107 protein-coding genes (1 of these 107 cut by a window edge) are annotated in these 112,518 nt (G+C 66.0%); 48 read left to right on the top strand and 59 right to left on the bottom strand.

The genetic code is table 11. The features are described 5' to 3' along the window. Positions 1-91 precede the first annotated feature (91 nt). Positions 92-316, top strand: coding sequence for a hypothetical protein (locus BHK69_RS00785; protein ID WP_069688449.1), 225 nt, complete (start codon positions 92-94; stop codon positions 314-316). 94 nt (positions 317-410) lie between these two features. On the opposite strand, the gene rpmF is transcribed toward BHK69_RS00785, so the two are convergent. Together rpmF and mtgA are read right to left on the bottom strand one after the other, a co-directional pair. Further along, complete coding sequence (gene rpmF / locus BHK69_RS00780) at positions 411-596, bottom strand: 50S ribosomal protein L32 (protein WP_069688448.1); 186 nt, start codon at positions 594-596, stop codon at positions 411-413. A gap of 173 nt (positions 597-769) precedes the next feature. Beyond that, positions 770-1,489, bottom strand: coding sequence for a monofunctional biosynthetic peptidoglycan transglycosylase (gene mtgA / locus BHK69_RS00775; RefSeq protein WP_083269037.1), 720 nt, complete (start codon positions 1,487-1,489; stop codon positions 770-772). A gap of 156 nt (positions 1,490-1,645) precedes the next feature. On the opposite strand from mtgA, the gene BHK69_RS00770 reads away from it, so the two are divergent. Next, complete coding sequence (locus tag BHK69_RS00770) at positions 1,646-2,596, top strand: polyprenyl synthetase family protein (RefSeq protein ID WP_244548367.1); 951 nt, start codon at positions 1,646-1,648, stop codon at positions 2,594-2,596. A gap of 71 nt (positions 2,597-2,667) precedes the next feature. Here BHK69_RS00770 and BHK69_RS00765 read toward each other — a convergent pair whose 3' ends face one another. The 5 genes from BHK69_RS00765 to BHK69_RS00745 all read right to left on the bottom strand — a co-directional run bounded on the left by BHK69_RS00765 (position 2,668) and on the right by BHK69_RS00745 (position 7,922). Then, the gene (locus tag BHK69_RS00765) at positions 2,668-3,177 is read right to left on the bottom strand and encodes a GNAT family N-acetyltransferase (protein WP_425285541.1); all 510 of its coding nucleotides are present in this window, start codon (positions 3,175-3,177) and stop codon (positions 2,668-2,670) included. 242 nt (positions 3,178-3,419) lie between these two features. Beyond that, complete coding sequence (locus tag BHK69_RS00760; protein ID WP_244548366.1) at positions 3,420-4,049, bottom strand: GyrI-like domain-containing protein; 630 nt, start codon at positions 4,047-4,049, stop codon at positions 3,420-3,422. Between the two features lie 30 nt (positions 4,050-4,079). Continuing rightward, a complete protein-coding gene (locus BHK69_RS00755; protein WP_069688445.1) occupies positions 4,080-5,303 on the bottom strand; it encodes a hypothetical protein in 1,224 nt (407 codons plus the stop codon). A gap of 31 nt (positions 5,304-5,334) precedes the next feature. Then, positions 5,335-6,627, bottom strand: coding sequence for an adenylosuccinate synthase (locus BHK69_RS00750; RefSeq protein WP_069688444.1), 1,293 nt, complete (start codon positions 6,625-6,627; stop codon positions 5,335-5,337). A gap of 473 nt (positions 6,628-7,100) precedes the next feature. Next, on the bottom strand, positions 7,101-7,922 hold the full coding sequence (locus BHK69_RS00745) for an AraC family transcriptional regulator (RefSeq protein ID WP_069688443.1): 822 nt from the start codon (positions 7,920-7,922) through the stop codon (positions 7,101-7,103). A 132-nt stretch (positions 7,923-8,054) separates the two neighbouring features. Between BHK69_RS00745 and BHK69_RS00740 the strand changes: the two genes are divergently transcribed. Together BHK69_RS00740 and BHK69_RS00735 are read left to right on the top strand one after the other, a co-directional pair. Then, positions 8,055-9,254, top strand: a complete 1,200-nt coding sequence (locus BHK69_RS00740; RefSeq protein ID WP_069693255.1) for an MFS transporter — start codon at positions 8,055-8,057, stop codon at positions 9,252-9,254. Between the two features lie 206 nt (positions 9,255-9,460). Next, positions 9,461-10,039: a tyrosine phosphatase family protein gene (locus tag BHK69_RS00735; RefSeq protein WP_069688442.1), complete on the top strand. Its 579-nt coding sequence runs from the start codon at positions 9,461-9,463 to the stop codon at positions 10,037-10,039. A gap of 243 nt (positions 10,040-10,282) precedes the next feature. Here the strand turns inward: BHK69_RS00735 and BHK69_RS00730 are convergent, their stop codons facing one another. After that, positions 10,283-11,995 carry a mucoidy inhibitor MuiA family protein gene (locus BHK69_RS00730; protein ID WP_158516132.1) on the bottom strand — a complete coding sequence of 571 codons (1,713 nt, stop codon included), beginning with the start codon at positions 11,993-11,995 and terminating at the stop codon, positions 10,283-10,285. 631 nt (positions 11,996-12,626) lie between these two features. On the opposite strand from BHK69_RS00730, the gene BHK69_RS00720 reads away from it, so the two are divergent. After that, on the top strand, positions 12,627-12,863 hold the full coding sequence (locus BHK69_RS00720) for a hypothetical protein (protein ID WP_069688439.1): 237 nt from the start codon (positions 12,627-12,629) through the stop codon (positions 12,861-12,863). A gap of 83 nt (positions 12,864-12,946) precedes the next feature. Here the strand turns inward: BHK69_RS00720 and BHK69_RS00715 are convergent, their stop codons facing one another. Continuing rightward, positions 12,947-13,798: an OmpA family protein gene (locus tag BHK69_RS00715; RefSeq protein ID WP_069688438.1), complete on the bottom strand. Its 852-nt coding sequence runs from the start codon at positions 13,796-13,798 to the stop codon at positions 12,947-12,949. A 197-nt stretch (positions 13,799-13,995) separates the two neighbouring features. Next, complete coding sequence (locus tag BHK69_RS00710; protein ID WP_069688437.1) at positions 13,996-14,880, bottom strand: type 1 glutamine amidotransferase; 885 nt, start codon at positions 14,878-14,880, stop codon at positions 13,996-13,998. A gap of 165 nt (positions 14,881-15,045) precedes the next feature. Here BHK69_RS00710 and BHK69_RS00705 point away from each other — a divergent pair, with 165 nt between their 5' ends. Together BHK69_RS00705 and BHK69_RS00700 are read left to right on the top strand one after the other, a co-directional pair. Then, positions 15,046-15,972 (top strand): DMT family transporter, encoded by a 927-nt coding sequence (locus BHK69_RS00705; protein ID WP_069688436.1) that lies wholly within the window; start codon positions 15,046-15,048, stop codon positions 15,970-15,972. Between the two features lie 53 nt (positions 15,973-16,025). Then, positions 16,026-16,388 (top strand): hypothetical protein, encoded by a 363-nt coding sequence (locus BHK69_RS00700; RefSeq protein WP_069688435.1) that lies wholly within the window; start codon positions 16,026-16,028, stop codon positions 16,386-16,388. Between the two features lie 197 nt (positions 16,389-16,585). Here BHK69_RS00700 and BHK69_RS00695 read toward each other — a convergent pair whose 3' ends face one another. Then, a complete protein-coding gene (locus tag BHK69_RS00695; protein WP_083269033.1) occupies positions 16,586-17,506 on the bottom strand; it encodes a LysR family transcriptional regulator in 921 nt (306 codons plus the stop codon). 118 nt (positions 17,507-17,624) lie between these two features. Between BHK69_RS00695 and BHK69_RS00690 the strand changes: the two genes are divergently transcribed. Genes BHK69_RS00690 through BHK69_RS00680 form a run of 3 tightly spaced genes read left to right on the top strand, consistent with a single transcriptional unit; the run spans position 17,625 to position 19,633 of the window. Then, on the top strand, positions 17,625-18,305 hold the full coding sequence (locus BHK69_RS00690) for a DsbA family protein (RefSeq protein ID WP_069688434.1): 681 nt from the start codon (positions 17,625-17,627) through the stop codon (positions 18,303-18,305). 36 nt (positions 18,306-18,341) lie between these two features. Continuing rightward, positions 18,342-19,238: an MBL fold metallo-hydrolase gene (locus BHK69_RS00685; protein ID WP_199579015.1), complete on the top strand. Its 897-nt coding sequence runs from the start codon at positions 18,342-18,344 to the stop codon at positions 19,236-19,238. Between the two features lie 5 nt (positions 19,239-19,243). After that, positions 19,244-19,633, top strand: coding sequence for a nuclear transport factor 2 family protein (locus tag BHK69_RS00680; RefSeq protein ID WP_069688432.1), 390 nt, complete (start codon positions 19,244-19,246; stop codon positions 19,631-19,633). A 147-nt stretch (positions 19,634-19,780) separates the two neighbouring features. Here the strand turns inward: BHK69_RS00680 and bla are convergent, their stop codons facing one another. The 5 genes from bla to BHK69_RS00655 all read right to left on the bottom strand — a co-directional run bounded on the left by bla (position 19,781) and on the right by BHK69_RS00655 (position 24,650). Continuing rightward, positions 19,781-20,791: a class A beta-lactamase gene (gene bla / locus BHK69_RS00675; RefSeq protein ID WP_069688431.1), complete on the bottom strand. Its 1,011-nt coding sequence runs from the start codon at positions 20,789-20,791 to the stop codon at positions 19,781-19,783. Between the two features lie 65 nt (positions 20,792-20,856). Then, positions 20,857-21,120, bottom strand: coding sequence for a DUF1902 domain-containing protein (locus BHK69_RS00670; protein WP_069688430.1), 264 nt, complete (start codon positions 21,118-21,120; stop codon positions 20,857-20,859). A 4-nt stretch (positions 21,121-21,124) separates the two neighbouring features. Continuing rightward, complete coding sequence (gene serA, locus BHK69_RS00665; RefSeq protein WP_069688429.1) at positions 21,125-22,714, bottom strand: phosphoglycerate dehydrogenase; 1,590 nt, start codon at positions 22,712-22,714, stop codon at positions 21,125-21,127. A 129-nt stretch (positions 22,715-22,843) separates the two neighbouring features. Next, on the bottom strand, positions 22,844-24,022 hold the full coding sequence (locus BHK69_RS00660) for a phosphoserine transaminase (protein WP_069688428.1): 1,179 nt from the start codon (positions 24,020-24,022) through the stop codon (positions 22,844-22,846). Positions 24,023-24,410: 388 nt separating this feature from the next. Continuing rightward, positions 24,411-24,650 (bottom strand): hypothetical protein, encoded by a 240-nt coding sequence (locus tag BHK69_RS00655; protein WP_069688427.1) that lies wholly within the window; start codon positions 24,648-24,650, stop codon positions 24,411-24,413. 262 nt (positions 24,651-24,912) lie between these two features. Here BHK69_RS00655 and BHK69_RS00650 point away from each other — a divergent pair, with 262 nt between their 5' ends. From BHK69_RS00650 to BHK69_RS00635, 4 genes are all read left to right on the top strand, one after another. Further along, the gene (locus tag BHK69_RS00650) at positions 24,913-26,043 is read left to right on the top strand and encodes an IS481 family transposase (protein ID WP_199578988.1); all 1,131 of its coding nucleotides are present in this window, start codon (positions 24,913-24,915) and stop codon (positions 26,041-26,043) included. Positions 26,044-26,266: 223 nt separating this feature from the next. Continuing rightward, positions 26,267-26,449 carry a hypothetical protein gene (locus tag BHK69_RS00645; RefSeq protein WP_069688425.1) on the top strand — a complete coding sequence of 61 codons (183 nt, stop codon included), beginning with the start codon at positions 26,267-26,269 and terminating at the stop codon, positions 26,447-26,449. Between the two features lie 107 nt (positions 26,450-26,556). After that, on the top strand, positions 26,557-27,099 hold the full coding sequence (locus BHK69_RS00640; protein ID WP_148663280.1) for a PAS domain-containing protein: 543 nt from the start codon (positions 26,557-26,559) through the stop codon (positions 27,097-27,099). A gap of 162 nt (positions 27,100-27,261) precedes the next feature. Continuing rightward, a complete protein-coding gene (locus tag BHK69_RS00635; RefSeq protein WP_069688423.1) occupies positions 27,262-27,522 on the top strand; it encodes a hypothetical protein in 261 nt (86 codons plus the stop codon). Positions 27,523-27,677: 155 nt separating this feature from the next. Here BHK69_RS00635 and BHK69_RS00630 read toward each other — a convergent pair whose 3' ends face one another. From BHK69_RS00630 to BHK69_RS00615, 4 genes are all read right to left on the bottom strand, one after another. Further along, a complete protein-coding gene (locus BHK69_RS00630; RefSeq protein WP_069693253.1) occupies positions 27,678-28,142 on the bottom strand; it encodes a hypothetical protein in 465 nt (154 codons plus the stop codon). 130 nt (positions 28,143-28,272) lie between these two features. Beyond that, on the bottom strand, positions 28,273-28,728 hold the full coding sequence (locus BHK69_RS00625) for an RbsD/FucU family protein (RefSeq protein WP_069688422.1): 456 nt from the start codon (positions 28,726-28,728) through the stop codon (positions 28,273-28,275). Positions 28,729-28,755: 27 nt separating this feature from the next. Further along, positions 28,756-29,601, bottom strand: a complete 846-nt coding sequence (locus BHK69_RS00620; RefSeq protein WP_069688421.1) for an amidohydrolase family protein — start codon at positions 29,599-29,601, stop codon at positions 28,756-28,758. A gap of 4 nt (positions 29,602-29,605) precedes the next feature. Continuing rightward, positions 29,606-30,634 carry an aldo/keto reductase gene (locus BHK69_RS00615; RefSeq protein WP_069693252.1) on the bottom strand — a complete coding sequence of 343 codons (1,029 nt, stop codon included), beginning with the start codon at positions 30,632-30,634 and terminating at the stop codon, positions 29,606-29,608. 182 nt (positions 30,635-30,816) lie between these two features. On the opposite strand from BHK69_RS00615, the gene BHK69_RS00610 reads away from it, so the two are divergent. From BHK69_RS00610 to BHK69_RS00560, 11 genes are all read left to right on the top strand, one after another. Continuing rightward, complete coding sequence (locus BHK69_RS00610; RefSeq protein ID WP_069688420.1) at positions 30,817-32,169, top strand: ABC transporter substrate-binding protein; 1,353 nt, start codon at positions 30,817-30,819, stop codon at positions 32,167-32,169. Positions 32,170-32,292: 123 nt separating this feature from the next. Then, the gene (locus tag BHK69_RS00605) at positions 32,293-33,222 is read left to right on the top strand and encodes a carbohydrate ABC transporter permease (RefSeq protein WP_069688419.1); all 930 of its coding nucleotides are present in this window, start codon (positions 32,293-32,295) and stop codon (positions 33,220-33,222) included. After that, positions 33,222-34,040 carry a carbohydrate ABC transporter permease gene (locus BHK69_RS00600; RefSeq protein ID WP_148663279.1) on the top strand — a complete coding sequence of 273 codons (819 nt, stop codon included), beginning with the start codon at positions 33,222-33,224 and terminating at the stop codon, positions 34,038-34,040. Before BHK69_RS00605 ends, BHK69_RS00600 begins: the two co-directional genes overlap by 1 nt. A gap of 77 nt (positions 34,041-34,117) precedes the next feature. Then, entirely contained in the window at positions 34,118-35,014 is an 897-nt protein-coding gene (locus tag BHK69_RS00595) for a dihydrodipicolinate synthase family protein (protein ID WP_069688417.1), read from the top strand. A 26-nt stretch (positions 35,015-35,040) separates the two neighbouring features. After that, entirely contained in the window at positions 35,041-35,715 is a 675-nt protein-coding gene (locus BHK69_RS00590) for a GntR family transcriptional regulator (RefSeq protein WP_069688416.1), read from the top strand. 84 nt (positions 35,716-35,799) lie between these two features. Then, positions 35,800-36,795 carry a sialic acid TRAP transporter substrate-binding protein SiaP gene (locus tag BHK69_RS00585; RefSeq protein WP_069688415.1) on the top strand — a complete coding sequence of 332 codons (996 nt, stop codon included), beginning with the start codon at positions 35,800-35,802 and terminating at the stop codon, positions 36,793-36,795. 174 nt (positions 36,796-36,969) lie between these two features. Next, the gene (locus BHK69_RS00580) at positions 36,970-37,485 is read left to right on the top strand and encodes a TRAP transporter small permease (RefSeq protein ID WP_069688414.1); all 516 of its coding nucleotides are present in this window, start codon (positions 36,970-36,972) and stop codon (positions 37,483-37,485) included. Continuing rightward, positions 37,482-38,768, top strand: coding sequence for a TRAP transporter large permease (locus tag BHK69_RS00575; protein WP_069688413.1), 1,287 nt, complete (start codon positions 37,482-37,484; stop codon positions 38,766-38,768). Before BHK69_RS00580 ends, BHK69_RS00575 begins: the two co-directional genes overlap by 4 nt. Positions 38,769-39,211: 443 nt before the next feature. Then, positions 39,212-40,729: an ABC transporter substrate-binding protein gene (locus BHK69_RS00570; RefSeq protein ID WP_069688412.1), complete on the top strand. Its 1,518-nt coding sequence runs from the start codon at positions 39,212-39,214 to the stop codon at positions 40,727-40,729. A gap of 291 nt (positions 40,730-41,020) precedes the next feature. Then, positions 41,021-41,965 (top strand): ABC transporter permease, encoded by a 945-nt coding sequence (locus BHK69_RS00565; RefSeq protein ID WP_069688411.1) that lies wholly within the window; start codon positions 41,021-41,023, stop codon positions 41,963-41,965. Between the two features lie 38 nt (positions 41,966-42,003). Next, positions 42,004-42,831: an ABC transporter permease gene (locus tag BHK69_RS00560; RefSeq protein WP_069693248.1), complete on the top strand. Its 828-nt coding sequence runs from the start codon at positions 42,004-42,006 to the stop codon at positions 42,829-42,831. A gap of 53 nt (positions 42,832-42,884) precedes the next feature. Here BHK69_RS00560 and BHK69_RS00555 read toward each other — a convergent pair whose 3' ends face one another. The 3 genes from BHK69_RS00555 to BHK69_RS00550 all read right to left on the bottom strand — a co-directional run bounded on the left by BHK69_RS00555 (position 42,885) and on the right by BHK69_RS00550 (position 45,361). Continuing rightward, the gene (locus tag BHK69_RS00555) at positions 42,885-43,910 is read right to left on the bottom strand and encodes an SIS domain-containing protein (RefSeq protein ID WP_069688410.1); all 1,026 of its coding nucleotides are present in this window, start codon (positions 43,908-43,910) and stop codon (positions 42,885-42,887) included. Beyond that, positions 43,907-44,035, bottom strand: a complete 129-nt coding sequence (locus tag BHK69_RS33370) for a hypothetical protein (RefSeq protein ID WP_280142023.1) — start codon at positions 44,033-44,035, stop codon at positions 43,907-43,909. The genes BHK69_RS00555 and BHK69_RS33370 overlap by 4 nt, the downstream gene beginning before the upstream one ends. A gap of 135 nt (positions 44,036-44,170) precedes the next feature. Further along, on the bottom strand, positions 44,171-45,361 hold the full coding sequence (locus BHK69_RS00550; RefSeq protein ID WP_069688409.1) for a CaiB/BaiF CoA transferase family protein: 1,191 nt from the start codon (positions 45,359-45,361) through the stop codon (positions 44,171-44,173). Positions 45,362-45,486: 125 nt separating this feature from the next. Between BHK69_RS00550 and moaD the strand changes: the two genes are divergently transcribed. Continuing rightward, positions 45,487-45,738 (top strand): molybdopterin converting factor subunit 1, encoded by a 252-nt coding sequence (gene moaD, locus BHK69_RS00545; protein WP_069693251.1) that lies wholly within the window; start codon positions 45,487-45,489, stop codon positions 45,736-45,738. On the opposite strand, the gene BHK69_RS00540 is transcribed toward moaD, so the two are convergent. The 6 genes from BHK69_RS00540 to BHK69_RS00515 all read right to left on the bottom strand — a co-directional run bounded on the left by BHK69_RS00540 (position 45,666) and on the right by BHK69_RS00515 (position 52,041). Then, on the bottom strand, positions 45,666-46,511 hold the full coding sequence (locus BHK69_RS00540; RefSeq protein ID WP_069688408.1) for a HesA/MoeB/ThiF family protein: 846 nt from the start codon (positions 46,509-46,511) through the stop codon (positions 45,666-45,668). The two genes, moaD and BHK69_RS00540, sit on opposite strands and share 73 nt — an antisense overlap. A 41-nt stretch (positions 46,512-46,552) precedes the next feature. After that, complete coding sequence (locus tag BHK69_RS00535) at positions 46,553-47,023, bottom strand: SufE family protein (RefSeq protein ID WP_083269031.1); 471 nt, start codon at positions 47,021-47,023, stop codon at positions 46,553-46,555. A 53-nt stretch (positions 47,024-47,076) separates the two neighbouring features. After that, positions 47,077-48,216 (bottom strand): anhydro-N-acetylmuramic acid kinase, encoded by a 1,140-nt coding sequence (locus tag BHK69_RS00530; RefSeq protein ID WP_069688407.1) that lies wholly within the window; start codon positions 48,214-48,216, stop codon positions 47,077-47,079. Positions 48,217-48,294: 78 nt separating this feature from the next. Beyond that, positions 48,295-49,440, bottom strand: coding sequence for a radical SAM protein (locus BHK69_RS00525; protein ID WP_069688406.1), 1,146 nt, complete (start codon positions 49,438-49,440; stop codon positions 48,295-48,297). A gap of 149 nt (positions 49,441-49,589) precedes the next feature. Next, a complete protein-coding gene (locus BHK69_RS00520) occupies positions 49,590-50,639 on the bottom strand; it encodes a DegT/DnrJ/EryC1/StrS family aminotransferase (protein ID WP_069688405.1) in 1,050 nt (349 codons plus the stop codon). Positions 50,640-50,796: 157 nt separating this feature from the next. Next, positions 50,797-52,041 carry an acyl-CoA dehydrogenase family protein gene (locus tag BHK69_RS00515; RefSeq protein ID WP_069688404.1) on the bottom strand — a complete coding sequence of 415 codons (1,245 nt, stop codon included), beginning with the start codon at positions 52,039-52,041 and terminating at the stop codon, positions 50,797-50,799. A gap of 388 nt (positions 52,042-52,429) precedes the next feature. Between BHK69_RS00515 and BHK69_RS00510 the strand changes: the two genes are divergently transcribed. Then, entirely contained in the window at positions 52,430-53,464 is a 1,035-nt protein-coding gene (locus BHK69_RS00510) for an IolE/MocC family protein (RefSeq protein WP_069688403.1), read from the top strand. A gap of 291 nt (positions 53,465-53,755) precedes the next feature. Beyond that, a complete protein-coding gene (locus BHK69_RS00505; protein WP_083269761.1) occupies positions 53,756-54,604 on the top strand; it encodes a GntR family transcriptional regulator in 849 nt (282 codons plus the stop codon). Positions 54,605-54,632: 28 nt separating this feature from the next. On the opposite strand, the gene BHK69_RS00500 is transcribed toward BHK69_RS00505, so the two are convergent. Both BHK69_RS00500 and BHK69_RS32505 read right to left on the bottom strand, forming a co-directional pair. Beyond that, positions 54,633-56,135 carry a ThiF family adenylyltransferase gene (locus BHK69_RS00500; protein ID WP_069688402.1) on the bottom strand — a complete coding sequence of 501 codons (1,503 nt, stop codon included), beginning with the start codon at positions 56,133-56,135 and terminating at the stop codon, positions 54,633-54,635. Further along, positions 56,132-56,413, bottom strand: coding sequence for a multiubiquitin domain-containing protein (locus BHK69_RS32505; protein WP_069688401.1), 282 nt, complete (start codon positions 56,411-56,413; stop codon positions 56,132-56,134). Before BHK69_RS32505 ends, BHK69_RS00500 begins: the two co-directional genes overlap by 4 nt. 606 nt (positions 56,414-57,019) lie before the next feature. Here BHK69_RS32505 and BHK69_RS00490 point away from each other — a divergent pair. Genes BHK69_RS00490 through BHK69_RS00480 form a run of 3 tightly spaced genes read left to right on the top strand, consistent with a single transcriptional unit; the run spans position 57,020 to position 59,282 of the window. Further along, positions 57,020-57,985: an ABC transporter permease gene (locus BHK69_RS00490; protein WP_069688400.1), complete on the top strand. Its 966-nt coding sequence runs from the start codon at positions 57,020-57,022 to the stop codon at positions 57,983-57,985. Between the two features lie 38 nt (positions 57,986-58,023). Continuing rightward, positions 58,024-58,851, top strand: a complete 828-nt coding sequence (locus BHK69_RS00485) for an ABC transporter permease (protein WP_069693248.1) — start codon at positions 58,024-58,026, stop codon at positions 58,849-58,851. Then, positions 58,848-59,282, top strand: coding sequence for a GNAT family N-acetyltransferase (locus BHK69_RS00480; protein ID WP_069688399.1), 435 nt, complete (start codon positions 58,848-58,850; stop codon positions 59,280-59,282). Before BHK69_RS00485 ends, BHK69_RS00480 begins: the two co-directional genes overlap by 4 nt. A 6-nt stretch (positions 59,283-59,288) precedes the next feature. Here the strand turns inward: BHK69_RS00480 and BHK69_RS00475 are convergent, their stop codons facing one another. From BHK69_RS00475 to murA, 4 genes are all read right to left on the bottom strand, one after another. Then, a complete protein-coding gene (locus tag BHK69_RS00475; RefSeq protein ID WP_069688398.1) occupies positions 59,289-60,056 on the bottom strand; it encodes a GntR family transcriptional regulator in 768 nt (255 codons plus the stop codon). Next, positions 60,056-60,949 carry an N-acetylmuramic acid 6-phosphate etherase gene (locus tag BHK69_RS00470; protein WP_069688397.1) on the bottom strand — a complete coding sequence of 298 codons (894 nt, stop codon included), beginning with the start codon at positions 60,947-60,949 and terminating at the stop codon, positions 60,056-60,058. Before BHK69_RS00470 ends, BHK69_RS00475 begins: the two co-directional genes overlap by 1 nt. Before the next feature lie 222 nt (positions 60,950-61,171). Then, positions 61,172-62,047: a glucosamine kinase nucleotide-binding domain-containing protein gene (locus BHK69_RS00465; protein WP_069693247.1), complete on the bottom strand. Its 876-nt coding sequence runs from the start codon at positions 62,045-62,047 to the stop codon at positions 61,172-61,174. A gap of 5 nt (positions 62,048-62,052) precedes the next feature. Further along, positions 62,053-63,312 (bottom strand): UDP-N-acetylglucosamine 1-carboxyvinyltransferase, encoded by a 1,260-nt coding sequence (murA, locus tag BHK69_RS00460; RefSeq protein ID WP_069688396.1) that lies wholly within the window; start codon positions 63,310-63,312, stop codon positions 62,053-62,055. 191 nt (positions 63,313-63,503) lie between these two features. Here murA and nagA point away from each other — a divergent pair, with 191 nt between their 5' ends. The 7 genes from nagA to BHK69_RS00425 all read left to right on the top strand — a co-directional run bounded on the left by nagA (position 63,504) and on the right by BHK69_RS00425 (position 73,704). Continuing rightward, a complete protein-coding gene (gene nagA, locus BHK69_RS00455) occupies positions 63,504-64,589 on the top strand; it encodes an N-acetylglucosamine-6-phosphate deacetylase (protein ID WP_244548365.1) in 1,086 nt (361 codons plus the stop codon). A 74-nt stretch (positions 64,590-64,663) separates the two neighbouring features. Beyond that, on the top strand, positions 64,664-65,614 hold the full coding sequence (locus BHK69_RS00450; protein WP_069688395.1) for a 2-dehydro-3-deoxygalactonokinase: 951 nt from the start codon (positions 64,664-64,666) through the stop codon (positions 65,612-65,614). A gap of 8 nt (positions 65,615-65,622) precedes the next feature. Further along, positions 65,623-66,234: a 2-dehydro-3-deoxy-6-phosphogalactonate aldolase gene (locus BHK69_RS00445; protein ID WP_069688394.1), complete on the top strand. Its 612-nt coding sequence runs from the start codon at positions 65,623-65,625 to the stop codon at positions 66,232-66,234. 293 nt (positions 66,235-66,527) lie between these two features. Continuing rightward, positions 66,528-67,244: an IclR family transcriptional regulator gene (locus BHK69_RS00440; protein WP_244548364.1), complete on the top strand. Its 717-nt coding sequence runs from the start codon at positions 66,528-66,530 to the stop codon at positions 67,242-67,244. 5 nt (positions 67,245-67,249) lie between these two features. Further along, a complete protein-coding gene (locus tag BHK69_RS00435) occupies positions 67,250-71,101 on the top strand; it encodes a hydantoinase B/oxoprolinase family protein (RefSeq protein WP_069688392.1) in 3,852 nt (1,283 codons plus the stop codon). 53 nt (positions 71,102-71,154) lie between these two features. Then, positions 71,155-72,825 carry an OPT/YSL family transporter gene (locus BHK69_RS00430; protein ID WP_069688391.1) on the top strand — a complete coding sequence of 557 codons (1,671 nt, stop codon included), beginning with the start codon at positions 71,155-71,157 and terminating at the stop codon, positions 72,823-72,825. A gap of 192 nt (positions 72,826-73,017) precedes the next feature. Further along, entirely contained in the window at positions 73,018-73,704 is a 687-nt protein-coding gene (locus BHK69_RS00425; RefSeq protein ID WP_083269028.1) for an AroM family protein, read from the top strand. 65 nt (positions 73,705-73,769) lie between these two features. On the opposite strand, the gene BHK69_RS00420 is transcribed toward BHK69_RS00425, so the two are convergent. The 7 genes from BHK69_RS00420 to BHK69_RS00390 all read right to left on the bottom strand — a co-directional run bounded on the left by BHK69_RS00420 (position 73,770) and on the right by BHK69_RS00390 (position 82,855). Next, positions 73,770-74,741, bottom strand: coding sequence for a succinylglutamate desuccinylase/aspartoacylase family protein (locus BHK69_RS00420; RefSeq protein ID WP_069688390.1), 972 nt, complete (start codon positions 74,739-74,741; stop codon positions 73,770-73,772). Positions 74,742-74,773: 32 nt separating this feature from the next. Continuing rightward, a complete protein-coding gene (locus tag BHK69_RS00415; protein WP_069688389.1) occupies positions 74,774-75,595 on the bottom strand; it encodes an ABC transporter permease in 822 nt (273 codons plus the stop codon). A 14-nt stretch (positions 75,596-75,609) separates the two neighbouring features. Beyond that, the gene (locus BHK69_RS00410; protein ID WP_069688388.1) at positions 75,610-76,545 is read right to left on the bottom strand and encodes an ABC transporter permease; all 936 of its coding nucleotides are present in this window, start codon (positions 76,543-76,545) and stop codon (positions 75,610-75,612) included. A 68-nt stretch (positions 76,546-76,613) separates the two neighbouring features. After that, a complete protein-coding gene (locus BHK69_RS00405; protein ID WP_069693244.1) occupies positions 76,614-78,185 on the bottom strand; it encodes an ABC transporter substrate-binding protein in 1,572 nt (523 codons plus the stop codon). A 143-nt stretch (positions 78,186-78,328) separates the two neighbouring features. Further along, on the bottom strand, positions 78,329-79,957 hold the full coding sequence (locus tag BHK69_RS00400) for an amidohydrolase (protein ID WP_069688387.1): 1,629 nt from the start codon (positions 79,955-79,957) through the stop codon (positions 78,329-78,331). An 89-nt stretch (positions 79,958-80,046) separates the two neighbouring features. Next, entirely contained in the window at positions 80,047-81,519 is a 1,473-nt protein-coding gene (locus BHK69_RS00395; RefSeq protein WP_069688386.1) for a M81 family metallopeptidase, read from the bottom strand. Between the two features lie 211 nt (positions 81,520-81,730). Beyond that, on the bottom strand, positions 81,731-82,855 hold the full coding sequence (locus tag BHK69_RS00390; RefSeq protein WP_069688385.1) for a saccharopine dehydrogenase family protein: 1,125 nt from the start codon (positions 82,853-82,855) through the stop codon (positions 81,731-81,733). A gap of 122 nt (positions 82,856-82,977) precedes the next feature. On the opposite strand from BHK69_RS00390, the gene BHK69_RS00385 reads away from it, so the two are divergent. Continuing rightward, positions 82,978-83,409, top strand: coding sequence for an Lrp/AsnC family transcriptional regulator (locus tag BHK69_RS00385; RefSeq protein WP_069693243.1), 432 nt, complete (start codon positions 82,978-82,980; stop codon positions 83,407-83,409). A 168-nt stretch (positions 83,410-83,577) separates the two neighbouring features. Next, the gene (locus tag BHK69_RS00380) at positions 83,578-84,405 is read left to right on the top strand and encodes a phosphogluconate dehydrogenase C-terminal domain-containing protein (protein ID WP_069688384.1); all 828 of its coding nucleotides are present in this window, start codon (positions 83,578-83,580) and stop codon (positions 84,403-84,405) included. Between the two features lie 286 nt (positions 84,406-84,691). On the opposite strand, the gene BHK69_RS00375 is transcribed toward BHK69_RS00380, so the two are convergent. The 3 genes from BHK69_RS00375 to BHK69_RS00365 form a co-directional block, all read right to left on the bottom strand. Further along, positions 84,692-85,885: an ABC transporter substrate-binding protein gene (locus BHK69_RS00375; RefSeq protein WP_069688383.1), complete on the bottom strand. Its 1,194-nt coding sequence runs from the start codon at positions 85,883-85,885 to the stop codon at positions 84,692-84,694. Between the two features lie 84 nt (positions 85,886-85,969). Then, positions 85,970-87,010, bottom strand: a complete 1,041-nt coding sequence (locus BHK69_RS00370) for an N-acetylglucosamine-6-phosphate deacetylase (RefSeq protein WP_069688382.1) — start codon at positions 87,008-87,010, stop codon at positions 85,970-85,972. A gap of 9 nt (positions 87,011-87,019) precedes the next feature. Then, positions 87,020-87,763, bottom strand: a complete 744-nt coding sequence (locus BHK69_RS00365; protein WP_069693242.1) for a glucosamine-6-phosphate deaminase — start codon at positions 87,761-87,763, stop codon at positions 87,020-87,022. A gap of 117 nt (positions 87,764-87,880) precedes the next feature. Here BHK69_RS00365 and BHK69_RS00360 point away from each other — a divergent pair, with 117 nt between their 5' ends. Continuing rightward, positions 87,881-89,065 carry an ROK family protein gene (locus BHK69_RS00360; protein WP_069688381.1) on the top strand — a complete coding sequence of 395 codons (1,185 nt, stop codon included), beginning with the start codon at positions 87,881-87,883 and terminating at the stop codon, positions 89,063-89,065. A gap of 1 nt (position 89,066) precedes the next feature. Here the strand turns inward: BHK69_RS00360 and uxuA are convergent, their stop codons facing one another. Beyond that, the gene (uxuA, locus tag BHK69_RS00355; protein WP_069688380.1) at positions 89,067-90,266 is read right to left on the bottom strand and encodes a mannonate dehydratase; all 1,200 of its coding nucleotides are present in this window, start codon (positions 90,264-90,266) and stop codon (positions 89,067-89,069) included. A gap of 45 nt (positions 90,267-90,311) precedes the next feature. Then, a complete protein-coding gene (locus tag BHK69_RS00350) occupies positions 90,312-91,007 on the bottom strand; it encodes a GntR family transcriptional regulator (RefSeq protein ID WP_069688379.1) in 696 nt (231 codons plus the stop codon). 341 nt (positions 91,008-91,348) lie between these two features. Here BHK69_RS00350 and BHK69_RS00345 point away from each other — a divergent pair, with 341 nt between their 5' ends. From BHK69_RS00345 to BHK69_RS00320, 6 genes are all read left to right on the top strand, one after another. Next, positions 91,349-92,419, top strand: coding sequence for an ABC transporter ATP-binding protein (locus BHK69_RS00345; RefSeq protein ID WP_069688378.1), 1,071 nt, complete (start codon positions 91,349-91,351; stop codon positions 92,417-92,419). Next, positions 92,416-93,306: an ABC transporter permease gene (locus BHK69_RS00340; RefSeq protein ID WP_069688377.1), complete on the top strand. Its 891-nt coding sequence runs from the start codon at positions 92,416-92,418 to the stop codon at positions 93,304-93,306. Before BHK69_RS00345 ends, BHK69_RS00340 begins: the two co-directional genes overlap by 4 nt. 5 nt (positions 93,307-93,311) lie before the next feature. Beyond that, positions 93,312-94,145, top strand: a complete 834-nt coding sequence (locus tag BHK69_RS00335; RefSeq protein ID WP_069688376.1) for an ABC transporter permease — start codon at positions 93,312-93,314, stop codon at positions 94,143-94,145. Between the two features lie 111 nt (positions 94,146-94,256). Beyond that, a complete protein-coding gene (locus BHK69_RS00330; protein WP_069688375.1) occupies positions 94,257-95,441 on the top strand; it encodes an extracellular solute-binding protein in 1,185 nt (394 codons plus the stop codon). Position 95,442: 1 nt separating this feature from the next. Then, positions 95,443-96,471: a Gfo/Idh/MocA family protein gene (locus BHK69_RS00325; protein WP_069688374.1), complete on the top strand. Its 1,029-nt coding sequence runs from the start codon at positions 95,443-95,445 to the stop codon at positions 96,469-96,471. Then, positions 96,468-97,496 carry a Gfo/Idh/MocA family protein gene (locus BHK69_RS00320; RefSeq protein ID WP_069688373.1) on the top strand — a complete coding sequence of 343 codons (1,029 nt, stop codon included), beginning with the start codon at positions 96,468-96,470 and terminating at the stop codon, positions 97,494-97,496. Before BHK69_RS00325 ends, BHK69_RS00320 begins: the two co-directional genes overlap by 4 nt. 128 nt (positions 97,497-97,624) lie before the next feature. On the opposite strand, the gene BHK69_RS00315 is transcribed toward BHK69_RS00320, so the two are convergent. After that, positions 97,625-98,767, bottom strand: coding sequence for an AGE family epimerase/isomerase (locus BHK69_RS00315; protein ID WP_069688372.1), 1,143 nt, complete (start codon positions 98,765-98,767; stop codon positions 97,625-97,627). Between the two features lie 196 nt (positions 98,768-98,963). Here BHK69_RS00315 and BHK69_RS00310 point away from each other — a divergent pair, with 196 nt between their 5' ends. Continuing rightward, on the top strand, positions 98,964-100,178 hold the full coding sequence (locus tag BHK69_RS00310; RefSeq protein WP_069688371.1) for an extracellular solute-binding protein: 1,215 nt from the start codon (positions 98,964-98,966) through the stop codon (positions 100,176-100,178). 86 nt (positions 100,179-100,264) lie between these two features. Here the strand turns inward: BHK69_RS00310 and BHK69_RS00305 are convergent, their stop codons facing one another. The 11 genes from BHK69_RS00305 to BHK69_RS00255 form a co-directional block, all read right to left on the bottom strand. Then, positions 100,265-101,245: a peptide ABC transporter ATP-binding protein gene (locus BHK69_RS00305; protein WP_069688370.1), complete on the bottom strand. Its 981-nt coding sequence runs from the start codon at positions 101,243-101,245 to the stop codon at positions 100,265-100,267. Beyond that, complete coding sequence (locus BHK69_RS00300; protein ID WP_069688369.1) at positions 101,242-102,267, bottom strand: ABC transporter ATP-binding protein; 1,026 nt, start codon at positions 102,265-102,267, stop codon at positions 101,242-101,244. Before BHK69_RS00300 ends, BHK69_RS00305 begins: the two co-directional genes overlap by 4 nt. Positions 102,268-102,271: 4 nt before the next feature. Next, entirely contained in the window at positions 102,272-103,183 is a 912-nt protein-coding gene (locus BHK69_RS00295) for an ABC transporter permease subunit (RefSeq protein ID WP_069688368.1), read from the bottom strand. 13 nt (positions 103,184-103,196) lie between these two features. Next, positions 103,197-104,207 carry an ABC transporter permease subunit gene (locus BHK69_RS00290; protein ID WP_069688367.1) on the bottom strand — a complete coding sequence of 337 codons (1,011 nt, stop codon included), beginning with the start codon at positions 104,205-104,207 and terminating at the stop codon, positions 103,197-103,199. Positions 104,208-104,366: 159 nt separating this feature from the next. Next, complete coding sequence (locus BHK69_RS00285; RefSeq protein WP_083269026.1) at positions 104,367-105,983, bottom strand: ABC transporter substrate-binding protein; 1,617 nt, start codon at positions 105,981-105,983, stop codon at positions 104,367-104,369. Positions 105,984-106,185: 202 nt separating this feature from the next. Then, positions 106,186-107,778 carry an ABC transporter substrate-binding protein gene (locus BHK69_RS00280; RefSeq protein WP_069693241.1) on the bottom strand — a complete coding sequence of 531 codons (1,593 nt, stop codon included), beginning with the start codon at positions 107,776-107,778 and terminating at the stop codon, positions 106,186-106,188. A 233-nt stretch (positions 107,779-108,011) separates the two neighbouring features. Beyond that, positions 108,012-108,533: a hypothetical protein gene (locus BHK69_RS00275; RefSeq protein ID WP_069688365.1), complete on the bottom strand. Its 522-nt coding sequence runs from the start codon at positions 108,531-108,533 to the stop codon at positions 108,012-108,014. 267 nt (positions 108,534-108,800) lie between these two features. Next, positions 108,801-109,727 carry a nucleoside hydrolase gene (locus tag BHK69_RS00270; RefSeq protein ID WP_069688364.1) on the bottom strand — a complete coding sequence of 309 codons (927 nt, stop codon included), beginning with the start codon at positions 109,725-109,727 and terminating at the stop codon, positions 108,801-108,803. A gap of 4 nt (positions 109,728-109,731) precedes the next feature. Beyond that, entirely contained in the window at positions 109,732-110,514 is a 783-nt protein-coding gene (locus tag BHK69_RS00265) for an ATP-binding cassette domain-containing protein (RefSeq protein ID WP_069688363.1), read from the bottom strand. 214 nt (positions 110,515-110,728) lie between these two features. Continuing rightward, on the bottom strand, positions 110,729-111,670 hold the full coding sequence (locus BHK69_RS00260; protein ID WP_069688362.1) for a sugar ABC transporter substrate-binding protein: 942 nt from the start codon (positions 111,668-111,670) through the stop codon (positions 110,729-110,731). Between the two features lie 40 nt (positions 111,671-111,710). Next, a protein-coding gene (locus BHK69_RS00255) for an ABC transporter permease (protein ID WP_069688361.1) crosses the window boundary here: on the bottom strand, positions 111,711-112,518 show its 3' portion. Its footprint extends 149 nt past the window's final position; only the last 808 of its 957 coding nucleotides appear in the window; its start codon lies off the right edge, out of view — the gene reads right to left on this strand; the stop codon is at positions 111,711-111,713.

Genomic DNA, 112,518 nt, shown 5'->3' with positions numbered 1-112,518 from the left:
CGATGCGGCTTTCAGCCTTAACGCGCCGTTAAGTTTGGCTATAACTTTGCAAATTCAGCTCCTAGACTGGCCCAATGTTTCGGAGCGGGACATGACGGATTCCAACGATCAGAGCCGCAGTCGCGCCCCGTTCGCAGCCGATTCGGCATCCGATCTCGCCATGGTGCTGCTGCAGCTGGCAGCTTGCCGGGCCGAGATCGGCCCCTTCGCCCGGTCCGGGCGGGAGACGCCGCGCGAGGCGGCGCGCGTCTATGAGGCGGCCCAAGCCTTCAAGGCGACCGCGATTTTCAGGGATCGCAGGCCTGTGCGTCTCTGACGACTGCGTTCGGCTTCCAAAGAAAAAGCCGGCCTCGCGGCCGGCTTGTTTCGTTAGCGTCGGGCACAAGGCCTGACGCTGGGCATTGAGGCGATCAGGCCTCGGCCTTGACCTTCAGGACCTGGCGGCCGCGATACATGCCGCTCTTCAGATCGACATGGTGCGGGCGGCGCAGTTCGCCGGAGTTCTTGTCTTCGATATAGGTGGGCTGCTTCAGCGCGTCGGCCGAGCGGCGCATGCCACGCTTTGACGGCGACGTCTTTCTCTTCGGAACGGCCATAGTAATCTCCATCGTGCCGCCGTCCGGAAGCGCTTGGCTCAAGGCCGCGCTGCCGTCACGACGACGGATCAATCTCGTGAGGCGTTGCCCATACACGCTGCGGCGCGCGCTGGCTAGAGCGGGATGCGAAAAAGTCGCAAGCCAGCCTGTGAATCGAGTCCATAGCCTCCGGATCAGTCCATGTCCTCCTCGCCCTCGGGCACCGCGCAGTTGCCGAGCGCGCCCAATTGTCCGAGACGTCGCTGCACGCGCACCGCGCCTGCCTGCAGGCTGCGGCTTGGCCGGCCCGGGTCGCGCGCACTTGGATTCGGCAAGGCGGCGGCGAGCCTGGAGGCCTCCGGCCCGGTCAGCCCTGCTGCCGATTTCTTGAAATAGCGCTGGGCCGCAGCCTCTGCGCCGAACAGCCCATCGCCCCATTCGGCGATGTTGAGATAGACCTCGATGATGCGCTGCTTCGGCCAGGCGAGGTCTATCGCCAGCGCCAGCGGGATTTCCAGCGCCTTGCGGATGTAGGAGCGACCGTGCCAGAGGAAGAGGTTCTTGGCGGTCTGCATGGTCAGGGTCGAGGCGCCTCGGCTGGGCCCGTCCTCATCGTCGAGCACCGTGTTGAGCTCGATCCAGTCGACGCCGGAATGGGCGCAGAAGCGCTGGTCCTCGGCGGCGATCACGGAGCGGATCAGGGCCGACGAAATCTGGTCGAGAGGCACCCATTGCCGTTCGACCGGCTGCAAGCTCAGCCAGCGCGCAATCATCAGGGTCGATGGCGCCGGGATGAAGCGATAGAGCAGGAGGCCGAGCGCCAGCACGATCAGCAAGCCGAGGACGAGCCGGCCGATCCAGCGAATCAGGCGCGCGAAAAGCCCGCGCCGCGCCGTCCGCTGTCCTGCCGCCATGCCCTCACGTCCCCTTCGTTTGCTGTCCCTTGGCTTGACGGTGCCGGCCGGCTCCGGCAATCGGGGCTGTCATCATCTGGTGAGGGCAGGCTTCATGCGAGACACCGGTTGCCGCCGTCCCGCATCCCGCACTCACGGCGAATGCGAGATCCGCGCATGAGTTCCGCCCTGCCCACCGCCGAGACCGGCGACCTTGCCTCCAGCCTCGCACGGACGGCGCAGGCGATCGAGTCCCTGTTGGACGCTCTGCTGTCGGCTGCGCCGCGCGAGAGCGAGATCGCCCGGCCGGAGCCCTTGCTCTCGGCCATGCGCCATGGTGCGCTCGGCGGGGGTAAGCGGCTGCGGCCCTTCCTGACGGTCGAGACCGCGCGGCTCTTGCGTGGCGATGCGGGCCAGGCGCTGCGGGCGGGTGCGGCGGTCGAACTCGTGCATTGCTACTCGCTGGTCCATGACGACCTGCCGGCGATGGATGACGACGATACGCGCCGTGGCCGGCCGACCGTGCACAAGGCCTATGACGAGGCGACTGCGATCCTGGCCGGCGACAGCCTGCTGACGCTGGCCTTCGATGTGATGGCGGATGAGGCGACGCATCCTTCGGGCGAGGTCCGCGCGGCGCTCGTTCTGGCCTTGGCGCGCGCCTCGGGGTTAGGGGGCATGGCGGGCGGGCAGATGCTCGACCTTGCGGCGGAGGGGCGCTTCGATGGCGGCCAGCCACGTAGCCTCTCCGAGGCCGAAATCCGCCGCCTGCAGGCGATGAAGACCGGCGCCCTGCTGGCGGCGAGCGTCGAGATCGGCGCGCTGATCGCAGGCGCCGCGCCCGAGGCACGCACCGCGCTGATCCGTTACGGCCGGGCGCTGGGTGCTGCCTTCCAGGTGGCCGACGACATCCTCGACATCGAGGCCACGCCCGAGGCGCTCGGCAAGGCGACGGCGAAGGACCAGGACAAGGGCAAGGCGACGCTGGTTTCTGTGTTGGGGCTGGACGCGGCGAAGCGCGAGCGCGACCGCCTGAGCGCCGACGCCATCGCGGTGCTGGCCGGCTTCGGGCCGGAGGCGGACACCTTGCGCGCGGCGGCGCGCTTCGCGGCGGAGCGCACGAACTGACGGGCCCCGGCCCGTGTCCCGATGCTCTATGCGAAAGACACTGCCAGCCTGCCAGCAACGTCGTTGAGGCATCAGGCAACGTCGTAGCGTTTAAGAATCCGATCTATGGGCGTGCCATCGTTCAGAGGGATCGCTCTCAGCGTTTTGTAGGTCGTGAAGCCCATTTTCTCATAATACGCCAATCCGCCTGTGTTATCCGCGCGGATCGCAGCGTTTATCGCTGCGAGTCCAAGTTCTCGCGCCCGTTTCCTGGTTTCCGAGAACAGGGCTGTTCCCACTCCTTTTATCTTGGGCCTCATTCGCGCGAAGGTGCCGATGTCTGCCCAGTTCTCCGGCAGGTCGGGATGGCGTTCCAGCGCTTGGAAACCTGTTGGTTCACGCCGGCTTGGCTCGACAGCGACATAGCAGGCGAGAAAACGATCTCCGTGGAGGTAGTGTGCACCGAATTCCGATCGGCTCAAGGGGCGCTCGATCGCGGTAGTTCCGCCCGCGCTGATAATCTCGTTCAGAATCTCGACCAAAGCAGCAGCGTCCTCTGAGGCCGCCGGACGAATGATCAGATGGTCATTTTCTGATGCCATTTGGGTATTTTGCTCACCACACGAATTGCCGATGCGTATGAGGCTGCAAGCTGGGAAGCTCGCTTTCCACCCCACCCGACCGCATGCCGGACCTGCGCTTCGCAGCCGGCCCAGAATGAGGTCGGGTTTCAGGCCGGATCCTAGAGCATTTCCGCGTTTCTCCGAATCGCGGAAATGCTCTAACTCCTTATTCTATCGCATTGTCTTCACGCGAACCGGTGTCCACTTCGCTCGAAAAAGCTCTAGGTCCTGACCTTCACCGGCTGGCGAAGGATCGTTTTAAGCTTGGCCGCGTCAGTCTTGCGCGGATCGCTCAGATAGATCTCGTGGTGTGGCCCGTTGAAGGCCAGCCCCTTGTTCGGCATCACCTCACCATGGAGCCGGGCCAGGACCGGACCTTCGTCATCATAGCTGCCCACATGCAGGGTCTGAAGCGATAGCCCTTCACCATGGGGTTCGAGGCGCAGGCTTTGCGGGGGCTGGCCGCGCTTTCCGCCCGTCTTGGCCACGGCGTTTTCGAATATGTCGCGAGTGACGAAATCAGGGACCATGATCATCATCGTCCAGCGCCACTGGTCCTTTTCGCGTGTGACGAAGCTCCGGGGGTCGTCCGCCCACCACAATCCTTCCAGCGGCGGCACGACATAATCCTTGCCGAGTGCCGCCTTCGCCGCGAATTTCATGGCATAGCTGACCCCGTAGAGCCATTCGACCGCCGAACGGTAAGCTGGAGCGGTGTTGGGATCGCTTGCGCCATCCACCTTGACGAACTGCATCTGCGGCACTTCGACCGAAACGAACTCTCCGGTGGGTGGGTTAAGGAGCGGCTTGAGAAGCTTTCTGAAATCGAGCTTCTCCATCATCGCCGCCATCCGCGTAGACCCCTGCTAAAAAGCGCCGCTCTAACGCCAGCGGCCGAAGGCGTCGGCCAGGGTCTGGCTGCCCGGGAAACCCTTCTCGAAGGTCAGGATGCCGCGCTTGCCCGAGGCGAAGCGGATCGGCACGTCGATCCAATTGCGGTTCAGGATCAGATCGAGATTGCGCTCGACCTCCACGGGCACGTTCGACAGGGCTGCGACGAAGAGGTTCTCGCCAAGCGCCGAGTTAATCGCCGACAAGGGCGCGCCGCGCTCGTTCTCGTCGGTCTTGAACTGCGGCACGCCGACCTCGCGGATGGTCTCCGGCGCCGCCGTGCCCGTATTGGTGAAGCGCAGGCCGATGATGTGCGAGGCCGGAAAGGCGGTATCGGTATTGCGGCGGATGGTGAAGTCGAGCCCGATGCCGGCCTCCGGCACCTCGATCGTGGCGCGTATGATCGTCTCGACCGGCCGGCCGGGCCCGGCGCTCTCGCTGTCCAGCCGCCAGAAGACGCGGCCGTTCACGGCGCGCGGCTGCTGCGGGCTCTCGGCGACCTCGGTGTAGAGGATAGCGCGCTGCGCGACGGTGATCTCGCTGCCCTGTGCAGGTGCGCCGGCGTTGCTGTTCGGCCGGGTCTGCGGCGGCGCTCCGGCATCGCCGACGCGGTCGTTCAGCTTGCCGGCGGCGTCGGGTTGCGGTGGCTGGGCCGGCGTCTCGACATGGCTGCGCGCCGTGTTCTCGGGCGGCCTGATCTTGTTGACGTAATAGGCGGCGGCGGCGATCGCCGCGACCGCGATGGCGACGCCGCCGCCGACGATGGCGGTGCGGACATGGCCGGGATTGACGCGGCGTTCGCGCCGGGGCGCGACGCGGGGGCGGATCGTCTGCTGTTCGGGGGCTTCCGGCAGCGGATCCTCGAAGCGCCCGTCATCCTGGGGTGGCTCGGGCTCCGGTTGCGCGATGGCGGCCGGAGGCGTCGTGACCTCCCTGCGGGCCGGTTCGGGCGTGACGGCGGGGCGGAAGACCGGCCCGGCCTGGGCTGGCGGCTGCGCCGGTCCCTCGCCGTAATCGGCCTCGACCTTCGCCACGGCCTCGTCGAGCGAGAGCCGCTCGCGCATGATCTCGGCCTCGCCGAGCGGCGGGTCAAGGCTGCGCAGCTGCGCGACGAGCGCGGTCCTGGCGCGGTCATAGACGGCCCGCCGCGCCGCAGACGACTTGTCGGGCAACCCAGCGATCGCACGTGCCAGGATGGGATAGAAATCGGCCATTGGCCTCACTTGTCGATGTTGGCTGGTCCCGTCAACCCTCGAAAGGGTTGTGGACGAGGATGGTGTCGTCGCGTTCCGGGCTGGTCGAGAGCACCGCCACGGGCGCGCCGATCAGTTCCTCGATACGGCGGACATATTTGATCGCCTGGGCCGGCAGATCGGCCCATGAACGGGCGTTCGCGGTCGAGCCTTCCCAGCCTTCGATCGTCTCGTAGACGGGCTCGACGCGGGCCTGGTCGCTTTGTCCGGCGGGCAGATGCTCAAGCAGCTCGCCATTGAGCTTGTAGCCGGTGCAGACCTTGATCTCCTTGAAGCCGTCGAGGATGTCGAGCTTGGTCAAGGCGATGCCGTCGATGCCCGAGGTCTTCACGGTCTGGCGGACCAGGCAGGCGTCGAACCAGCCGCAGCGGCGCTTGCGCCCGGTGACGACGCCGAACTCCTTGCCCTTCTGGCCGATCAGTTCGCCGATCTCGTCGAAGAGCTCGGTCGGGAAGGGGCCTTCGCCGACACGGGTCGTATAGGCCTTGGCGATGCCCAGCACATAGCCGACCGCGGAGGGGCCGAGCCCCGAGCCGGTCGCGGCCTGGCCGGCGACGATGTTGGAGGAGGTCACGAAGGGGTAGGTGCCGTGGTCGACATCGAGCAGGGCGCCCTGGGCACCCTCGAACAGGATGCGCTTGCCGGCGCGGCGCTCCGAATCGAGCAAGGCCCAGACGGTGTCGGCATAGGGCAGGATCTGCGGCGCTATGGTCGTGAGCTGCGCCAGCAGCTCCGCTCCGTCGACCTCGGCGATGCCCAGGCCCCGCCGCAGCGCATTGTGATGCGCGAGCAGGCGCTCGATCTTGGCCTCGAGGATAGCGGGATCCTTCAGGTCGATGACGCGGATGGCGCGGCGGCCGACCTTGTCCTCATAGGCCGGGCCGATGCCGCGCTTGGTCGTGCCGATCTTGAGACCGGCATTCGAGGTCTCGCGGAAATGGTCGAGCTCGCGATGCAGCGGCAGGATCAGGGTTGCGTTGTCGGCGACACGCAGGTTCTCAGGGCTGATCGCGACGCCTTGCTTGCGCAGCCGCTCGATTTCCTCGACCAGATGCCAGGGATCGACGACAACGCCGTTGCCGATGACCGAGAGCTTGCCGGGTCGCACGATGCCCGAGGGCAGCAGCGAGAGCTTGTAGACATTGCCGTCGATGACAAGGGTATGCCCGGCATTATGGCCGCCTTGAAAGCGCACCACGACATCGGCCTGGCTCGACAGCCAGTCGACGATCTTGCCCTTGCCCTCGTCGCCCCACTGGGCGCCGACCACCACCACATTTGCCATGGTCCAGGTGTCCTGCTGTCTTGCCTGTTTGATCCCACGCAAGCGCCGCGCACATGAAAAACCCCGGCGCAAGACCGGGGTTTGTAAGGCAGGTTCTTGCAGGCCCTCATGAGGCAACACTGCGGCGAGGTCAAGGCTGTGCATATCCGACGTCGCTGGCCGCGGGGTTCGCGGCGGCGTCGGGGTCCATTCTTCGACATTGGAAAAGGCCGCGTAGGATTGGAAAATATCACCCTGCCGCCGGGAACACGTAGTCCTGGCTCGGAACCACGCCGTCATCCTGGGCGAGCGAAGCTCGACTCGTGATCCATCGGAGAGCTCGGTGCTCTAGGATGGATCCCGGATTTGCGCGGCGGAGCCTGTCCTTGGGCCGGCCAAAGGCCCGACCCGAGGGCCGCTTATCCAGGATGACGGCGTGGTTCCGAGCCCAGGCTGCGTACTCTCGGAATCCGAGCCTCGTGGGCGCATGCTGTTCACCCGGCCAAGGAGCGGCGCATATAGGCTCGCGGCGGGGTTCCCAGGCGGCGCGTGAACATCGTGGTGAAGGCGGCGACATTGTCATAGCCGGCCAGCATGGCGATCTGCGTCACCGGGGCGCCGGCGGCGAGCTTCGGCAGGCAGGCGAACAGGCAGGCCTGCTGGCGCCATGCCGCGAAGCCGAGGCCGGTCTCACGCAGGAAGAAACGCGTGAAGGTTCGCCGGCTCATCGCCAGCCTGTCCGCCCATGCGTCGAGACGCAGATGGGCCGAGGGCGCCTCCATGAAGGCCCGGCACAGCACCGAGAGCCGGGCGTCGGTGGGGAAGGGCAGGCCGAGCGGCCTGGGCGCCAGGGTCGTGACCTCCTCGGCGAGCAGGTCGAGCACCAATTGCGGCTTGCGGCCTTCCACCGCGGCGTCGTGCAGGCGAATCGCCTCGATGATCAGGCCGCGGACGAGGTCCGTGACCGCGAGCACCTGCAGGAAGCGTTCGGCGAGCGCGTCGTCACCGGGCAGCAGATAGACCGAGCGCATGCTGACATCGCTCATCATCTCGACGGAATGTTCGAGATGGGGCGGGATCAGCAAGGCGTGGCCGGGCGGGATCATCCAGCAGCCGACCCCGGTCGCGAGCAGCACGACGCCGGAGAAGACGCAAAGCAGCTGGATATGCCTGTGGCTGTGCGGCGGCACGGTGTAGCCGGCCGGATCGTCCGAGCGATGCACGATCACGGTGCTGCCAGCATGGTAGATTTTGCCGACACTGTGCCGGTGGCTCTCGTCGAGCGCTGCGGCCGTCGGCGCCGGTGGTTTTGTCATATCTTTAGTTTCGCCGTAATCTTGGCCCAATCGCGAAAGTTTTTGACCAAAACACGAATGAAGGTCAGCGGCAAGGCCTATAGAAGGAACCCGGCATGGCGCGCCGAATGGCGGCGCAAAAGGGGTTTCGAGATGGTTGCGGCATTTCCGGGGGCACAGCCCCGCATCGAGAAGACGACGACGTCGATCCTGCTGGCGGTGAGCTTCTGTCATCTGCTCAACGACCTGATGCAGTCGCTGCTCGCCTCGCTTTACCCGCTGTTCAAGGCGAATTACGCGCTCGATTTCGTCCAGATCGGGCTTCTGACCATGGCCTTCCAGGTCACCGCGTCGCTGCTGCAGCCTCTCGTCGGCATGGCGACCGACCGCTGGCCGATGCCCTATTCCCTGCCTGTCGGCATGGGCTCGACCTTCCTCGGGCTGATCCTGCTCGGCAATGCCGGCAATTTCGCGCTGCTGGTGCTGGCGGCCTGCCTGATCGGGCTCGGCTCGGCGATCTTCCATCCGGAGGCGTCGCGGGTCGCCCGGCTGGGCTCCGGCGGCCGGCACGGGTTGGCGCAATCGCTCTTCCAGGTCGGGGGCAATATGGGCTCGGCGATGGGGCCGCTGCTGGCGGCCTTCATCGTCCTGCCCTTCGGCCAGGGCAGCGTCTCCTGGCTGTCAGGCGTCGCGATGCTGGGCGTCGTCGTGCTCTGGCGCGTCGGGGCGTGGTATGCGGCTCATCGCAAGCAGAATGCGGGCAAGCCCGCCGCCAGCCGCGCCTTGCCGCTGCCGCAGGGGCGGGTCGCCATCGCCTTCGGCATCCTCGTGCTGCTGACCGCGACGAAGAACGTCTACATGGCCAGCATCTCCAGCTATTTCACCTTCTACGTCATCGACCAGTTCGGGCTCGGCGTGCGCGAGGCGCAACTCATGCTGTTCCTGTTCCTGGCGGCGGCTGCGGCGGGAACCTTTCTCGGCGGGCCGATCGGCGACAGGATGGGCGCGCGCTTCGTGATCTGGTTCTCGATCCTGGGTGTCATCCCCTTCGCCCTGCTGCTGCCTTACGCCAACCTGTTCTGGACGGGTGTGCTCAGCGTGGTCATCGGGCTGATCTTCGCTTCGGCCTTCTCGGCCATCGTGGTGTTCGCGCAGGAGCTGGTGCCGGGGCGCGTCGGGTTGATCGCGGGGGTGTTCTTCGGCTTCGCTTTTGGGGCCGGTGGGCTGGGAGCGGCGCTGCTCGGCAACTTCGCCGACACGCATGGCATCGCCTTCGTCTACCGCATTTGCTCCTACCTGCCGCTGCTGGGGCTGCTCACCATCCTGCTGCCGCGCCTTCCGCGCGCGGGGTAGAAGCTGACCGCTCGGGCTGCAGGGCAGGCCGTCATCCGCGGCGGTTGCGGCTGGGCAGGTGGCTCGCTAGAGCAATTTCCGATCCGATTGGATCGTTCAATTGCTCTAGATCTTTGTTTTAGCGCATTTTCTTCACGCGAACCGGCACCCACTTCGCTCGAAAATGCTCTAAGCCGACACCTCTCTCCAGCCGCCGGAGCTCCCGCATGAAGACGCTCGCCATCTCGACCCTGACGATCTGCGGCATCGAGGAATTGCCGGCGCAGAGCGAGCGCCGCGTCACCCATGTCCTCTCCCTGCTCGACCCGGGCCTGGCGGAGCTCGATGCCTTCGGCGCCTATGGCGAGCATCACCGCGTCACCTTGCGCTTCCACGACATCCTCGCTCCCTCGCAGGGCTATACCCACCCAGAGCCGAAGCATGTCGAGGCGATCCTGGGCTTCGGCGAGAGCCTGCGGGAGGGCGTGGCCGGCCGCGTCGAGGGCCATCTCCTGGTGCATTGCCATATGGGCATTTCGCGCTCGACCGCCGCGATGCTGGTGCTGATGGCGCAAAACGACAGCGAGGCGAGCGAGGACGAATTGTTCGACCGCCTGCGCAGCGTGCGCCCGCAGGCCTGGCCGAATTCGGTGATGATCGGCTTCGCCGACGAGCAGCTCGACCGTGGCGGGCGCCTGGTCGAAGCGCTGCGGCGCCATTACGGCCACCAGCTCAAGATCCAGCCGCAATATCAGGACTGGATGACCCGGCTCGGCCGGCAGAGCGAGCTCGACATGGCGCTGTGAGCGCCAGTTTGCATTGGAACCTCACTGTCATTCCGGGGCATGCCGCAGGCATGAACCCGGAACCCAGAACCGATGCGCCTTGTCGTCAAAGTTCGGCTGTCGGGCGGCTTTCGTTAGCCCGCATCGGTTCTGGGTTCCGGGCTCTTCGCGGAGTTTATCCTTGGGCCGACCAAAGGTCGGACCCGAGGGGGAAGCCCCGGAATGACGCGGGTGGTTCCGAGTTAAAGGTAGTAACCTTCCACCTCAGCGCGCCAGACGCGGCTCGGCTATGGCCTGCGGCTGGAACGTGACCTCGCGGTCACCGGGCCATTTGATCCGGTAGGCGAGCTTGATCTCCTTCTCGGTCGCGGGGGCGAGGTCGAAGGTCCAGGCCTGGATGCCGCGCTTGTCGCCGACCTGTTTTTCGGTCGGCGGCGTGGTCTGCGGCAAGGTCTCGATGGTGATGGCGCTGCTCTCGGAGAAGGGTACGCGCTCGGTCACCGTGACCTTCACGGGCTGGGCGTGCAGGCTCTTCACCACGGTGCGGAACTCGCGCAGGTCGGTGCGGCTCTGGCCGAGCCAGGTCGGGTCGTTCTCGCGCCGCCTGACCGGCGCGCGCGTCACCTTGAGCTTGTCGTCGGCGCCGAAGCCGAGCTCGACCTTGTCGCCCGACGCGACGAGGCCGATCCGGCCCTTGCCGATATAGCCGCCGTCGCGATGCAGGAAGACCTCGCCCGGCAGCAACGGGGCCTCGTCCTCATGGGTGAAGGCGGCTTCGAGATAGGCCTTCTCCTCCAGCTCCGGCGTCGTCCGCGCGCTCAGATTCGGGCTGACCTTGCTCTGGCTCAGCAGGACGGCCTTGGACGAGCCGTCCTGCGGAACCGTGATCCGGCCGGGTACCTGGAAGCTCGCCTGATAGGCGCCGGCCTCGATCGTCGAGGCCGCAATGGTCGCCGGCTGCGCGACGCGGTCCTCCAGCGCTTGCGTTGCACCGAAGCCACGTGGCGCCGGCGCGCTGGCAATGGCGGGAGGAGCGGCGCGCTCCGTCGCCTGTTTGCGGGCCTGCTCCATGGCGCGCTCGCGAGCCTGATAGATTTCCTGCGGTTCGAAGAACATCACCTGCATCGGGGCGAGATCGGGCGCCCGCGTGCCGCCGGCCGAGCGGGTCGTCGAGAGGGTCACCGCAACATCGGCCCAGTCCTCGCCGCTGCGCTGGCGCAATTCGGCGCGGCGCATGAAATTGATCTCGGGCTTGGCCCCAGTGCTGCCGGTGGCGAGCCTGGCCTCGTAGAGCGGTGTCCAATTCGCCCCGGCGACGCGATAGCTCACCGTGAACTCGGCCGCGACGGGAGCAGGCGCCTCGACGGCGATGGCGACGTCGCGCTTGGGCGCGCCGGGGCGGCCCGCTTGCGGGCGGGCGCGTTCGAGGGCTGCGATCTCGCTTTCGATATCGGAGGCGCGGCCGCGCACAGTCCTGAGTTCGGCATTGACCTTGACCAGTGCGGTGCCGATCGCATCAAAAATCGCCGGCCAGTCGGCGACCGGCAGCGCCTTGCCGTCGGGGCCGAGTTTGTCGGGGCCGGTCTGCGCAAAACGTTCGATCGTGCCGCGCTTGGCCTCAATGGCCCCAGCCTGGCCGTCGAGCACGCCCTTCTCGTCGCGCAGAGCCTTGAGCTTGGCCTCGATCACGCTGTCGAGCGGCTTGGCGTCGCCCGGGGCGAGGCGGACATCGACGGCGCCGATCGAGAAGGAGCCGCCTCCTTTGCCCTCGACGCGGATCGAGGCAGGGTCGATCGTCGCCGGCAGGCCGCGCAGCACGATCTGCGAGGCGCCCTGCAGCAGTTCGGCCCGGCCGAGACGGGTGATCACCGCCCCGTCGGGATAGACGGTGACGCGGTCGATCCGCGAGGGGAGGTCCATTTCGGCGGCGGCGGCAAAGCTCGGCGCGACGATCAAGGCTGCGGCCAGTCGACTCATCATAGCGGTGTCCCCTCCCAAATCAGATGCCCGCGATAAAGCACGCCCGATTTCGACGTGGCAAAGGCGGAATTGGGCCGGACTGCGGAAGGGGGTGACGGAGTGCGCCACAGGTGTTGACGCGGGGGATGGGGATTAGGTGGTGCGAATGTTCAGAGTGGGACCGCTCCCAACCCATTTCGGAGATTGCATCGGATACATCGCTACGTCCGAAATGAACGCCCCGTAAGCGTGGTTCTTTCTCTGGCCTCAAATGAACCGAGCGATATCAAGAGCTTCCGATCGATCCCCATCACCCGCATCGTCATCCTGGACAAGCCGCGCAGCGGCGCAGCTCCGGGATCCATCGGAGGGCTCCGCAGCTCTACGATGGATCCCGGGACGAAGCTTCGCTTCGCCCAGGATGACGGCGCTTAGATGATCAAGACAGAGCCATTGAAATCATCGGCTTCATTTGAGGTCAGGCTCTCAGGGCAGGGCTTGCTTTTCCTGGGCACGGCTTGTGCTTGTCCAGCCGATGTCGAGTTTGACGGGGAGTAGGCCGATGGAGCGGTTCCGAGCGCTATTCTTCTGCCTATGTGCCGTTGGGATGCCGGCTGTCGCCGCAAACGCAGCCGATCCAGTGCAACCCATGACGCGTCAGGCACGGGCCTGTCTTGCCTGGGACAAGGACCTGCATCGCATGCTCGATTGGAGCGAGGAGTTCGGTATCCATGCGCCGGAGCTGCGTGTGGGCATTCGCGCAGAAGCCCGCAAGCTACGGGAGCGATGCATACGCGACATCAGCATGGCCTCGCTCAATCGCTATGTCATGCTCATGAAGCTGCTTTATGATGACGAAGCGGACGAGTTTGAAAGCTTCGACTGAAGCACCGCTATAATGGCGCATTTCAGCCGAGCTGGGTCAGGCGCTCGCGCCGGATTGCGGCGATGGCCGGCCGCCGCCGAGGGTCAGAACGGCGGAAGGTCGATCGTGGTGCTGAGCATCGGCCCCTGGATCGATCCCAGAAAGTCGAAGTTCAGATAGCTCGGCTCGTCCCACTTCAAGGGTTTGACCAGATAATTGAAATCGGCGGCCCCGCGTGTCTTGCCGAAGGCAAATGAGTCGCTCGGCGCAAAAAAGCCCTTGGCGATCTTGGCGTCGCCGCCGAAATCGCCGGTCGCCATGATCCGCGCCTGGCCCGGAGGGGTCCAGAACGGGTGATAGCCGCTGGGCTTCAGGGTCTGGCCGGCCTGGATTTCCAAGCCGATGCCGGCGTTGAGCTCGTCGCCTTCGAACAGATAGCGGTGAGGCCTCTGCTTGAAGCGATCCGTGATCTCGACCACGATCTTGAGCTTGCCCAGAAAATAGGTGCCGACCTTGGTGATCTTGAGGAAGCGGAGGTGGAACAATTGCGCCTCGCCGATCTGGGGCGGCAGGGGCTTGTCCTCGAAGGGCGGCGGCTCGTCATCGGGCTCCACGCCCTTGTCGCTCGGCACCGCCTTGATGTGCACGGAGCGATCGAGGCGGTTCTCCCACTCCTTGGCGTATTTTTCGCCGGCACCCGTCGGCTTGATGCGCAGTGAGCGTAGCGGCGTATGGAGGCGAAGATGCAACGCGACGGCCTGCGCCCGCCGCAAGGACAGCTCCTTGTTGTGGGCCGTACTGCCCGATGCGCTGCAATGGCCGATGATGGCGATGTTCCAGGGCATGAGCATGCCCTTGCGCATGATGATGGGGGCGAGGACCTTCTCGATATAACCGCGATGCAGCGACTTCAGCCGGGCGCTGTCGATGTCGAAGTCATAGAGCAGGGTGCTCACAGTCGGTTCGCGTCTATATTCCTCGAACCCGCCAGCGCTCCCGGTTTTTCTTATCATCGCGCATCCCCCGTTGAGTAGAGGTTTCCGGCGACGTTACGGCATGAGAGGCTCTACTGCACGCTGATTCCTTGGCTCAATGCGGCAGATTGCGTGTTTACCCGATCGCGGACTGGCATAGGCGACGGCCTCACCGCGCCTCAAGCCCGCCCGCGCGCGCTCGCCTGCGGCTGGACGCGGTGCTCCAGGAAATTGCGCAATTCGGTGACGCGCCGCCAGGGATCGAGCACCTCTTCGTCGAGAGCATGCGCCCAGGCGAGGTCGAAGCGCGCCGGGTCGGCGTCGAGCGCGGTGATCTCTTCCAGCCAGGTCTGTGCTGCCGGCTCGTCCTTGCGAAACCCTTCCGCGATCAGCAGCGGCGTCATCCGCCCCAGGATCGAGGCGACCTGCGCCAGCGGGAATTCGGGGTGGTACTGCACGCCCCAGAACAGCCCGCCTTCATGGGCGATCTCGCAGGCATGCACCGTGCTGTAGGGGTTGGAGGCCAGCACGGTCGCGCCGGCGGGCGGCTGCGCGATGGTGTCGAGATGGATCGCTGGCGCGTCGAAGGCGGCCGGCCGGCCCGCGAGTAGCGGATGGCTCTGCCCGGCCTGCGTCAGCGTGATTCTGCGGGCGAAGCCGATCTCGCGGCCCCTGGGATTGGTGATGACCGTGCCGCCGGCCGCGACCACACCCATCTGGATGCCCCAGCAGGAGCCGAAGCAGGGCGTGCCGCTGGCATAGATCGCCCGCATCAATTCGATCTGGCGCGTGACCGCCGGCTCGAGATTGTAGATGTGGAGCGAGGAGCCGGTCAGGAAGACGCCGTCATAGGATTGCAGGCCGCTGCCATCGGGCAGGTTGGCGCCCTCATCGGCCGGCAGGCAGATATCGGTGATGCTGCCCGGCGCGATGCGGCTGATCTCCTCGGCATAGGCGTCGGCGGGCGAGAGGTCGCGATAGCCCGCCGCATGGTTCTGGCGCTGCTCGCGCGTGTTGCCATCGACGAAGAGCAGGCGGAGCGGGCGAGGCGAAATCTGCAGCATGAGCGGAGTCCAGGCCAGAAAAGCGTGCCAAAGGGCGCATTGAGGGATGCGCGGGGCGACGGGCGGCCCTGCGCCTCATCTCATAGGAGGCAGGCCGCCTGCAAGGCTATTGCAATTGCCCATTCCTGCGGCCGACAAGCGCGACAAGTGACACAGGCTGAGACCATGCCCGCCAAGACGCAGCTACCCGGCAAGACGCTGCCGCAGCGTCTCTGGGGCAATGCCTATCTGCTACTCAGCCTGACCACGCTGATGTGGGCCGGCAATGCGGTGGCCAGCCGGCTCGCGGTCGGCCAGATCTCGCCGATGGCCCTGACCTCGCTGCGCTGGGTTTTCGTCTGCGCCATCCTGCCCTGGCTGATGCGGCGCGAGCTTGCCGCCTATGGGCCGGTGCTCAAGGCGCGCTGGCGCTATGTCGTCATGACGGGGGCCGTGGGCTTCACCGCTTTCAACGCGCTGATGTATCTCGCGGGCTATTCGACCACGGCGATCAATATCGGCATTCTCCAGGGCGCGATCCCGATCTTCGTCCTGGTCGGAGCCTTCCTGGCCCATCGCACCGCGATCGGCCCGTTGCAGGCGTTCGGCGTCTTCGTCACCCTGCTCGGCGTCATGGTCGTCGCCAGCCGCGGCGACTATCACGTGCTGACGCAGTTCGCCTTCTTCCCCGGCGACCTCCTGATGATCCTGGCGAGCTTTTTCTATGCCGGCTACACGGTTGCGATCCATTCGCGGCCGGTGATGCCTGGCCTCGTCTTCTTCACCGCGCTGGCGATCGTCGCCTGCCTTGCCTCGCTGCCGCTTTTCGGGGCCGAGATCGCGATGGGCCACAGCTACTGGCCGACGCCGAAGGGCTGGCTCATCCTCACCTTCGTGGTGATCTTCCCCTCGCTGATCTCGCAGATTTTCTTCCTGCGCGCGGTCGAACTGATCGGCCCCGGCCGCGCCGGTGTCTTCGTCAATCTGGTGCCGGTCTTCGCGCCGATCCTGGCGGTCTTCATCCTCGGCGAGCAATTGGCGCTCTATCACGGCCTGGCGCTGGCGCTCGTGCTCGGCGGCATCTTCATCGCCGAGCGGCTGGGGAAGCGGTGAGCCGGCAGCCCGGAAGCGGTCGCCATCAGCACTCCAAATCGAGAACCTGCCTCATGACAATGATCTCACAGGTCAGTTTGGTCGCCGGTTTGATGATGGTGTCGATTTCCGGCGCCTTGGCGGCGCCGAGATATCTATCCTGCGAATTTGCGCAGCCCTCGGGCAAACCCCAGATTTTCAATTTTGCGCTCGACGCGTCCTCGGGAACGCTTGGAATTCATGTTCCGAGCACCGGCAGCGAAAGACAGGTGAAGGCGGCCTTCGCCGCCAACACAGTCACCGCGAATGAGGGCGCGGTCGCATGGGAGATCGACCCATCCAAGCTGACTGTCGTCCGCGACAAGCGGATGGTGGGGGAGAAGGATCGCGGCGTCTGCAAGGCCATATCCGCCGGGGAAAGCGGTTTTGACCAATAGGGGGCCGGCGCGCTCAGAGCGCACGCCATGATGTCGGCCCGGCCGGCCCTCGACCGGCTGTCGCAGAACTCCTGACATTCGCGACAAGATGGCGACGACTGTCGGCATGCCGCGAGAACTCGCGGCCGAATGAGACGCATTTTACGAAGGAAGCCCCTTCTACGAGGCAAGGCTCCTTTTACGAGGCAAGGCTCCTTTTACGAGGCAAGTCCCGGCGCAAGCGCGATCGCCCGCTTTTGCTGTTCCGCCGCGATCAGCATTTCCACGAAGGCGGTCACCTTGCGCGGCCGGAACCGCGCTGCGGGATAGACTGTATGGATGCCGCCGGACGGCAGCGACCATTCCGGCAGGATTTGGATCAGCCGACCTGAGGCCAGTTCATCGGCGACCAGGAAATCCGGCAGGACCGAAAGACCTCCCCCGGCTCGAACGACCCCAAGCACGCCAGGCGTCGTGTCGATGGCAATTCTCGCCTGCAGGCGCACCGCGCGTCGATCGAGATCCCCGCGCGAGAATTGCCACAGCAGCGGTTCGCGCAACGCCATGTTGGCGACGAACGGAAGGGACGCAAGATCGTTCGGGTCGAGGACCCCGGCAATCCGGTCCGCGAACGCCGGTGCTGCGACCAATACTTGCTGGAAGGAACCGATCTTGCGGGCCTGAAGGCTGGAATCCGCAAGCCAACCGACGCGGACCGCCATGTCGACCCGGCCGGATGTCAGATCCATGGTCTGGTCGCTCAGCGCCTGCTCCACGCGGCAAGCCGAATAACGCGCCGTGAAAGCCGCGATGACCGGAGCGAGCACCGCGGCGCCGTAGTCGTTGGGCGCGGTGATCCGCAAGGTTCCGGTCGGCTCGATGGCGGCCTGGGCAAGTTCGTCGAAGGCATCTTCGGCTTCACGCAGGATCATCACGCAACGGGCATGAAACATCACCCCGGCCTCGGTCGGGTGGACGCGCCGTGTCGTACGGACAAGAAGGCTCGCCCCGAGATCCTGCTCGAGCTGTGCCACCTGGTGGCTGACCACGGCCTTGGTGATGCCGAGCCGCTCCGCCGCGCGCGTGAACGATCCGGCATCAACGACCGCCGCGAAATAGGCCAATCGATTGAGATTCATCGTTTCGACCAGGTCTCGCCGACATTGATTGTCAAATAATAACATACATTCTGTCTTGTCTGTCGGTCTTTCTCAATCGGTTCTCGGGCGTCATATCTGATGGCGAAGGAGCCCGGATATGATCGCCACCACCCACATCACCTATCTCTTCGATCCGCTGTGCGGCTGGTGCTACGGCGCCTCGGCGGCGCTCGAAAAGCTTGTGGCCAGGCCGGACTTCGCCATCGATCTCGCGCCTACAGGACTGTTTGCCGGCGCTGGGGCTCGTCCGATGGATGACGGTTTCGCGGCCTACGCCTGGAGCAATGATCAGCGCATTTCCCGCCTGAGCGGCCAGCCCTTCAGCGAAGCCTATCGCCGCGATGTGCTTGGCGACCATACGCGCCTTTTCGACTCCGGCCCGGCGACGCTGGCGCTCACCGCTGTCGCCATCACCGCCCCGGGTCAGGAATTCGCAGCGCTCAAAGCCATTCAAAGCGCCCGCTATGTGGACGGCCGCGACATCACCGCTGTCTCCGTCCTCTCCGATATGCTGCGCGCCCTGGATCTCCAGAACGCCGCTGAACGCCTCACAACGCCCGATGACGATCTGCTCGCCGCCTATCGCAAGCGCACCGAGGCTGCGCGCGAAGAGATGCACCGCTTTGGCGCCAACGGCGTTCCAGCCCTGATTGCGGGCGTGGGAGAGAGCCGCCGTCTCGTGCCCGGGAATGCGCTCTTCGGCAGCCTTGAGGTCTTGGTCGCCAGGCTGAAGGGCGTGAGCCCGGATCTGACCGGAACCGACAGGCGGCGCGCCTGAATTTCACCTTCGCAAACCCATCGACAGGAGAGCATCATGTTCACAAGGAGATCCATCATGACATCCAGCATCGCCGCCGGCACTGCTGCCGTCTTCGCTCCGGCGGGCCTCGGCCATGCTGCAGGGGCGCTCAGCTGGACGCATTTTCCTGCCGGGCAGAACGGATTCTACCGTGCCCCGGTCCTGGTCTCCGGCGCCACGGAAGCCGTGCTGATCGACGGCGGCTTCACATTGTCTGACGGCCGCGCCCTCGCGGACGCGATCAAGGCGACCGGCAAGAGGCTCACCACGATCTATATCAGCCAGTCCGACCCCGATTATTACTTCAGCCTCGGACCGATCAAGGCCGCCTTTCCCGAGGCGCGCGTGATCGCCGCCTCGGCGACGGTCGAGGCGATCAAGGGCAGCGTCGAGAAGAAACTGGCCGTCTGGGGGCCGCAGCTCAAGGAGAACGGCCCGCAGACCCTTGCCGAGGTGGTCATTCCCGAAGCATTCGACGGCAAGACGCTGACCGTCGATGGCGAGAGCATCGAGATCGTCGATGCCGAGGGCCTCTCCAACCGCCGCTATCTCTGGGTGCCGTCGCTCAAGGCGGTGTTCGGTGGCGTGCTGATCTTCTCCGGCGTTCATGTCTGGACCGCGGACAGCAATAGCGCCGAACTGCGGGCCGCCTGGGTCAGGAACCTCGACCTGATCGCCGCGCGCCGGCCCGCCATCGTCGTCGCCGGCCATATCACGGCCGACGCCAGGACCGATCTGTCCGGCGTCGATCACACGAAGGCCTATCTGCTGGCCTTTGAGGAAGAGCTGGCGAAGAAGCCCGATTCCGCTGCGCTCAATGCCGCCATGAAGGCGCGCTTCCCCAATTTGGGAATGAGCGTCGCGATCGATATCGGCGCCAAGGTCGCGACCGGCGAAATGAAGTGGGGCTGAGCGCCATGGGCGCCAATCTCGATCTGATCCGAGGAACCTATGAAGGTTCCTCGGAGGAGAACGGCCGCAACCTGCTCGCCGCCCTTGCTCCCGATGCCGAATGGACCGAAGCGGAAGGCTTTCCCTATGCCGGCACCTATGTCGGGCCGGATGCGATCATCGCCGGCGTCTTCCAGCGCCTCGGCACCGAGTGGATCGGCTACCGTGCCGATGTCCATAGCTTCCTGGAGGACGGCGATCATGTCGCCGCCTTCGGGGTTTACTCCGGCACCTACAAGGCGACCGGAAAATCCATGCGCGCGACCTTCGCTCATCTCTATGCGCTGAGGGACGGCAAGATCCTGCGCATGACGCAATATGTCGACACCGCGATGGTGCGGCAGGCGCTCGCGTAGGAGGTTCAAGGGCGATAGCGTAACAGCCGATCGCTTCCGGCCCTTACGCATCCCCTCGGCATATATCCGCTTTCGGGCGGCGGCTCGACTTCCGCTATTGTGAAGGGTTTCAGATTCGGGGCCCCTCCGCACGAAGCCTTGCGCGCTTCAGCGCTGCGCCGCGACCGCCGCTTTCGCCACTGCCGCATGGGCGGCCTCGCGGGTCTTCTCATCGGCCTTCGATCCGGCGAGATAGATCGCGATCGCGAAGACACGGCCATTGGGCAGCGTCACGATGCCGATGTCGTTGGTGGCGTGGTTGACACCGTCCATGGTCAGGCCGGCCCCGGTCTTGTGGGCGAAGCGCGCCCCTAGCGGCAGTCCGGCGCGGATGCGCAGCGGGCCGCTAGTCGTCTCCGTGATGACCATATCGAGGAAGGCGGCATGGGCTGGGTCGCGCAGCCAGTTGCCCTTGGCCAGCGCCTCCAAGAACAGCGTGCTCGCCTCGGGCGTGGCGGCGTCGCGCGGGTCCTTGAGGGCAAGAGCGAGCGCGGCTGAGCGCTTCTTCGGAGCGAGCGCCTTCAGCTCGGCCCGGAAAGCCTGCTCATCGACGGTCCTGTCCCAGCCGAAGCCTTGCAGGCCGAACACTTGCGGCTGGAACTCGCGCTCATAGCGATCGACCGAAATCCCCCCGATGCCGCCGTCCCGGAGCATCTTCGTCACAACCTGGGGGCCGCCAATGAGGCGCATGAGATTGTCGGCCGCGGTATTGTCGCTCTGGCCGGCGGCGAGCGCGATCAGCTCGCGCAGCGGGTAGTCATTGCTCTCGCCCTTGAAGGCCTTGGCCAGCGGGCTGTGGAACAGCGAGAAATCCTTGCGGGTGATGGTGATCGGCTGGTCGAGCTTTAGCTTGCCGGCCTCGACCGCCTGCAGCACCGCGACCGCCAACGGCAGCTTGAAGACGCTCTGCATCGGGAAGGTCTCGGAGCCGCGATGCGACCAGCTCTTGCGGTCCTTCAAGTCGAGCAGGGCGACGCCGAGCCGGCCCTGCGACTGGCGCTCGATCGCCGCGACCTCCTGGTCGAGCCTGGCTTTGTCCCAATCGGCGAGGGCCGGTGTCGCGAGCAGAGCCGGCGTGGCGGCGAGGATGGCGAAGGCAAGGGCAGCGTAGCGAAGCATGAGGCATCTCCTGGGGCGGCGCCACAGGGGAGTGCGATTGGGGCGGCGATGGGGCGCGTTTTGGGCTAAGCCGCCCCGCCCGGCTCTTCCGTGCAGATCTCCAGCTCGATCGGGCAGTCGCAGTCGAGATCGAGATGATCCGGCACGAGCTGCTTCAGGCGTTCGCGCAGGCCCTCCAGCGTCGGCGCTTCCGTGACGATGCCGAGATCGCAGCAGGAGACCGCGTACCAGAGGTCGGCCTCCTCGTCGCGGCGGACCTCGAATTTCACGGGAGCCATGGGCGCAGCCTTGCGGGGTGCGACCATGGCGCGCAGATCTGCAAAACGCATCAGCTCAGAACCTCAGCCGCCGGGCCCGCTTGACCATCGGGATCTCGTGGATCTTGTCGAGCAGCGCGTCCGAGATCGGCTCGTCCACGGCGACATAGCAGATCGCGTCGCCGCCTGGCTTGTCACGGCCGAGCGAGAAGGTCGCGACATTGACGCCGGCCTCGCCCAGCAGCGAGCCGAACTGGCCGATGAAGCCCGGCTTGTCGGCGTTGCGGACATAGAGCATGTGCGGGGCGAACTCGGCATCGACCTGGATGTCGCGGATCTCGACGATGCGCGGCTTGCCGTCCTGGAAGACAGTGCCCGAGGCATGGCGCGGCATGTCCTCGGCCTCGACCACGATGCGGATGACGCTTTCGAGGTTTCCCGCGACTTCGCGGGTCAATTCCTCGACCACGATGCCCTTCTCCTTGGCGATCATCGCGGCGTTGACCATGTTGATCTCGGGCAGGAAGGGCCGCAGCACGCCGGTGATGGCGGCAGCCGAAATCGCCTTCAGGTTGAGATGGGCGACCGCGCCCTCATACTCGATGCGGATGCCCTTGACCGGTGCCTCGGTGAGCTGGCCCAGGAACGAGCCGAGCTTCTCGGCCAGCGCCACGAAGGGCTTGATCCGCGGTGCTTCCTCGGCCGAGATCGAGGGGAAGTTGACCGCATTGGTGATGGCGCCCTTGAGCAGGTAGTCCGACATCTGCTCGGCGACCTGCAGCGCGACATTCTCCTGCGCCTCGTTGGTCGAGGCGCCCAGATGCGGCGTGCAAACGACGTTCTCCAGGCCGAAGAGCGGGTTGGCCTCGGCAGGCTCGACCGAGAACACGTCGAAGGCCGCGCCGGCGACATGGCCGGACTTGATCAGTTCGGCCAGTGCCGCCTCATCGACCAGCCCGCCACGGGCGCAGTTGATGATGCGCACGCCCTTCTTGGTCTTGGCGAGATTTTCCGCCGAGAGGATGTTCTTGGTCATCGCCGTCATCGGCACATGCAGCGTGATGAAGTCGGCGCGCTTGAGCAGCTCCTCCAGCTCGACCTTCTCGGCGCCGAGCTGCACCGCCCGCTCCGGGGAGAGATAGGGGTCGAAGGCGATGACGCGCATCTTCAGCCCGATGCCGCGCTCGGCGACGATCGAGCCGATATTGCCGCAGCCGATCAGCCCCAGCGTCTTGGCCGTGATCTCCACGCCCATGAAGCGGTTCTTCTCCCATTTTCCGGCCTGGGTGGAGGTGTCGGCGGAGGGGATCTGGCGGGCCAGCGCGAACATCATCGCAATGGCGTGCTCGGCGGTGGTGATCGAATTGCCGAAGGGTGTGTTCATCACGATGATGCCGCGCGCCGTCGCCGCAGGAATCTCGACATTGTCGACGCCGATGCCGGCGCGGCCGATCACCTTCAGGTTCTTGGCAGCTTCCAGCAATTTGGCGGTGGCCTTGGTCGCCGAGCGGATGGCGAGGCCGTCATACTCGCCGATGATGGCAGCGAGCTTGTCCTTGTCCTTGCCGAGGTTGGGATCGAACGTCACCTCGATGCCGCGATCCCGAAAGATCTGCACGGCGGCGGGGGAGAGGGCGTCGGAGATCAATACGCGAGGGGCTGTCATGGGATTGGTCCCGTGAAAAACGAGAAATCGATGTGGGGAAAGGCAGTCGGCAATCGGCAGTAGGCAGTCGCGGCAGCCGAGGTTCGACTGCCCATTGCCTCTTGCCGACTGCCTGCGCGCGAAGCGCGCCTACGCCGCCTTCTTGCTCAACCCCGCCTTGGCCTCGGCGAAGGCGTATGTGATCCAGGGCAGCAGCGCCTTGAGATCGCGCGATTGCACGGTCGCGCCGCACCAGATGCGCAAGCCCGGAGGGGCGTCGCGGTAATGGCCGAGATCGAAGCCCGCGCCCGCCTTCTCGATGATCGAAACGACCTGCTTGGCAAACGCCGTCTGCGCGTCGGCCGAGAGCGCCGTCACCGCAGGATCGGTGAACTTCAGGCACACGCTCGTGTTCGAGCGCGTCTTCGGCTTCACCGCCAGGAAGTCGATCCAGTCGTTTTCGCGCACGAACTTTTGCAGCACGCGGAAATTGCCGTCGGCGCGCTTCACCAGCCCGTCCAACCCGCCGACCTTCTTCGCCCAGTGCAGCGCATCGAGATAATCCTCGACCGCGAGCATCGAGGGCGTGTTGATCGTCTCGCCCTGGAAGATGCCCTCGGAGAGCTTGCCGCCCGAGACCATGCGGAAGATCTTCGGCAGCGGCCAGCTCGGCTTGTAGGTCAAGAGCCGCTCGACCGCGCGGGGCGAGAGGATGATCATGCCATGGGCCGCCTCGCCGCCGAGCACCTTCTGCCAGGAGAAGGTGGTGACATCGAGCTTGGGCCAGTCGAGGCGCTGGGCGAAGGCGGCCGAGGTCGCGTCGCAGATCGTCAGCCCCTCGCGGTCATCGGCGATCCAGCTCGCATCCTGAACGCGCACGCCCGACGTCGTGCCGTTCCAGGTGAAGACGACGTCGCGGGTTTTCGTGTCGACCTTCTTCAGGTTCGGCAGTTCGCCATAGGGCGCGGTGATGGTGCGCACATCAGTGAGCCTGAGCTGCTTGGCGACATCGGTCACCCAGCCCTCGCCGAAGCTCTCCCAGGCGACCATGTCGACGCCGCGGGCGCCGAGCAGCGACCACATCGCCATCTCGACCGCGCCGGTGTCGGAAGCGGGCACGATGCCGATGCGGTAATCGGCCGGCACCTGCAGCACCTCGCGGGTCAGGTCGATGGCAAGCTTGAGCTTGTCCTTGCCGACCTTGGCGCGGTGCGAGCGGCCGAGCGCTGCGTCAGAGAGATGTTTGAGAGCCCAGCCGGGGCGCTTGGCGCAGGGGCCGGACGAGAAATGCGGCACGCGCGGACGCGTGGCCGGAACGGTATTCGCCATCGATGTCTCCATCCTTACAGATGGGCGCGCCACGGTGGGGTGGCGTGTCCCGCCGATGGGGGTAGGGGATGAGGGCGGGGGGAGTCAAGGTGGGGCCACCCGATGAGGGGGCTGACGCCAAGAGCTCGCACTGCCGGACGGCCTCAACCCAATAAGTGCAGCCCGCGGATGACGGAAAGGGCGCGGGAACCCTTCTCCCCTGGCGGGAGAAGGTGGATCGGCGAAGCCGAGACGGATGAGGGGGCGCTGTGAGCTCTCCATCTAGCTGCCTATGATGCTAACCGGATAGGGCACGGCGCCCCCTCATCCGCCCCTGCCGGAGCACCTTCTCCCGCCAGGGGCGAAGGGGAGAGGCGTCGTGGCTGCGGTGAAAGGGCGCGGGGGACCCTCAATCCCCCGTCACCGTCATCTCCGCGTCAACGGCTTTCATCTTCGGGTTGGCGGCGCAGAAGGCCCTGATCCTGGCCTCGACATTGGCCTGGTGGGTCTTCGGCTGGCGATGGCCTGCCGCGCTGCTCTTGAGATAGGCGGCGCAAGTCATCTCCGGGTCGGTGATCGCGGCAAAGGCCGGGGCGGTGGTGAGGAGGCAGGCGAAGGCCGCGACGAGCGCGCGGGAGGCGAGGGGCATGATGATGGTCCTGAACGAGCGGGCCGCGCGCTGCGGCCGCGCCGCTCCTGCACCGCGTCGTCGTTGCGCGCAACGGCGTTTCCTGGTGCCCTGGCTTGCAGGGAGGGCATTGCTCGGGCGGCTTCCCTTCTCCCCTCGGGGGAGAAGGTGGCAGCTGTCCTGCCTGGATAGATTGGTGACAGACGAGCCCGGATAGAAGGGTGACAGTTTTTCCCTGGATAGTTGGGAGGGCTGGACCATGCCGTGGCGAGAGAGCTGTGCCATGGACGAACGGGTGCGTTTCATAGCCGACTGGCTGGCGGGCGACGTGTCGATGACCGAGCTTTGCGAGGTTTACGGGATCAGTCGCAAAGCTGGGTACAAGTGGCGGGCGCGCTATGAGGCTGAGGGCGCGTCGGGGCTTGCGAACCGGTCATCGGCGCCGCTTGCGCACGGGCTGGCGACGCCTGCGCCGTTGGTGGAGAAGATCCTGGACCTGCGACGGGCGCGGCCGAGCTGGGGTCCGCGCAAGATCGTGGCTAAGCTTGAGCAGCTGCATCCGGACTTGTCCTGGCCATCGCATTCGACGGCGCACGAGATCCTCAAGCGCCAGGGCCTGATATCGGGCCGCCGCCTCCGACGCCGTCCCCCGCCCCGGCTGGGCGCGCTGACCACACCCGAGCGGCCGAACCACGTCTGGGCTGTGGACCACAAGGGTTGGGTCACCCTGGGCGACGGCGAGCGCTGCGAGCCGCTGACCCTGGCCGACAGCTACAGCCGCTTCGTCCTGGCGGTCTCGGCGGGCGACGGCGTCCACACCGCCCAGGCCAAGCCGGTCATGCAACGCGCCTTCCAGGTCTATGGCCTGCCCGAGGTCATCCGTTCCGACAACGGCCCGCCCTTCGCCTCCACCAGCGCCTCCGGGCTCAGCGCCCTGTCGGCCTGGTGGATCAAGCTGGGCATCCAGCCCGAGCGCACCCGGCCCGGTTCTCCTCAGGAAAATGGCCGCCTCGAACGCTTCCATCTCACCCTGCTGGAAGCCATGCGGCCCGCTTCACTCAACCGCGCCGCCCAGGCTCAGCGCCTGGAAGCCTTCCGACGCGACTACAACCACGAACGGCCCCATCAGGCCCTTGGCCAGAAGCCCCCCGCCAGCTTCTACAATCCTTCGCCCCGGTCCATGCCCGACAAACTTCCCCAACCCGACTACCCGTCCGATCGAACCATCCGCAGGGTGCGTAGCAACGGCGAGATCAAGATCGAGGGCCGCCTCGTACAGATCTGCTCCGCCCTCAAAGGTGAGCCCGTAGCCCTCGAAGCGACAGAGCACGGCTGGTGCGTCTGGTTCTACAAACAACCCATCGGCCTCATCGACCACCAAGGCCAGAAACTGTCACCAATCTACCCAGGCTAAATTGTAACCAACCTATCCGCTGGACAAGCGCGTAGCGCTGACGGATGAGGGAAGTCTTGTTCCGGCTCGCTTCCTTCCCTCATCCGACCCGGCTTCGCCGGCCCACCTTCTCCCCCGAGGGGAGAAGGAAGAGAGAGGGCGCACCACCACCCCAAGCCCAAAATTGACATGATCGCGGCAAAAATTGCTATTGGGACGGGGCGCTGGGAACACGGCGATCGAGATGACCAGAGATGACGATCAGGGCGGCTTTGACGATGCGCAGCCTCAACCGCAGGACCCGGGCGACGACCCCATGGTCGCGGAGGCGATGGAATTGGTGAAGCTGTTCCGGGCGCTGCCGCCGATCAAGCGCAAGCTCGTCACCGACTTCGCCCGGGTGCTGGCCGAAGAGGCCGGGCGATAGCGGGATGTGGAGAACCAGCTTAGAATTGTTGCAAGTTTGGCCCGGAGCAGCGCACTCTTTTGCGGCGCAGCAAAGTGCCGGTCCGGCTTCGCGGCGATGAGGTCAATATGGCGGCACCCGCAAAGCGCGATCCAGCTCTGATCGGTCCCAGGCGTGTGCTCGGCTCGTGGCTGTGGAAGATCGAGGACGGCACACTGCGGGCAAGCCCCGCCATCGCCAGGGCTTTCCGGGTCGATCCCGAGCGCGCAAAGCTCGGGCTGCCGCTTGACGATTATATTCACGCCGTCCATCCCGATGATCGCGAGGCTTTCGACATCGAGGTCTCGAAGGCGGTCGCCGTCTCCGGCGAGTTCTGGGCCGAGTATCGCGTCGTGGCGCATGACGGCTCGGTGCGCTGGCTCTGGGATCGCGGCCAATGCGTCGTCTCGAAAGCCGGGCGGCCGATCGAATATATGGGGGTGGTGATCGACATCACCTTCGGCTCGCACCACGATCTGGACGATGCCGCCGACCATCTGATGGCGGCGCGCGAGATCGCGGCCGCGGCGCGGCAAAACGATCTGCGCTTCATGATCGATATGGCCCTGCTCGAGGTCGGCCGCGTAGCTCCGCACGAGCAGGAGCGGCTATCTTCCGGCAGCGAGCATTGACCGAAGCTAAGGCTGCTCTCACTTTTGGATGAGAGACGGATTCAGACTTCGGATGGGATCACCCCGTGATTCCATCCGAAGTCATCCTGCTCCAGCAAGACGGCCCTTGCGCGCACCCGGCGGGCATGGTGGGACAGGCCGACACACAAACCGGAGCCCGTCATGGCCAAGAAGACTCCCGAACAGCTAGCCAAGGAGTTCGAGGGCCGCAAGGCGAAGGGGCTCGCCAAGGGCGGGGCGGCGTTCTGGCCCAACATTATCGCCAATGCGGTGCTGAAGCTCACCGTCGCAGGCAGCGAGATCAATGCGGCAGTGCTGATCGAGATGATCGAGCGCGAGGCCCAGACGCAGGAGCTGGCGATCAAGGCCGGCGCGGCGGAGGCGGTGGCGCGGTTGAAGCAGGCGGTGGCGAAGGGGGCGTAGAGGATTCCCTTCTCCCCTCGGGGGAGAAGGTGTCTGCGAAGCAGACGGATGAGGGAAGTCTTGCCTCATCCGTCCTTCCCTCATCCGTCAGCGCTACGCGCTGCCACCTTCTCCCCCGAGGGGAGAAGGGAAAAGAGGTCTTGCTCTCCAGGTGCTCAGGCGCCCTTCAGCCTGGTGTTGCACTGGCTGTAATAGCCGCCGCCCTTCTGGATCCATTTCAGATCGCCATTGCCGCCATTGGCCTTGTTGATGTTGTACTGGTCGTTGCAGGTCTTGAAGCGCTGCTTGCCGGCCGAGAGCGTCGAATATTTCGAATCGACCTTGGTGGGGAAGACGGCGTTGCCGGCGGCGGCCGGGGCGGCTGCTGCGGGCTTGGCGGGCGCTGCCGTCGGGGCTGCGCCCGGCGTGGCGGCTGCTGCGGGAGCGGCCGTGTCGGAGCACTGGGCCTTGCGGAAATCATTCCAGGACTGACCGCCCAGCGTGTTGCCGGTCTTGGCCGCGTTATATTTGGTGCTGCATTCCTTCATCGTCAGCGCCTGGGCCGGAGCCGAGGCTTGCAGGATGAACCCGCCGACGAGTGCGAAGACGCCGGCGGCGAGCGCGGTGCTGGTCTTTGTCATGGTCATCGTTCCCTGACGGGCATGGCCCGTTGGTGGAGCTTCGGCCGGACGGCTCATTCCGGGCGGTCGTGCTGCAAGGAAGCAGGCTAACGCCTTTAAAATGAACGGTCCATGACAGAAAACCGGGCGCTCAGCCGGGTTCGCCGGCGATCACGCCCTTGCGGAACAGGAAGCAGCCATAGGGGCGGGGATCGCCGACCTGGACGACGGCGAAGGCCGCCTTCGCCGCCTCATAGAAGGCGAAGCGCTCGATGCCGACGAGCGGGAGGGGAGCGCCCGTCGCGCGGTCGAGCTCATGCTGCACCTGCGCCTGCACGACGGGCACCGCCTGTGCATCGCCGACCACCAGCATGCGCCGCACTGGGCCGGGCTCGAAATCGTCGATCGGCAGCACGGAGAGGATGGCGCGGGCGGCGCGGGCCATGGTCAGCCCGGGCAGGCGAATGAGCCGGCCGCTGGTGGTGGCGCGCGCGATGGTCTCGGCCGGGTGATTGGCGTCGACCAGAGCGAGATCGTCGCCATGGCCCATGGCGGCAAGCAGCCAGAGCAGATCGGCGGAGAGGACGGGATCGAGGCCCTTCAGCATGGGAGACCTTTCAGCATGGCAGCACGGTCACAGCGGGCTGCGTCCGCGGCGCGCGAGATAGAGCTTGCGGGCGTTGCCGCCCATGATGGCGGCGCGCTCGGTCTCCGAAAGCGGCGCGAGCAGCGTCTCCACGGTCTCGATCCAGCGGCCATAGCTGGCGCGCAGGGTCAGGACGGGCCAGTCGCTGCCCCAGATCAGGCGCTGCGGGCCAAAACTCGCAAGCAGATGCTCGAAGACCGGGCGCAAGGTCGCAGCCGTCCAGTCCTCGGCCGCCTCGGTGACCAAGCCCGACAGCTTGCAGAACAGGTTTGGATGCCGCGCCAGGGCCGTGATGCCCTCGCGCCAATCGCCGAGGTCGCCGCTGACGAAGTCGGGCTTGGCGGCATGGTCGATCACGGCGGCGAGTCCGGGATGGCGTTCGAGCCGGCTCAGCATCGGCGCGATGTGCCGGGGCTTGAGCAGCGCGTCGAAGGCGAGGTTTTCCGCGATCAGCGCATCAAAAGCGGGGTCGAGCTCCGGTTTGGCGAGCCAGTCCACGTCTGGGATGTCATGCACCATCGGGCGCAGGCCGACGAGCAGCGGGGTCGAGGCGAGATGCGCGATGCGCAAGCCTACGTCCCTTGCCTCGAAATCGGTCCAGCCGACGACACCGGCGATAAAGGGCGTGCGGGCCGCGACATCGAGCAGGAACAGGGTCTCGGCTTCCGTCGGCGCGGCCTGGACCAGGATGGTGCGGTCGATATCGTGGCCGGCGAGAAGCGGCGCGAGATCGTCGGGACCGAAATCGCGATGGATCGGTCCCAGCGCCGGCGTCAGCCAGCCATAATCGCCGCGTGCGAGCGTCCAGACATGCTGATGAGCGTCGATCCGCATCGGTTCAAACCGGCACGGGAACGTCGGCGCCGAGCAGCCCTTCGGCCTTCAGCTCGGCCCAGAGCGCGGCGGGAACGGGGGTGGAGAGTTCGGCGATCTGGTCCTCGACCTCGCGGGCGCTGACCGCGCCCATGACAAGGCTCGCGACAGCGGGGTGCCCCAGCGGGAAATGCAGCGCGGCGCGTCGCAGCGGCACGTCATGGCGGAGGCAGACGGCTTCGATTGCCGCGACGCGGGCGAGGATCTCGGGCGGTGCCGGCTTGTAATTGTATTTCGCCCCAGTGACCGGGCCGGTCGCGAGGATGCCGGAGTTGAAGACGCCGCCCAGCATCAGGCCGATGCCCTTCTCCAGCGCCAATGGCATGAAGGAGGCGAGCCCCGGCTGCTCCAGCAGGGAATAGCGGCCCGCCAGCAGCATCGTGTCGAAGTCGCCGGCGCGGGCGAAGCGCTCGCACATCTCGGCTTCGTTGACGCCGACGCCGATCGCTTTCACCGCGCCGGACGCGCGCAAGCCTTCGAGCGCGCGATAGGCCCCGTCCATGGCCTGCGAGAAGCGCGCCTCGATCGCGTCCGCGCCATGCGTCCAGACATCGACGTCATGGATCAGGACGATGTCGATCCGGTCGACGCCGAGCCGCAGCGCCGACTGCTCCAGCGAGCGCATCGTGCCGTCATAGGAATAGTCGAAGCGCAGCGCATGCGGCAGGCCGCCGAGATAGCCGGAGCCGTCGCCGCGCGGACCAAAGGGCTCGGCGACGCGGCCGACCTTGGTCGAGACGGCGATGTTGGCGCGGTCGACACGACGGAGAGCCGCGCCGATGCGGTGCTCGGACAGGCCGTGGCCATAGAGCGGGGAGGTGTCGAGAAGCGTCACGCCGCTCTGGATGGCGGCCTCGACCGTCGCCACGGCCTGGGCCTCGTCGAGCCGGGCATAGAGATCGCCGAGCGGCGCGCCGCCGAAGCCAAGCGTCGAGACGGACAGCCCGCTTCTGCCGAGTGTCCGGCTGGGGATCGGGGTGGTCGAGGCAGGCATGCAGAGCATCTTTCGGCTGGTCGCGGCGACAGTATGTGCACGCCAACATGTTAGCTTGCAACCGTGTTGAAACACGATTAGCGTCAGCGCCGGATCGGTTGGCCTCCGCGACATGCAGGGTGCCGCCCGCATAACCAACAGGCCCGAAACGGGCCGTGACCATGTCCTGAGGGAGGGCGCCTATGACATCCATGATCCTGAAGCCGACTCGCCGCGCCTTGCTGCGCAATGCTGCCGCGCTGGGCGCTCTTGGCGCGATCGGCGCGCCGGCGATCATCCGCGAGGCCAACGCGCAATCGAGCTTCAACTGGAAGCGCTTCGCCGGGACCAAGCTCGACGTGATGCTGGTGAAGAACCCGCGTTCCGACCTGATGCAGTCCGAGGAGAAGGCCTTCACCGCGCTGACCGGCATCGAGGTCTCTTCCGAGCAGGTGCCCGAGCAGCAGCAGCGCCAGAAGGCGATGATCGAGTTCTCGTCGGGCAAGCCCGCCTTCGACGTGACCATGCTGGCGCTGCACGTCCAGAAGCGGCTCTCGGCCAAGGGCAAGTGGATGGAGGATCTGCGTCCCTATCTCGCGGACGCCTCGCTGACCTCGCCTGATTTCGACTATGCCGATTTCGCAGCCGGCGCGGTGGACTTCGGCAAGCAGGCGGACGGGGCGATCGACACGCTGCCGCACTTCATCGATTTCTGGATGGTCTATTACAACAAGGAGATGTTCGCGCAGAAGGGGCTCGAATATCCCAAGACCATGGACGAGCTGGTGGCTGCCGCAGCCAAGCTGAACGACCCGGCGAAGGGCGTTGCCGGCTTCGTCTCGCGCGGCTTGAAGAACGCCAATATCCCGGTCTGGACCTCCTGGCTGCTGGGGCAGGGGCTGGAGACGGTTTCGGCCACCGGCAAGCTGCAGACCGACGGGCCGGAGGCGGTCTGGGCTGCGGACATGTACCGCAAGCTCAACAAGGATTACGGCCCTCCGGGCACGATCGGCTTCAACTGGAACGAGTGCCAGACGACGTTCATGCAGGGCCGCGCCGCGATGTGGCTCGACGGCATCGGCTTTGCCACGCCGCTGGAAGATCCGACCAAATCGCGCATCGTCGGCAAGGTCGGCTATGGCGTGACGCCGGCCGGCCCCAAGGCGCATCACTCGGCGCTGTTCGGCGACGGGCTGGGTATCGCGCGCGGGTCGAAGAACAAGCAGGCCGCCTGGCTCTACCTCCAGTACATGTGCAACAAGGGCAATCAGCTGGCGATGATCAAGGCGGGCGCCGGTGCGCCGGGCCGGCTGTCGGCGTTAGGCAGCTCGGAGGCCTCTGCCGGTTCGCGCTTCCCGAAGCAGTATTTCGAGTGCCTGGCGGAGTCGGGCAAGATCGCGCGCGCCGGCTTGCCGCAGATCATTCCGGTGACCGAGTTCCGCGACGTCTTCGGCGTGGCGATCACCAATACGCTGACTGGTGCGGACTCGGCCACCGAACTGAAGAAGGCGACCGAGACCTTCAAGCCGATCCTCGAGAAGAGCGAACAGGCTTAAAGCATCCGCGCTCGCGTCATGGTCGGGCTTGTCCCGGCCATCTCGCGATCGGAGCGCGCAACTGCAAGAGATGCTCGGGCCAGGCCCGAGCATGACGACGCGGTTTTACATGAAGCGGGCAGCATGACGGCAACGACAACCCTTCCAGCCAATCTCGCGCCGCCGCATCCCGCGCCGTTCACGCATTCGGCTGATTTCACGCCGCGCTACTGGCTGTTCTCGCTGCCGGCCGTGCTCATCGTCGCCGGCGTGATCGTCTTCCCCTGGCTATTCACGCTCTATATGTCGACGCAGGACTGGAAGATCGGCGGCGGGCCGGAATTCGTCGGCCTGCAGAATTTCGCCGAGCTTTTCCGCGATGCCCGCTTCATCGAATCGATGGGGCACACAGCCTATTTCACGATCCTGGCCGTGGTGCTGCCGATCCTGTTCGGCACGGCCGCGGCGCTGGTCTTCCATCGCGAGTTTCCGTTCAGGGGCCTGCTGCGCACCGTCTTCGTGATGCCGATGATGGCGACGCCGGTCGCGGTCGCGCTGGTCTGGACGATGATGTTCCACCCTCAGCTCGGCGTGCTGAACTACCTGCTCTCGCTGGTCGGCATCGGCCCGCAGAACTGGGTCTATGACCCGGGAACCGTGATCCCGACGCTGATCCTGGTCGAGGTTTGGCACTGGACGCCGCTGGTCATGCTGATCGTGCTCGGCGGCCTCGCCGGCCTGCCGCGCGAGCCCTATGAATCGGCGCTGATCGACGGCGCCAACAACTGGCACATGTTCCGCCACATCACGCTGCCGCTGGTCTGGCCCTTCATCATGGTCGCGATCGTGATCCGCACCATCGATGCGCTCAAGGCCTTCGACACGATCTTCGTGATCACCCAGGGCGGGCCGGGCACGGCGTCGGAGACGCTGAACATCTTCCTCTATCTGCAGGCCTTCCAGTTCTACAAGATCGGCTACGCCTCGGCCGTGGTGGTGATCTTCTTCGTGATGATCATCATGCTCTCGCTGCTGCTGCTCTATGCGCGCCAGAAGTCGAAATGGAACGCGTGATGAAGCGCCTCGCAACCAAACTCGGCTTCTACGCCTCCGTCTTCGTGCTGGTCTCGCCGGCGGTGCTGGTCTTCCTCTGGATGATCTCGCTGTCGCTGAAGAACGAGCTCGACAACACCGCCTTCCCGCCGGTCTTCATCCCCGACCCGCCGACGCTGAAGAACTATGTCGACGTTTTCGCGCAGAACAATTTCGGGCTCTATCTCTGGAATTCGATCCTGGTGACGGGCGGAGCCGTGCTGATCGGTCTGCTGGTCGGCGTGCCGGCGGGCTACGGCATCGCGCGCGGCAAGGCGGCAAAGTTCGCCGTCCTGATCCTGATTGCGCGGATGACGCCGGCCTTGTCCTATCTGATCCCGCTCTTCCTGCTGTTCCAGATCACCGGGCTGGTGGGCACGATCACGGCGCTGGTGATCACCCATCTCGTCATCACCATCCCGATCATCGTCTGGATCATGATCGGTTACTTCGAAAACGTCCCCATGGAGCTCGAAGACGCAGCGCGCATCGACGGCGCCACGACCTGGCAGGCCTTCCGCCATGTCGCGCTGCCGCTGGCGCTGCCCGGCGTCACGATCGGCGGCATCCTCGCCTTCATCTTCTCCTGGAACAACTTCATCTTCTCCGTCGTGCTCGGAGGCAAGAACAGCCGCACGCTGCCCTCGGCGGTCTACAACTCCCTGACCTTCGAGCAGATTTCGTGGGGGCCGCTGGCCGCGGCCGCGCTCCTCGTCACTCTGCCGGTTCTTCTCGTCACTGTCCTGGCGCAGCGCCAGATCGTCGCCGGTCTGTCCGCCGGAGGCCTCAAGGACGGGTAATCGCCCGTCCGGCCTTGCGGCCTTCCCGCGCGCAAACTAACATGTCAGTCCGTCATCTTCCTCGAAAGACAAGCTCCATGGCTCTCAACCCCAACCGCTTCGGCCTCTCCTGCGCCATCACCACGCCGATGCGGGAGGGCGGCGCCGTCGATCTGCCGCGCCTTGTCACGCATGCGCGCCATGTCCTCGCCGAGGGCTGCGACAGCGTCACCCTGTTCGGCACCACCGGCGAGGGCGCTGCGCTCGGCCTGCCGGCGCGCACGGCGATGATGGGCGCGCTGATCGGGGCTGGCGTCGATCCCGCCAAGCAGATCTATGCAGGCATCGCGGCGGCTTCGCTGCATGAGGCTATCGAGCAGGCGCGGCTGGCGCTCGATGCCGGAGCCAAGGGCTTGCTGGTCGCGCCGCCGTTCTACTTCAAGGGCGTCAGCGACGAGGGGCTCTATGCCTGGTTCTCGCAGTTCTTCGACAAGCTCGGCGCCTCGGCGCGCAACGCCATTCTCTATCACATCCCCTCGGTGACGGCGGTCAGCATCAGCGTCGATCTCGTCCAGAGGCTCAAGACCGCGTTCCCGGGCGTCGTCACCGGCATCAAGGATTCGTCCGGCGATTATGCCAGCACGGAAGCCTTCCTGAAGGCTCATGGCGAGCTCGCCATCCTGGTCGGCGACGAGCGGCAGCTCGCCCGGGCGGTACGCGCGGGCGCGCAGGGCTCGATCTGCGGCGTCGCCAATCTCGTGCCGCATCTGCTGCGGCCGCTGGTCTATGAGGGGGCCGACAGCCCGGTGGTGAACGCGCTGGTCGACGAGATCTGCAGCTACCCTGTGATGGCGGCGGTGAAAGCCCTGGTCGGGCATGTGCATGGCGATGCCGGCTATGGCGCGATGCGTGCGCCTCTGGAGGCGCTTGACGAGGGCCAGCGCAAGCGGCTCTTCGCCGCCTTCGACACAATCACGCGCGCCAAGGCGGCCTGAGACGAGGCCGCCCGAGGGAGGACAGGTTGAACCAGCCGGAGCCCGAACGCGAGGCCGAGCCGCTGAAACTGCGGGAGCGGGCCTACGCCAGCTTCACCGAGCGGTTATTGGCGCGCGAGATCAAGCCCGGGCAATTCGTGACCCAGCGCGAGCTCGTGGCGCTGACCGGCCTGCCTCTGGGGGCGATCCGCGAACTGATCCCTCGGCTCGAAGCCGAGGGATTGATCAAGACGGTGCCGCAGCGCGGCATGCAGGTCGCCCATGTCGACCTCAACCTGATCCGCAACGCCTTCCAGTTCCGGCTCTTCCTGGAAAGGGAGGCGACCGCGCTCTATGCGGCGAACGCGACCGATGCGGAAATCGCCGAGCAACGCCAGCGGCACGAGGCGATCATCGCGCGCGCGCAGGCCGGCGGCGACGAGGCGCTGATTGAGGACGCCGAGGATGTCGACCGATTGATGCATGAGGCGATCATCGATCACCTCGACAACGACATCGTCTCGAAGGCCTTCCGCGTCACCTGGCTGAAGATCAGGCTGATCCGGCAATATGAGACGCGGATCCAGAACCACATCCTAGTGCCGGTGATGCAGGACCATCTCAAGATCATTACGGCGATCGAGGCGCGCGACCCGCTGCGCGCCGCCGAGGAGATGAGCCTGCATATCGGCAATGCCCGGACGCGGGCGATGAATTACTGACGCGATGCGAAGCCGGCTCATGAGAGGCGGCTTCAACCCAATAGCGATCCGGACAACCGGACATTCTCGGGAGGAGCAAAGATCATGGCCAGGCTGACCAAACGCGAACTGCTCGTCGGCTCCGCGGCGCTTGCCGGAGCGAGCATCGCCATGCCGGCCGTCCTGCGGGCGCAAGCGATCGTGCTGCGCTGGGCCGACGGCCAGGCGATGACGCATCCCTCGCCGCAAAGCGCGGCGAAGGCCGCAGCCGACGTCAAGGCGAAAACCGGCGGGCGCATCGACATCCAGACCTTCCCTGCCGGTCAGCTCGGCTCGTCGCGCGACATGGTCGAGTCCGTCGCCAGCGGCGCGCTCACCATGGTGACGGAGGGCGCGGCGCTGCTGGGCCAGTTCGTGCCGCAGCTATCGATCATCGAGGCGCCCTATATCTGGCGCGACCCGGCGCATATGACGCGGGCGCTGAAATCGCCGCTGATGGACGAACTTAACAAGGTGCTGGTCGAGAAGCGCGGTATGCGTGTCATCGGCGTGACCTATTACGGCGTCCGCCACCTCACCAGCGGCTCCAAGCCGATCAATTCAGTGGAGGACATGAAGGGCTTCAAGCTGCGGGTGCCGGAGGTCGACACCTTCCGCGCCATGGCCGAAGCCTGGGGCGCGCGGCCGACGCCATTGAACTTCAGCGAGCTCTATCTCGCCCTGTCGCAGGGCGCGGTCGACGGCCAGGAGAACCCGCTGCCGACGATCCAGTCGGCCAAGCTTGCCGAGGTCCAGAAATACCTCATCCTGACCGCGCATATCATCACGCCGCGCCTCGTCATCGTGAACGACGCGGCCTGGTCGAAGCTCTCCGAGGCCGACCGTACTGTCGTCCGGGCCGCGATCGACACGGCCTCGGCGTGGCAGGACAACGAGATCGTCACGCAGGAGAACGGGCTCGCCGAGAGCCTCGGCAAGAGCGGCATGACCGTGATCAAGCCCGATCTCGAGAGCTTCCGCAAGCCGGTGCTGGCGTCGCTGCCGGCCAAGTTCGAAAGCAAATGGGGCAAGGGCCTCTGGCAGCGCATCGAGGCGCTCTGAACGACTTCGCCGAGACTATCTCAGCCCTCATCCTGAGGAGCCATTCCTCACGAGAGTGGCGAATGGCGAGTGGCGAATGGAAGCTTTACCTCGCCATTCGCTACTCGCCACTCGCCGTGAGGAATGGCTCCTCAGGATGAGGGCTGAGACAGAAATCCGCTTTGGAGACACAGCATGATCGCCCTCGCGCGCACGGTGTTCGACCGGGCGATGGACATTCTCGCCGGCATCCTGATCGTGATGCTGCTCGTCTGCGTGACGCTGGGCATCGTCACGCGGGCGCTGGGCGATCCGCTGATCTGGACCGACGAGGTCTCGCGCTTCCTGATGCTCTGGGTTGCCGTCTGCGGCTGGGTCATCGCCAGCCGGCGGCAGGCCCATATCCGCATCCGCTTCTTCCATGACCTGCTGCCGCGGCAGGGCTGGCGGGCGGCCGAGACGCTGATGCAGATCGCCATGGTGGTCTTCGGCCTGCTGGCGGGCTGGTACAGCATCCATCTCGTCGCCGTGAACCATGATCTCGAGGCGACGACGGTGCCGATCTCGATGGGATTGCTCTATGCGCCGATGGTCTTCGCCGGCCTCGTCACGGCTGCGCAGGGCGTGTTCGAACTAGTCGCCAATCTCAGGAACTGGGCGGTCTCGCCCTATGAGCCGACTGAGCCGCCGATTACGGGAGAGGTTCTGTGAGCACGCTGATCTTCCAGATCTCGGGCGTCTGGCTGCTGTCGATCCTCGCCGGCTTTCCGCTCTTCGCCTCGATGGGGCTCGCCGCCTTCGCCTTCGTGGCGCTGGCCGATCTCTCGGCCTCGATCGTGCCGCAGAAGATGGCGCAAGCCATGAACGCCTTTCCGATCGTCGCCGCCCCGCTCTTCATCCTGATGGGCAACATCCTGGGCGCGGCGCGGATCACCGACCGGATCGTGGAGTTCGCGACCTCGGTGATCGGCTGGCTGCGTGGCGGCTATGCCCATGCCTCGATCCTGACCAGCATGATTTTCGCCGGTATGGTCGGCTCGGCGGTCGCTGATGCGGCAGGCTCGGGCGCAATCGAGATCAGGGCGATGAAGAAGGCCGGCTACCGGCCCGAGACGGCCGCCGCGATCACGGCGGCGGCGGCGACGATCGGCCCGATCATCCCACCCAGCCTGCCGATGGTGATCTACGGCGTCACGGCCGATGTCTCGATCGGCCGGCTTTTCATCGGCGGCGTCATTCCCGGCATCCTGATGGGGCTGTCGCTGATGGCGATGGTCATGCTGATCTCGAAGCGCCAGGGTTTCCGCAAGGAGCCGTTCAGGGGTTTTCGCGAGATCGGGCGGACCTTCTTCAGCGGCTTCTTCGCGCTGATGACGCCGCCCTTGATCCTGGGCGGCATGTTCACCGGCATCTTCACGCCGACGGAAGCCGCCGCGGTCGCCTGCCTTTACGCATTGTTCCTCGGCTTCTTCGTCTACCGCACCCTGGAGGTGAAGCAGCTCGGGCCGATCCTGGTCGAGACCGTCGAGACCACCGGCCTCGTCATGGTCCTGGTCATGGCGGCGGGCGCGCTCGGCTGGTGCATGTCGATCTCGCGGGTGCCGCAGACGCTGACGCCGCTGATCGTCGAGACGATCAAGGATCCGCTGGTCTTCCTGCTGGTCTGCAACCTGATCCTGCTCCTGGTCGGCTGCTTCATGGAAGCGCTGGCGGCGATGCTGATCCTGATCCCGATCCTGGTGCCGGCCGCGCATAGCTTTGGCATCGACCCGGTCCAGTTCGGCATCATCATGATCCTGAACCTGATCCTGGGCACGATCCATCCGCCGATCGGGGTGGTGCTCTTCGTGGTGACGCGGATCGCCAATGTCTCCTTCGAGACCATGTCGAAGGCGATCCTGCCCTGGATCGTGCCGCTGCTGGTCGTGCTCGCGGCGATCACGCTCTGGCCGCCATTGACGACCTGGCTGCCCAATCTGGTGATGGGCAAATAAGGCGCTTCGCCGCCGGAGCCCGTTGTTTATGCCGCGAACCACGCCGTCATCCTGGGCGACCAAAGGTCGTCCCGGGATAGATCGTAGGGAACTGCACTCTACGATGGATCCGGATCTGCGCCGCTTCGCGGCTTGTCCAGGATGACGCTGTGGTTCCGAGCCAAAACAGCAAGCGCTCGGAGGAAAGCCTTTCCTGCTCTCGCTGTGGCGACAATGCGAGGGATGCCGCAGGCTTCAACTGTCTATGAAGCGCGGCGCCGGGTGTGTCTTGCATGCTCGAAACCTCGCGCGCAGGCGGGTCGCGATTGCGATTTCATGCCTGCTGCCGCAGAGTCGCGGCAAGGGCTCGTCTTGCAATTGGTATTCTAGAGGGCTAGCCTTCGATGAGACCACTCCGGGCAAGGCCATAGGCCGCCCGATGCATTCGGTAGGGGAGTTGAGGCATGGCGCGTTCTCTGACCACCACGGCGCTGGCGCTGACCATGGGGCTCGCTGCGGCGGCTCTTCTGCCGGCGCCTTCCCAAGCTCAGGTGCTGCAAGCGGCGGTCGATGCCTCTCCCGCCGGGCTCGACCCGCATATCATCACTGCTTTCAGCTCATTCCAGGTGGTGAACGGCTCGATCTATGAAGGCCTGACCGGGATCGACAAGGATCTCCGCGTGGTGCCGGCCCTGGCCCAGTCCTGGACGCTCTCCGGCGACGGCAAGAGCTATGTCTTCAAGCTGGTCTCGGGCGCGACCTTCCATGACGGCAAGCCGCTGGAAGCGGCCGACGTCGTCGCGAGCCTGAACCGCGTGCTCTCCAAGGACATCGCCTCGCCATTGGCGAGCCGTCTCGCGGCGATGGAGAAGGCGAGCGCCGTCGATGCCGGGACCGTCGAGGTCACGCTGAAGGAGCCGTCGGCGCCCTTCCTGACCGCGCTGGCCTCGATCGCGATCGTGCCGCGCGCTTTCGAGACCAACAAGGATGGCTTGCAGCGCCAGCCTGTCGGCACAGGCCCGTTCAAGTTCAAGGAATGGCAGCCCAACGGCTTCATCGAGCTGGAGAAGCATGCCGGCTACTGGAACAAGGGCCAGCCCAAGCTCGATGGGGTGAAGTTCAACATCATCCCGGAATCGGCGACGCGCCAGGTCGGGCTGTCGAGCGGCCAATATGCGCTGCTGCCGAATATCGACGCCGCCACGGCCCTGCAGCTCAAGGGCCGGCCGAACGTCAAGATCGCCGACACGCTGGAGCTCGCCTATACGCTCGTCGGCATGAACACCTCCAAGCCTCCCTTCGACAATCCGAAGGTGCGCGAGGCGCTGAACTACGCGCTGAACCGGCAGGAGATCGTCCAGGCCGCGCTCTTCGGCGCCGGCGTTCCCGGCGGGCCGCTCTCGCCGGCGCTGAAGGAATGGGCGCTCGATGTGAAGGAGTTCCCCTGTTTCACGCCCTCTGCCGCCAAGGCGCAGGAGTTGCTCAAGGCCGCAGGGATCACGGCGCCGGTTGCGGTGACGCTGCTCGTGCTGCCGCGCCAGGATATTCGCGACATCGCCCAGGTCGTGCAGGCGCAGCTCAACAAGGCCGGCTTCAAGGCGGAGCTGAAGATCCCCGAGCTCGGCCAGTTCGTGCAGGATTGGCGCAACTCGAATTTCGACGCCTTCGTCTCGACCAATGCGGGCTCGATTGATCCGGACGACTATTTCTACCGGACCTTCCGCACGGCCGGCTCGACCAATGTGTTCAAATACTCGAACCCCGAGATCGACGGCCTGCTCGATGCGGCCCGCATCGAGACCGATCGGGCGAAGCGCAAGGCGTCGTATAACCGGGTACAGTCGCTCCTGACCTGTGACGGCCCGGCTGCCTTCATGACCTATGGCCAGCTCTTCACCGCCATGCGCACGAATGTCAGCGGGTTCGACATCGTCGCGAACCGCTCGCTGTTCTCGCTCGCCACGACGACGCAGGCGCGGTGAGGCAGTCGGGTTGGGCCGCGATGCACTTGGCGGCTTGTCGCGTTTCCATAGCAGCATGTTCTTTCTAGAAAGCGCGCCGTCATCCCGGGCGACCCACCGGGTCCGGCTTTCAGCCGGCCCGATGGCAGTCTCCGGGAGACCCGGGATCCATGCCGGAGCATCGCCAGTATGCGTTCAGGCATGGATCCCGGGTCTGCGTGGAGTTTATCCTTGGGCCGATCGAAGATCGGACCCGAGGGCTACGCCCGGGATGACCCGGTGTTTCCGTGGTAGCCCACCTCGGTCCTGCCAATGAGCTTCGTCCGCTCCCGTGCGCTTGATCTCGCCGTCGTCTTGTTTGGCGTGTCGGTGCTGACCTTCCTGATGATCCGGCTGATCCCGGGCGACGCGGTCGCGATCATGCTGGGCGCCAATACCGAGGTGACGCCCGATCGGGTCGCGGCGCTGCGCAGCCGGATCGGGCTCGATCAGCCGGTGGTGCTGCAGTATTTCAGCTGGCTCGGCGGCGTGCTGACGGGCGATCTCGGCGTGTCGCTGTGGACGAGGCGGCCGGTCTCCGAGGAGATCACGGGCCATATGTGGCCGACGATCCAGCTCACCATGCTGGCGCTGATCGTGGGAGCCGGCCTGTCGCTGCCGCTGGGCGTGCTGATGGCGCGCTTGCGCGGCAAGGCCTGGGATACCGCCTTGCGGGTAGGCTCGGTGGCGGGGCTCACCATCCCCTCCTTCTGGCTCGGCATCATGATGATCCTGGCGCTGACGACGCTGGCGCCGGACTGGCAGCTTCTCGGCTATGTCCCGTTCAGCGAAGACCCGCTCGGCAATATCGCAAAGCTGCTGCTGCCGGCGGTGGCGCTGGCCCTGCCGATCCTGGCCAATCTCTCCCGCCTGGTGCGCTCGGCCATGCTCGACGCGCTGCAGCAGGACTATGTCCGCACCGCCCGCGCCAAGGGCCTGCCGGAGCGGCGCATCCTGTACCGGCATGCGCTGCGCAATGCGCTGATCCCGTTCGTGACCAGCGCGGGCATCATGACCGGCTATCTGCTCGGCGGCGCCATCGTGGTGGAGCAGGTCTTTGCCATTCCGGGCCTCGGGCGATTGATCCTGGGGGCCATCGCCGAACGCAATTATCCGCTGGTGCAGGCGACCATCCTCGTCGTCACCTTCGCCTTCGTGCTCGTCAATTTCGTGGTCGATCTGCTGTATGTGCTGATCGACCCGCGCGTGCGGCTGTGAGCGCCGCCATGGCCGGCAAGACGCCAAAGACAGGCAAGATGCCAAAGACAGGCAAGACGCCAAAGCTGCTGATCGTAGCGGCGAGCGCCGTGATTGGGCTCGTCCTCGTCGCGGTGCTGGCACCCTGGATCTCACCTTACGATCCGCTGGCGCAGGACATCCTGGCCCGGTTGAAGGGCCCGAGCGCGGCGCATTGGCTTGGCGCCGACCAGTTCGGCCGCGATCTGCTGTCGCGATTGATCCACGGCCTGCGCGCTTCGCTGGGCATCTCGGCTGCGGCGGTGATCGTTGCGCTCCTGATCGGCGGCACGCTTGGCCTCGTCGCGGCCTATTATCGCGGCTGGACCGAGCGCATCGTCATGCGCTGCATGGATGTGCTCTTCGCCTTCCCGGTGATCCTGCTCGCTATCGGCGTCATCGCGATGCTGGGTCCGGGTTCCGGCCCGACCGCGATCGCGATCGCGGTGGTCTACACGCCGATCTTCGCGCGCTTGCTGCGCGGGCCGGCGCTGGTCGTGGCCGAGAGCGATTTCGTGATGAATGCGCGTGCGATCGGGGCCTCCGACGCGCGCATCATCTTCGTCCACATGCTGCCCAACCTGGCGAGCGTGCTGCTGGTGCAGACGAGCCTGTTGCTCTCGGCTGCGATCCTGGTCGAGGCATCCCTGTCCTTTCTCGGGCTCGGCACGCAGCCTCCGGCGCCGTCGCTGGGCACCATGCTGTCGGAGGGGCGCAATGTGCTGCTGCTCTCGCCCTGGAGCGCGGTGTTCTCAGGGGTCGCGATCCTGATCCTGGCCTTCGCGCTCAACCTGCTCGGCGATGTCCTGCGCGACACGCTCGATCCGCGCCTGCGAGGCGAACAGTGATCTGCCGCGACGCTACCCCAGCGATTTAGCCGGAATCCGTAGCGCTTTGATCGTCACAGCGTTTCCGTGACCTTCTTCAGATGCGGTGGATTGTCGGGGTCGTAACCCATCGCGAGCGCCGTGCGCTCGATCATGCGATAGGCTGGGGCGAGCATGGCGATGGCGTCCGTGACCGGATGGTCGTCGCCGATCCAGGGCAGGCGCGAGTCCGGCCCGCCGGCCAGATGCGCCGCGAGATGCGAGGCGTCGAGATTGGCGACCAGCGCGTCGACCGCCTCGGCGGTCTCGTCTCCGACCCGCAGCGCCAGCACCGGGGTCTGGTCGGTGACGGCCGCGCGCGGCCCGTGCAGCAATTCGGCAGCGGAATAGGCGAGCGCCGGCAGGCGCAAGGTCTCGGCCATCTTGAGCGCGATTTCGCGCGCCGGGCCCAAGCCGTAGCCTCGTCCTGCGATGAAGGCGGCGCGCGCCATCGGCAGGCTCCGGCCGACCACGTCCCAATCGAGCTGCAACGCCTGCGACAGCCGCCCCGGCAGGCGCTCCAGCGCGGCCACGAGCTCGTGATCATCGGCGAGAAGAGCGACTAGCAGCGCACCCAGTGCCATCGACCCGATCACACTCTTGGTAGCGGCGACCGAGCGCTCCAGCCCTGCCTCCAGCGGCAGCACCCATTCGGCGGCGCGCGCCACGGGCGAGGCGATGTCGTTGAGGATGGCGACGGTGGCGGCGCCCTCGCGCCGGGCGGCCATCGTGGCCGCCACGAGGTCCGGGCTGCGACCCGATTGCGAGATCACGATGAACAGCGCGCGGCGCAAGGCCACCGGCCGTTTCAAGCTGGTGATCACCGACGGCGCGGTCGCGGAAACGGGCACGCCGATGCGCGTCTCCAGGAGATAGCGCAGATGGACGCCGGCATGGCCCGAGCTGCCGCGCCCGCAGATCACGGCGACATCGAAATCCATCCGCTGCAAGCGTACGGCCAGCGCCGCGAGGTCTGCGCGCGAGGCCATGATGCGGGCGACCACATCCGGCGCTTCCGCGGTTTCCTGCGCCATCGCGGAACCGAGCCCGAGATCCGTCATAGGTTGCTGGCCATTGCTTGACGGGCGCGCAGAGCGGCGACGGCCGATTTCTCTCCCTCCAGCGCCTCGCCGGTCATCCAGGAGACGGGATCGACGAAACGTTGACTGATGCGTTCCGTCAGCATGACTGGATTCCCTGGCGGCTATAGAACCACTTTAATGCCTTTCGCCATTCTAGCAATACCAATTGGCGCGCATCGGGCAAAGCCGCTGCTTCGGTTGGCCGGAGTCCGTACCGAGCTCCAGCGCTCATCGATCTCTCAGATCGTCCCCGCCGCCTGCAACCGTTCGATCTCGGGGGTGCTCATGCCGAGCCAGTCCGACAGGATCTCGGCGCCGTGCTCGCCGAGGCCGGGCGCGCCGCGGCGAATGACGGTGGGCGTGCCATGCAGCCGCACCGCAGGCGCCTGGAACGGCACTGAACCCATCACCGGGTGAGGCACGTCGACGATCTGCTTGCGATGCACCACCTGCGGATTGGCGATGACGTCGGCGATGGTGGCGACGCGCTCGCAGGGGATGTCGGCCGCGTGGATGATCTCGAGAACGGCTTCGCCATCGCGCTCGGCCGCCCAGGCATCGATGATCGCCTCCAGCTCGGCGACATTGGCATTGCGGGCGACGAAGGTGGCGAAGCGCGCATCCTGCGCCAGCTCCGGCCGGCCCATCGCGGCGGCGAGCCGCGGGAAATGCACGTCGTTGCCGGCAACGATATAGATCCAGATGCCGTCCCGGCTGCGGAAGCAGTGCGAGGGCGAGAGGTAGCGGTCACGGTTGCCAAGGCGCTCCGGCTCGCGGCCGAAGAGGATGCGCTCCGGGATCGCCGTGGTCATCAGCGCCATGCCGCTATCCATCAGGGTCGCCTCGACGACCTGGCCGCGGCCGCTGGTCTCGCGCGCATGCAGCGCCGCGAGGGTGCCGATAACGCCGTAGAGCGCGGTCGAATAGTCGCAGACGAAGACGCCCGCCATGGTCGGCGCGCCGCCTGCCGGTCCGGTCATCGCCATGACGCCGGACTGAGCCTGGGCGGCGCCGTCGAAGCAGGGATGCTGGGCGAGCGGCCCCTCCTGCCCGAAGCCTGAGATGCGCACCATGATCAGGCGCGGATTCAGCGCGCTCAGCACGTCCCAGCCGAGCCCCATGGCCTCCATCGTGCCGGGCCGGAAGTTCTCGATCAGGATGTCGGCGGTAGCGGCGAGCTGCCGGAGCAGCGCCTGGCCCTCCTTGTCGCGGAAATCGATGGCGAAGCCGCGCTTGTTGCGGTTGGCAGAGAGAAAGAACAGCGTGTCTCCCTCCACCGTCTCGCCGACGCGCCGGCCCTCCTCGCCGCCGTCGATGCGTTCGACCTTCACCACATCGGCGCCGAGATCGCCCAGAAGCTGACCGCAGAACGGCCCGGCAATATAGCGCGAGAGGTCGATTACCTTTACCCCGTCAAGCGATGCCGACATGAATTCATCCTTCAGTTATTGGCCTGATTCCATAGAAATACTGTAGATATTAGTTTGATGAAGGAGAATTGTATTGACATAATCATCGCTATCAGAATTTATTACGCTTGGAAATGGAGATCCATATGAAAATTTCCTATTTCTCCTGGCTCCGCACCAAGACCGGCATCCCCAATGAGGAGATCGCCTTGCCGGTGCAATGCCGGACGGTTGACGACCTCGTGCGGCATCTTGCGGCGCGCTATCCGGCCCTGGCCGAGATTGCCGACGCGCGCGGCAGCATGCGCTTCACCGTCAATCGCCGTTACGTCGAGAATTCGCACGAGCTTGCCTCCGATGACGAGGTTGGGCTGTTCCCGCCGGTGACGGGCGGCTGAGCGATCGCTTCGCAGGTCAGGCAACCCGCCCGGCGCGGCAGGGCGATGGCGTCGAGCGCGCAGTGCCAGGCGTCGTACATCATCAGCGTGCCCGAAAGGCTCGGCCCCGTGCCCAGGATCTCCTTGATCACCTCGATGGCCTGCATCGAGCCGAGCGCGCCGACCGCCGGGCCGAGCACGCCGATTTCGGAGCAGGACGGGGTCACCGCCGCCGGAGGCGCGTCCGGGAACAGGCAACGGTAGCAAGGGTGCGGCCGGCCGAGATAGGCCTTGAAGGTGGTAAGCAGCCCGTCGGTGAGCTGTACCGCGGCGCTGACCAGCGGGATCCGTGCCGCAAGGCAGGCCGAATGCACGGCGTCCCGGGTGGCGAAATTGTCGCTGCCGTCCGCGACGATATCGTAGTCGCGCACCAGCCCTGCCGCGTTCTCCGCGCTGATGGGCATGTCGTGGCGGATGATCGCAACATGCGGGTTGAGCGCGCGCAGCGACCTCTCGGCGCTCTCGGTCTTGGGCATGTCGAGCCGCTCGACCGAATGCAGGATCTGCCGGTGCAGGTTGGAGATCTCGACATAGTCGAAATCGACGATGCCCAGCGTGCCGATGCCGGCCGCGGCGAGATACAGCAGCAGCGGCGAGCCCAGCCCGCCGGCGCCGATCACCAGGACCCGGGCCGCCTTGAGCTTTTCCTGGCCGGAGACGCCGATCTCCGGCAGCACGGTTTGCCGCCGATACCATTGCAGCTCCTCGGGACTCAGCGTCTGGGGCATCGGCATTCCGGCGCTCCTCCTTGCATGCGATCCTGGCGCGCTGCCGCTCATGGTTGGTGGGCCATCTGACGCCCGCCCGACGCGGCCGCTGCGGCCGCCCTGATGCGCTTGACCACCAGATACAGCCCGTTGGCGCGACTTGGCGCGAGGCTGCGGCCGACGAGCAGCCGCTCGACCACCTCGGGCGAGTAGGCCAGGATCTCGTCCGGCCGCCGATCGCCATAGAGCCTGAGCAGCATGGCGAGCAGGCCGCGCATCAGCACCGCATCGGAATCCAGCGCGAGCCGCATGCGGTCCTGATCGGCGTCATGCTCGGCCACGACCCAGACCTGCGACTGGCAGCCCTTGACGCGGTTGTCCTCGCAGCAATCCTCCGGCGCCAGACGCGGCAGGCGGCGGCCGAGGCTGAGCACATGCCCGACCCGCTCGGTGAAATCCGCGAAGGCGGCGAACTCGGCTTCGAGTCGCGCCGCGACTTCGGCAATGGGTTCCTCGATCGGGCTGTCGAGCATGGTCATGGCCGACTCCGGCTTGATGACGTTGGTCGTGCAGACGGCTTGGTCAGGCCGGTTCAGGCCCGCCTGGCGCTGGCCGGGCGGGTCGCGATCTGCCCTCCGGTCATCGGCCCGGCGACGCCGGTGGTGAGGGGAAAGCTCAACGGCATGCCGCGCAAAGCGCGGACCGCGAGATAGGCGAAGCATTCGGCCTCGACCGCATCGCCGCGGAAGCCCACCGCTTCGGCTGGAACGACCTCGGCCCCGGCACGCTTCGGCAGCGCCGCCATGATCGCCGGGTTCTTGCGCCCGCCGCCGCAGACGATGAGCTTCGTCGGCCGCTGCGGCAACTGGTCGAGCGAGCGCCCGACCGTGCCGGCGGTGAAGGCGGTCAGCGTCGCTGCCCCGTCTGCCAGCGAAAGCCCCTCGGCCATGTCGGCGGTGAAATCGTAGCGGTCGAGCGATTTCGGATAGGGCGCGGTCAGGTAGGGGTGGTCGAGCAAGCGGGCGAGCCGCTCCTCATCGACCGTGCCGCTGAGCGCCAGTGCTCCGTCGACATCCATCTCGCCCTTGCCGTGGCGCATGATCCAGTCGTTGATCGGTCCGTTGGCCGGCCCGGTGTCGAAGGCGTGGAACTCCTCGCCACCGGCCCACCAGGTGATGTTACCGACCCCGCCGAGGTTCAGCGCGGCAGTTTCGGGCCCCGCATTGATGCCGCGCAGCAGCGCGACGTGATAGCTCGCCGAGAGCGGCGCGCCATGGCCGCCGGCGCGCATGTCGGCGGTGCGGAAATCGTAGACGACATCGACGCCGAGCCTATCGGCCATCAGGCGCCCGTCGCCGAGTTGGCGTGTGTCGCCATGCCGGCCGGGCTCGGGCGCGCGGTGCAGCACTGTCTGCCCGTGGAAGCCGACAGCTGCGACATCGGACGGCGTCAGGCCGGCCTCCGCCATGAAATCGGCCACCGCCTCGGACTGCGCCCGGGTCAATGCCGCCTCGGCTTCGGCGAAGATGGCGGGCTCCGGCCCTTCGAAGCGCCAGGCCAGCGCCGCCTCGACCGCGGCCGCGAGCAGGGCACGGATGTCGGTCTTGTACGGAGCCAGCTTCCAGTGGCCGAACTCCGCCACATTCTCTCCATCGGTGCGGATCGACGCGACGTCGATCATCCCGTCGAGAACTGTCCCGGTCATTAACCCGATAGCCCAAACCGGCTTCATGCGTCGCACTCCCTTTCCGTCCCCAGATCCTGGTGATTCATAGTCAATTCAGCGCGGCGCGCATCACGGTTCATCGCCTCAGGCGGCCAGGCGGTGCTTGGCGTAGACCTGACCCACCGGCTTCCGGCAGGTCTTGCAATGGCCGACGCTGCAGCGGCCCTGCGTTTCCATGCGGTCGCGGAAGGCCAGGCCGCGCTCCAGCACCTGCTCGGCGCTCTCCTCGAAGAGATTGCCGATCACGCCGTGCTGGCCGTGGCTGATGATGCAGATCGAAACCTTGCCGTCCGGCGCCAGGCACATGACATGACCGGCCCAGAAGCAGGCACCGCTCGGCACGGGCAATTTGGGGTTGACGTCCTGCATCATGCGCTGGTGCAGCTTCTCGTCGCTTTCGAGATCCGACAGGGAGGCGACGTCGTGATGCGCGCCGCCGGGCAGCAGCGGCGTGACCTTGACGTGGTCGTCGACGCGTTCGAGCAGGCGCAGGAAAGCCGGATCATAGCTCTCGATCGGCTCGCCGAGATCGATCTGGTAAACACCGACCTTGACGTGCTCGTCGCCCGCCGCCTCCTCGAGCAAGATCTCGAGCCCACGCAGCGTGCGCAGGAACGTACCCTCGCCGCGGTTGAGATCGTGAGACAGCGCGTTGCCGCCGTCGATCGAGACGAAAATCTTGTGCCGGTGCTTCACTTCGAGCAGCTGCCGCGCCCGCTTCCTGGTCAGCATCGTGCCGTTGGTGTGCCATTGCAGCTGGACGTCCGGCATGATGTCGCGCGTGACCGCCAGCAGCTCGTGGAAACGGTTGTTCATCAAGGGCTCGCCGCGCCAGTTCAGGTGGATGGTCTTCACCTCGAGCGCTGGTGAATCCTTGAGTTTGATCAGCGCCTGCTCCAGATCGGCCGGATCGAGGTCGAGCTTGCCGTGACTTTCCTTGGTGTAGCAAAGGCGACACGCCAGATTGCAGCGTGTCGTCGGATCGAGCCAGAGCCAGACGGGCGAAGGAGCGGCCCCCTGGGCGGTGTTTGCATGCAGCATAGGCTTGGCCTCCGGGTTGAATTGCCTTTGCACGGTTGCCATGGCCGACCTGCCTTCCGCCTGGCGCATGCGCCAGGCCTGCTCTTGACGGCAGAAATACTTGTGACGGCAGAAATACTTGCCGCCCTGCAGCGGCCAACCCTGTGCAACCTCGAAACGCCCCACCACGGCGCTCGCTGCGCCGGTCAACCTCCATTCCGCGTTTGATCATGGCCTCGCGACGCGTCACGCGGACGCCGCCTCGACAGCCGGGAGAGATTGTTTTTCGCGTCTTCTAATAGGACCACTTTAGTATCAAACTAATACCACTACGTCAAACGATCCACCGCGCCGGAGGCTCAAGCCGGAGCCCCCATCCGGAGAAATTTCGTCTCGTCCTGTGCCGGCAAACCACCCTCGCGCGGGTAATAGATCGGCACGCACCAATGGTTCGCGGCGGCCCATTCCGTGTTCGGCAGCGAGACGTCCTGACCGAATATGCGATGGCACGGCAATTCGTAGACCTTGCCGGTCGAGACCGGGATCTCATCGAAGACGATGTATTTGTAGAAGCCGCTCGACATGCCGGCGGGCAGGCGCACGCGGTTGGGGTGGAGCGGGTCCAGCACGTCGCGGGCATAGGCCTGCTTCCAGGCCACGATCTCGCCGAGGCGCCGGGTCTGCACCACGCCCAGCGCGGCCCGGAACTCATCCAGACGGTGATTGAGGCTGCGCACCTTGTAGCGCGAGCCGCGCCCGTAATCGCGGTAGCTGCGCAGATGCCGCACCATCTCGTCATTGGTGCTGACGGCGATGCCGCCTTCGGCCGTGGAGATCGTCTTGGTGGCATAGAAGGAGTAGAGGCCAACCTCGCCCCAGCTCCCGGGCTTGCGGCCGTTCCAGTCCGCGCCCGCGGCATGGGCGCAGTCCTCGAACAGGACGATGCCTTTCTCGCGGCAATAGGTGGCGATGCGCTCGATGTCGAAAGCGATGTGCCCGCCGATATGAACGATCCAGGCGAGCTTGGGCTTCACCATCTCGGCCTTGGCGACGAAATCGTCATAGGAGCCGCAGAGATCCTCGCGGTTGCAGTCGTAGAACACGATTTCGGCGCCGGCGAGCTGGGAGGCGCGCGGCGTCGCCAAGAAAGTGTTCGACGGGCACAACACCGTCTCGCCGGCGACGCCGACGAAATCCAGCGCGGCCAACGCGGCCCCGGCCCAGTTGTCGAAAGCGACGGCGGCGAGGCCGTTCCAGTCCCGCCATAGCGCTTCGAACTCCTCGATCTGTTCGCCATGGCTCCAGCGTTGCGAGCGCAGCACCTTGCGCCAGCGCGCCATGACCTCGTCCTCGTCGCGGTCGTCGAAGCCGACGGTGAAGGGCATTGGCGGCGGCGTGGCGACGGACATGGGCTGTGCGCTCCGGTGTTGATCGATGACGCTTGGAGGCGTCAGGTTCTCGAATTCACCAATTTTCTGCAGTTGTAATCTGAAGAGAATACGAATCTATGGTAGTAGTCAATCAGGTTATTATAGTAATTTTACGGATACTATTCCATAAAATAGGCTATAATACTGTATCTTCTGCGCCGACGCCAAGCATCAATGCGCCAAGCGCGCGCCCCTGAGCTTCGTTTTGATTAGCCGCATGCTGACGTGCGGCGGCGATATCGGCGAGATACCGCCCGAAAGGATGGCTCTTCGCCAGCCCGGAGGCGCCGCAGGCCTTGAACAGCCGCGCGGCAAGCAAGGTGCAGCGTTCGGCCGCCATCGTCGCCTGCAGGCGGTAGACCATGCGCTGCGGGATCGGCGCCTGCTCGCCGCGACGGGCATAATCCGTCAGCCGTGCGAAGTTGCGCCCCATCATGACGGTGATCTCGTCGAGCGAAGCCTCGACCTCGGCGACGATGAGCTGGGCCACCGGATCGCGCGCCACGGCCTGGCCGGTGACGGCGACGCGGGCGCGGCTATGATCGAGGAAGGCGTCGAGGAATCCGCGCAGTGCCCCCACGGCCGGCATGGTGATGGTGCGGAACAGCAGTTGCGGCAGCGGCAGCCGGTAGAGTGGGGCCGTGTTGATCGCGAGCCCTGGGCTGGTGCCGAGGAAGCGGTCGACATGCCGGTGCGTGCGGTGCTCGGGAACGAAGATGCTCTCCACCGTGACATCCTGGCTGCCGGTGCCGCGCAGCCCCGTGGTGTCCCAGTTGTCATGCACGAGGGCGTCGGCGCGGGGCACGAGGAAGACGCGCAAATCCGGCGGCGCACCTGGCGCGCCCGCTTCCTGTCCGGCCGTCTCCGGGCTGACACTGCCGGCGAGCATCAGCCAGTCGCAATAGTCGGAGCCGCTGGCGAAGCCCCAGCGTCCGCTGAGCTGGAAGCCGCCGCCGACCGGCGTCGCCTTGCCTGTCGGCATGTAGCTGCAGGCGAGGAGAGCGTCGGGATCCTCGCCCCAGACATCGTCCTGCGCGCGTTCGTCGAACAATGCGAGGTGGAAGGCGAGCACTCCCATCACGCCCTGCAGCCAGCCGGCAGACATGTCGCCTTCGGCGAGCGCTGCCTGGATGACGAAGAAGCTCTCCGGCTCGAGTTCCGGCCCGCCATAACGCAGCGGCTGCAGCAACCGGAACAGCCCGGCCGAACGCATCGCGTCCATGACGATCGGCGAGAGCCGTGCATCGCGATCCCCGTCCCCGGCCTTGCTGCGCAGCAGGGGGATCAGCGTCCGGGCCCGCGTCAGCGCTGCAGCACGAGACTCCTCCGTCGCGGCGCTGGGCGGGGCGGAGAATGATCGAAATACGCTAGCATTCTGCATGGTCACACTCCCTGAGATAGGACCAATTCGAATTTCTCTTCGCATTCACCTGCGGCGTGCTGGCAAGCGGCGGGGCCGTCTAACGATGGATAAAATATCGAATAATATCGGTAGAATTGGACTGTTCAGCTTCTGAGGTGACCAAAATGGGAACATTTGAGATCTTACGCTGAATTCCCGGCGGACATCCAGCGGCAGAAAGCCGTCATAAACGTCGGCGAGAACCCTCTCAAGAGCAATACCTATCCTGTACCAATCTGTCTATTGCGTGGCGGGAAAGAGAACGCCATCCTGAATCGGAGCGGCGCGGCCGCAGGCATGAATCCGGCGGTCGCTCCGGCACAAGCGGTGTCTGCTCGACCGCGTCGAGATCGCTCCGGGAGGGTCGATGACCAACGCCGTTTTCGCCCTGAAGGCCGCGCTGGCCGATCCCGCTCAACTGGAGGCGCGCGCCGCATGGCTTGCCCGCGCCGGCCGACCCATCGTGCTGGAGCTGCATACCTTCGGCGCGCGCGACATCGACACGGCTGCGGGCCTGGCCGCCTCGCGCGCGACGGTGGCCCGGCTCCGGGAGCACCATGCGGTCGAGCGCTTGATCGTGCATGTGCCCGTGCAGCAGGTGCCCGTGGTGACGCAGGTCGATTTCGACGCGGGCCAATGCCAGAGGGCGATTGCCTTCGCGGCGGAGATCGGTGCCGAGGCGGTCGTGATCCATCGCTATTTCGACCTGGTTTTCGGGGATGGCCCGCCCCGCGCATTCTCGAAGCCGGAGGCGATCAGGCGCTTTAATGCCATCATCCGTGACCTTGCCCGTCTCGCGCCCGAAATCAGGCTGCTGGTCGAGAATATCGGGCACTACTCGCTCTTGCCGCGCGACGGCCGGAATTACCTCAGCGGACCGCTCGACCATTTCTTTCCCTGGGAGATCAGCGCCTTCCGCCGCTTCTGCGCGCAGGAAGGGCTGGCCAATGTCGAGCCCTTCGTCGACGTGGCGCATGCCACGCTCTCGGCCAATCTGTTCAACCGCCGCAAGCTGCACTTCACCGAGACGGCGGACGATCCGCGTTTCGCCTGGATCACGCCGGACGATCTCGATCAGGCGGAATGGCTGGCGCCCTTCGATTTCGTCGATCCCGCGATGAGCTATCTTCATATCTCGGATGCCTGCCTGCTTGACGCGGCCGAACTTGCAGAGCCGAACCTGCCTGAGCCGCGTCTCGTCGAGGGCATCGTCAGCGAGGGGCTGGAAATCGGTACGGGCAATCTGCCTTTCACGCGGCTGCCGGAGCGGCTGGGACAGGGGACGCCGACGCTTGTCTTGGAGGTCGAGCCGGGAGCCGGTGAAACGCATGTCGACAACGGCGCCCAGCTCCGCTCGCTCGAGCGGCTCGCGGCGCTGTTCGGCCAGGCGCCGGCGGTCTGAAGCCCCTGATGCCGGTCACTCGCACGAAGCGGGACCGGCATGTCACGCGTCGAGGTTCCGCCCACGCCGGCCCGCACGGGAAGCTTCGCCTTTGGATAAGGGCGTATTCGCGGAATGAATCGATGTTAAAGTAATTTCGTCTGGCATAATCTCGGTCTGCGGCCCCTGAGGCTTTTCAAGCACTGGCGGGGTGGAGCGTGTCGGCTCCCGGCGCAGCAGCACCCGTCGCGAGACGCTGCGGCCGAGTTCTGGTGCGCTTCGCGTAGCGCGGACCTGACAGACGAACGGATGATGACGAAACAGCCGTCGAATCGCGCCCGGTCGACGGTCGCCGAACAAGCATCTGAAGCGGGCGATGCCGTCCGGCGCAATGTGCGGACGGAGCTCCTCGCGGCACTCAACCCCGAAGGCGCTACACCGCGCTATCTGCAGCTCGCCTCGGCCCTTCGCTACCTGATCCAGCGCGACGTCTTTCGCGCCGACGAGGCGCTGGCGTCGGAGCGCGACCTCGCGGCCTGGACCAATTTCGCGCGTATCACGGTGCGCCGCGCCATCGAGGTGCTGCTGCGGGAGGGCATCCTGACACGGCGGCAAGGCTCGGGCACCTATGTCACCCGCCGCATCGAGCAGCCTCTCTCCGTGCTGGCGAGCTTCACCGAGGAGATGTCCTCGCGCGGGCGCCGAGCCGGCTCGACCTGGCTCTCCAAAGAGATCGCGCGGGTCTCCTCCAGCGAGGCGCTGGCGCTGGGCCTGGATCCCGGCGAGTCCGTGCTGCGCCTCTCCCGGGTCCGCACGGCCGAGAACGAACCGCTGGCCATCGAGATCGCGGCTGTGCCCGCCTCTTTGCTGTCCTCGCCGGATCTGGTGGGGGATTCGCTCTATGCGGCGCTCGCGACCGCTGGTTGCCGGCCGGCGCGGGGCGTGCAGCGTCTGCACGCTTCGCTCGCCACCACGCAGGAAGCCAAGCTGCTGATGATCCCGCCCGGCAGCGCCGTGCTCCGGATCGAGCGCCGCGCCTTCCTTGCCAATGGCCGCCCCATCGAGTTCACCATCTCTGCCTATCGCGGCGACCGCTATGATTTCGTCGCGACGCTGCGTTCCAGCCCGAGCGAGGCCAATGGCGAGGGCGAGGGGGTCTGACGCAAGGTTCGCGTAAAGCCACCTTGCCCTAGACTTTTTCCGCCACGATCTTTCGGGCCGGCTCCCAATGGACCGGCGGCTGGAAGGGAGCCGTGTCTGCAGCCTGATCGGCGAAGCCGCGCACCCGGCCGCAGACGCAATCGTCCTTGCGGCGCTGCGGACGGTCGACGGCGCCGAGGCATTCGGCCACGAGATCGAGCTGGAGGCGCTCGAATTTAGGATCGAAGCGCCCGGTCAGCCAGCCGATGACGAAGCCCGCCGCCAGCGTTCCCGCCGTCGTGGTGATGTAGCCCACCGTGTCGATCTGTGGGATCGCGCCGGCGATCGGGTCTGGCCGCTCGCCGCGCGCGACGGCAGCCTCAGCCTCGGCCTTGGCAGCCTCGCGCTCGTCGGTCGACATCATCTCCTGTCGGAAACGGGTCGGGTTTATCATGCCCCGGCACTGCGGGCAGGGATCTTCCGGGAGGAAGCGGACGAGTTGGACGATCTGCCCCGTGACCACCCCGTTCGCGCCTTCGATCAACCCGCCGATGTCGAGCGCCGGCATGGCGTAGCGCCGCGCGATGTCGGAAACTGCGAGCCGGCTCGTATGCTGGTCGGTGCAGCCCATCAGGACATCGGCCTGGATCACGGCGTCGATGATCTCGGGTTGGGGCAGCCGGCCGATCCAGGTCTCGACGATCACGTCGGGCGACATGCCGGCGACATGGCGACGCGCGATCGTGACCTTGGGCACCGCATCCGCCGCGTCCTGCGGCACGCTGCCATGCAGTCTTTCCAGATTGGATTCGCTGGCATGGTCGGAATCGATCACGATCAGGCGTCCGACCCCGGCGCGCGCCAGGATCGGGATCGCGGCCGAGCCGGTGCCCCCGGCGCCGATCAGCGCCACGGTCGCGCGCTGAAGCCGCTGATAGGCCTCCTTGCCGAATGCGCTGGTAAGCCGGGCCACGCGCTCGGGCGGTATCGGAGGGGCGGGTGGGCGCTCGCCACGCGGCCAGGCGACGACGTCGGGCCGGCGCGCCGCCGCCACGCGTGTCGCCTGCCGCCAGACGCCGCCGTGGAAGATCCGGCCCGAGACCGCGATCTCCTTGCCGGTGTCGCCTGCGAGCTCTGACATGATGATGCTGACATAGGGGCGGCCCGGCGCGAAATCGGCAAAATACTCCGCGTAATAACGATCCATCTCATCGTCGATGGAGCTTGGCCGGGGCGGAGCGCCTTCGGGATGCGAGTGGATGATGCCGACGCCAAGCGCATGCCGCTCCGCTGCGAGCGCGATCCGCCGCGAATAGGCGGCCGTGATCTTCACATCCGCGACGCCGTCGTCGAGATCGCCCTCAGCCGGCTCGTCGAGCGCAGCCAGGGTCACGACGAGTCCCTCCGGCGTCTCGCGCCAGCCGAAACGCGCGAAACTCGCCCATTCCTTGCGCGGATAGCGTCGGAAGACGAGGCCCTCTAGGAGGTCGAACTCCGGCGAGGCGAAGCGCAACAGCGCCGTCGGCTCCGCCATGCGATGGAGGGCGTTCACGCGCCGTCTCCGGCCGGCGATCCGCCCATCACATATTGGCGCGTAACCAGGAATTGCTGGCCAGGTGCGAGCGCGACGGGCGCATCCAGCACCAACTCGGTGGGTTCGCCATCGCCCGCCTCGATCTCGACCACAGCGTTCTCCGCCGGCACCCCGAGCAGGGCGGCGATGCCGGCGCCTGTCACTCCCGGCTTGACCTCGAACCGCCTGCGATTGACGAAGATGACGACGGCGCTGGACGTCGTCTCATCGCTGGCGGGGCTTGTCGTGCTGCTCATCGCTTGCCTCCTGGGGATGCTGCAAAGCCTTTGGTTCGGTAAAGCCTTGGGTTTGGTAAGCCTTGGGTTTGGGAAAGCCTTGGGTTCAAACTTATGGGTTCGAGCGCTTGCGTGCGGCACAGCGGCCGCTCGCGAATACCTGCGGCGAGGCAAGGCGAAATCATCGGTACGATTGCCTGCAGCAATACCAATATGAAACCAGATAGCCGCAGCTTGGGGTAGATAGTCAAGGATGGACCGGATCATCGTTAAGGGCAGCCCAATCCGCGATGGAAGCATTGAACGATCGGCGCGGCAGAGGTAATTCCACTCAGGGCTCGTGAAGCGCCCTCTTTGCGTCGATGGCGGCAGCACGGGCTGCTGGCCATGGATCGATATGCGGCATGGGCTGTCGTTGACGCCGGCGATGCGATTGCGGGCGTGCTATTTCCTGCCGACGCCCCTGAGGATTTCGGAGCTGCGGGCGAGTATCGGCGTAAGTGGCTTGCAATTGGTATTATCGAAGATTACCAATTCAGAACCAGATGGACGCTGGCATCGTCCGCCCGATGCACGGGCAGTCTCCATCCGCGCTTGCAGTCGAAACCAGGTCAGTCAAACCGCGTCATGCGCAGCTCTTTCCTTGCCAACCGCTTCCTTGCCAACCGCGCGCTTGATCTCGCCGTCGTCTTGTTTGGCGTGTCGGTGCTGACCTTCCTGATGATCCGGCTGATCCCGGGCGACGCGGTCGCGATCATGCTGGGCGCCAATACCGAGGTGACGCCCGATCGGGTCGCGGCGCTGCGCAGCCGGATCGGGCTCGATCAGCCGGTGGTGCTGCAGTATTTCAGCTGGCTCGGCGGCGTGCTGACGGGCGATCTCGGCGTGTCGCTGTGGACGAGGCGGCCGGTCTCCGAGGAGATCACGGGCCATATGTGGCCGACGATCCAGCTCACCATGCTGGCGCTGATCGTGGGAGCCGGCCTGTCGCTGCCGCTGGGCGTGCTGATGGCGCGCTTGCGCGGCAAGGCCTGGGATACCGCCTTGCGGGTAGGCTCGGTGGCGGGGCTCACCATCCCCTCCTTCTGGCTCGGCATCATGATGATCCTGGCGCTGACGACGCTGGCGCCGGACTGGCAGCTTCTCGGCTATGTCCCGTTCAGCGAAGACCCGCTCGGCAATATCGCAAAGCTGCTGCTGCCGGCGGTGGCGCTGGCCCTGCCGATCCTGGCCAATCTCTCCCGCCTGGTGCGCTCGGCCATGCTCGACGCGCTGCAGCAGGACTATGTCCGCACCGCCCGCGCCAAGGGCCTGCCGGAGCGGCGCATCCTGTACCGGCATGCGCTGCGCAATGCGCTGATCCCGTTCGTGACCAGCGCGGGCATCATGACCGGCTATCTGCTCGGCGGCGCCATCGTGGTGGAGCAGGTCTTTGCCATTCCGGGCCTCGGGCGATTGATCCTGGGGGCCATCGCCGAACGCAATTATCCGCTGGTGCAGGCGACCATCCTCGTCGTCACCTTCGCCTTCGTGCTCGTCAATTTCGTGGTCGATCTGCTGTATGTGCTGATCGACCCGCGCGTGCGGCTGTGAGCGCCGCCATGGCCGGCAAGACGCCAAAGACAGGCAAGATGCCAAAGACAGGCAAGACGCCAAAGCTGCTGATCGTAGCGGCGAGCGCCGTGATTGGGCTCGTCCTCGTCGCGGTGCTGGCACCCTGGATCTCACCTTACGATCCGCTGGCGCAGGACATCCTGGCCCGGTTGAAGGGCCCGAGCGCGGCGCATTGGCTTGGCGCCGACCAGTTCGGCCGCGATCTGCTGTCGCGATTGATCCACGGCCTGCGCGCTTCGCTGGGCATCTCGGCTGCGGCGGTGATCGTTGCGCTCCTGATCGGCGGCACGCTTGGCCTCGTCGCGGCCTATTATCGCGGCTGGACCGAGCGCATCGTCATGCGCTGCATGGATGTGCTCTTCGCCTTCCCGGTGATCCTGCTCGCTATCGGCGTCATCGCGATGCTGGGTCCGGGTTCCGGCCCGACCGCGATCGCGATCGCGGTGGTCTACACGCCGATCTTCGCGCGCTTGCTGCGCGGGCCGGCGCTGGTCGTGGCCGAGAGCGATTTCGTGATGAATGCGCGTGCGATCGGGGCCTCCGACGCGCGCATCATCTTCGTCCACATGCTGCCCAACCTGGCGAGCGTGCTGCTGGTGCAGACGAGCCTGTTGCTCTCGGCCGCGATCCTGGTCGAGGCGTCCCTGTCCTTCCTCGGGCTCGGCACGCAGCCTCCGGCGCCGTCGCTGGGCACCATGCTGTCGGAGGGGCGCAATGTGCTGCTGCTCTCGCCCTGGAGCGCGGTGTTCTCAGGGGTCGCGATCCTGATCCTGGCCTTCGCGCTCAACCTGCTCGGCGATGTCCTGCGCGACACGCTCGATCCGCGCCTGCGAGGCGAACAGTGATCTGCCGCGACGCTACCACCGACGATGTCGCCTGGCTGACCGCAGTGGCGCTCGACAATTATCGCGCGGTCTTCGCGTCGCTCTTGCCGGATTGCGACTGGGCGCCCTTCGACGAGGCGCATTTCCGGGCACGCTTCAGCGAGGCCTGGCCGCGCGTCAGGATCGTTGCGGATGCCGTTCCGCTTGGCTTCGCGCTGGTCACGGATGGGCATGTCGACATGTTCTTCGTCGATCGCAGCGCGCAGGGCAGGGGCGTCGGGGCGAGGTTGCTTGGCGACGTGCAGGATCGGGGTGCGCGGTCGCTCGAAACCTTCGCGGTCAACCTGGCCGCGCGACGCTTCTATGAGCGCGCAGGCTGGCGCGTCGTCGCGCGCTATTCCCGGCCTTTCGCCGGGGCGGAGTGCGATTTCGTTCGCTACGAGCGGACCTGACCGCTGTCAGGTCCCGCTCTCGACCTTGCCGCCCTCGCTGCGCAATTCGCGCACCTCGACGACGAAATCGTAGCGGTCGCCGCGATAGGCCGAGCGGGTGAACTCGACCGGCGTGCCATTGGGCAGGAAGCCGCGGCGCTCGATCCGCAGGATGGCGGCGCCTACCGGCACGGATAGCAGTTTCGCCTCGGGTGCAGTCGCGAGCGAGGCTTGCAGGCGCTGCAGGCCGCGCACGGGCTTGGCGCCGCGCGCCTCCAGCGCGGCGTAGAGCGAGATGCCGACCTCGTCGAGCGAGGGCAGATGACGCGCGGGGATGACGGCGCGCTCGATCGCGAGGGGCTCGTCATCGGCGGTGCGCACGCGCGTCAGGCGGTGCACGGGTTGGTCGAGCGAGAGCGCCAGCGCCATGGCCTCGTCGGGTGTGGGCAGGCCGGTCGCCTTCTCCACCCAGATCGAGCCCGCAGCATGGCCGCGGATCGCCATGTCGGCCGAGAACCCGGCGAGCAGCGCTGCCGGCTGTTCGATGCGCGGCGCGATATAGGTGCCCGAACCATGCTTGCGCGAGAGCAGGCCCTCCCGCAGCAGCACATCCAGCGATTTGCGCACGGTGACACGCGAAATCCCGATCGCGTCCGATAATTCGCGCTCCGAGGGCAGCGCGTCGCCAGTCTTGATCGCGCCGTCGCGGACCTGGGCGCGGATCAATTCGGCCAGTTGCAGATAGAGCGGCGTCGGGCTCGCCTCGATGAGTTGGCCCTTGGTGATGCGCAGCATCAGAGCGTCCCGTCGGCGATATCGGAGAGCGCGACGCGCAGATTGCCGCCGCTGCGCGCGAGAATCCCGGCCGCCGCCTCGGGCGCATAGCCGAGCACGACCAGCGTCGCGAGCTTGATGTCGCCATGCGTGATCTGCAGCGCAGCCGCCGCCTCCTCGACATCGCAGCCGGCGATGCGCGCAACCATCTGCTGCGCCCGCAGCTTCAGCTTGGCATTGGCGGTGCGCATATTGACCATCATGCCGCGATAGACGCGGCCGAGCCGGAGCATGATGCCGGTCGAGATCAGATTGAGCACGACCTTCTGGGCGGTGCCGGCCTTCATCCGGGTCGAGCCCGCGATCAATTCGCTGCCGGTCTCGACCAGCACCGGAAACCGCGCCGCCGCCAGCAATGGCGCGCCGGCATTGTTGGCGATGCCGATCGTCACCGCACCGCGCTCCGTCGCGCGCTGGACCGCCGCGACGGTAAAGGGCGTCGTGCCGCTGGCCGCTACTCCGATCACCACATCGGCAGGGCCGATCCGCGCTTCTTCCATGCGCCGGATGCCGTCGGCGGTGTCGTCCTCGGCGCCTTCGACGCTGGAGATCAATGCGTCCTGGCCGCCGGCCATGGCGAAGACGATGCGTTCGAGCGGCCAGTCGAAGGTCGGCGGCAATTCGGCGCCGTCCTGCACCGCAACGCGGCCCGAGGTGCCCGCTCCGACATAGACCAGTCGCCCGCTCTCGCCGAGAACTTCGGCTGCCGCAGCGGCTGCTGCGGTCAGCGCGGGCAGGGCGCTGCGGACGGCGGCGACGGCGGCCATCTGGCCGTCCCACATCGCTTCCATGGCGCTGGCGAAGGGCCAGGCGTCGAGATCGGTGAATCGGGGATCGACGTCTTCGGTCGCCATTTTGCGGCAAGCTCTCAAGATACCAGTTAAATGCCTTTTACGAATTCAGAGATACCAATTAGTCCAAGCGATCGCAATCGCCAATCCGCTCCAGCCGGGTCTGACGCATCGCCAGGGACAGCCGGATCGCACGGTTTCCCTTCGTCGCCGCCTGCCTCGGCATGGCGCCGCTGACCGGCATGGACGCGCTGGCGAAGGCGTCCCCGGAGTCCATAACAATCTCTAGGCGGCCAGCGTCCGCGCCAGGATGATCGCGCCCGAGACTGCATCGCCGTCGGCGGGCTTGAGGCGATGGCGGACATCGGGCGAGAGCCAGGGTTCGATCGCGCTCGACAGGCCGCCGAGCAGTGTGACGCGCGGCGCGCCCTGGTCGAACAAGGCGCGCACGAGCCCGTCGATCTGCTCGGCCGCGCTCTGGACGATGCGCCGGCCGGCTGCGTCGCCCTGATTGGCATGGCGCATCACCAGGGGAGCGAAGGTCGCGTAGTCCGTCGCCGTGGCGCGGTCCATCCAGGCGACGGCTTCCGCCGGCTCGTTCTGGAAGCGCTGCATCACTTCGCCGAGCAAAGCGGTGCGTTCATGGCGGCCGTCATGGGCCCGCAAGGCGAGCCTGACGGCTTGCAGGCCGAGATCGGCGCCGCTGCCTTCGTCCGAAATCGGGAAGCCATAGCCGCCGACACGCAGCTCGCGCCCTTCGACGCGGCCGATCCCCATCGAGCCCGTGCCGGCGATCACGATCGCGCCGTCCTGGCCGGAATGCGCGCCGAGGCAGGCGGCGAAGCCGTCGCTGGTGAAAGCGATGCCGGCGAAGGGGTGGGGCAGGGCCTGCAGAGCCTCCAGCGCGCCCTTGCGGCCGAGCCCCGCAAGCCCGATGCCGGCGCGGATGGCGCCACGCGCCTCACCGGCAATACCGGCCTCCTCCAGGGCGGCCTCGACTGCCGTCATAATCGAGGCCCAGGCCTTGTCGATGCCGAACCGCGTCGCCGCCGGACCGGAAAGACCCTGGCCGAGCACCTCGCCCGTTTCTGTCTCAAGCCGCGCACGGCAGCCCGTGCCGCCGCCATCGACGCCCAGATAATGACGCGCTTGCCCCGACACCGCGCTCAATCCTTCAATCGGGTGATGTCGGCGCCGCAGCGGCGGAGCTTGACGTCGAGCTGCTCATAGCCGCGATCGAGATGGTAAACGCGGTTGATGATGGTCTCGCCCTCGGCGACCAAGGCCGCGAGAACGAGGCAGACCGAGGCGCGCAGATCGGTCGCCATCACCTGCGCGCCCCTGAGGGGCGAGCCGCCGCGCACCAGCGCGGTCGTCGCCTGCAGCGTGATGTTGGCGCCGAGCCTCTGGAGCTCGGGCACATGCATGAACCGGTTCTCGAATACGGTCTCGCGGATCATCGCCGCGCCGGCGGCTTGCGTCATCAGGGCCATGAACTGCGCCTGCAGATCCGTCGGGAAACCCGGATAGGGCTCGGTGCTGATGTCGACGCCGGTGAGGGCGCCGTCGCCGGAGACGATCAGGCCGCGATCGCCCGGCCAGATCCTGACGCCGGCTGCCTCGAGCACCTGCGCGACCGAGGCCATCTGTTCGAGCCTGGCATGGGTCAGTTCAAGCTGGCCGCCGGTGATGGCGGCGGCGATGGCATAGGTTCCGGCCTCGATGCGATCGGGGATGATCTGGTGTTGCGTTGCGCGGAAATCGGTGTCGCCGGCAATCAGGATGCGGTGCGTGCCGGCGCCTTCGATGCGCGCGCCCATGGCGATCAGGCAATCGGCGAGGTCGGCGACCTCCGGCTCGCGCGCCGCGTTGACGATTTCGGTCTCGCCCTTGGCGCGGGTCGCGGCCATCATCGCGGTCTCGGTCGCGCCGACCGAGGGCGAGCCGAGCACGATGCGCGCGCCCTTCAGCCCCGCATTTGCCTCGGCGACGATCGTGCCGCCTTCGATCTCGATCCTGGCGCCCAGCGCCATCAATGCCTTGACGTGGAGGTCGACCGGGCGCGCGCCGATGGCGCAGCCGCCGGGCAGCGAGACCCGCGTCGCTCCGAAACGGGCGAGCAAGGGGCCGAGCACGAGCACGGTCGCGCGCATGCGCCGGACGGTGTCGTAGGGCGTTTCGCCGCCATTGGCCGGGCCGGCGTCGATCGTGGCGGAATGAGGATCATGGCGCGTGACCGTCGCGCCATGAGCGTGGACGACCGCCAGCATGTTGTCGATATCGCTCACGGCGGGGAGGTTGGTCAGCGTCAGCGGCTGGTCGCTCAAAAGGGCTGCTGCGATCTGGGGCAGACTCGCATTCTTGGCGCCGGCGATGGTCACCGCGCCTTCCAACCGCTTGCCGCCGACGATCCTGAGCCGATCCATGAGGTTCCTCTTGTGACGAGCTGAATGGTGTTATACTGGTCTTGTCAAGACAAGACCACAACAAGGCGGCGTCGCGCCGCGCGAACGGTCCTCAGCCCTTGCATCGCGATCCCTCTCCTTCTTGGCAAGGCCCTCATCTGATCCAAGGCCCGCATCTGATCACGGCGTCGCAGCTCTTCGACGGCGAGCGGATGCTGGGACCGTGCTCGGTCGAGATCGCCGGTGGCATCATCGTCGCGCTGCATGAGCCGGGCGCTGCGCCAGCGGGGCTGCCTGCAAGGCAACTGCCGGCCGGCAGCCTGCTCGCACCGGGCTTCATCGACACCCAGGTCAATGGCGGCGGGGGCGTCCTGCTCAATGACGATCCCTCCGTCGAGGCGGTCCGCACGATTGCCTCTGCGCATCGCCGTTTCGGCACGACCGGGCTGCTGCCGACATTGATCACCGACGCACCGGACCGCCTGGCCAAGCTCGCCGCGATCGCCGGCGAGGCGCTGGCGGTCCCGGGCGTGCTGGGCTTTCATCTCGAAGGCCCCTTTCTGAATCCGGCGCGCAAGGGCATCCATCCACTGCCGCATATCCGCTTGCCCGCCGAGGCGGAGATCGCGCTGTTGGCGCGGTTCGGCATGACGGGCCGTTCGTTCCTGACGCTCGCGCCGGAACAGGTCGACGGGGCCGTCCTGAAACGGCTCGCCGCTGCGGGCATGCGCATCGCGATCGGCCATAGCGATGCAACCGCGGCTGAGGTCGCGGCGGCCGTGGACGATGGCGCGACGGGTGTGACGCATCTCTTCAATGCGATGTCGCAGATGACGCCGCGCACGCCGGGCGTCGTCGGCGCGACGCTGGCGGATGAACGCCTCTTCGCCGGGATCATCTGCGACGGCCTGCATGTCGACCCGGTCAATCTGCGCGCCGCCTTCCGTGCCATGGGGCGCGACAGGCTGATGCTGGTCACCGATGCGATGTCGCTTGTCGGCTCCGACAAGGCATCCTTCCTGCTGCATGGCCGCGCCATCACGCTGGAGGATGGGCGTTTGACCGATGCGCAAGGCACGCTCGCAGGCGCGCATCTCGGCATGATCGAGGCCGTGCGCAACGCGGTCAGGCTGATGGGCGTGACGATCGAGGATGCGCTGATCATGGCCTCGCGGACGCCGGCGCGCTTTCTCGGGTTGGACAAGGAGCTTGGACGGATCGTGCCCGGCTACCGGGCCGATCTTGTCGCCTTTGACGCGACAAGCGTGCTCGCGACCTGGATCGATGGGCGACCCTGACGATCCGCGCTTGCGGCTTCGCCCGCAGGCTGCATAACTCCGGCCGCCTGATTTTACGCCGGACCTTTACGCCCATGAGCCCAGCCTCGCATCTGATCGCCATCGACTGGGGCACCTCATCGCTGCGGGCGGCGCTGATGCACCGCGACGGCACCATCCTCGACCGGCTGCAATCGGGCGACGGCGTCATGGCGATGCTGGGGCGCGACTATGCCGAGCGCTTCGAGAGCCTGTTCGGCCCCTGGCTCGACCGCCATCCCACGGCGACCGTCCTGGCATCGGGCATGGTCGGCAGCCGCCAGGGCTGGTGCGAGGCTCCCTATGTCGCCTGCCCCGCCAGTTTTGAGGATCTGGCGCGCGGCATCGCTTATATCGACGTGGAAGGGCGCGGCCGGATCGGCCTCGTGCCGGGCCTCGTCAGCGATCAGGCCGGGCCAGCGCCGGATGTCATCCGGGGCGAGGAGGTCCAGGTTTTCGGCGGCCTGCGCCTCAATGGGCAAGCCAGCAACGAGCAAGCCAGCGGCGTCTTCGTGCTACCGGGCACACACAGCAAATGGGTCGTGGTCGAGGAGGGGAGGATCGCCCGCTTCCACACTTTCATGACCGGCGAGCTCTACGGTTTGCTCAAGCGGCATTCGATCCTGGGCAAGCTGATGCCGGAGGAGAGCGAGCCGCCTTTCGCTCCCGCCGCCTTCGAGGCGGGCTGCAGGCTCGCGCTCTCTGACGAAGCGGGTGCGCTGCTGCACCGTCTGTTCTCGGTCAGGACGACCGGGCTGTTCCACCGATTCACCAGCGAGGAGTTGCCGAGCTATCTCTCCGGCCTGCTGATCGGCGAGGAGGTGCGCGAGGCGAAGGCACTGATCGGCGATCGTGCGCCCGGTCCCGTTCAATTGATCTGCCGCGAGGATCTGGCGCGTTCCTATCGGCTCTGCCTCCAGGCCGCCGGGATCGACAGCGCCTGGATCGACGATGCAGCCTTTCTCGGCCTGTTCGACATCGCCCGCCGCAACGCCTTGATCGCCTGAGGTCCAGCATGAGCTTTCACGATGCGCTCCGCGCTTTTCCGTTTATCGCCATCCTGCGCGGCGTGAAGCCCGACGAGGTCGTCGGCCTCACCGAGGAATTGATCGCGGCGGGTTTTCGCATCGTCGAGGTGCCGTTGAACTCGCCCGAGCCGCTGCGCAGCATCGAGGCGCTGGCGCGCGCCTTTCCCGACATCCTGATCGGCGCGGGCACGGTGATGAGCCCCGACGCCGTGGCCTCGGTCGAGCAAGCGGGCGGGCGCCTGATCCTGATGCCGCATAGCGACGGGGCGGTCGTGCGGGCGGCCAAGGAGCGCGCCTTGACCTGCGTGCCCGGCGTCGCGACGCCGACAGAGGCGTTCGCGGCGCTCGCCAACGGGGCCGATGCGCTGAAGATGTTCCCGGCCGAGCAGATGCCGCCTGCCGTGGTCGGCGCCTGGCGCGCCGTGCTGCCGCCGGGGACATTGCTCGTCCCGGTCGGCGGGATCAGCCCCGACAAGGTCGAGGCCTATCGCAAGGCCGGCGCCGGCGGCTTCGGCCTCGGCTCGGCGCTCTACAAGCCCGGCATGACACGCGAGCAGATCCGCGCCACGGCGCAGGCTTTTGCGCAGGTGCTCGTCTGAAGCGCGTGGCCTGACGCCCGCTAGCTAGAACCTCTGTTCCCACGAAGATTTTTGCAAAGCCGCGCGCCTCCTCGCGCGGCTTTTGCATGTGGTTGCCTGCATGAAGCGATCTCGCGGGCGAGCGGGACATGTCGGGCCGTGATGGCTCGATTGACTCCCGATCGCAGCGGCGTATATGTTCCTGTTATTGCAACTTAAGTTCCATTTAATGGAACTTTATGAGATGCGCTCGATTGTCCATCCTGCTCGCAGCCGCTGATGTGCTTCGTTGCTTCTCCAGCACGCGTCACGATGTGACGGTTACGGACCTTGTCGCTTTGCTCGACATGCCGAAAAGCAACGCGTCGCGGCTGCTGCGGACGATGCGGGATGCCGGGCTTCTGGAGACGGTCGGCGACAGCAAGCGCTACCGGCCCAGCGTTCTCTTGCATCAGGCTGGGCAGGTCTACCGCTTCTCGGCTTCCCTGATCGATCGCGCCGACGCGGTCGTTGCGCGTGTCTCGGCCGAGATCGGCCATACCGGCTATATCAGCGTACGCCAGGGCACCGACATCATCGGTGTTACCGCTCATCCCGGCCGCCATGCGCTGCGGGTGGTTACAGCGATCGGCGACAGGATCGCGGCTTTCGCCTCCAGCACCGGCCGGGCTTTGCTGGCGCGGCTGCCCGATGACGAGATCCGCCGCCTCTATGCCGGCGGCTTCGCGCCGCCATCGGCCACGGCGCCGCAGAGTTTCGACGAATTGTTCGCCCGCCTCGCGGCCGAGCGTGCCCGCGGCTATGCCGAATCCGAGGACGAGGCCGTCCGCGGCGTCGGCGCGATTTCGGTCGCGGTCGGCGATCCCGTCAGCGGCGACGAGGTCGCGCTCTGCATTTCCTTTCCGGCGGCGATGGCCAGTGCGGCCGAGCGGGCCGCCATCATCGCCTCCCTTGGTCAGGGAGCGGCCGCGATCGCCGCCATCACCAAGGATCCCCGCTTCATCCCCCTCTCATCCTCTATCGCGGAGTGAGCTCCATGAGCACGCGTTGGCGCATCGGCTTCGACATCGGCGGCACCTTCACCGATTTCATCCTCTATGACGGCGTGGAGCGTTCGGTCCGGCTGCACAAGCGCCTGACCACGCCGCACGACCCGTCCGAGGCCGCTTTGATCGGCCTTGAGGAACTCGTTGCCATGGCCGGCATCACGCTGGCCGAGATCGGCGATATCGTCCACGGCACCACGCTGGTGACCAATGCCGTGATCGAGCGCAAGGGCGCCAAGCTCGGCCTGATCACCACCCAGGGCTTCCGCGACATCCTGGAGATGGGAACCGAGCAGCGCTACGACATCTACGATCTGTTCCTGACCTTCCCGGAGCCGCTGGTCTCGCGCGAGCATCGGCTCGAAGTGGCCGAGCGCATCGACCGCGACGGCAAGGTCGTCACGGCCCTGGACGCGCATGCCGTGCGCAAGGCTGCCGGCGAACTCGCCGCCGCCGGCTGCGAGGCGATCGCGATCTGCTTCCTGAACAGCTATCGCAACACCGCCCATGAGCGCGAGGCCGGCCGCATCGTCCGCGAGGCCTTCCCGGAGCTGACCGTCTCGATTTCCAGCGAGGTCGTCGCCGAGATCTGGGAATATCAGCGCTTCGTCACCACGGCGGCCAACGCCTATGTCCAGCCCTTGATGGGGCGCTATCTTGAGCGGCTGCAGCGCGAACTCGCGGCCCGTTCCTTTGCCGGCGCGCTACGCCTGATGCATTCGGCCGGCGGCCTGGTCTCGCCGGAGACGGCGCGTGCCTTCCCGATCCGCCTGCTGGAAAGCGGCCCGGCGGGCGGCGGGCTCGCGACGGCCCTGTTCGGCGAACTCGCCGGCCACAAGGATGTGATCTCCTTCGACATGGGCGGCACCACCGCCAAGGCCTGCATGATCGAGGACGGCCGCGCCGAGATCGCGCCGATGCTCGAGGCCGGCCGCGTCAACCGCTTCGCCAAGGGCTCCGGCCTGCCGATCAAGGCGCCCGTCATCGACATGATCGAGATTGGCGCCGGCGGCGGCTCGATTGCGGCGATCGACGAAGTCGGCCTGCTCAAGGTCGGCCCGCATTCGGCCGGCTCCGATCCGGGCCCGGCCTGCTACGGCATGGGCGGCACCAAGCCGACCGTGACCGACGCCAATCTCGTGCTCGGCTATTATGATCCAGGCTTCTTCCTCGGCGGGCGCATGGCGCTCGATCTCGAAGCCGCTCGCAAGGCCGTCGCCTCGATCGCGACCCCACTCGGCCTTTCCATCGAGGAGGCCGCCTGGGGCATCCATAAGGTCGTGACCGAGAGCATGGGCGCTGCCGCCCGCGTCCATCTCGTCGAGAAGGGCAAGGACCCCCGCCGTTACGCCATGGTCGGCTTCGGCGGCGCCGGTCCGGCGCATGCGGTCGATGTCGCGCGCGTGCTCGGCGTCAGCCAGGTCATCATCCCGCCGGCCTCGGGCGCGGCTTCGGCGCTCGGCTTCCTGGCCGCGCCGCTGTCCTTCGATCTCGTCCGTTCGCTGCCGGTCGAATTCACTGACGGCTTCGACGCTGCTTCAGTCAACGCCATGCTGGCCGAGCTGGAGGCGGAAGGGCGCAAGCATCTTCTCGACGCCGGCGTGAAGCCGGCCGACATCGCCGTCGAGCGCTCGGCCGATATGCGCCTCGTCGGCCAGATGCACGATATCGCGGTCGATCTTCCGGCCGGGACGATCGACGCGTCGAGCCTGGAGGCAATCCGCGCCGCCTTCGCCAAGGCCTATTCGGCCCGTTACACCTCGGTCTATGAGGGCGCGCGGCTGGAGGCGATCAATTTCCGCGTCCGCTGCGTCGGCCCTGCGCCGACGCTCTCGCTCTCCGGCGCCACTGGGGGGGGCGAGGCCAGCGCCAAGATCAAGGGCAGCCGCCAGGCCTGGTTCGAGACCGGCTGGAGCGCGGCCACGGTCTATGACCGCTATGCGCTGCGTCCCGGCGACCACATCAGCGGGCCGGCCATCATCGAGGAGCGCGAGGCGACGACGATCGTGCCGCCGGGCGACACGGTGGCGATCGACGAGGTCATGAACCTGCTGATCAGCGTCGCCAGCACCAGCGCGGCCGAAGTCACCATCACCGCCGACATGCCGATGGCGGAAGCGGCGCGCCGCATCGAGGCCGATCCGATCTCGCTCGAGATCATGTGGAGCCGCCTCGTCAACGTCGTCGAGGAGATGTGGCTGACCGTCTGCCGCACCGCCTTCTCGCTGGTGATCTCGGAATCACAGGACTTCGCCTGCGAATTGCTCGATCCGGAGGGCGAGACGCTGGCGCATAGCCCGCGCGCCATGCCGGTGTTCAACCTGACGCTGCCGCGCGCGGTCAAGGCGCTGCTGGAGCGCTACCCGGCCGAGACGCTGAAGCCCGGCGACGTGTTGATCACCAACGATCCCTGGCTCTGCGCCGGCCATCTCTTCGACATCGCCATCGTCACGCCGGTCTTCCTCGGCGAGCGCGTCGTCGGCCTGATGGGTACCGTAGGCCATGTCTCCGACATCGGCGGCACCAAGGACTCGTTGCGGGCCCGCGAGATCTATGAGGAAGGCTTCCAGATCCCGCCGATGAAGCTCTACGAGGCTGGCCGGATCAACGAAACGCTGGTCAGGCTGCTGGCTGAGAACGTCCGCAATTCCGAGCAGGTGCTCGGCGACCTGCACTCCTTCGTGGCGGCCAACGCCATCGGCGCCGAGCGCCTGCAATCCTTCATGGCCGATTACGGTATGCAGGATCTGCGCGCGCTCGCCTTCGTGGTGCAGAACCGTTCGGAAAAGGCGATGCGCGAGGCGATCTCGGCGCTGCCGGACGGGACCTATCACGGGACCGTCTCGAACAACCCGTTGGGCACGCCGATGACCTATCCGCTGGCGCTGACGGTGAAGGGCGACACCATCCATCTCGACTTCGCCGGAGCGCCGCCGCAGCTGGCGCAGGGCGGGCTGAACTGCACGCTGAACTACACCAGCGCGCATGCGACCTACCCGCTGAAATGCATGCTGACGCCGAATGTGCGCGGCAATGCCGGTTGCTACCGCGCCTTCACGCTCGATGTGCCCAAGGGCTCGATCCTGAACTGCGACAAGCCGCTGGCGGTCAATTTGCGCACCCGCACCGGCTGGTACATCGCGCCCAACATCTTCCGGGCGCTGTCGCAGGCCGCACCGAAACAGGTCCAGGCCTTCACCGGCCTGCCCGTGGCGGCCAATGTCTATGGTCGGGACGAGGCCGGCAGCACCTATTCCGACATGCTCTTCGTCGGCGGTGGCCAGGGCGGCTCCGCCCATGGCGATGGCAAATCGGGCCTGCTCTACCCGACTTCGGCCGCCAACACCTCGATCGAGACCTTCGAGGCGCGCGTTCCCGTACTGGTCGTCGAGAAGACCTATCTCCAGGATTCCGGCGGCGCCGGCCAGCAGCGCGGCGGCCTCGGCCAGCGCGTCAAGCTGCGCAAGCTCGCGGCCGACGGCCTGCCGACACTGGTCTCGCTTTATCCTGAGGGCGTCAACAACCCGATCCCCGGTCTGTTCGGCGGCAAGCCGGGCGGCGGTGCCTCGGGCCGGGTGCTCAATGAGGCCGGCGACGTGCTCAAGGATGTCGGCACCGGCCAACTGGTCCAGGTCATGCATCCCCAAGAGATAGTCGAGCTCGTCCTGGCCGGCGGTGCCGGCTACGGCGCGGCTTCGAAACGCTCACCCGACGCCATCGCCCGCGACATCGCCCTGGGCTTCGTTTCGCCTGAGGCTGCCAGGCGCGACTACGGCGTCGCGAGCGGAGAGGCGCTGCAGGACAAGCAGGAGACCAAGTCCGGCGCGTTTGCCTCCGGCTGAGATCATCGCCAATCGGCGTTCAAGCCCGAAAGGGGCAAAGAGGGGGACTACCTATGACTGAACCTACCGGGGCGGGGCCGCAGAAGCACCCGAGCCTGTTCGAGCCGGCGACGCTGGTGCTGATCGGCATCCTCAGCGTCTTCGGCGCCATCATCGGCATGCAATTGCTGGTGTCGCTCGGCGTCACCGCCAACACCTCGCTGATCGGCGCGATGGCGGCGATGGCACTGGCGCGCCTGCCGCTCGGGCTGTTCCTGCGCTACCGCTCGATCCATGTGCAGAACCTGGCGCAGAGCGCGATCTCGTCGGCGACCTTCGGCGCCGCCAACAGCCTGCTCCTGCCGATCGGCATTCCCTTCCTGCTCGGGCGTCCCGATCTGGTCCTGCCGATGTTCGCCGGCGCCTTCATGGCGATGCTGCTCGACGCCTATCTGCTTTACCGGATGTTCGACTCGCGCGTCTTCCCCGCGACCGGGGCCTGGCCTCCCGGCGTCGCCGCCGCCGAGGCGATCAAGGCCGGTGACGAGGGTGGCCGCAAGGCCGTGCTGATGGGTGTCGGCTTCGTCACCGGCATCGCCGTGTCCTTCATCAAGATCCCGCTGGCTGCGATCGGCTTCGTCGGCTCGACCGCCGTCTCGGGCATTCCGATGTCGGCTTTCGGTGTGGCCTTCATCGGCAATATCTGGGCGCTGACGATGTTCGGCATCGGCCTGCTGCTGCGCGGTTATTCCGGCCAGCTCTTCAACAATGAGACCTTCGCCACGCTGATCCCCAAGGGCGATCTGATGGCGGCCTATATCCCGCACGGCTTCATGATCGGCGCGGGTGTCGTGGCACTGTTCCAGGTGGTGCAGCTGCTGATGCAGCGCAACGAAGCCGCCCGGAAGGCCGAGGCTGCCGCGGGTACGTCGGACGCCGCGGTGCGCCGCGCGCTCGGCCTGGGCACCATCGGCTATCTCGTCATCGCCGTGTTCATCGCTGTGGCCGGCGGGCTGATGAGCGACATGTCGATCGGCATGCTGACCCTGTTCGTGCTCTATGCGGCCTTTGCGGCCTATGTGCATGAATTGATCGTCGGCCTGGCGGCGATGCATTCCGGCTGGTTCCCGGCCTTCGCGGTAGCGCTGATCACGCTGATCATCGGCATGCTGATCGGCTTCCCCATCCCGGCTCTGGCCTTGCTCGTCGGCTTCTCCGCCGCGACGGGGCCGGCCTTCGCCGATATGGGCTACGACCTCAAGGCCGGCTACATCCTGCGCGGCAATGGCGTCGATCCCGCCTTCGAGCTCGACGGTCGCCGCCAGCAGCTCTTTGCGGCGATGTTCGCCTTCGTCATCGCCGGCATCGTGGTCCTGGTCTCCTATCAGAGCTATTTCGCCCAGAACCTCGTCGCTCCGGTCGACAAGGTCTATGCGGCGACGATCAAGGCCGGCGTTGCGCCGGGCGTTGCCTGGTCGCTGTTCATGTGGGCGATTCCGGGTGCGATCCTGCAGTTCACCGGTGGTCCCAAGCGCCAGATCGGCGTGCTCTTCGCGACCGGCCTGCTGATCAACTTCCCGATGGCGGGCTGGGCCGTGCTGTTCGGCATCGTCTGCCGGTTGATCTGGGAGAAGCTGCGCGGCGCGAGCGGCGAAGGCGACATGGAGGTCTTTGCCGCCGGCGTCATCGCGGGCGACGCGATCTTCAGCTTCTTCGACTCCGTGCTGAAGGGCTTCAAGCGCTAGAGCAGGAGGCGAAAAAGTGGGAACCGGTTTTTCACAATCGATGCTGCTCTACCTTTTTGATGAGAGACGGATTCAGATTTCAGATCGGATCACTTTGTGACCCGATCTGAAATCGTCCGGCTCTAGCGCCCGAGCCTGCGTGCCGGGGCTCCTCCCGGCACGCAGGCTGCCCCATAACGACGAGATCCCACCATGACGATGACGGCCCGCAAACTCGGCACGCTCACCATCGGCCAGGCGCCGCGCGCCGACATCACGCCCATTCTCGACGCCGTCATCGATGCGGGGACGCCGCGCCGTCATGCCGGCGTGCTTGACGGTTTGAGCCGAGCCGAGATCGAGCGCGATTTCGCAGCCCGTCCGGGCGAGGCCATGCTGATCACCAAACTGCTCGACGGCTCCTCGGTCATCATCGACAGGAGCAAGACGGAAGCGGCGGCGCAGGCCAAGCTCGCCATGCTGGAAGCCGAGGGCTGCAGCACGATCCTGATGCTCTGCACCGGCCATTTCGAGACGCTCTCCTGCGAGCGGGCGCGCCTGATCGAGCCCGACCGCATCCTGCCGCCGACGGTCGCAGCCCTGACGCATGGGGCGCGGCTCGGCATCATCGTGCCGATCCCCGAGCAGATCGCCAGCGAAGCCGGCAAATGGGCGGCGCTCGGCCAGGAGCCGCTCCATGGCGCGGCCTCTCCCTATGCGGAGCCGAGCCCGGCGCTGGCGGAGGCCGCGCGCGATCTCGCCGAGCGCGGCGCGCAGATCCTGCTGATGGACTGCATGGGCTTCGTCGAGAGCCATCGCCGCGAGGCGGCGGAGGCGTCCGGGCTGCCGGTCATCCTGTCCAACAGCCTGATCGCGAAGCTGGTCTCCGAGATCGTCTAGATCTAGCTCCCTGTTTTATCGCATTTTCTTCACGCGAACCGGTGTCCACTTCGCTCGAAAATGCTCTAGGGGCGGCGCGCACTCGCCACGCCGAGACAGCAGATGCCTTCGCCGAGCTTCGCGGTGGCGTTGGGAAAGATGGTGAAGCCGTCGTGGGCTGCCGCGACCGGGTCGCCATTGGCGCGCCGCGCGATCACCTGGCCAGCTGCGATGCGGTCGCCGGTCTTCCAGATCCCTTCGAGACGGTCGCCTTCTGCCTCGCAGAGCACCTGATCGACCATGTCGATCACCGTGCGCTGCAAGGGCGCGAGCGGCGGCGCATCGACCAGCCCGAGATGGCTGAGCGCGTTGCGGATCGCGGCATAGCCGACATTCGCCGAGTTGGGGTCGTCATGCCGGCCGCATTCCAGGGTGACGCCGTAGCCCCCGGCGAAGCGCATATATTCCGTGGTGCCGAAACCCTCCGTGAGCGAGAGCGGCGGCAGGTTCAACCGCTCGCGCGCCGCGATCTGGCGGGCATAGATGGGAAGCCAGCCATGGGTCAGGACGTCGGGGCCGAGGCAGGCGGCGAAGGCCGCTTCCTCCGTGGCGTGGCGGAAGGCTTCGAGCTCGCCGGTGTTGTTCTCGGGGCCGAAGAAGACGAAGGGTTCGCCCTCGCCCTTGAAGGAGTGGATGTCGAGCAGGACATCGTGCTGGCGCAGCAGGGCGCAGAGGCGGTTGCCGATACGGTCCTCGTTATCGGCGGGCAGGGGCTTCTCGCGCAGGTCGCGGTTGAGGTTGCGGTCGCCCTCACGGGTGTTCTGCCGATAGGCCTTGGGATTGGCGACGGGCACGAAAGTGACCTCGCCGCGCAGGACCGTCAGCCGGCCCTCCCGGCAATCGGCAATGGCGCGGGCGATTGCGTCGGGGCCGCAGGTCTCGTTGCCATGGACTGCGCCGAGCACGATCAGCTTCGGGCCGGCCTTGAGGCCGTGGAAGCGCACGCTTTCCAGCGGCGCGAGATCGATTGCGGCGTCAGGGCTGGGTTTCGTCGTCATGGTCGGTTTTGGTTCCGGGAGTCGATCGCCGCTCAAGCGCGGCGCGTTTGCGAGTGGGGGTCGAGGATGTCGCGCAGGCCGTCACCCAGCAAGTTGAGGCCGAGCACGGTCATGAAAATGGCAAGCCCCGGAAAGACCGAGATCCAGGGCGCGGTAGTGATCTGGTCGCGCGCATCGGAGAGCATCGAGCCCCAGCTCGGGAAAGGCGGGCGGATGCCCAAGCCCAGGAAGGACAGGGCAGCCTCCGCCAGCACCGCCCCGCCCATTCCCAGCGTGCCGATGACGATGATCGGGCCGGCGATATTGGGCAGGATTTGTTTGAGCATGATCCGCGTATTGCCGCTGCCGAAGGAGCGCGCCGCCTCGACATAGCCCTGCTGCTTGATCGAAAGCGTCGCCGCCCGCGAAAGTCGGCAGGTATAGGACCAGTTGGTCAGGCCGAGCGCGATCAGGAGGCTGGTCAGGCCGGGCTGCAGGATCGCCATGATGGCGAGCGCGAAGATCAGCGAAGGGATCGAGAGCATCAGATTGGTCAGGCCGTTGACGAAATCATCCCACCAGCCGCCCCAATAGCCCGCCGACATGCCGAGTGCGACCCCGATCAGGGTGTTGATCAACTGCGAGACGATGCCGACGGTCAACGAGATGCGCGCGCCGTAGAGCACGCGGCTGTAGATGTCGCGCCCCTGCGCGTCGGTGCCGAACCAGAACTCGGCGCCGGGCGGCACCTCGGCATTCATCAGGTTGGCGTCCATGACCGGATCTGTATGCGCCAGCCAGGGCGCCAGAGTGCCACCGACGATCACCGCTGCGAAAAGCACGCCGCCGATCCAGAGATTAGCTCTAAATTTCATAGGTTTGCTCGACCCTAGCTGTACTTGATGCGTGGATCGATCAACGCGCAGAGCACGTCCACGATGATATTGACGATGAGAAAGAACAGCACGAGCAGCAGGATGCAGGCTTGGACGACGGGTATGTCGCGCAACGAGACGCTATCGACCAGCAGCGACCCGATTCCCGGCCAGGCGAACAGCTTCTCGATCACGACGGCGCCGCCCATGATCGAGCCGAACTGCAGGCCGAGCGTCGTCAGCACGATGACAGCCGCGTTGCGCGCCACATGCCAGCGCATCACCCGGACTTCGCTGTTGCCTTTGGCGCGCGCTGTGCGGACGAAGTCTGCGTTCATCACCTCGAGCACGGCAGCCCGCGTGGTTCGTGCCAGCAGGGCCAGCGGCGCCACGCCGAGCGCGACAGCCGGCAGCACGAGATAGCGCGGATTGCCGTCGCCATAGCCGAAACTGGGGAACCAGCCGAGCAACAGGGCGAAGGTGTACATCAGCATCAGGCCGAGCCAGAACTGCGGCAGAGACAGGCCGGAGACGGCGACGACCATCGACTGCATGTCGACCCATCCGCCGGGCTTGAGAGCAGCAAGAAAGCCAAGCGGGACGCCGAAGGCGATCGCAAACAGCATCGCGGCCATGGCTAGCTGCAAGCTAGGCCAGATCCGCTCCGACAGTGAGTTGACCACGGGCTGACGTGTCCTGAAGGATGTCCCAAGGTCCAACGTCAGCAGTTTCGCGGCATATTTGCCAAAGCGCACATGCACGGGTTCGTCGAGACCGAACTGCATATTCATCCGCGCCACCGCCTCCGCATCGATGACCGAGCGGCCATCGGACGACTGTGTGGATGCGAAGTCGCCGGGGATCACGCTGAACATCACGAAGACCAGCGCCGCGACGGCGAGCAGGATCGGCACGGCCTGCAGCAATCGCTTGAAGACATAGGGCAGCATGGGGAGCTCCTGGCCATGAACCGCCCGGCGGAACGAGCCGCCGGGCGCAGGGACTTGGCGCGGGAGGGTTACTTCGCCGCAGGCGACGAGGCGTCGATCCAGAGATCCTCGAAATATTGCAGGGCAAGCTCCGTCGCGTTCGGCTGCAGGCCGTGCAGCCAGGGCTGATAGGCCAGCACCGCCTTGTTGTAGTTGAAGAACCAGACCGGCGCGTCGGCATAGACGATCGCATTGGCCTGTTTGACGAGGTCGAGGCGCTTGTTGACGTCGCCGGTGGTGCCGGCCTCGTCGAGGAGCTTGTCGACCGTGGGGTTCTTGTAGGTGGTGTAGTTGCAGGCGCTCTGCGGCGTCGCCGAGTGGAAGCACTTCATCGCCGTCAGCGGATCGGGGCCCGAGGTGTTCGACCAGATATAAGCCTGGAAATCGCCCTTCGCGACGATGCCACCCAGCGCCGAGCCCTCGACCGGCTTGACCTTCACCTTGATGCCGACCTTGGCCAGCATCGGGATCGTCGCCTCGACGATCGGCATGCCCCAGCTCTCATTGGGCGTCGCCGTCCATTCGAATTCGAAGCCGTCGGGATAGCCGGCCTCGGTCAGGAGCTTCTTGGCCTTCTCGGGATTGAAGTCATAGGGCTGCATCGCCTTGTCATAGGCCGGCGAGGAGAGCGGCAGCCAGCCGGTTGCGCGATAGGCCTTGTCGCGGACGAGGCGCTTGATGATCAATTCGCTGTCGATGGCGTGGTTGATCGCCTGGCGCACGCGCTTGTCGGCAAAGGGCTTGAAGCCTGGATTCATGCCCATATTGCGGGTGAAAACCTCGGCGACCTCAAGGATGCCCTTCGACAGGTTGGGGTCGGCCTTGTAGGCGACATATTGCGTCGGCCCCAGGATCGAGACGTCGATCTCCTTGTTGCGGAAGGCGACGTCGCGGGCAGCAGCCTCGCCCATCGGCGAGATCACCAGCTTGTCGGCATAGGGCTTGCCGGGTTTATAGAACTTCTCCCAGCGCTCGAAGACCATGCGCGAGCCGGGAACATGCTCGACGAATTTGAACGGACCGAGCCCGATGGGCTTGTTGAAGAAGTCGGGGGCCTGGGCCTCCTTGGCGGGGTAGATCGACGTCGTCGCGGCGTTGAAGAGGAAGCCGGGCTCGGTGCGCTCGGTGAAGGTCATCTCGAGCGTAAAATCGTCGATCTTCTTCAGGCCGGAGATCTCCTTGGCCTGGCCCTTCTCGACATCGATCGCACCCTTGAGCAGACGAACATAGCGCGCGGCGGGATAGCTCTTCGAGCCGTCCATCAGGCGCGTGAAGGTCCAGATGATGTCGTCGGCGACCATCTTGCGGCCGTTATGGAAGAGCGCGTCGTCCCTGAGCTTGAAGGTGTGGACGAGGCCGTCGGCCGAAACCTCGACGCTCTTGGCGAGCTCCAGCACCGGCTTGTTGTTGGCTGAATCCCAATTGTAGAGCGAGCGGTGCAGCGCCTTGCCGTAGATGTCGTCCTGGATCTGGTTGGAGACGTGGCTGTCATTGCTGACGAAGGACGCCGCATAAGGCGCGGTGAAGCGGATGGTGCCGCCCCGGCGCGGTTCCTGTGCCTGGGCGCCGAAGTTTTGCACGCTGAACGCTGCCAGCGTCAGCGCGGTCGTGAAGACTAATTTCTTGAGCACGGTAGTTCCTCCCAGTTTTTTAAATTCCGTCCCGGCGTTCTTGCCGGAATCGATTACTTCCATTTGGAACTATAACGGAGTTCAGGCGCGCGTCCTCCCTCTCGGAGATGGTTTCAGGCGAGACCGAGACGATCATGGACGATCCGCCCGTTCAGGATCGTCAGATCGCAGCATGTGTCTTTCAAGATCTCGTCGGGCGCCGCCGTCAACAGGTCGCGCGAGAACACGGCGACATCAGCCAGGAAACCAGGGGCGAGCCTCCCCTTCACGGCCTCCTGCTTCTGCGAGAAGGCGCCGAATTCGGTATAGGCCTGCAGCGCCTGTTCGATCGAGACGCGCTGGGCCTCGTCCATCACCGTGCCGCGCCAGGTCTGGCGGGTCAGCATGGCGTGGAAGTTCGGGAAGGGATTTGGGTCGCAGACCGGCGCGTCGCTGCCGGTCGCGGGCTTCAGGCCGAGATCGAACCAGGTCTTGAACGGATAGCTCGGCAAAGCCCGTTCCGGCCCGAGCACCTTGACATAGGCATCGCCGAAATCGTGGATGAAGACCTGCTGCGGGCAGGGATAGATGCCGGCCGCGACCATGCGCTCATGCTGCTTGGGCGTCGAGAAACCGCAATGTTCGACGCGATGGCGCCGGTTCGGATCGGGATGGGCCTTGAGCGCCTTTTCATAGGCCGCGATCAATTGCTCGATCGCGGCGTCGCCGATGGCGTGGCAGGCGAGCTGATAGCCTTTGGCATGGATATCCATGACCATGCGCTCGAGCTCGGCATCGTCCAGCATCCAGACGCCGGTGGTCTTGTCTTCGCCGAGATAGGGCTGGCTCATCCAGGCGGTGCGGCCGCCGGCCGAACCGTCGAGGAAAAGCTTGACCGCGCCGATCATCAGCATGTCGTCGCCGGTGCCCGAGATCAGCCCGGCGGCATGGCATTGCGGCACGATCGAGCGGCCCTCGTCGCCAAGCAGCGTCAGCCAGGTGCGCACCGGCAGGCGGCCGTCACGCTTGGCGCGGTGATAGGCAGCGATCTCGGCAAAGCCCGCCTTCTGGCCGACGGCGGCGTCCATGCAGCTGGTGATGCCGAGCGAGAGCAGGTAATGCCCGGCGCGCTCGATCGCGGCGACGATCTCGGCCTCGCTCGGCAGCGGGATCACGGCCTGGATCGGGGCACGGGCGTTCTCGGCGAGCAGGCCGGTGAGCCGGCCGTTCTGTTGCTCGATCAGGCCGCCTTGCGGCGTCGGCGAGGCTTCGTCGATGCCGCCGAGCGCGAGCGCCGCCGAATTGCAGATCGCGATATGGCCGCAGGTGCGCACCAGCATGACCGGATTATCAGGGGCTGCGCGGTCGAGTTCCTCGCGGAAGGGATGACGGCCGGTGTCGAGCTTGGTCTGGTCGTAGCCGCGCGAGAGGATCCATTCGCCGGGCTTGGCCTTGGCGGCGCGGGTTGCGATGGCGCCGAGCAATGCTTCCAGCGTCGGCGCGGCGGCAGGCTTTGAATCGACCCAGTCCATGGTCAGCCCGAGGGAGACCAGATGGAGATGGGAATCGTTCAGGCCCGGCGTCGCCAGCCGCCCCTTCAGATCGATGACCCGTGTCCTGGGGCCGATCAGCGGCGCGATCTCGCTGTCTTGGCCGGCAGTGAGCACCTTGCCCTGCCAGAGCGCCAGCGCCTGCTTGACCCCATCCTCGCGGCCGCACCAGATCGGGCCGTTCCGCAATACGATATCGGCCTGCACGCTCATGGGCGGGACCTCGCTGCCACTTCGCTCGCCTTGGTCATCGCTGTCCTCCGGTTGTCTTGTGGTTGCCGGCGCTTCACGGCCGGTCGTCGTCAGATGTCGTCGAGCGGGAAGATCGGCCGGCGCACCTTGCGGTAGGGCCGGGTCTTGAAGTTGCGGGTCGAGAGCGCGCCGGTGTCGACCTCCAGCACCTCGCATGCGACGGGCTCGAAGGCGGCGCGGAAATGCTGCATCGATTTGACGATCAGGGTCGATTTGCGGGCCAGATCGACGCCGAGCGAGGTGAACTGGGCGAGATCGATCGCCTGGCCGTTATGAGTGATCACGATGATCTCGACATCATCGACGCGCAGCAGGGCCGAGAGGCCGTAATTGCGCCAGACGCCGCCGCCCATCGGGCCATAGGCGATGAAGTGGCCGTCGGTCAGCGCCACGACATGGGCATCGAGATCGAGCGGTCCGCCGCCCGTCGATGGATCGACCTTGCCGCCGAGCTCGAGCCTGACCCGGTTGCCGACGCCAGCTGCCTGGGCTGCAAGAGCGGCCTGCGGATCGCGGATCGCGTGGAAGCCGACATTGCGGAGCCCGGCATCGAGCACGGCGCGCAGCAGATTGGTCGCGTCGCCATAGGCGCCGGAACCCGGATTGTCGGAATAGTCCGAGATCAATAGCGGCTTGTCATGTCGCCCTTCGCCAGCCTTGGCGCGGGCCATGGCTTCAGCCAGCGGCGTGAAGCTGATCGAGGAGAAATGCCGCTGCTCCCAGGCATAGTCCATCAGCTCCTCGGCGATGGCCTGAGCCTGGCCGCGATCATTGGCGGTGACGGCGACGGAGGGGCCGATATCGTGGACATCGGCGGAGGAGAAGCCGGCCTGCACGCTGACGACCAGCGCCTCGCCGGAGGCCTCCAGGGCGTCGCCTCGACGCAGCAATTCCTTGAAGGGCGGCGAGGTCGTGCGGCCGCCGTCGAGCGCGTAGAGGATCGGGCGGCGGGCGACCGCGACCTTCGGGCTGATCTCGCCGGCCATGGCCCTCTCGAGCAAGCGCGCGCCCTGCCAGCTCCGCTCGTACTGATCGATATGGGGATAGGTGCGGTAGGAGATCAGCGCATTGGCGCTGTCGGCCATGAGCTGCGTCAGGGTGGCGTGGAGGTCGAGCACAGCGACGATCGGGGTATCGGGACCGAGCCGCTTGCGCAGCCGGGCGAGCAACTCGCCCTCGCCATCATCGGAGCTTTCCGTCGCCATCGCACCGTGGAGATGCAGCAATACGCCATCGACGCCGGCGCTGGCGTCGAGGATATGGCCGGCGAAGAGCTCGAAAGCCGCGTCCAAGACGCGGCCGGAGGGGTTGGCACCCGTCACGAGCGGATGAACCAGGTTCCAGCCGAAACTCTCGGCGGCCTCGAAGGCTGCGCCCATTGCGGTTCGCGTGCCACGAAAGGCTTGTGGAATCGCGTTGCCGAGATAGACGCCATGCGCCTCGAAGGCGTCCTGGCCGGTGAGCTGAACACTGAAGGTGTTCGTCTCATGCATGAATTCCGCGATCAGTACGCGCAGCCCCATCGCCTCGTTGCCCTCCCAGAGCCGGATGAAGAGCAGGTTTCACGCGAAAGCCGGTGCCGGCCTTCTCGCATCCTGCTCTGGTCGTTTCCTGTCCCAATACCCTTTTCGACTGTTGTGGCCGGTCGTTCGGGGTGCTGCCAATTCCCTTGCGTGCATGTGCTCCCTGCATTCGGGCGCTTGCCGAGCCCGGGCGGATATGCTCGCCGCCTTGTCAGGCGGCGCGGCTGGTCCCACTCGCCGGCATGTCGCCATGGTCTTGCGCTCGGGCATAGACCTTGCCGAAGCGGTTGGCGAGGAAGGCCTGAAGCGTGATGTCCTCCTGTCGGACGAAGCCGCTTTGCGGGAGCGTGCCATCGGCGAGCAGATCGAGCACCGTGCAGATGCCCGCCGCGGTGGTGATCTGGATGGCGCTGCGCGTCACGCCGTCGACCAGGCCGCTATAGATCTTGTGGGCGTAGGTCTCCTGCACGAGGCGGCCACCTTTGCGTCCGCTCACCGTGACGAAGACGATGACGACGTCCTGCAAGGTGCTCGGCAGTGCGTTCTCGAAGATGTCCTTCAGCACGTCGCGACGATCGGCCAGGCGCAGATCCTGCAGCAGCACCTTCATGAGGGCGCAATGGCCGGGGTAGCGGATGGTGCGGTAGTTCAGCGTGCGGACCTTGCCGGCCAGCGTCTCGCAGAGCGTGCCGAGCCCGCCCGAGGTGTTGAAGGCCTCGTAGGTGACGCCGTCGAGCGAAAACTCCTCGCGCTCCTCCAGCGCCGGGACGAGGACATGCTCGCCATTGGCGATCGCCTCGCAGGGCTCGCAATATTCGTTGATGATCCCGTCCGTGCTCCAGGTCAGGTTGTAGCCGAGCGCGTTGGAGGGATATTGCGGCAAGGCGCCGACCCTGAGCTTGAGCGAGTCCAGCGTGTCGAAATCGCGCGCCAGATCGGCCGCGACGATCGAGATGAAGCCGGGCGCGAGGCCGCATTGCGGGATCAGCGCGGCCTTGGCCTCGACAGCCAGCTCCTTGACGCGCTTCGTGCTCGCGACATCCTCGGTCAGGTCGAGATAATGCACGCCGAGCGGGGCGGCAGCTTCTGCGATCAACGTCGTCAGATCGTAGGGCGCGGCACTCAGCACGGCGAAGCGGCCGGCGAGCAAGCGGTTCAAGGCTGCGGCATCGGCGATGTCGATCGTCTGGGTCGAGACGGTCGTGCTCTTGCGGATGCCGGCGAGCTGAACGTCGGAACGATCCGCCACGACGACGCGGTAATCGCCGCTTCCGCCGAGCAGATCGGCGATCGTCGCCCCGATCTTTCCCGCGCCAACCACCACCACGTCCCGCATCGTCTTCGTCCTCAGCTGCTATTCCTGAAAACGATGGTCGCTCGCGGCTTCATCGGATAGAAGCCATGAACACGACGATTCATATGGCATTTTTCGGCAGATCGCCGTAAGCATTGTACAAGATGACGATCGATCAGACTGACCGCCTCCTGCTCGTGCTCTTGACCGAGAACGCCCGCGCCTCGGTCGCCGAGCTCGGCCGCAAGCTCGGCCTGTCGCGCACCACCGTACAAAGTCGGATCGAGCGGCTGGAGCGGCGCGGCGTTATCGCCGGCTATACCGCGCGCCTCTCCGACGATCATGAGAAGGGGCTGGTCAAGGCGCATGTGCTGATCACGGCGATGCCGAAGCTCGCGCCCAAGGTCGAGACGGAGCTGCGTCGGATTCCCGAGGTCCGGACGTTGCATTCCGTCAGCGGGCATTTCGACATGATCGCGATCGTGGTGGCGCCCTCGATCGGCGAGCTCGACCAGCTTATCGACCGGATCGGCGGGTTGGAGGGCGTCGAGCGGACGATGTCCTCGATCATCCTCTCGACGCGGATCGAGCGCTAGCTGCCGACGCAGGGAATTCCATGGCTTGCCAGGTGCTGGTGCAGCCGCTTTGATCCCAGCCGGCCGTCTCTCAGGATGCGCCGGGTTCAATCACATCAATCAGCTTGCATACCAATCAGCTTGCATACCAAACAGCCTGCTCAAGCAGGTGGCTATCGGGAGAGACGCATGACGGTCGTTGCATTGTTCGGCGCTGGCGGAAAGATGGGGATGCGGCTTGGGCGCAACCTGGCCGGATCGCGTTTCCAGACGCGCCATGTCGAGGTCAGTCAGTCCGGCCGCGAGCGCGTGAAGCAGGCCTATGGCATGGATTGCGTCGACGCGGCCGAGGCCATCCAGGGAGCCGATGTGGTGGTGTTGGCGGTGCCGGACACCGCTGTCGGCGCGGTCGCGCATGACCTCGTGCCGAAGCTCGCCCCCGGCACCATGGTCGTCATCCTCGATGCGGCTGCCCCGCATGCCGGCCACCTGCCTGAGCGCGCCGACATCACCTATTTCGTCACCCATCCCTGCCATCCGCCGATCTTCAACGACGAGACCGATCCGGCGGCGAAGGCGGACCATTTCGGCGGCATCGCCGCCAAGCAGCATATCGTCAACGCATTGATGCAAGGGCCCGACGCGCATTATGCGCTCGGCGAGGAGGTCGCGCGTGCGATCTGGGCGCCGGTGATGCGCTCGCACCGGGTCACGGTCGAGCAGATGGCGATCCTGGAGCCGGGCCTGTCGGAGACCGTCTGCGCTACGCTGCTGGATGCGATGCGCGAGGCGATGGAGGAGGCGATCGCGCGCGGCGTGCCGCGCGAGGCGGCGCGCGATTTCCTGCTCGGCCATATGAACATCCTCGCCGCCGTGACCTTCGAGCAGGTCCAGGGCGTGTTCTCCGACGCTTGCAACAAAGCGATCGTCTTCGGCAAGGACACGATCCTCAAGCCGGACTGGAAGCGGCTCTTCGAGCCGGAGGAAATCGCCGAGAGCGTGCGCCGCATCACCTGAAGGGGCTGACCTGAAATAATCGGGCTCAATTCGGGTGATTGGGCTCCCCATGTAAACACGCGGTCACCCCGGGCGGGGCCCTCGGGTCCGATCTGCGATCAGCCCAAGGATAAACTCCGCGCCGGTCCGGGATCCGAAGCGCGTCATGGTCGGGCTTGACCCGACCATCTCGTAAACCAGAGTGCTCTGGTCATGAGATTCTCGGGGCAAGTGTTCGTTCTTGAGAGAACTGCCCGAGAATGACGCCCAGCGATGGATCCCGGATCTGCGCGGCGAAGCTTACGCCCTATCGCGCGCGCTTTGCGCCGACCAGCTCGTCCCATTTGCGGAAGGCCACGACCATCTTCTCGGGCTTCAGCGGCAGCTCGATCGGATTATTGGCGATGAGGTCGGCATATTCCGGGCGGCCGAATTCGGCGATGACCTTCTGGCTGCTTTCCGGGGCGAGCGAGAGCGGCACGTTCTTCACCGCCGGGCCCGGATAGAGATAGCCCTCGTCATAGGCATAGGCCTGCGCCTTGGGCGTCAGCACATAGGCCATCATGTCGAGGACCACGGCGAGGCGGTCATTGGGGACGCCCTTGGGCACGCACATGAAGAAGGCATCCGAGACCCAGTGGAAGCCTTTCAGGGTCTGGATCTTCGCCTCCTTCGGGACGATGCCGAGCGCGCGTGGATTGATGTCCCAGCCGGTGGTCGAGATGATGATGTCGCGCGAGCCGTCGCCGAACTCCTTCATCGTCGCGCCGGTGCCGGCCGGGTAATATTCGATGTATTGGCCGAGTTCCTGGAGATAGGCCCAGGTCTTGTCCCAGCCACCGACCGGGTCCTGCGGGTCCTTGTCACCAAGGATATAGGGCAGGCCCATCATGAAGGTGCGGCCCGGTCCCGAATTGGTCGGGCGGGCATACATGAAGCGGCCCGGATTGGCCTTGGCCCAGGCGAGCAGCTCTTCGGCCGTCGTCGGCACGGCCTTCACCCGCTCGGGGGCGTATTCGAGCAGGGGGCCTGACGGGTAGTAATTGACCACGACGCCGAAGCCGTCGCCCTGGACCTTATGCAGGTTGAGCGCCGCCGGCTCGTAGTTCTCTTCGATCTTTGGGAATTTGTCGGCGAAGTCGGGCAGGATCTTCAGCCAGAGCTTCTGGTCGAGCCCGGCCGCGAGGCCATCGCTGCCGGTGAGGACGAGGTCAATGTCGGCGCGGCCGGCATCCTGCTGCGCCTTGATCTTGCTGGCGAGCTCAGGTGCGGGCGCCTTCACGAAGGCGATGCGCGAGACCAGCTTGGGGTTGGCCGTGCGGTAATCCTCGAAGGCTTTCTGCATCAGGGCGAGCGCACCACCGACATCGATGATGCTGATCGTGACCGGCGCGCTCGGCAGTGGAGGCGAAGCGGCGAAAGCGCCCGGTGCACCGGCTGCGATTGCGCCCAGACCGCCCAGCACTGTGCGGCGGTTGATGCTCGTAAGATCCTGTTTCATCCGGTCTCTCCCCTGTTGTTGTGACTGGCTAGTTCCAACGCGTTTTCTTCACGCGAACCGGTATCCACTTCGCTCGAAAACGCTCTAATGCACCGTCTCGATCGTGCCGAAACGGCGTTCGATTCTGTCGATCCGCACGCGCCGGACCTTGAGAGCGTCGGACCATTCGACCTCGCTGTCCGCGAGTGCGATGCCATGAGCGGCCAAGGCCGGCGCAAGCACGGCAAGCGGGTGGCGCGAGGCCATCGCGATCGCTTCATCCGGGGTTGCGAGCCCCCAGGTGACGACGTTGCGGATGGCTGCATCGAGGCACAGCGCCGAGCCTGCGAGCAGGGCGGTGCCAGTCTGCCGGACCGAGCCGTCGGCGAGGCGCTCGACGCTCATGCCGGCGAAATCGTAGCGGCCCGGCCCGGCTGCCGCGCCGACCACCGCGTCGGTGACGAGGATCGAGCGTGCAAATCCCTTCGCCCGGATCAGCGATTGCAGGGCTTTGGGATGGATGTGAATGCCGTCGGCGATGAAGCTCGCCCACATCCGATCCTCGGCGAGCTGGGCGAAGATCGGGTTGGCGAGCTTGTGGGCGGTCTGCGGCATGCCGTTGCCGAGATGGGTCGAGAGCGTGGCGCCGGCATTGGCTGCCGCCGCGACCTGATCGAAATCGGCGGCGGTGTGGCCGAGCGCGACGATGCGCCCTTGCCGGGCCATGGCCTGGATCAGCGCCGCGGCGCCCGCGATTTCCGGCGCGACCGTCACCATCAGGATCGGCCGCTTGAGCCCCTTCTGTAGGCGCTCGACGAGTCCGGAATCGGCTGCCGTCATCGCGTCGGGCGGGTGGCAGCCGGCATAGCCGGCGGCGGGATTCAGGAAGGGGCCTTCGAGATGGTAGCCGGGGCACATCGCCGGCCCCAGCCGGCTGGCGGCGACCGCGGCGTCGAGCGCCTTGAAGCGCGCTTCCAATTCATCGGGATGGGCGGTGATGATCGTCGGCAGGCAGGTCGTGACGCCGGTCGCGAGCATCGCTTCCAGCGCCCGGTCCAATTCGGCGGCGGTGATCGTGCCGGAATTGAAGTCGACGCCGGCGAAGCCGTTGACCTGGAGATCGACGAGACCGGCCGAGATCCGCATCGCGCCGCCTCAGGCCTTGGCCAGCAGCGACGCCGCCGGCGGGTCGAGGAACAGCACCGTGTTGGGGTGGGTCTGCAGGATCGAGGCCGGGTGCAGCGGGCTCACCGGGCCTTCGACGGCGTCGCGGGTCGCCCTGGCCTTGCGCTCGTCGGGCACGGAGAGGACGATCAGCTTGCTCGTCATGATCTGCCGCACGCTCATCGAGATCGCGCGCTGCGGCACGGCTGTGAGGCTCTCGAACCAGCCTTCGCCGAATTGCTGGCGGCGGCAAGCTTCGTCCAGCGTCACCACGATATAGGGCTCGGTCGTCTCGAAATCGGCCGGCGGATCGTTGAAGGCGAGGTGGCAATTCTCGCCGATACCGGCGAAGCAGACATCGATGCGCTGGCCGGCGATCAGCGCGTTCAGCCGCTGCGTCTCCGGTTGCGGGTCGTTTTCGCCATCGACAGGGATGAATGTGACCGCTCCACCCAGGGGAGCAACGAAACGCTCGCGCAGATAGCGCCGGAAGCTCGCCGGATGGGCCTCGCTCAGGCCGACATATTCGTCGAGATGGAAGGCCGTGACCTTCGACCAGTCGATACCCTCGGCCGCGACGAGATGCTGCAGCACCTCGAACTGGCTCGCGCCGGTGGCGACGATGATCGTTGCCTCGCCATGGCGCGCCAGCGCCTCGCGGATCGCGGCCGCGCCGAGCGCGGCAGCCTGGGCGCCGAGGGTCACCTTGTCGGGAACGATGCGAATGTCGAGCATGGTATTTTTGAACCGATTGCGCTTGTTTTTGTTTGAAAACCTGTCGATCGAGTTTAGAAAGGCGCACAATAAAGGCAATCGATATTTTTGAACGGCAATGTTCTAAAAGGGAGTGCTATGGCGCTTGCGAGCCTCGACGAGAGCGTCTTCTCCAATGCCCATGAGCGTGACCGCGCCCGGGTCTACGGGCTGGTCGCTACGGGGCTGGCCCAGTCGCGCGCCGAGGCCGGGCGGCTTTCGGGTTTGCGCTCCACCACCGTCTCGCGTGTCGTCGCCGATCTGGCGGCGCGCCGCCTCATCGTCGAAAGCGTTGGGGAAACGGCGGGGCGGGGCCGGCCGGCGGGCGTGCTGATCGCCAATACGCGGCGCATTGGCGGTAGCGTGATCCATGTCGTCAGCCAGTCGCTGATGGGTGCCTTGGTCGACCTCAACGGCCAGATCATCGCCGAGCGGGGGGTCGCGATCTCGCCCGAGGCCGACAACGAGGCGATGTCGCGCGCGATGTGCGGCCTGGCGGCCGAGCTGAAGGAGGCGACGCCGCTCGGCATGGCCCATGCCGGTACCGTGGTTTCGCTATCGGGCCTGCTCGACCTGCGGGAGAAGCGCTGGCTGATGGCCTCGCGCTGGCCGCGCATGCGCAATCTCGACATCCAGGCCCTGCTCGACCGCGTCGCCGGCCCGGTCGAGATCTGCCGCAATCTCGACGCCGAATTGCGGGCTCGGGTCGCGCGTGATCCCGGGCGCTTCTCGGGCGGTACGCTGCTGCTGCATTGGGGCTGGGGCATCGGCCTCGCCCATGCGGTCGATGGCGAGCCCCTGGCGCCGGCCGGTGGCCCGTTCGGGGAGATCGGCCATTGGCGTTTCTCGGTGCTTGGCGAGCGGCGCTGCGGTTGTGGCAACACCGCTTGCCTGGAGACCGGAGCGGCGCTGTGGGCGCTGCTGCCGGTCCTGCGCGGCCATTGGCCCGAGCTTGACGAGGATGAGGCCGATCTCGGCGAGCAGTTCTCCGGCCGCGACCTGATGCGCGTGCCCGAGATCGACGCGGCGGCGCGCATCCTGGCGCGGGCGCTGGCCAATGCCTGCCGCCTGCTCTTTCCCCAACGCATCATCGTCAGCGGCCCGCTGGTCGCCAATGCCCGGCTCTGGGCGCATTTCGATGCGCTGTTTCGGGCGGAGGGCGCGATGGAAGGGCTCGCGGTGCCGCAACTGACCAGCGTGCGCGCGAGCCAGGATCACGAGATCCAGGGCGCGGCGGCGCCGTTGCTCCGCCGCGCCACTGAGGCACTCCTGAAGGGGCCGTGATTCAGGACAGCGGCCAGCCCTTGGGCGAGGATACGGCCCGCATCACGCCGCGCAATTCCGCCAGGCCTTTAAGCCTGCCGATGATCGGGTAACCGGGATGGGTCGGCCTGCCGATGTCGTCGAGCAGTTCATGGCCATGGTCGGGCCGCATCGGGATGCGCCAGTTTTCATCGCCCGCGAGGCGGCGGCGCTCCTGCTCCTCCAGCAGCACCGAGACCAGCGCGACCATGTCGGTGTCGCCGTCGAGATGGTCGGCTTCCATGAAGGAGCCGTCCGGCTCCTTGGCGACATTGCGCAGATGCGCGAAATGGATGCGGCTGGCGAAGCGCTTGGCGATGGCGGGCACGTCGTTGTGCGGGCCGGCGCCGAGCGAGCCCGAGCACAGGGTCAACCCGTTGGCGATGCTGTCTACCGCGCCGAGCACGAAGGCGATGTCGTCGCCGCCCGAGACGATGCGCGGCAGGCCCATCAGCGAGCGTGGCGGATCGTCGGGATGGATGGCGAAGCGCATGCCGAGCTCTTCGGCGGTCGGGATGATCTCGCGCAGGAAGCGCGCCAGGTTCTCGCGCAGGATCGCCGGCGTAATGCCGCGATAGCGGTCGAGCATGCGCCGGAGGCCGGGGATGTCGTAGCGGTCGAAGGCGCCGGGCAGCCCGGCCATGATCGTCGCCAGCAGCTGGGCCTTGGTGCTCTCGGAGGCGGCCTTGGCCCAATGCCGCGCGGCTTCCAGGGTGGCGGGAGCAAATTCGGCTTCCGCGCCCGGCCGCTCCAGCATGTAGCAGTCGAAGGCCGCGAACTCGACGATGCCGAAACGCAAGGCGCGGCCGCCGCCGGGCAAGGGATGGGCGAGTTCGGTGCGCGTCCAGTCCAGTACCGGCATGAAGTTGTAGCAGATCGTCTTGACGCCGCAGGCGGCGAGGTTGCGCATCGAGGCGCGGTAATTCTCGAAGAGCGGGGCGAGGTCGCCTTCGTTCAGCTTGATCCGCTCATGGATCGGCAGGCTCTCGACCACGCTCCAGCGCAGGCCGAGCGACGGGTCGGCTGCGATCAGCGCCTTGCGCTCCTCGATCGCGGCAATGCTCCAGACCTCGCCATAGGGGATGTCGTGCAGGGAGGTGACGATCCCGCGCGCGCCCGTCTGCCGGATCTGCGACAGCCCGACCGCGTCGTTCGGGCCGAACCAGCGCCAAGTTTCTTCCATAACGTCTCTCCCTGCGGGCGCTTGCTGCGCCGCCAGTATCTTGTCTCAGTCCCGTGGCGGGCCGAGTCTGCTCTTGTCGAAGGCGTCGACATGCGCTTGTGCGATCGCCTCGATCGCGTCGAAAACGGTGCGCAGATGGGCGCGCATCGCGGCTTCCGCGCCGCTTGCATCGCCGCGGCCGACACAAGCCGCGATCTCCTGGTGCTCCCTGAGGATCATGTCCGACCAGGACGGCGTCTCCAGCGAGAGGCAGCGCACCCGGTCGAGCTGCGCCTTGACGGCCTCGATCATGCTCCAGACCGAAGGGTAGCCGGCAAGGCGCGACAGTTCGGCATGGAAGCTCTCGTCCAGGCGAAAGAAGCCCTTGCGGTCGCCTGCCGCCATGGCCTGGCCCTGCTGCGCGACGAGAGCGTCGAGCCGCGCCTTGCCGGCGGCGTCGATACGCTCGGCCGCCAGGACGACGGTGCGGCATTCCAGTGTTTCGCGCACGAACTGGCTGTCATGGACGGCTGCGAGGTCGATCGGTGCGACGAAGGTGCCTGCTTGCGGCCGCACGAGGAGGAAGCCCTCATCGACCAATCGCTTGAAGGCTTCTCGCACCGGCGTGCGGCTGACCCCGAATTGCGCTGCCATGCGCGCCTCCGACATCGCCTTGCCCGGCAAGATCGCGGCATCGAGGATATTGGCCCGAAGCGCACGGTAAATCTGATCGGCGCTTTGTCCCGCCGTGGAGAAGGTCATTGCATTCTCACTCGCTAGTATACTAGCATACCAATGCCGCGATCAGAGCGTCAACCGTCCTCGGGCGGAAGGCGTCACGGAGGTAGCAAAGGGGAGACCCGGCGCGATGTCCGAATGAAACAACACAGCGGCGGACATGATCGGGGAAGAGGCCATGGCACGGGACAGGACCAGCGCGGACGCATCTCGCCTCGAGTGCGCTCTCCCAGCAGCAGCGCTCGCCGTCTCGCCTCTCAGCGCATGATCGTGCCCGTGTTTTCGCTCGGCCCCATTCCCTTGTTCAACGCTTCGCTGCCGCCTGCTCCAGGCGGCCTGCGCCTGCCCTCAATCCCGTGGCTTCCATGACAATACACGCAGCGAATTTCCGCGAGCTCAGGCTCGATCGACTCAGTCGCGATTTCGGCACGCACAACGCGCTGAAGGACGTCTCCCTGACGATCAAGAAAGGCGAGTTCATCGCGCTTCTCGGCCCATCCGGCTGCGGCAAGTCGACGACGCTGAACCTGATCGCCGGTCTCCTGCCCGCAACGGGCGGCGGCATCTGGCTCGACGACAAGCGTATCGACCCGCTGCGGCCCGAAGAGCGCGGCTTCGGCATGGTGTTCCAGAACTATGCGCTGTTTCCGCATATGAATGTCCGCCGCAATATCGGCTTCGGGCTCAAGATGCGCGGCCTACCCAAGGCCGAGATCGACAAGCGCGTCGACGAGGCGGCCGCGCTGGTGCATCTGCAGAGCCAGGTCGACAAGCTCCCCGGCCAGCTTTCCGGCGGCCAGCAGCAGCGCGTCGCGATCGCCCGCGCCATCGTTGTCGAGCCGCCGCTGGTGCTGATGGACGAGCCCTTGTCCAATCTCGACGCCAAGCTGCGCCTCGAGATGCGTGCCGAGATCCGCCGCATCCACAACACGCTCGGCGCGACCACGATCTATGTCACGCATGACCAGGAAGAGGCCCTGTCGCTCGCCGACCGCATCGTGGTGATGCGCGATGGCGAGGTCCGCCAGGTCGGCGGGCCGGAGGACCTGTTCTCGCGGCCCGATCATCTCGACGTCGCCGAGTTCATGGGCTTCCGCAACGTCGTGGCCGGGCGCGTTACCTCCGTCGAGGGCGGCGTGGCGCAAGTCTCGGTCGGCCCGGCCAGCGTGACCGGGCGGGTTCGCGGCACGGTCGCTGCGGGCGCGGCCTGCCATGTCGCGATCCGGCCGGAAGATCTGAATCCGAGCACCGAAGGCGGGCTCAAGGCGACGATCATCTCGACCGAGTTTCGCGGCCGTGAATTCGTCGGCTTCGCGCGTATGGAGGACGGCACCAACCTGTCCTTCCTGGCTCACACCAAGCTGGAACCCGGCACGAATGTCACGCTCGGAGCCGATCCCGAGCGCGTGCTCGTCTTCGGCGGGGGGGCGGCATGAGCGCTGTTCCCGACACGATCCCGCTGCAGCAGCGGCTTGCGGCTCGCGGCGTCGACGGCTTGACCCTGCTGGTCCTGCCGGCGGTGCTGTTCCTGCTGGCGCTGTTCGTCTACCCGTTCCTTTACGGCCTGGTCTTGTCCTTCAACCCCAAGAGCGGCGGCGCGCTGGCGAACTACACCAAGTTCTTCTCAGATTCGTTCCTCTACGGCACGATCGCGACGACGCTCTGGCTCGCTTTGCCGGTGACGCTCCTGACCTTGCTCTTCGCGGTCCCGATCGCCTTCCGCGTCAGGCTGCTGCAACACCAGCGCCTGCTGACGACGCTGCTGGTGATCCCGATCACGCTCGGCACCGTGCTGGTCGCGCAGGGGTTGTTGAACTATCTCGGCCCGCAGGGCTGGTTCAACCGGACCCTGCTGACGCTCGGCCTGATCTCGACTCCGATCAAGCTTCTGCACAATTACTGGGGCGTCATGCTCTCGCTGGTGATCACCGGCTTCCCTTTCACCTTCCTGCTGACGCTGTCCTATCTCTCGGGCATCGATCCGGCGCTGGAGCGGGCGGCGGCGACGCTGGGGGCAGGCCCCTGGCAGCGTTTCAAGACCATCATGTTCCCGCTGCTGCTGCCGGGGCTGGCGATCACCTTCTGCCTCAGCTTCGTGCAGGCCTTCTCGGTCTTTCCGTCGGCCGTGCTGCTGGGTGCGCCGGCGGGCCCGACGCGGGTGATCTCGATCGCAGCCTATCAGGCCGCCTTCGAGGAGTATGATTATTCGATGGCCTCGGCGGTGGCGATGATCATGGGCGTGGTTCAGCTCGGGATCGTCGTCCTGGTCCTGAGCGCGCGCGGCCTGCTTTATCGCGGCCCGGCCGGCGGCGGGAAGGGCTGACGATCATGGTTGCAGATACCCGCCTCTCGACGAAGCTCTGGGCCGCCGCCAACTGGGCTGTCATCGGCTTCTTCCTGCTCAACCTGCTGGGGATGATCGCCACCGTGGTGACGAGCTCCTTCGCCACGCGCTGGCTTGGGACATGGTTCCCGGCTGGCTGGACCATACGCTGGTACTCGGCCGCCTGGGCCGAGTTCCAGCTCGACGAGGTGCTGAGCGTCACCTTCCAGATCGTCTTCTTGGTGGTCCTGCTGTCGGGATTGATCGGCGTGCCCGCTGCCTATGCGCTGGCGCGGCGCGAGTTCCCCGGCAAGCGGCTCGTCATGCTGCTGTTCCTGCTGCCGCTCCTGGTGCCGCCGATCACCTTCGGCATTCCGTTGGCGACAGTGCTCTACCGGCTCGGCCTCGCCGGGCAGATGTCGGGCGTCGTGCTCGCCAATCTGGTGCCGACAGTGCCCTTCGTCATCCTGGTGATGATCCCCTTCATCGAGCAGATCGACACCAAGATCGAGGCGGCGGCGCGCGTCTTCGGCGCCAACACCTTCAAGCTCTTCGTGCATGTGCTCCTGCCCTTGCTGATGCCGGGCATTCTCGCCTCGCTCCTGCTCGTGCTGGTGCGCACCATCGCGATGTTCGAATTGACCTTCCTCACCGCGGGGCCGACCAGCCAGACGCTGGTCGTGGCGCTCTACTACGCCGTCTTCGCTGCCGGCGTGCGCGCCGTGCAATCGATCGACGCGATGGCGGTGGTCTACATGGTCACGACGCTGATCTGGCTCGTGATCGCGCTGCGCTTCGTCAACCCGACGCAGATCGTCGGGCGGGGAGGGCGACGCTGACGGGAAACTAGCGCAGCCGGCGCGGCGCCGGCTGCGGAGGGATGAATTCAAGGCCCCGGCGTGCCCTGTCAAAGGGGGCGGATAGAGGGTCGAACCTTCAGGGAGAGAGCCATGACAAATTCGACATATCCGACACGCAGACGCGTCGTGGCCGGCGCGGCGGGACTTGCCGCGCTGGCAGCGACGGGGGCCCGCGCCCAGGCCGCGCCGGTGGCGCTCAACATCATCGATGTCGCGGGCAATCTGCAATTGACGCAGGCCGCGATCGAGCGCTTCGGCAAAGACAATCCCAAGCTGATCTCGCGATTGAATTTTTCGCGGGCACCCTCACCGGAACTGCCGGCGAAGCTCAAGGCGCAGCAGGAGGCCAACCGCGTCGATATCGACCTCGTCCTGACCGGGCCGGGCGCGATGTCGGACGGCATCCAGCAGGGCCTGTGGGTCGATGTCTGGAAATCGCATACGGCGAAACTGCCCAAGGCCGAGGAGGTCTATCACGAGCAGGCGCTGATGATGCAGCGCAATTTTGGCCAGAACGAAGGCGTCGCCGTCGTCTATTCGCCGTCGGGCCCGCTTTTCGAATATGCGCCCGAACGCCTCAAGGTCGTGCCCAAGACGGCCGAGGAGTTCCTGGCTTACGTCAAGCAGAACCCGAAGCGCTTCACCTATGCCCGGCCGGTCAATTCCGGCCCCGGCTGGACCTTCCTGCAGGGCCTGCCTTACATCCTGAACGACACCGATCCGTCCGACCCGATGAAGGGCTGGGACAAGAGCTGGGCCTATCTCAAGGAGCTCGGCACCGGCATCGACTACTATCCAGGCGGCACCACGCCGACGATGAAGGAACTCGGCGAGGGCACGCGCGACGTCATCGTCTCGACGCTGGGCTGGGACATCAATCCGCGCGCGCTCGGCATCGTGCCGAAGGAGGCCAAGGTCTTCGTGCTCGCCAACACGCACTGGATTCCCGACACCCAGTTCATGTGCATCCCCAAGGGCGTGCCGGCCGACAAGATCGCCGTGCTGCTGGCGCTGATGTCGCATATGCTGAAGCCCGAGGCGCAGGCCGCGACCTATGACAAGGGCTATTTCTACCCAGGGCCGGCGGTGAAGGGCGTAACGCTTGCCATGGCGCCGCAGGAGAGCCGCGACGTCCTCAAGGAATATGGCCGGCCGGAATATGACGACCTCATCGCCAAGCTGCCGACCAGGCCGCCCTTGACGCCGGAGCGTCTCGTCGCCGCCTTCCGGCGCTGGGACCAGGAGATCGGCGTCGGGCACGGAGCACCGAAATAGGATGCGCTTCGCCGCTGCAGGGCTGGACCACCGCCATATCTTCCACATGGTGGGCGGACTCATCGAGGCCGGCGCGCAATGCGTCGGCTTCGATCCGCGGACCAGCGACGAGCGCGTGCTTTCAGGCTTCCGCGAGCGCTTTCCCGCTCTCGCGCCGCGCAGCACGGACGAACTTCTCGACGATCCCTCGGTCGAGCTGATCGTCTGCGCCGGCATTCCCGATGAGCGCGCCGCGCTCGCGATCCGCGCGATGCGGGCCGGCAAGGATGTCATGGTCGACAAGCCCGGCGTCACCACGCTGGCGCAACTGGCCGAGGTCGAGGCGGTCGTAGTGGAGACCGGCCGCATCTTCTCGGTCTGCTTCTCCGAGCGCTTCATCGTTCCCGCGACCATCATCGCCGGCAAATTGATCGCGGACGGAGCGATCGGGCGCGTCGTGCAGACGATCGGACTTGGTCCGCATCGGCTCAATCGCGCGATCCGGCCCGAATGGTTCTTCGACAAGGCCAGGTTCGGCGGCATCCTGACCGATATCGCCTCGCATCAAATCGACCAGTTCCTGCACTTCACCGGTTCGCGCGAGGCCGAGATCGTGGCCTCGGCCACCGGCCATTTCGGCGTAAACGATCTGCCGGATTTCGAGGATTTCGGCGAGATCCTGCTGCGCAGCCCGCAGGCTGGCGGCTATATCCGCGTCGACTGGTTCACCGCCGATGGCCTGCCGACATGGGGCGATGGCCGGCTCACCATCCTGGGGACAGAAGGCACGATCGAGCTGCGCAAATACGTCGATATCGCAGGCCGAGCGGGAACCGACCATGTCTTCCTCGTCGACAAGACTGGCACGCGCCATATCGACGCTTCACAGGAGCCATTGACCTATTTCCGCAATCTCGTCGCCGATATCGGCGCGCGGACGGAAATGGCCATGGCGCAGGCCCATGTCTTCACGGTCTGCCGTTTGGCGCTGGAGGCGCAGGCCAAGGCTGTTGGGTTGCAGGGGAAAACGCCAGGGAGTCTGGTCGCGTGACGGGCAAGGTCGGCATCGCCATCATCGGGCTTGGGCCGGCTTCGCTGCCGCATTCCAAGAGCCTGCTTGATCTCGCGGATCGCAGCCAAGTGCGCTGGGCGGTCAGCCGCTCGCAGGTGCGCGGTGACGCCTTTGCCCGGCAGTTTCCCTTCCCTGTGACGACCGATCTCGACGCCGTGCTGGCGGACCCCGCCGTCGATGCGGCGATCGTTCTGACGCCGCCGAGCAGCCATCTCGATGCATCGGCACGCTGTCTCGAAGCCGGCAAGCATGTCCTGGTCGAGAAGCCGCTGGAATTGACGAGCGCGCGTGGCGCGCGCCTCGTCGAGGTAGCGCGAAAGGCCGGCAAGGTCTTTGGCGTCGTGCTGCAGCATCGCTTCAGGCCGGCGAGCCTTCGCCTCAAGGCGGCGCTGGACGGCGGCGAACTCGGCAGCGTCGAGGCCGCCTTCCTGCGCGTGCCGTGGTGGCGGCCGCAATCCTATTACGACGAGCCGGGGCGCGGCACGCTGGCGCGCGATGGCGGCGGCGTCTTGCTGACGCAGGCGATCCATTCGCTCGACCTGTTTCGTTCGCTGGTCGGCGTTTCCAAGGTCGTCGCGGCGCAGGCCCGCATCACGACTTTGCACCGCATGGAGACGGAGGACTACGTTTCGGCCCTGCTCGAAACCGGTAGTGGTGCGCCCGCGACATTGGTCGCGACCACGGCCGCCTATCCCGGCCACCCCGAGCGCATCGAGATCATCGGCAGCAAAGGATTTGCCGCATTGGTCGGCGGCCGGCTGGAATTATCGTTCCTCGACGGTCGTTCCGAGATCGTCGAGGCCGAGGGCTCGACCGGCAGCGGCGCCAACATCATGGATTTCCCGCATGACGCCCATCGCGCCGTGATCGCGGATTTCCTGGATGCGATCAGGCAGGGCCGCGATCCGGTCGTGACCGGCGAGGAGGCGCTGACCTCTCAGCGGCTTGTCGACGATATCCTCGCGGCAGCAGGCTGGAAGGCTGGCGAGGGAGCCGCGCCATGAGGCCAGGCTCGCGCCGCTCAAGCGTTCTAGAGCGATTTCCGATCCAATTGGATCGTTCAATTGCTCTAGCCTTTTGTTTTGGCGCGTTTTCTTCACGCGAACCGGTGTCCACTTCGCTCGAAAACGCTCTAGGGCAGCCGGGTCTCCGGCCGCAGCCGCACGATCTCGGCGCAGGCGAGCAGCAGATGGTAGAGCACGCGCACCGGAACTGGCTCGATGATGGCCTGCCCGGCGCTGTCGATCTGGTTGACCCAAAGCCCGGTCTTGCGATCGACGAAGCGCTCGAACATCAGGCCCAGATGGCCGTCGAGCCGGTCGGACGCGGCCTCGTCGCCCTCGAACTCGATCCGTGCGACGAGCGCCTTGAGATATTCGGTCTGGGGCCAAAGCAGCGCCGCGCCGTTCAAAACCGCTCCGTTGGGGTCGATCTCGTTGATGACGGGATGCGTCGGGCCCTGATCGCGGTGCCGCTCGGCAAAGCCGTAGAGCCGGCGAGCGTCGATGCGGGCGCTGGCGGAATGCGTCAGCCGCTCATGGTGGTAGAGCAGCCAGGTCCATTCGTAATGGTGGCCGGGCTCGCGGACGAGGCCGCGCGGCTCCGGCCAGGCACTCCAATCCTCGCCGAAAAACTCTCCGAGCGAATCCGTCGCCTCGTCGAGCATGCGCCTGCGCATCAGCGCGACGACGGCGTCCGCGCGGGCGAGCCAGCGCCTGTCGCCGCTGGCCTCGGCCAGAGCGTGGCAGGCTTCGAGCAGGTGCATATGCGGGTTCTGCCGACGCGGCAGGGTGCCCAGCGTATCCTCCCCGAAGCCGCCATCGCGATGGGCGAGCTGCGTCTCGATGAAGCCCATCACCTCTTCGGCTCGCGCCAAGGCCTGGCCATCACCGCTCGCCCTAGCGAACCAGCCGAGCGAGAACAATACGAAGGCGAGATCGTAGAAATCGGACCGCGCATCGACCAGCTCTCCGCTGGCCCTGCAGCGATGGCTGAAGCGGCCATCGGGGCGCCGGCAGGTCTCCCAGAGGAAGGCCATGCCGTGGCGTGCGGCGTCCAGCGCACCGGGCACGCCGAGCAGATGCGCGTGGCTGAAGGCGTAGGTCAGGCGCGCGGTTACCAGCGTGCTGCGGATGTCGCTGCCGGAGGCCGCGCCGCCGGGCTCGAGCATCTCGACGAAGCCGGGCCGCGCGGGGTCGTAGACGCGCGCGAGCCAGCCCGGCAGCAGCGTTTCCCTCAGCCAGCCCGAAAGCGTCTCGGCGGTGTCGGCAGGCATGGCGTCGTCCTTTGCGGGCCTCGGCGGCGGAACATCTCGAAGGTGATGTATCGGGACGCCGCGAGCTTCGACAAGTGCGTGGCGCGACCACGCGTCCTTTCATTTCCGCATCCAGATTGGTGCTGCGGCCGACGACGGCAGGCCTGACTCGACGGAGTTCCAGCCTGACGAAACAACCAAGCAAGGGAGACAAACCATGACAGACGATCAGAGGACAAGGAAGCCGGGCGCTTCGCGCCGGCAATTCGTCGAAGGCGGCGCAGCCGTGCTGGCGACCCTGCCGGCCCTGGGTGCGACGGGCGCCTTCGCGCAGGCGCTGGCACTGCCGAAATCGCCGGTTGCGATCAGCGTGATCGATGTCGGCGGCGCGCTCGCTTTGCTGCAGAAGCCGCTCGAGAATTATCGCGACGCCAAGAAGAATCTGGTCTCGCGCATGACCTTCACCAAGGCGCCGGCACCGGAGCTGCCGGGCAAGATCAAGGCGATGCAGGAGGCCGGCCGGGTCGATATCGACCTCATCATCGGCGGCCTGGATGCGCTCTCGGCCGGTATCGAGCAGAAGCTCTGGGAGCCGCTCCTGCCGGCTCACGCCGCATCGCTGCCCGATCCGACCAAGATCCTGCTCAAGGCCGCGCTCGACATGCATAATCTCGGCGGCGGCCAGGGCATGTGCGTGGTCTACTACCCCTCCGGACCGCTGCTCGAATACATGCCGGCCAAGGTCAAGACGCCGCCGACCACGGTCGAGGAGCTGCTGACCTGGACCAAGCAGAACCCCAACCGCTTCCTCTATGCCCGTCCGGCCAATTCCGGCCCGGGCCGCACCTTCATCATGGGGCTGCCCTATCTGCTCGGCGACAAGGATCCCAAGGATCCGGTCAATGGCTGGGACAAGACCTGGGCTTATCTCAAGGAGCTCGGACAGAACATCGAATACTACCCGACCGGCACCGGCGCGACGATGAAGGAGCTCGGCGACGGCTCGCGCGACATGATCGTCTCGACCACCGGCTGGGACATCAATCCGCGTGCGCTCGGCATCGTGCCGAAGGAAGCCAAGATCCAGACACTGAAGGGCTTCCACTGGGTCTCCGACGCCCAGTACATGTTCGTGCCCAAAGGCGTCTCCAGCGAGAAACTCGCCGTCATCCTCGACCTGATCAGCCACACGCTGACACCGGCGCAGCAAGCCTTTACCTATGACGAGGGCTATTTCTATCCGGGTCCGGCCGTGAAGGACGTGCCGCTCTCGATGGCGCCGGAAAGCAGCCAGAAGGCGATCGCCGAATATGGCCGGCCCGAATATGCCGACCTGATCGCCAATAATCCGATCGAGACGCCGCTGACGCCCGACAAGATGGTGGTGGCCTTCCGCCGTTGGGACGAGGAAGTCGGCACCAAGCGGAAATAAGTCTTCCGCTGGCCGGTTCAGCCCGAAACGAGAAGGCGGCGCGGTTCATCCGCGCCGCCTTTTTCGTATGGGCTCGGTCTCTCGGCTCAGGCGGCTTGCGCGAGGAAGCGCTCGGCGTAGTGGCAGGCGACGAGGCGCTGGTCGAGCTCCCGGGCCGGCGGGCGCTCGCTGCGGCAAAGATCCGTCACATGCGGGCAGCGGGTCGAGAAGACGCAGCCCTTGGGCGGGTTCAGCGGCGAGGGCAATTCGCCCTTCAGCACGATGCGCTCGCGCTTTTCCGTGGTGACGCGCGGCGTCGAGGCGAGCAGAGCCTGGGTATAGGGGTGCAGCGGGCGGGCGAAGATGGCCTGCTTGGGGCCGTGCTCGATGGCATGGCCGAGATACATCACCATCACGTCATGGGCGATGTGCCGGACGACGCCGAGATCATGCGAGATGAAGAGATAAGCCAGCCCGAACTCGTCCTGGATGTCGGCGAGCAGGTTGAGCACCTGGGCCTGGATCGAGACGTCGAGCGCCGAGACCGGCTCGTCGGCGACCAGCAGTTTCGGCGAGAGGATCAGCGAGCGGGCGATCGCGATGCGCTGGCGCTGGCCGCCTGAGAACATATGCGGGTAGCGGCTGTAATGCTCGGGGCGCAGGCCGACCTTGGCCATGATAGCGCGCGCCTTCTCGGTGCGCTCGGCCTTGCTCAGCTTGGTGTTGATCAGCAGCGGCTCCTCAAGGATCGCGCCGATGCGCTTGCGCGGATTGAGCGAGCCGTAAGGGTTCTGGAAGACCATCTGCACCGTACGGCGCAGCCTCGTCCTTTCGGAAGAAGGCGGGTGGATCGCGTCGAGGCCGTCGAGCGTCAGCGTGCCCGATGTCGGGGTCTCGATCAGGGTGGCCATCCGGGCGAGCGTCGATTTCCCGCAGCCGGATTCGCCGACGACGGCGAGTGTCTTGCCGGGGGCGACGGTGAAGGAGACGCGGCTGACGGCCTGCAGGCTCGCCGGCGCACGGAACAGGCCGCGCTTGACCGGATAGGTTTGCGTCAGTTCGCGCGCATCGATGACCGGGTTCGTCACGGCGTCGTCTCCGGGGCCGCGAGCTGATTGCCGCCGACCGCGCGCAGGGCGTCGCGCTGCGGATCACCGAGCGGGTAATGGCAGCGGATCTGCCCGTCCTGCCAAGGCCGCAGCTCCGGCTGGACCAGGCGGGAATGGTCGGTGGCATAGGCGCAGCGCGGGCTGAACAGGCAGCCCTTGGGCCGGTCATGCAGGCCCGGCACCATGCCAGGAATGGTCGCGAGCCGGTGCTCGCCCTCGCTGCGCTCGGGCAGGGCGGCCAGCAGCGCGGCGGAATAGGGGTGCTGCGGGGCCGCGAACAGCGAAGCGACGTTGCGCTCCTCCATGATCTGGCCGGCATACATCACCATGATGTGCTGCGCCGTCTCGGCGACCACGCCCATATTATGGGTGATCAGGACCAGCGCCATGTCGCGCTCGCGCTGCAGCGAGATCAGGAGATCGAGGATCTGCGCCTGGATGGTGACGTCGAGCGCGGTGGTCGGCTCGTCGGCGATCAGCAGCCGCGGATTGCAGGCGATCGCCATGGCGATCATCACGCGCTGGTTCATGCCGCCCGACAACTGGTGCGGATAGGCCTTCATCCGGCTCTCGGGAGCGGGAATGCCGACCTGCTCGAGCAGTTCGATCGCGCGCCGGCGCGCCGCCTTGCCGTCCATGCCCTCATGCTTCCTGAGCGTCTCGGCGATCTGGAAGCCGATGGTGAAGCAGGGATTGAGGCTGGTGCTCGGCTCCTGGAAGATCATCGCGACATCCTTGCCGGTGAGCTTGCGACGCTCCCGGTCGGACATGGCGAGCAGGTCGCGTCCGCCGAACATCAGGCGGTCGGCGGTGATCTTGCCGGGATAGGCGACGAGGCCCATCAGCGCGAGCATGGTGACGCTCTTGCCGGAGCCGGACTCGCCGACGACGCCGAGGATCTCGCCCTCGTCGAGCGTCAGGCTGATGCGATCGACGGCCTTCAGCGTGCCGGCGGAGGTCGGGAATTCGACGCTCAGATTCTCGATTTCGAGCAGCGGCATTGTTCTAGCGTTTCAGTTTGGGGTCGAGGGCGTCGCGCAAGCCATCCCCGAGCAGGTTGAAAGCGAGCACGGTGATCAGGATCGCCAGACCCGGCAGCGTCACCACCCACCAGGCGCGCAGCACGAACTCACGCGCATCGGCCAGCATCGTGCCCCATTCAGGCGTCGGCGGCTGCGCGCCCAGGCCGAGGAAGCCCAGCGCTGCGGCGTCCAGGATCGCTGTGGAGACGCCGAGCGTCGCTTGCACGATCAAGGGGGCGGTGCAGTTGGGCAGCACTTCGCTGAACATCAATCGCAAGGTGCCCGCGCCGCTGACCTTGGCGGCGACGACATAGTCCTTCGAGGTCTCGGCGATGACGGCGGCGCGCGTGATCCGGACATAATGCGGCAGAACCACGATCGCGACGGCCAGCATCGCGTTCATCAGGCCCGGCCCCAGGATCGCGACGATGACGATGGCGAGCAGCAGGCTCGGCATCGTCAGCACGATGTCCATCAATCGCATGATGACGATTTCGGTGATGCCCTTGAAGAAGCCCGCGACCAGGCCGAGCACGATGCCCAGCGCCATGGCGAGCGCCACCACGGCGATGCCGATGACCAGCGAGAGGCGCGCGCCATAGAGCAGGCGCGAGAGGATGTCGCGGCCAATCGCGTCGGTGCCGAGCGGATAGCTCCACGAGCCGCCTTCCTGCCAGGCCGGCGGCTTCAGGAAGACGGCGTTGTTGGTCAGATAGGGCGAATGCGGCGCCAGCACCTCGGCGAAGACGGCCGCCAGCAGCACGATGACGATGACGATAAGGCCGGCAACCGCGCCGCGATTGGCGCTGAAATAGCTCCAGAACTCGCGCAAGGGATGAGGCGGGGCGCCCGCCGGGACGGTTGCGCTCGGGGCTTCCAGGGTTTCAGCGGTCATGGTTCAGCGCCCCTCAACGTGCATGGCGGATGCGGGGGTTGATCAGGCCGTAAAGCAGATCGACGAACAGATTGACGCTCATCACCACGACGCCGATCAAGAGCGTGCCGCCTTGCAGGATCGGGTAGTCGCGCCGGCTGATCGCCTCGATCAGCCATTTGCCGATGCCCGGCCAGGAGAAGATCGTCTCGGTCAGGATCGCGCCGGTGAACAGCACGCCGACCTGCAGGCCGATCACCGTGATCACCGGAATCAAAGCGTTGCGCAGGGCGTGCAGCGCGACGACGCGCAACGGCGCCATGCCCTTGGCGCGCGCAGTGCGGATATAGTCCTCGCCCAGCACCTCCAGCATGGCCGAACGCGTCATGCGTGCGATCACGGCAAGCGGCACGGTGCCGAGCACGATCGAGGGCAGAACGAGATGCGACAGCGCCGATTTGAAGGCGTCCCAATCGCCCGCCAGCAGGCTGTCGACGGTGAGGAAACCGGTGACGGGCTCGATGTAATATTGAACCGCGATGCGGCCCGAGACCGGCGTGATACCGAGCTGGACCGAAAACAGCAGGATCAGCAGCAGGCCCCACCAGAAGATCGGCATCGAATAGCCCGTCAGCGACAGGCCCATCACGCCGTGGTCGAAGATGGAGTTTCGCTTGACCGCGGCGATGATGCCGGCGGGCAGTCCGATCGCGAGCGCGATGAAGATGGCGCAGAGCGCGAGCTCGATCGTCGCCGGGAAAAGCGCGTTGAATTCCGAGATCACGCTCTCGCGGGTGACGATCGACTTGCCGAGATCGCCATGCAGCACGCGGCCGATATAGATGCCGTACTGGACGAGCAGGGGCTGGTCGAGGCCGAGCTCCTTGCGCAGCATCTCATGGCGCGTCGCGTCGATGCCGCGCTCGCCGGCCATGGTCTCGATCGGATCGCCAGGCACGAGCCGGATCAGGAAGAAGGCCAGCATCGTGATGCCGATGAAGGTCGGGATCACGAGACTGACGCGTGTGAGGATGAAGCGAAGCATCGGAGCCCCAGTCTTGTCGGCCTGTTCGCCGCGTGAACCGATCGTCGCGACAGATTTTATTTGGTCCTGTTACAACGAGCTCGAGCGCACCTGCAAATCCTGCCTGTGGATTAGGCAATCCGGGCGCGGCGTTGAGAGGGCCGCGTCCGGTTTTTCAGGTCATTTCGCCAGCGAGACGCCGACGAAGGGCTGGCCGCCGAAGAAGTGGATCTTGTAGTCTTTGACGTCCTTGCGCACCGGCGTGAAAGCCTGCGCATTGGCGAAGAGCAGTCCGCCGACATCCTCCTGGAAGATTTCCTGCATGCGCACGAACATCTTGGTGCGCTCGGCCTGGTCGGTGATCGTGTTGGCCTTGGTCAGGAGATCGGAGAACTCCTTGTTGCACCAGCGCGCCCGGTTGGCGCCGGATTTGACGCCGTCGCAATGCCAGCCCGAGAGCAGGATCTGGCTCGGATCGGGATAGTCCCAGGTATAGCCGAACATGCCGACCTCATGGTCGCCGGCACGGCCGCGCTTGAGATATTCGCCCCATTCATAGCTCTGGATCTCGGCCTGGACGCCGATCTTGGCCCAATCGGCCTGGATCAGTTCGGCGGCGCGCCGGCCATTGGGCATATAGGCGCGCACCACCGGAATGGCCCAGAGCACGGTCTTGAAACCGTTGGGGTAGCCGGCCTCGGCGAGCAGCGCCTTGGCCTTCTCGGGGTCGTAGGGGCGCGGCTTCAAGGCGTCGTCATGCGACCACAGCGAGGGCGGCACGAGCGCCGCCGCCTGCTTGCCGGTGCCCTGATAGACCGCGTCGATGATGGCGGGGATATTGGTCGCGTAAACCAGCGCCTCGCGCACGCGCTTGTCGTCGAAGGGCTTCTTCTGCTGGTTGAAGGCAAGGAAGCTCTGATCGGCAATGCTGCCCGAGAGCATGGTCAGGTTGGTGTCGGCCCGCATCGCCGGCAGGTCGCCGGGATTGGGATAGCGCGCGATCTGGCACTCGCCGGACTTGACCTTGGCGTAGCGCACCGAGGCGTCGGGCGTGATCACGAAGATCAGGTCGTTGACCAGCGCCATGCGGTCGCGATTGCCGACTGCCTTGGTCCAATGGTCCGGCACCGCCTTGAAGCGGATCGTCGCATCCTTCTGATAGATGACGAGGGAGAAGGGGCCGGTGCCGATCGGCGCCTGATTGACCTGCTCGGGCGTGCCCGCCTTCATCATCGCATCGGCATATTCGGCCGAGAGGATCGACATCGGCTCGACCGAGAGCGCGCTCAGGAGCGGTGCGTAGGGCTTGGTCAGCGTGAGCTTGAGGGTGTAGTCGTCGAGCTTCTCGACCGCCTTCAGGCTCGGCTTCACGATCTCGCCGAAGAATTGGTAATTCGAGCCGCCGACTTTGTAATAGGGGTGGTTCTCGTCGAACATCCGCGTGATCGTGAAGACCGCGTCGTCGGCGTTGAAGTCGCGCGTCGGCGTGAAGATCTTGCTGGAGTGCCACTTCACGCCGCGGCGCAGCTTGAAGGTGTAGGTCAGGCCGTCATCCGAGATCGTCCAGGATTCGGCGAGGCTGGGAATGATCTGCGAGCCGCCGCGCTCGGTCGTGACCAGCTTGTCGTAGATCTGGGCCGCGACATCATAGGCGGTGTTCTGCGACGAGAATTGCGGATTGAGGAAATCGGGACTCGCTTCGGAACAGACGACGAGGGTTTGCGCGCCAGCCGTACTCGGCTGCAGGAGGGCGCTCAAGCCAAGGGCCGCAGCGGCGGCGAACATGCGAACGGACATGGTGGTCTCTCCGAAGACAATCAAAGGCCGAGCAGGATGCGAAAGCCGGTTTCCGCTTTTGTAAAATCCGCGCTGGGCTCTTTGTCTTTTTACGCGTTTTCTTCACGCGAACCGGTAGCTACTTCGCTCGAAAACGCTCTAGCAAAACGGGCGCGGCTCGAAAGCCGCGCCCAACCGTCAGTGCATCAGGCGGGCCGAGGCCTCAATTGGCGATGTCGACGCCGTAGAAGACATGGCGGCTGAAGGGCGAAAGCTTGAAGTCCTTCACCTCCTTGCGGATCGGCTTCAACTGCACCGCATGCGCAATGGTGAACCAGGGCGACTGCTCCTTGAAGATCACCTGAGCCTGGCGATAGAGCTCGGTGCGTTGCGCCGGGTCGGAGATCGTCTTGGCCTTCTGCACCAGCTCCTCGAAGGCCGGGAAGCAGAACTTGGCGACGTTCGAGCCGTTGGTCTTGGCGGAATCGCAGCCGAGCAGGGTGTGCAGGAAGTTGTCGGGATCGCCATTGTCGCCGGTCCAGCCGAGCATGCCGGTCTGGTGTTCGCCATTCTGCATGCGCTTGCGGTACTCGCCCCACTCAAAGCTCTTGATCTCGGCCTTGACGCCGACCTTGGCGAGGTCGGCCTGCATCAGTTCGGCGATGCGCTTGGCGTTGGGATTATACGGACGCTGCACCGGCATCGCCCAGAGGTCGATCTCCATCCCGTTGGGATAGCCCGCCTCGGCCAGCGCCTTCTTGGCGGCGTCCGGATCGAAGGGATCATCCTTGATGGTCTCGTTATAGGACCACATCGAGGGCGGGATCGGGTTGATCGCGGCGATGCCGCTCGACAGATAGACCGCGTCGATGATCGCCTTCTTGTTGATCGCCATATTGACCGCGTGGCGGACCTTGACGTTGTCGAAGGGCTTCTTGGTGGTGTTGTAGGCGAGGTAGCCGATGTTCAGACCCGGCTGCTCCAGGATCTGGACATTGGCGTCCTTCCTGATCGCGTCCAGATCGGCCGGATTCGGATAGGGCATGACATGGCATTCGCCCTTCTGGAGCTTGGCCCAGCGGACGGAGGCGTCAGGCGTGATCGCGAAGATCAGGTCGTCGATCTTGGCCTTGCCGGCCCAGTAATCCGGAAAGGCCTTGTAGCGGATGATCGCGTCCTTCTGGTACTGCACCAGCGAGAACGGGCCGGTGCCGATCGGATCCTGGTCGATCTTTTCAGGCGTGCCGGCCTTGAGCATGGCGTCGGCATATTCCTTGGACTGGATGCTGGCATACTGCATCGCGAGGTCGGAGAGGAACGGCGCCTCGGGCTGGTTGAGCGTGATCTTGACGGTGTAGTCGTCGACCTTCTCGACCGATTTCAGCAGCTTGGGCATGCCCATGTCGTTGAAATAGGAGTGGTTCGAGCTGGTGACTTTGAAATACGGGTCGCTCTCCTTCCACTGCCGGTCGATCATGAAGATGAAGTCGTCGGCGTTGAAGTCGCGCGTCGGCTTGAAGGCGCGAGTGTTGTGCCACTTCACGCCCTTGCGCAGGCTGAAGGTGTAGGTCAGCCCGTCCGCCGAGATCTCCCATTTCTGGGCGAGCGCCGGCTCGACCTTGGTGCCGCCGCGCTCGAACTGCACGATGGTGTCGTAGATCTGGGTGTTGGCGTCGAAGGAGGTGCCGGTGGTGTTGATGCTCGGCGCGAAATTCTCGGGGCTGCCTTCGGAGCAATAGATCAGGGTCTTGGCCATCAGCGGCTGTGCCGCGATCAAGGCCGACGCCGAGAGCGTGGCCAGCAAAATCTTCTTCATGATCAGCTTCCCCAGTTTGTGATCGCGCGGATCGGGGTCGTTCAGGCCCAACTCCGTCCGATCTTTTCATGGGACCATGGCGCGAGCCTCGGCCCGGCCGGAACTTGGTCCCGATTGGGACGGAGCTTATTGGAATGCGAGCAAGCTGGGTAGCGGATTTGCTAGGGTTGCAAGGCGGGGCGTCTTATCCAAATGGCTCAGATGCATGGTACAGGATCGTCTTGACGGCCGTTTCAGCGGCAGAAGTTGGCGCAAGCCTGGTCCCAGAACGGCGTGTTGGCTGCCGGCTGCGGAATGGACGGGCGCGGCTTGCCGCCCGGCAGGTCGGCAGGCGTCGGGCTGACCCTGTCCCACCAGCCATGGGCGCATTGAGAGCGCCAGGCCATCTGGTCTGAGATTGAGGTGCCCTCGCGCGCGAGCACCGCGTCGAGCGCCGCGCAGGTTTCGCGCAAAGCGGCGTCATGCGCGTCCGAGGGCGCGTTGGCGTAGTCGTGGAAGGCCTCGGTGAAGCTCTCCATCTCGCGGGCGATATGGGGCCATTGCGTGCGTTCGAGATTCCAGGCCTGCATCCACTCGGTCACGACGGTCTCCACAGCCTCGGCCTTTGGCTTGTCGGCGACCTTGCGTGCGGTCGTCAGCATGTGCCGCATCAGTTCGGCGCGAGCGTGGATATGGCGGGCGGCGAGCGCGGCTTGCTTCATGCGCGCGATGGCGCCGGCCGCTTCCTGCTGAAGCTCTTCGACGAAATGGGGCATGCAGATCTCCTTGGAGCCTTACGCGAAATGAAGCCAAAGATTTTAATGGGCTCTGTCTCTGTCACCTACGCGCCGTCATCCTGGGCGAAGCGAAGCTTCGACCCGGGATCCATCGTATGGAGCTGCGCTCTACGATGGATCCCGGAGCTGCGCCGCTGACGCGGCTTGTCCAGGATGACGGCGCGGATGACGGCAAGCGATCGGAAGTCTCTGATATCGCTCGGTTCATTCCAAGCCAGCCACTTAGGGCGTGCCGACGTCTTCCGGTCAGGCGAGGGTGGCGAGGCGCTGGGTCATGCGCTCGAACAGTTCATGTGCTTGCACGCCCGCGACGACATGGGCATTGGCCGGGCGTTTCAGCCGGCCGTTCCAGTCGATCGTGGTGCGGCCGCGCTGGGAACCGTCCGAGGTCTCGACTTCGACGAAGCAATCGCGTCCCTCGAACAGTTCGGGCCAGAGCAGGAAAGCGATGACGCAGGGGTCATGCATCGGGTGACCGGCGGTGCCGAGCCCGCCGGGTCGCGGCCGTGTCAGCATGCCGTGGATCGCCTTGCCGGTCGCGGTGCCGAGCGCGCCGATCGCGGCGACCTGTTCATGGCTAGCGAGCGCCTGATGCGTCACGCCAAGGCCCATCATCACGATCGGCCGGCCGCAGCCATAGACGATCGCCGCGGCATGAGGATCGACATAGATGTTGAACTCGGCTGCCGGCGTCATGTTGCCGAGCCCGAGCGCCCCGCCCATCGAGACGATGCGCTTCACCTTCGGCAGGATGTCGGGCGCGAGGCGGAAGGCGAGCGCGAGATTGCTCAGCGGCCCGAGCGGGCAGAGCGTGACGCTGTCATCGGGCGCAGCGCGGCAAAGTGCGATGATCGCCTCGACGGCATGGCCGGGCGCGGGTTCGCCCTGGGGTGGCGGCAGATCGGCGCCGGCCAGTCCGTCCGGCCCGCAGACGAATTCGGCGGTTTCGAGTGGGAAGAGCAGGGGGCTTTCGGCACCGCGATGGACGGGTGTCTCGGCGCGGGCAAGCTCACGGATGCGCAGCGCGTTTGCGGTCGTCTGGGCGACGGGGACATTGCCGGCGACCGTCGTGAGGGCGCGCAGATCGAGCCGGTCTCTGCTGGCGAAGGCGAGCAACAGGGCAACCGCGTCGTCCTGGCCCGGATCGGTGTCGATGATGATCGTCTCGCGCATCGCTTCAGGCCGCCTTGGCGTTGCCGCTCATGATCATATGGGCGATGTCGTCGGCGCTGAGATCGCCGATCGGCCGGTCGACATATTTGCGGCCCGCTCCCATGATCACGACCCGGTCGGCCAGCGCCACGACATCGCGCATGTTGTGGCTGATCAGGATCACGGTGCGCCCGTCCGCCTTCAACTTGCGGATCAGGTCGAGCACCAGCGCCGTCTCCTTGACGCCCAGCGCCGCCGTCGGCTCGTCCATGATGATGATCTCGGCGTTCCAGCGCAGGGCACGCGAGATCGCGACCGCCTGGCGCTGGCCGCCGGAGAGCCGCTCCACCGGGCGGTCCATGTCGGCGACAGTGACCGAGAGCTGCGCGAGGAAGCCGCGCGCCTGCTCCCGCATCCGCGCCTTGTCGAGCACACGCAGGAAGGGCAGCAAGACCGGCCTCGTCAGCTCCGAGCCCATGAAGACGTTCTGGGCGATGGAGAGGCGCGGGGCAAGCGCGAGATCCTGGTAGATCGTTGCGACGCCATGCTTGAGGGCCTCTTGCGGCGAAGCGAAAGCGACTGGCTTGCCGCGCATGGCGAGCGCGCCGGCCGTCGGTTCCTCCGCGCCGGAGATGACCTTGATCAGGCTCGACTTGCCCGCGCCATTGTCGCCGCAGATCGCCACGACCTCACCGGGGAAGATGTCGAGGTCGACCTCGCGCACGGCGGCGACGGCGCCATAGCTCTTGCTGACGCCGCGCAGCGAGAGGAGGGGAGTGGGCAGATTGTCGAGGCTGTCGGTGGACATCACGCGCTCCTTCCTTCTCCCCTCGGGGGAGAAGGTGGCCCGGCGTCAGCCGGGTCGGATGAGGGAAGGACGGATGAGGGCATGTGTGACATCCCTCATCCGTCAGCGCTTCGCACTGCCACCTTCTCCCCATCAAAGTCGGCAACAGCCGACTTTGACACTCTGGGTTGCCCATCTCGGGCAAGCCCGAGATGGGAGGGGAGAAGGCAAGAGCTCACTTCAGGAACTTGTCGACATTGGTCTTGTCGACCAGCACGGCCTCGGTGAAGAGATAGGGGCCGCTGGTCACCGTCTCCTTCGGCTTCTTGTCGACGACGATGGTCTGGATCGCGTCGACCGCCTGCTTGCCCATCTCCTCGAAGGGGATCGAGACCGTCGCGGTGAAGGTTGAGGCCGGGTCGGCGATGCGGGCATAGGTTTCCTTGCCGCCATCGACCGAGACCAGTGGGATCTGGCCCTTCTTGACGCCTTGGGCCTGCAGCAGGTCGTCGATGATGTAGGCCTGGCCGTCGAAGGAGGCCCAGATGCCGTTGATCTTGCCCTGGTTCTGCAGCAGCAGCGCCTGCATGCCGGCGCGGACATCATCCCTCCAGCTCTGGGTACGGGCCATCGAGAACTTGCCGAGCTCCTTCACGCCCTGGTTCTCGGCCAGCACATTGTCCAGCACCTTGCCACGGATGCGCGAGGCGACGTTGAGGTCGAAGCGGGCGGTGACGATGCTGCCCTGATAGCCGAGCTGGCCGAGCAGATAGAGCGCGGCATCGGCGCCGATCTTGTATTCATTGCTCTGGATATCGAATAGCGCATGCGGGCTCGCGCCTGATTGCACGGTAATCACCGGGATCTTGGCATCCTTGGCCGCCTTGAACTGGGCGTCCGCCTCGACCGGCTTGCCCATGGCGATGATGATCGCATCGACCTTCTTGGCGATCAGCGCGTCGAACTGCTCGGCATGCTTGGGCAGCGAGCCTTCCGAGTTCAGCAGCGTCACGCCCCAGCCCTTGGCCTTGGCCGCGGCGGTGGCGGCATTGGCGACGCGCGCATGCGTCTCCGAGGAGAACTGGAAGCCGATGACGCCGACCTCGAAGGCCCCAGCCGATTGGCAAAGTGCGACCAGCGTCGCAGTCGCGACCAGGAATTTGCGAAACCCTGACATGATGAACTCTCCCCCTGTCTTTTAGAACTTACCCTGTCTTTCAGACCTTGAACGCCGCCTTCTTCATCGCGCTGGCCGAGAAGGCGACCGAGCCGATGATGATGACGCCGAGAACGATATCCTGAGCGTAATAGGGTGCGCCCATCATGACCAAGCCATTGCCGAGAACCTTCAGCACCAGCGCGGCGAAGACCGTGCCGGGCACATTGGGCTTGCCGGGCTCGAACATGGTCATGCCGAGCAGCATGGCGGCGATCGCATAGAGCAGATAATCGCCCGCCATATTGGGCGCGGCAGAGGACAGGCTCGCCGCCAGCAGCATGGCCGTGATGCCGGCGAAGAGCCCGGTCAGCAGCAGGCCGATCCGCTTCATCCTGCCCGTCGCAATGCCGGCGAGCCGCGCGGCTTCGTCAGCCTCGCCGGTCGCCACCATATGCGCGCCGATGCGGGTCCATTTGACCAGGCCATAGGCGAAGAGCGTGACCGCCGTCATCCAGAGGACGAGATTGGGAATGCCGAAGGAGGTGCCGCGCGCCAACCCGGTGAAACCGACCGGCCAGCGCCCGACGAAGGCGATGCCCTGCGTGATCATGAAGGCCAGGCCCTTGGCGATCGCCGCCGTGCCCAGCGTCATGATCAGCGAGGGGATGCGCAGCACGGTGACGCCGAAACCGTTGAACAGGCCGAGCGCGCCACCGACGCCGATCGCAGCCGCGACGGCGACGATGGGCGGATATTGCGACTGGATCAGCCAGCCACAGACGACGGCCGCCAGGCTCGCCGTCTCGGCGATCGAGAGATCGAGCTCGGCGACGGTGAAGGCGAGCGCGAAGCCGAGCGCCAGGATG

This window comes from Bosea vaviloviae (genome assembly GCF_001741865.1).
Lineage (GTDB): Bacteria > Pseudomonadota > Alphaproteobacteria > Rhizobiales > Beijerinckiaceae > Allobosea > Allobosea vaviloviae.
Note: the sequence above shows the minus strand (reverse complement) of the source record. Positions and strands in the feature narration are given on the sequence as shown.

Coding starts and splice junctions, on each gene's coding strand:
- BHK69_RS00275 (WP_069688365.1), bottom strand. CDS start 108,533: ATGCCCCATTTCGTCGAAGAGCTTCAGCAGGAAGCGGCCGGCGCCATC.
- BHK69_RS00280 (WP_069693241.1), bottom strand. CDS start 107,778: ATGAAGAAGATTTTGCTGGCCACGCTCTCGGCGTCGGCCTTGATCGCG.
- BHK69_RS00700 (WP_069688435.1), top strand. CDS start 16,026: ATGACAATGATCTCACAGGTCAGTTTGGTCGCCGGTTTGATGATGGTG.
- BHK69_RS00375 (WP_069688383.1), bottom strand. CDS start 85,885: ATGAAACAGGATCTTACGAGCATCAACCGCCGCACAGTGCTGGGCGGT.
- BHK69_RS00550 (WP_069688409.1), bottom strand. CDS start 45,361: ATGTCGGCATCGCTTGACGGGGTAAAGGTAATCGACCTCTCGCGCTAT.
- BHK69_RS00535 (WP_083269031.1), bottom strand. CDS start 47,023: ATGACCATGCTCGACAGCCCGATCGAGGAACCCATTGCCGAAGTCGCG.
- moaD (WP_069693251.1), top strand. CDS start 45,487: ATGAAAATTTCCTATTTCTCCTGGCTCCGCACCAAGACCGGCATCCCC.
- BHK69_RS00430 (WP_069688391.1), top strand. CDS start 71,155: ATGACTGAACCTACCGGGGCGGGGCCGCAGAAGCACCCGAGCCTGTTC.
- BHK69_RS00730 (WP_158516132.1), bottom strand. CDS start 11,995: ATGAGTCGACTGGCCGCAGCCTTGATCGTCGCGCCGAGCTTTGCCGCC.
- BHK69_RS00600 (WP_148663279.1), top strand. CDS start 33,222: ATGAAGCGCCTCGCAACCAAACTCGGCTTCTACGCCTCCGTCTTCGTG.
- BHK69_RS00520 (WP_069688405.1), bottom strand. CDS start 50,639: ATGTCCGTCGCCACGCCGCCGCCAATGCCCTTCACCGTCGGCTTCGAC.
- BHK69_RS00540 (WP_069688408.1), bottom strand. CDS start 46,511: ATGCCGATGCCCCAGACGCTGAGTCCCGAGGAGCTGCAATGGTATCGG.
- BHK69_RS00530 (WP_069688407.1), bottom strand. CDS start 48,216: ATGAAGCCGGTTTGGGCTATCGGGTTAATGACCGGGACAGTTCTCGAC.
- BHK69_RS00380 (WP_069688384.1), top strand. CDS start 83,578: ATGACGGTCGTTGCATTGTTCGGCGCTGGCGGAAAGATGGGGATGCGG.
- BHK69_RS00485 (WP_069693248.1), top strand. CDS start 58,024: ATGCCAAAGACAGGCAAGACGCCAAAGCTGCTGATCGTAGCGGCGAGC.
- BHK69_RS00415 (WP_069688389.1), bottom strand. CDS start 75,595: ATGAAATTTAGAGCTAATCTCTGGATCGGCGGCGTGCTTTTCGCAGCG.
- BHK69_RS00325 (WP_069688374.1), top strand. CDS start 95,443: ATGCGCTTCGCCGCTGCAGGGCTGGACCACCGCCATATCTTCCACATG.
- BHK69_RS00705 (WP_069688436.1), top strand. CDS start 15,046: ATGCCCGCCAAGACGCAGCTACCCGGCAAGACGCTGCCGCAGCGTCTC.
- BHK69_RS00445 (WP_069688394.1), top strand. CDS start 65,623: ATGAGCTTTCACGATGCGCTCCGCGCTTTTCCGTTTATCGCCATCCTG.
- BHK69_RS00390 (WP_069688385.1), bottom strand. CDS start 82,855: ATGCGGGACGTGGTGGTGGTTGGCGCGGGAAAGATCGGGGCGACGATC.
- BHK69_RS00610 (WP_069688420.1), top strand. CDS start 30,817: ATGACATCCATGATCCTGAAGCCGACTCGCCGCGCCTTGCTGCGCAAT.
- BHK69_RS33370 (WP_280142023.1), bottom strand. CDS start 44,035: ATGCTGACGGAACGCATCAGTCAACGTTTCGTCGATCCCGTCTCCTGG.
- BHK69_RS00750 (WP_069688444.1), bottom strand. CDS start 6,627: ATGGCAAATGTGGTGGTGGTCGGCGCCCAGTGGGGCGACGAGGGCAAG.
- BHK69_RS00685 (WP_199579015.1), top strand. CDS start 18,342: ATGTTCACAAGGAGATCCATCATGACATCCAGCATCGCCGCCGGCACT.
- BHK69_RS00360 (WP_069688381.1), top strand. CDS start 87,881: ATGGCGCTTGCGAGCCTCGACGAGAGCGTCTTCTCCAATGCCCATGAG.
- BHK69_RS00760 (WP_244548366.1), bottom strand. CDS start 4,049: ATGGCGGCGATGATGGAGAAGCTCGATTTCAGAAAGCTTCTCAAGCCG.
- BHK69_RS00260 (WP_069688362.1), bottom strand. CDS start 111,670: ATGTCAGGGTTTCGCAAATTCCTGGTCGCGACTGCGACGCTGGTCGCA.
- BHK69_RS00395 (WP_069688386.1), bottom strand. CDS start 81,519: ATGGGGCTGCGCGTACTGATCGCGGAATTCATGCATGAGACGAACACC.
- BHK69_RS00695 (WP_083269033.1), bottom strand. CDS start 17,506: ATGAATCTCAATCGATTGGCCTATTTCGCGGCGGTCGTTGATGCCGGA.
- BHK69_RS00400 (WP_069688387.1), bottom strand. CDS start 79,957: ATGAGCGTGCAGGCCGATATCGTATTGCGGAACGGCCCGATCTGGTGC.
- BHK69_RS00770 (WP_244548367.1), top strand. CDS start 1,646: ATGAGTTCCGCCCTGCCCACCGCCGAGACCGGCGACCTTGCCTCCAGC.
- bla (WP_069688431.1), bottom strand. CDS start 20,791: ATGCTTCGCTACGCTGCCCTTGCCTTCGCCATCCTCGCCGCCACGCCG.
- BHK69_RS00285 (WP_083269026.1), bottom strand. CDS start 105,983: ATGTCCGTTCGCATGTTCGCCGCCGCTGCGGCCCTTGGCTTGAGCGCC.
- BHK69_RS00310 (WP_069688371.1), top strand. CDS start 98,964: ATGACAGACGATCAGAGGACAAGGAAGCCGGGCGCTTCGCGCCGGCAA.
- BHK69_RS00620 (WP_069688421.1), bottom strand. CDS start 29,601: ATGCGGATCGACGCTCATCAGCATGTCTGGACGCTCGCACGCGGCGAT.
- BHK69_RS00710 (WP_069688437.1), bottom strand. CDS start 14,880: ATGCTGCAGATTTCGCCTCGCCCGCTCCGCCTGCTCTTCGTCGATGGC.
- BHK69_RS00385 (WP_069693243.1), top strand. CDS start 82,978: ATGACGATCGATCAGACTGACCGCCTCCTGCTCGTGCTCTTGACCGAG.
- BHK69_RS00370 (WP_069688382.1), bottom strand. CDS start 87,010: ATGCGGATCTCGGCCGGTCTCGTCGATCTCCAGGTCAACGGCTTCGCC.
- BHK69_RS00595 (WP_069688417.1), top strand. CDS start 34,118: ATGGCTCTCAACCCCAACCGCTTCGGCCTCTCCTGCGCCATCACCACG.
- BHK69_RS00340 (WP_069688377.1), top strand. CDS start 92,416: ATGAGCGCTGTTCCCGACACGATCCCGCTGCAGCAGCGGCTTGCGGCT.
- BHK69_RS00515 (WP_069688404.1), bottom strand. CDS start 52,041: ATGCAGAATGCTAGCGTATTTCGATCATTCTCCGCCCCGCCCAGCGCC.
- BHK69_RS00350 (WP_069688379.1), bottom strand. CDS start 91,007: ATGACCTTCTCCACGGCGGGACAAAGCGCCGATCAGATTTACCGTGCG.
- BHK69_RS00650 (WP_199578988.1), top strand. CDS start 24,913: ATGGACGAACGGGTGCGTTTCATAGCCGACTGGCTGGCGGGCGACGTG.
- BHK69_RS00265 (WP_069688363.1), bottom strand. CDS start 110,514: ATGTCCACCGACAGCCTCGACAATCTGCCCACTCCCCTCCTCTCGCTG.
- BHK69_RS00785 (WP_069688449.1), top strand. CDS start 92: ATGACGGATTCCAACGATCAGAGCCGCAGTCGCGCCCCGTTCGCAGCC.
- BHK69_RS00425 (WP_083269028.1), top strand. CDS start 73,018: ATGACGATGACGGCCCGCAAACTCGGCACGCTCACCATCGGCCAGGCG.
- BHK69_RS00365 (WP_069693242.1), bottom strand. CDS start 87,763: ATGCTCGACATTCGCATCGTTCCCGACAAGGTGACCCTCGGCGCCCAG.
- BHK69_RS00585 (WP_069688415.1), top strand. CDS start 35,800: ATGGCCAGGCTGACCAAACGCGAACTGCTCGTCGGCTCCGCGGCGCTT.
- BHK69_RS00330 (WP_069688375.1), top strand. CDS start 94,257: ATGACAAATTCGACATATCCGACACGCAGACGCGTCGTGGCCGGCGCG.
- serA (WP_069688429.1), bottom strand. CDS start 22,714: ATGACAGCCCCTCGCGTATTGATCTCCGACGCCCTCTCCCCCGCCGCC.
- BHK69_RS00300 (WP_069688369.1), bottom strand. CDS start 102,267: ATGCCGCTGCTCGAAATCGAGAATCTGAGCGTCGAATTCCCGACCTCC.
- BHK69_RS00410 (WP_069688388.1), bottom strand. CDS start 76,545: ATGCTGCCCTATGTCTTCAAGCGATTGCTGCAGGCCGTGCCGATCCTG.
- uxuA (WP_069688380.1), bottom strand. CDS start 90,266: ATGGAAGAAACTTGGCGCTGGTTCGGCCCGAACGACGCGGTCGGGCTG.
- BHK69_RS00660 (WP_069688428.1), bottom strand. CDS start 24,022: ATGGCGAATACCGTTCCGGCCACGCGTCCGCGCGTGCCGCATTTCTCG.
- BHK69_RS00560 (WP_069693248.1), top strand. CDS start 42,004: ATGCCAAAGACAGGCAAGACGCCAAAGCTGCTGATCGTAGCGGCGAGC.
- BHK69_RS00450 (WP_069688395.1), top strand. CDS start 64,664: ATGAGCCCAGCCTCGCATCTGATCGCCATCGACTGGGGCACCTCATCG.
- BHK69_RS00570 (WP_069688412.1), top strand. CDS start 39,212: ATGGCGCGTTCTCTGACCACCACGGCGCTGGCGCTGACCATGGGGCTC.
- BHK69_RS00580 (WP_069688414.1), top strand. CDS start 36,970: ATGATCGCCCTCGCGCGCACGGTGTTCGACCGGGCGATGGACATTCTC.
- BHK69_RS00640 (WP_148663280.1), top strand. CDS start 26,557: ATGGCGGCACCCGCAAAGCGCGATCCAGCTCTGATCGGTCCCAGGCGT.
- BHK69_RS00270 (WP_069688364.1), bottom strand. CDS start 109,727: ATGCGCGAGACGATCATCATCGACACCGATCCGGGCCAGGACGACGCG.
- BHK69_RS00335 (WP_069688376.1), top strand. CDS start 93,312: ATGGTTGCAGATACCCGCCTCTCGACGAAGCTCTGGGCCGCCGCCAAC.
- BHK69_RS00490 (WP_069688400.1), top strand. CDS start 57,020: ATGCGCAGCTCTTTCCTTGCCAACCGCTTCCTTGCCAACCGCGCGCTT.
- BHK69_RS00690 (WP_069688434.1), top strand. CDS start 17,625: ATGATCGCCACCACCCACATCACCTATCTCTTCGATCCGCTGTGCGGC.
- BHK69_RS00645 (WP_069688425.1), top strand. CDS start 26,267: ATGACCAGAGATGACGATCAGGGCGGCTTTGACGATGCGCAGCCTCAA.
- BHK69_RS00470 (WP_069688397.1), bottom strand. CDS start 60,949: ATGGCGACCGAAGACGTCGATCCCCGATTCACCGATCTCGACGCCTGG.
- BHK69_RS00615 (WP_069693252.1), bottom strand. CDS start 30,634: ATGCCTGCCTCGACCACCCCGATCCCCAGCCGGACACTCGGCAGAAGC.
- BHK69_RS00755 (WP_069688445.1), bottom strand. CDS start 5,303: ATGGCCGATTTCTATCCCATCCTGGCACGTGCGATCGCTGGGTTGCCC.
- BHK69_RS32505 (WP_069688401.1), bottom strand. CDS start 56,413: ATGAGCAGCACGACAAGCCCCGCCAGCGATGAGACGACGTCCAGCGCC.
- BHK69_RS00630 (WP_069693253.1), bottom strand. CDS start 28,142: ATGACAAAGACCAGCACCGCGCTCGCCGCCGGCGTCTTCGCACTCGTC.
- nagA (WP_244548365.1), top strand. CDS start 63,504: ATGCTGGGACCGTGCTCGGTCGAGATCGCCGGTGGCATCATCGTCGCG.
- BHK69_RS00720 (WP_069688439.1), top strand. CDS start 12,627: ATGACGCGTCAGGCACGGGCCTGTCTTGCCTGGGACAAGGACCTGCAT.
- BHK69_RS00605 (WP_069688419.1), top strand. CDS start 32,293: ATGACGGCAACGACAACCCTTCCAGCCAATCTCGCGCCGCCGCATCCC.
- BHK69_RS00435 (WP_069688392.1), top strand. CDS start 67,250: ATGAGCACGCGTTGGCGCATCGGCTTCGACATCGGCGGCACCTTCACC.
- mtgA (WP_083269037.1), bottom strand. CDS start 1,489: ATGGCGGCAGGACAGCGGACGGCGCGGCGCGGGCTTTTCGCGCGCCTG.
- BHK69_RS00745 (WP_069688443.1), bottom strand. CDS start 7,922: ATGACAAAACCACCGGCGCCGACGGCCGCAGCGCTCGACGAGAGCCAC.
- rpmF (WP_069688448.1), bottom strand. CDS start 596: ATGGCCGTTCCGAAGAGAAAGACGTCGCCGTCAAAGCGTGGCATGCGC.
- BHK69_RS00735 (WP_069688442.1), top strand. CDS start 9,461: ATGAAGACGCTCGCCATCTCGACCCTGACGATCTGCGGCATCGAGGAA.
- BHK69_RS00740 (WP_069693255.1), top strand. CDS start 8,055: ATGGTTGCGGCATTTCCGGGGGCACAGCCCCGCATCGAGAAGACGACG.
- BHK69_RS00670 (WP_069688430.1), bottom strand. CDS start 21,120: ATGCGTTTTGCAGATCTGCGCGCCATGGTCGCACCCCGCAAGGCTGCG.
- BHK69_RS00655 (WP_069688427.1), bottom strand. CDS start 24,650: ATGCCCCTCGCCTCCCGCGCGCTCGTCGCGGCCTTCGCCTGCCTCCTC.
- BHK69_RS00680 (WP_069688432.1), top strand. CDS start 19,244: ATGGGCGCCAATCTCGATCTGATCCGAGGAACCTATGAAGGTTCCTCG.
- BHK69_RS00295 (WP_069688368.1), bottom strand. CDS start 103,183: ATGACCGCTGAAACCCTGGAAGCCCCGAGCGCAACCGTCCCGGCGGGC.
- BHK69_RS00420 (WP_069688390.1), bottom strand. CDS start 74,741: ATGACGACGAAACCCAGCCCTGACGCCGCAATCGATCTCGCGCCGCTG.
- BHK69_RS00565 (WP_069688411.1), top strand. CDS start 41,021: ATGAGCTTCGTCCGCTCCCGTGCGCTTGATCTCGCCGTCGTCTTGTTT.
- BHK69_RS00765 (WP_425285541.1), bottom strand. CDS start 3,177: ATGGCATCAGAAAATGACCATCTGATCATTCGTCCGGCGGCCTCAGAG.
- murA (WP_069688396.1), bottom strand. CDS start 63,312: ATGGATCGGCTCAGGATCGTCGGCGGCAAGCGGTTGGAAGGCGCGGTG.
- BHK69_RS00635 (WP_069688423.1), top strand. CDS start 27,262: ATGGCCAAGAAGACTCCCGAACAGCTAGCCAAGGAGTTCGAGGGCCGC.
- BHK69_RS00315 (WP_069688372.1), bottom strand. CDS start 98,767: ATGCCTGCCGACACCGCCGAGACGCTTTCGGGCTGGCTGAGGGAAACG.
- BHK69_RS00555 (WP_069688410.1), bottom strand. CDS start 43,910: ATGACGGATCTCGGGCTCGGTTCCGCGATGGCGCAGGAAACCGCGGAA.
- BHK69_RS00290 (WP_069688367.1), bottom strand. CDS start 104,207: ATGCTTCGCTTCATCCTCACACGCGTCAGTCTCGTGATCCCGACCTTC.
- BHK69_RS00510 (WP_069688403.1), top strand. CDS start 52,430: ATGACCAACGCCGTTTTCGCCCTGAAGGCCGCGCTGGCCGATCCCGCT.
- BHK69_RS00475 (WP_069688398.1), bottom strand. CDS start 60,056: ATGCTGCGCATCACCAAGGGCCAACTCATCGAGGCGAGCCCGACGCCG.
- BHK69_RS00625 (WP_069688422.1), bottom strand. CDS start 28,728: ATGCTGAAGGGCCTCGATCCCGTCCTCTCCGCCGATCTGCTCTGGCTG.
- BHK69_RS00345 (WP_069688378.1), top strand. CDS start 91,349: ATGACAATACACGCAGCGAATTTCCGCGAGCTCAGGCTCGATCGACTC.
- BHK69_RS00505 (WP_083269761.1), top strand. CDS start 53,756: ATGACGAAACAGCCGTCGAATCGCGCCCGGTCGACGGTCGCCGAACAA.